General features: G+C 41.8%; 91 protein-coding genes and 1 tRNA gene (2 of these 92 cut by a window edge). 32 read left to right on the top strand and 60 right to left on the bottom strand.

Features of this window, described 5'->3' with window-relative positions; translation table 11 throughout:
• Nucleotides 1-771, top strand: the 3' portion of a protein-coding gene (gene rocF / locus IM797_RS16435) for an arginase (RefSeq protein WP_194128238.1). The gene continues 189 nt to the left of window position 1, outside the view; the window shows 771 of its 960 coding nt (coding positions 190-960); its start codon lies off the left edge, out of view; its stop codon occupies nt 769-771.
• A 94-nt stretch (nt 772-865) separates the two neighbouring features.
• Nucleotides 866-1,384: a hypothetical protein gene (locus IM797_RS16430; protein ID WP_228098906.1), complete on the top strand. Its 519-nt coding sequence runs from the start codon at nt 866-868 to the stop codon at nt 1,382-1,384.
• A gap of 38 nt (nt 1,385-1,422) precedes the next feature.
• Here IM797_RS16430 and IM797_RS16425 read toward each other — a convergent pair whose 3' ends face one another.
• From IM797_RS16425 to IM797_RS16260, 34 genes are all read right to left on the bottom strand, one after another.
• On the bottom strand, nt 1,423-1,734 hold the full coding sequence (locus IM797_RS16425) for a hypothetical protein (protein WP_228098905.1): 312 nt from the start codon (nt 1,732-1,734) through the stop codon (nt 1,423-1,425).
• 202 nt (nt 1,735-1,936) lie between these two features.
• Nucleotides 1,937-2,008, bottom strand: a tRNA-Glu gene (locus IM797_RS16420).
• Nucleotides 2,009-2,112: 104 nt separating this feature from the next.
• Nucleotides 2,113-3,543 carry a chromosomal replication initiator protein DnaA gene (dnaA, locus tag IM797_RS16415; RefSeq protein ID WP_194128237.1) on the bottom strand — a complete coding sequence of 477 codons (1,431 nt, stop codon included), beginning with the start codon at nt 3,541-3,543 and terminating at the stop codon, nt 2,113-2,115.
• Nucleotides 3,544-3,736: 193 nt separating this feature from the next.
• The gene (locus IM797_RS16410) at nt 3,737-4,420 is read right to left on the bottom strand and encodes a pseudouridine synthase (RefSeq protein WP_194128236.1); all 684 of its coding nucleotides are present in this window, start codon (nt 4,418-4,420) and stop codon (nt 3,737-3,739) included.
• A gap of 217 nt (nt 4,421-4,637) precedes the next feature.
• A complete protein-coding gene (locus IM797_RS16405) occupies nt 4,638-5,900 on the bottom strand; it encodes a murein hydrolase activator EnvC (protein ID WP_194128235.1) in 1,263 nt (420 codons plus the stop codon).
• Nucleotides 5,901-5,927: 27 nt separating this feature from the next.
• On the bottom strand, nt 5,928-6,800 hold the full coding sequence (gene cysM / locus IM797_RS16400; RefSeq protein ID WP_194128234.1) for a cysteine synthase CysM: 873 nt from the start codon (nt 6,798-6,800) through the stop codon (nt 5,928-5,930).
• Nucleotides 6,800-7,612: a serine O-acetyltransferase EpsC gene (gene epsC / locus IM797_RS16395; protein WP_194128233.1), complete on the bottom strand. Its 813-nt coding sequence runs from the start codon at nt 7,610-7,612 to the stop codon at nt 6,800-6,802. Before epsC ends, cysM begins: the two co-directional genes overlap by 1 nt.
• An 8-nt stretch (nt 7,613-7,620) precedes the next feature.
• Nucleotides 7,621-9,078: an aminoacyl-histidine dipeptidase gene (locus IM797_RS16390; protein ID WP_194128232.1), complete on the bottom strand. Its 1,458-nt coding sequence runs from the start codon at nt 9,076-9,078 to the stop codon at nt 7,621-7,623.
• A gap of 83 nt (nt 9,079-9,161) precedes the next feature.
• A complete protein-coding gene (locus IM797_RS16385) occupies nt 9,162-10,505 on the bottom strand; it encodes a deoxyguanosinetriphosphate triphosphohydrolase (protein WP_194128231.1) in 1,344 nt (447 codons plus the stop codon).
• A 58-nt stretch (nt 10,506-10,563) separates the two neighbouring features.
• On the bottom strand, nt 10,564-11,766 hold the full coding sequence (locus tag IM797_RS16380) for a DUF763 domain-containing protein (protein ID WP_194128230.1): 1,203 nt from the start codon (nt 11,764-11,766) through the stop codon (nt 10,564-10,566).
• Nucleotides 11,767-11,818: 52 nt separating this feature from the next.
• Entirely contained in the window at nt 11,819-13,000 is a 1,182-nt protein-coding gene (locus IM797_RS16375; protein ID WP_194128229.1) for a hypothetical protein, read from the bottom strand.
• Between the two features lie 127 nt (nt 13,001-13,127).
• A complete protein-coding gene (locus tag IM797_RS16370) occupies nt 13,128-15,272 on the bottom strand; it encodes an IPT/TIG domain-containing protein (protein WP_194128228.1) in 2,145 nt (714 codons plus the stop codon).
• Between the two features lie 33 nt (nt 15,273-15,305).
• Nucleotides 15,306-18,548, bottom strand: coding sequence for a carboxypeptidase regulatory-like domain-containing protein (locus IM797_RS16365; RefSeq protein WP_194128227.1), 3,243 nt, complete (start codon nt 18,546-18,548; stop codon nt 15,306-15,308).
• Between the two features lie 20 nt (nt 18,549-18,568).
• Nucleotides 18,569-19,573, bottom strand: coding sequence for a fasciclin domain-containing protein (locus IM797_RS16360; protein ID WP_228098904.1), 1,005 nt, complete (start codon nt 19,571-19,573; stop codon nt 18,569-18,571).
• A gap of 32 nt (nt 19,574-19,605) precedes the next feature.
• Nucleotides 19,606-20,886, bottom strand: coding sequence for a fasciclin domain-containing protein (locus tag IM797_RS16355; RefSeq protein ID WP_194128226.1), 1,281 nt, complete (start codon nt 20,884-20,886; stop codon nt 19,606-19,608).
• A 31-nt stretch (nt 20,887-20,917) separates the two neighbouring features.
• Nucleotides 20,918-21,994: a fasciclin domain-containing protein gene (locus IM797_RS16350; protein ID WP_194128225.1), complete on the bottom strand. Its 1,077-nt coding sequence runs from the start codon at nt 21,992-21,994 to the stop codon at nt 20,918-20,920.
• A 20-nt stretch (nt 21,995-22,014) separates the two neighbouring features.
• Nucleotides 22,015-23,220, bottom strand: a complete 1,206-nt coding sequence (locus IM797_RS16345) for a hypothetical protein (protein WP_194128224.1) — start codon at nt 23,218-23,220, stop codon at nt 22,015-22,017.
• A 7-nt stretch (nt 23,221-23,227) separates the two neighbouring features.
• Nucleotides 23,228-24,916: a DUF4397 domain-containing protein gene (locus IM797_RS16340; protein ID WP_194128223.1), complete on the bottom strand. Its 1,689-nt coding sequence runs from the start codon at nt 24,914-24,916 to the stop codon at nt 23,228-23,230.
• A 2-nt stretch (nt 24,917-24,918) separates the two neighbouring features.
• On the bottom strand, nt 24,919-28,356 hold the full coding sequence (locus tag IM797_RS16335; RefSeq protein WP_194128222.1) for a TonB-dependent receptor: 3,438 nt from the start codon (nt 28,354-28,356) through the stop codon (nt 24,919-24,921).
• A 291-nt stretch (nt 28,357-28,647) separates the two neighbouring features.
• On the bottom strand, nt 28,648-29,664 hold the full coding sequence (locus tag IM797_RS16330) for a FecR family protein (RefSeq protein WP_194128221.1): 1,017 nt from the start codon (nt 29,662-29,664) through the stop codon (nt 28,648-28,650).
• A 67-nt stretch (nt 29,665-29,731) separates the two neighbouring features.
• Nucleotides 29,732-30,325: an RNA polymerase sigma factor gene (locus IM797_RS16325; RefSeq protein WP_194128220.1), complete on the bottom strand. Its 594-nt coding sequence runs from the start codon at nt 30,323-30,325 to the stop codon at nt 29,732-29,734.
• A 218-nt stretch (nt 30,326-30,543) separates the two neighbouring features.
• On the bottom strand, nt 30,544-32,721 hold the full coding sequence (locus IM797_RS16320) for an IPT/TIG domain-containing protein (protein WP_194128219.1): 2,178 nt from the start codon (nt 32,719-32,721) through the stop codon (nt 30,544-30,546).
• Between the two features lie 32 nt (nt 32,722-32,753).
• Nucleotides 32,754-35,996 (bottom strand): carboxypeptidase regulatory-like domain-containing protein, encoded by a 3,243-nt coding sequence (locus IM797_RS16315; protein ID WP_194128218.1) that lies wholly within the window; start codon nt 35,994-35,996, stop codon nt 32,754-32,756.
• Nucleotides 35,997-36,020: 24 nt separating this feature from the next.
• Complete coding sequence (locus IM797_RS16310) at nt 36,021-37,016, bottom strand: fasciclin domain-containing protein (protein ID WP_194128217.1); 996 nt, start codon at nt 37,014-37,016, stop codon at nt 36,021-36,023.
• 32 nt (nt 37,017-37,048) lie between these two features.
• Entirely contained in the window at nt 37,049-38,284 is a 1,236-nt protein-coding gene (locus tag IM797_RS16305; RefSeq protein ID WP_194128216.1) for a fasciclin domain-containing protein, read from the bottom strand.
• Between the two features lie 10 nt (nt 38,285-38,294).
• On the bottom strand, nt 38,295-39,386 hold the full coding sequence (locus IM797_RS16300) for a fasciclin domain-containing protein (protein WP_194128215.1): 1,092 nt from the start codon (nt 39,384-39,386) through the stop codon (nt 38,295-38,297).
• A gap of 22 nt (nt 39,387-39,408) precedes the next feature.
• Nucleotides 39,409-40,611: a hypothetical protein gene (locus IM797_RS16295; RefSeq protein ID WP_194128214.1), complete on the bottom strand. Its 1,203-nt coding sequence runs from the start codon at nt 40,609-40,611 to the stop codon at nt 39,409-39,411.
• Between the two features lie 6 nt (nt 40,612-40,617).
• Complete coding sequence (locus IM797_RS16290) at nt 40,618-42,351, bottom strand: DUF4397 domain-containing protein (RefSeq protein ID WP_194128213.1); 1,734 nt, start codon at nt 42,349-42,351, stop codon at nt 40,618-40,620.
• Between the two features lie 2 nt (nt 42,352-42,353).
• Nucleotides 42,354-45,791: a TonB-dependent receptor domain-containing protein gene (locus IM797_RS16285; RefSeq protein ID WP_228098903.1), complete on the bottom strand. Its 3,438-nt coding sequence runs from the start codon at nt 45,789-45,791 to the stop codon at nt 42,354-42,356.
• Nucleotides 45,792-46,033: 242 nt separating this feature from the next.
• Complete coding sequence (locus IM797_RS16280) at nt 46,034-47,059, bottom strand: FecR family protein (protein ID WP_194128211.1); 1,026 nt, start codon at nt 47,057-47,059, stop codon at nt 46,034-46,036.
• A 78-nt stretch (nt 47,060-47,137) separates the two neighbouring features.
• Nucleotides 47,138-47,734, bottom strand: coding sequence for an RNA polymerase sigma factor (locus tag IM797_RS16275; RefSeq protein ID WP_194128210.1), 597 nt, complete (start codon nt 47,732-47,734; stop codon nt 47,138-47,140).
• A 100-nt stretch (nt 47,735-47,834) separates the two neighbouring features.
• The gene (locus IM797_RS16270) at nt 47,835-48,425 is read right to left on the bottom strand and encodes a phosphatase PAP2 family protein (protein ID WP_228098902.1); all 591 of its coding nucleotides are present in this window, start codon (nt 48,423-48,425) and stop codon (nt 47,835-47,837) included.
• A gap of 90 nt (nt 48,426-48,515) precedes the next feature.
• A complete protein-coding gene (locus IM797_RS16265) occupies nt 48,516-49,922 on the bottom strand; it encodes an alkaline phosphatase (protein WP_194128208.1) in 1,407 nt (468 codons plus the stop codon).
• A 102-nt stretch (nt 49,923-50,024) separates the two neighbouring features.
• The gene (locus IM797_RS16260; protein WP_194128207.1) at nt 50,025-50,552 is read right to left on the bottom strand and encodes an OmpA family protein; all 528 of its coding nucleotides are present in this window, start codon (nt 50,550-50,552) and stop codon (nt 50,025-50,027) included.
• Between the two features lie 213 nt (nt 50,553-50,765).
• On the opposite strand from IM797_RS16260, the gene IM797_RS16255 reads away from it, so the two are divergent.
• Complete coding sequence (locus IM797_RS16255) at nt 50,766-51,242, top strand: FKBP-type peptidyl-prolyl cis-trans isomerase (RefSeq protein ID WP_194128206.1); 477 nt, start codon at nt 50,766-50,768, stop codon at nt 51,240-51,242.
• A gap of 10 nt (nt 51,243-51,252) precedes the next feature.
• Here the strand turns inward: IM797_RS16255 and IM797_RS16250 are convergent, their stop codons facing one another.
• Entirely contained in the window at nt 51,253-51,549 is a 297-nt protein-coding gene (locus tag IM797_RS16250; RefSeq protein WP_194128205.1) for a hypothetical protein, read from the bottom strand.
• A gap of 10 nt (nt 51,550-51,559) precedes the next feature.
• Nucleotides 51,560-52,279: a pirin family protein gene (locus IM797_RS16245; protein ID WP_194128204.1), complete on the bottom strand. Its 720-nt coding sequence runs from the start codon at nt 52,277-52,279 to the stop codon at nt 51,560-51,562.
• A 185-nt stretch (nt 52,280-52,464) separates the two neighbouring features.
• Here IM797_RS16245 and IM797_RS16240 point away from each other — a divergent pair, with 185 nt between their 5' ends.
• Nucleotides 52,465-52,824, top strand: a complete 360-nt coding sequence (locus IM797_RS16240) for a hypothetical protein (RefSeq protein ID WP_194128203.1) — start codon at nt 52,465-52,467, stop codon at nt 52,822-52,824.
• Here IM797_RS16240 and IM797_RS16235 read toward each other — a convergent pair.
• Complete coding sequence (locus IM797_RS16235; RefSeq protein WP_194128202.1) at nt 52,821-53,468, bottom strand: hypothetical protein; 648 nt, start codon at nt 53,466-53,468, stop codon at nt 52,821-52,823. The genes IM797_RS16240 and IM797_RS16235 overlap by 4 nt on opposite strands.
• A gap of 142 nt (nt 53,469-53,610) precedes the next feature.
• On the opposite strand from IM797_RS16235, the gene IM797_RS16230 reads away from it, so the two are divergent.
• Entirely contained in the window at nt 53,611-54,009 is a 399-nt protein-coding gene (locus IM797_RS16230; protein WP_194128201.1) for a c-type cytochrome, read from the top strand.
• 7 nt (nt 54,010-54,016) lie between these two features.
• On the opposite strand, the gene IM797_RS16225 is transcribed toward IM797_RS16230, so the two are convergent.
• Together IM797_RS16225 and IM797_RS16220 are read right to left on the bottom strand one after the other, a co-directional pair.
• The gene (locus tag IM797_RS16225) at nt 54,017-54,724 is read right to left on the bottom strand and encodes a Crp/Fnr family transcriptional regulator (protein WP_194128200.1); all 708 of its coding nucleotides are present in this window, start codon (nt 54,722-54,724) and stop codon (nt 54,017-54,019) included.
• A gap of 64 nt (nt 54,725-54,788) precedes the next feature.
• Entirely contained in the window at nt 54,789-55,025 is a 237-nt protein-coding gene (locus tag IM797_RS16220; protein ID WP_194128199.1) for a hypothetical protein, read from the bottom strand.
• Nucleotides 55,026-55,257: 232 nt separating this feature from the next.
• Between IM797_RS16220 and IM797_RS16215 the strand changes: the two genes are divergently transcribed.
• On the top strand, nt 55,258-57,663 hold the full coding sequence (locus tag IM797_RS16215; protein ID WP_194128198.1) for a TonB-dependent receptor: 2,406 nt from the start codon (nt 55,258-55,260) through the stop codon (nt 57,661-57,663).
• A gap of 41 nt (nt 57,664-57,704) precedes the next feature.
• On the opposite strand, the gene IM797_RS16210 is transcribed toward IM797_RS16215, so the two are convergent.
• The 6 genes from IM797_RS16210 to IM797_RS16185 form a co-directional block, all read right to left on the bottom strand.
• Entirely contained in the window at nt 57,705-58,784 is a 1,080-nt protein-coding gene (locus tag IM797_RS16210) for an aminotransferase class V-fold PLP-dependent enzyme (RefSeq protein ID WP_194128197.1), read from the bottom strand.
• Nucleotides 58,785-58,790: 6 nt separating this feature from the next.
• A complete protein-coding gene (locus IM797_RS16205; protein WP_194128196.1) occupies nt 58,791-59,495 on the bottom strand; it encodes a DUF4142 domain-containing protein in 705 nt (234 codons plus the stop codon).
• A 75-nt stretch (nt 59,496-59,570) separates the two neighbouring features.
• Nucleotides 59,571-62,123, bottom strand: coding sequence for an adenosylcobalamin-dependent ribonucleoside-diphosphate reductase (locus IM797_RS16200; RefSeq protein ID WP_194128195.1), 2,553 nt, complete (start codon nt 62,121-62,123; stop codon nt 59,571-59,573).
• A gap of 199 nt (nt 62,124-62,322) precedes the next feature.
• Nucleotides 62,323-63,036, bottom strand: coding sequence for a YqjF family protein (locus tag IM797_RS16195; RefSeq protein WP_194128194.1), 714 nt, complete (start codon nt 63,034-63,036; stop codon nt 62,323-62,325).
• Nucleotides 63,037-63,135: 99 nt separating this feature from the next.
• On the bottom strand, nt 63,136-63,510 hold the full coding sequence (locus IM797_RS16190; RefSeq protein WP_194128193.1) for a hypothetical protein: 375 nt from the start codon (nt 63,508-63,510) through the stop codon (nt 63,136-63,138).
• A gap of 133 nt (nt 63,511-63,643) precedes the next feature.
• Nucleotides 63,644-64,153 (bottom strand): TetR-like C-terminal domain-containing protein, encoded by a 510-nt coding sequence (locus IM797_RS16185; protein WP_194128192.1) that lies wholly within the window; start codon nt 64,151-64,153, stop codon nt 63,644-63,646.
• Nucleotides 64,154-64,315: 162 nt separating this feature from the next.
• Between IM797_RS16185 and xth the strand changes: the two genes are divergently transcribed.
• From xth to IM797_RS16170, 3 genes are all read left to right on the top strand, one after another.
• Complete coding sequence (gene xth, locus IM797_RS16180; protein ID WP_194128191.1) at nt 64,316-65,089, top strand: exodeoxyribonuclease III; 774 nt, start codon at nt 64,316-64,318, stop codon at nt 65,087-65,089.
• A 120-nt stretch (nt 65,090-65,209) separates the two neighbouring features.
• Nucleotides 65,210-65,602 (top strand): VOC family protein, encoded by a 393-nt coding sequence (locus IM797_RS16175; RefSeq protein ID WP_194128190.1) that lies wholly within the window; start codon nt 65,210-65,212, stop codon nt 65,600-65,602.
• Between the two features lie 71 nt (nt 65,603-65,673).
• The gene (locus IM797_RS16170) at nt 65,674-66,780 is read left to right on the top strand and encodes a DNA alkylation repair protein (protein WP_194128189.1); all 1,107 of its coding nucleotides are present in this window, start codon (nt 65,674-65,676) and stop codon (nt 66,778-66,780) included.
• Nucleotides 66,781-66,847: 67 nt separating this feature from the next.
• Here the strand turns inward: IM797_RS16170 and IM797_RS16165 are convergent, their stop codons facing one another.
• Entirely contained in the window at nt 66,848-67,879 is a 1,032-nt protein-coding gene (locus IM797_RS16165; RefSeq protein ID WP_194128188.1) for an Atu2307/SP_0267 family LLM class monooxygenase, read from the bottom strand.
• Between the two features lie 120 nt (nt 67,880-67,999).
• Between IM797_RS16165 and IM797_RS16160 the strand changes: the two genes are divergently transcribed.
• Together IM797_RS16160 and IM797_RS16155 are read left to right on the top strand one after the other, a co-directional pair.
• On the top strand, nt 68,000-68,872 hold the full coding sequence (locus IM797_RS16160; RefSeq protein ID WP_194128187.1) for a DMT family transporter: 873 nt from the start codon (nt 68,000-68,002) through the stop codon (nt 68,870-68,872).
• Nucleotides 68,873-68,896: 24 nt separating this feature from the next.
• Complete coding sequence (locus IM797_RS16155) at nt 68,897-69,145, top strand: hypothetical protein (RefSeq protein ID WP_194128186.1); 249 nt, start codon at nt 68,897-68,899, stop codon at nt 69,143-69,145.
• 3 nt (nt 69,146-69,148) lie between these two features.
• Here IM797_RS16155 and IM797_RS16150 read toward each other — a convergent pair whose 3' ends face one another.
• Both IM797_RS16150 and IM797_RS16145 read right to left on the bottom strand, forming a co-directional pair.
• Nucleotides 69,149-69,742 (bottom strand): hypothetical protein, encoded by a 594-nt coding sequence (locus IM797_RS16150; RefSeq protein WP_194128185.1) that lies wholly within the window; start codon nt 69,740-69,742, stop codon nt 69,149-69,151.
• The gene (locus tag IM797_RS16145) at nt 69,739-70,140 is read right to left on the bottom strand and encodes a hypothetical protein (RefSeq protein WP_194128184.1); all 402 of its coding nucleotides are present in this window, start codon (nt 70,138-70,140) and stop codon (nt 69,739-69,741) included. Before IM797_RS16145 ends, IM797_RS16150 begins: the two co-directional genes overlap by 4 nt.
• A gap of 190 nt (nt 70,141-70,330) precedes the next feature.
• Here IM797_RS16145 and IM797_RS16140 point away from each other — a divergent pair, with 190 nt between their 5' ends.
• From IM797_RS16140 to IM797_RS16100, 9 genes are all read left to right on the top strand, one after another.
• Nucleotides 70,331-71,014 carry a response regulator transcription factor gene (locus IM797_RS16140; protein WP_194128183.1) on the top strand — a complete coding sequence of 228 codons (684 nt, stop codon included), beginning with the start codon at nt 70,331-70,333 and terminating at the stop codon, nt 71,012-71,014.
• Nucleotides 71,011-72,378: a HAMP domain-containing sensor histidine kinase gene (locus tag IM797_RS16135; protein WP_194128182.1), complete on the top strand. Its 1,368-nt coding sequence runs from the start codon at nt 71,011-71,013 to the stop codon at nt 72,376-72,378. The genes IM797_RS16140 and IM797_RS16135 overlap by 4 nt, the downstream gene beginning before the upstream one ends.
• 207 nt (nt 72,379-72,585) lie before the next feature.
• Complete coding sequence (locus IM797_RS16130) at nt 72,586-73,287, top strand: MgtC/SapB family protein (protein WP_194128181.1); 702 nt, start codon at nt 72,586-72,588, stop codon at nt 73,285-73,287.
• Nucleotides 73,288-73,318: 31 nt separating this feature from the next.
• Nucleotides 73,319-75,985, top strand: coding sequence for a magnesium-translocating P-type ATPase (gene mgtA, locus IM797_RS16125; protein WP_194128180.1), 2,667 nt, complete (start codon nt 73,319-73,321; stop codon nt 75,983-75,985).
• Nucleotides 75,986-76,018: 33 nt separating this feature from the next.
• Complete coding sequence (locus IM797_RS16120) at nt 76,019-77,152, top strand: efflux RND transporter periplasmic adaptor subunit (protein WP_194128179.1); 1,134 nt, start codon at nt 76,019-76,021, stop codon at nt 77,150-77,152.
• 21 nt (nt 77,153-77,173) lie between these two features.
• Nucleotides 77,174-80,275 (top strand): efflux RND transporter permease subunit, encoded by a 3,102-nt coding sequence (locus IM797_RS16115; protein WP_194128178.1) that lies wholly within the window; start codon nt 77,174-77,176, stop codon nt 80,273-80,275.
• Complete coding sequence (locus IM797_RS16110; RefSeq protein WP_228098901.1) at nt 80,244-81,545, top strand: TolC family protein; 1,302 nt, start codon at nt 80,244-80,246, stop codon at nt 81,543-81,545. Before IM797_RS16115 ends, IM797_RS16110 begins: the two co-directional genes overlap by 32 nt.
• Nucleotides 81,546-81,579: 34 nt before the next feature.
• The gene (locus IM797_RS16105; RefSeq protein ID WP_194128176.1) at nt 81,580-82,101 is read left to right on the top strand and encodes a GNAT family N-acetyltransferase; all 522 of its coding nucleotides are present in this window, start codon (nt 81,580-81,582) and stop codon (nt 82,099-82,101) included.
• The gene (locus IM797_RS16100) at nt 82,098-83,984 is read left to right on the top strand and encodes a gamma-glutamyltransferase family protein (protein ID WP_194128175.1); all 1,887 of its coding nucleotides are present in this window, start codon (nt 82,098-82,100) and stop codon (nt 83,982-83,984) included. The genes IM797_RS16105 and IM797_RS16100 overlap by 4 nt, the downstream gene beginning before the upstream one ends.
• Before the next feature lie 8 nt (nt 83,985-83,992).
• Here IM797_RS16100 and IM797_RS16095 read toward each other — a convergent pair whose 3' ends face one another.
• Both IM797_RS16095 and IM797_RS16090 read right to left on the bottom strand, forming a co-directional pair.
• Nucleotides 83,993-85,228, bottom strand: coding sequence for a BamA/TamA family outer membrane protein (locus IM797_RS16095; protein ID WP_194128174.1), 1,236 nt, complete (start codon nt 85,226-85,228; stop codon nt 83,993-83,995).
• Between the two features lie 59 nt (nt 85,229-85,287).
• Nucleotides 85,288-87,633 carry a mechanosensitive ion channel family protein gene (locus IM797_RS16090; protein WP_228098900.1) on the bottom strand — a complete coding sequence of 782 codons (2,346 nt, stop codon included), beginning with the start codon at nt 87,631-87,633 and terminating at the stop codon, nt 85,288-85,290.
• A 555-nt stretch (nt 87,634-88,188) separates the two neighbouring features.
• Here IM797_RS16090 and IM797_RS16085 point away from each other — a divergent pair.
• Genes IM797_RS16085 through IM797_RS16060 form a run of 6 tightly spaced genes read left to right on the top strand, consistent with a single transcriptional unit; the run spans nt 88,189 to nt 97,840 of the window.
• Entirely contained in the window at nt 88,189-91,281 is a 3,093-nt protein-coding gene (locus IM797_RS16085) for a TonB-dependent receptor (protein ID WP_194128173.1), read from the top strand.
• Nucleotides 91,282-91,308: 27 nt separating this feature from the next.
• Nucleotides 91,309-92,670 (top strand): RagB/SusD family nutrient uptake outer membrane protein, encoded by a 1,362-nt coding sequence (locus IM797_RS16080; RefSeq protein WP_194128172.1) that lies wholly within the window; start codon nt 91,309-91,311, stop codon nt 92,668-92,670.
• A 34-nt stretch (nt 92,671-92,704) separates the two neighbouring features.
• Nucleotides 92,705-94,048: a DoxX family protein gene (locus IM797_RS16075; protein ID WP_194128171.1), complete on the top strand. Its 1,344-nt coding sequence runs from the start codon at nt 92,705-92,707 to the stop codon at nt 94,046-94,048.
• A gap of 49 nt (nt 94,049-94,097) precedes the next feature.
• Nucleotides 94,098-95,573, top strand: coding sequence for a hypothetical protein (locus IM797_RS16070; protein ID WP_194128170.1), 1,476 nt, complete (start codon nt 94,098-94,100; stop codon nt 95,571-95,573).
• Between the two features lie 31 nt (nt 95,574-95,604).
• Complete coding sequence (locus IM797_RS16065; RefSeq protein ID WP_194128169.1) at nt 95,605-96,372, top strand: hypothetical protein; 768 nt, start codon at nt 95,605-95,607, stop codon at nt 96,370-96,372.
• 7 nt (nt 96,373-96,379) lie between these two features.
• On the top strand, nt 96,380-97,840 hold the full coding sequence (locus tag IM797_RS16060; RefSeq protein ID WP_194128168.1) for a rhodanese-like domain-containing protein: 1,461 nt from the start codon (nt 96,380-96,382) through the stop codon (nt 97,838-97,840).
• A gap of 5 nt (nt 97,841-97,845) precedes the next feature.
• Here the strand turns inward: IM797_RS16060 and IM797_RS16055 are convergent, their stop codons facing one another.
• The 3 genes from IM797_RS16055 to IM797_RS16045 are packed head-to-tail and all read right to left on the bottom strand — an operon-like array spanning nt 97,846 to nt 99,885.
• Entirely contained in the window at nt 97,846-98,694 is an 849-nt protein-coding gene (locus tag IM797_RS16055; protein WP_194128167.1) for an SUMF1/EgtB/PvdO family nonheme iron enzyme, read from the bottom strand.
• Nucleotides 98,678-99,460 carry a hypothetical protein gene (locus tag IM797_RS16050; RefSeq protein ID WP_194128166.1) on the bottom strand — a complete coding sequence of 261 codons (783 nt, stop codon included), beginning with the start codon at nt 99,458-99,460 and terminating at the stop codon, nt 98,678-98,680. The genes IM797_RS16055 and IM797_RS16050 overlap by 17 nt, the downstream gene beginning before the upstream one ends.
• 35 nt (nt 99,461-99,495) lie before the next feature.
• A complete protein-coding gene (locus IM797_RS16045; RefSeq protein ID WP_194128165.1) occupies nt 99,496-99,885 on the bottom strand; it encodes a hypothetical protein in 390 nt (129 codons plus the stop codon).
• 215 nt (nt 99,886-100,100) lie between these two features.
• Between IM797_RS16045 and IM797_RS16040 the strand changes: the two genes are divergently transcribed.
• Both IM797_RS16040 and IM797_RS16035 read left to right on the top strand, forming a co-directional pair.
• A complete protein-coding gene (locus tag IM797_RS16040) occupies nt 100,101-100,685 on the top strand; it encodes a sigma-70 family RNA polymerase sigma factor (RefSeq protein ID WP_194128164.1) in 585 nt (194 codons plus the stop codon).
• Nucleotides 100,686-100,899: 214 nt separating this feature from the next.
• Complete coding sequence (locus IM797_RS16035) at nt 100,900-101,541, top strand: DUF6266 family protein (RefSeq protein WP_194128163.1); 642 nt, start codon at nt 100,900-100,902, stop codon at nt 101,539-101,541.
• Between the two features lie 68 nt (nt 101,542-101,609).
• Here the strand turns inward: IM797_RS16035 and IM797_RS16030 are convergent, their stop codons facing one another.
• The 5 genes from IM797_RS16030 to IM797_RS16010 form a co-directional block, all read right to left on the bottom strand.
• The gene (locus tag IM797_RS16030) at nt 101,610-103,211 is read right to left on the bottom strand and encodes a glycerophosphodiester phosphodiesterase family protein (RefSeq protein ID WP_194128162.1); all 1,602 of its coding nucleotides are present in this window, start codon (nt 103,209-103,211) and stop codon (nt 101,610-101,612) included.
• Between the two features lie 15 nt (nt 103,212-103,226).
• The gene (locus IM797_RS16025) at nt 103,227-104,585 is read right to left on the bottom strand and encodes a PhoPQ-activated pathogenicity-related family protein (RefSeq protein ID WP_194128161.1); all 1,359 of its coding nucleotides are present in this window, start codon (nt 104,583-104,585) and stop codon (nt 103,227-103,229) included.
• A gap of 25 nt (nt 104,586-104,610) precedes the next feature.
• Complete coding sequence (locus IM797_RS16020) at nt 104,611-106,230, bottom strand: SusD/RagB family nutrient-binding outer membrane lipoprotein (protein ID WP_194128160.1); 1,620 nt, start codon at nt 106,228-106,230, stop codon at nt 104,611-104,613.
• Between the two features lie 44 nt (nt 106,231-106,274).
• Nucleotides 106,275-109,856 carry a SusC/RagA family TonB-linked outer membrane protein gene (locus IM797_RS16015; protein ID WP_194128159.1) on the bottom strand — a complete coding sequence of 1,194 codons (3,582 nt, stop codon included), beginning with the start codon at nt 109,854-109,856 and terminating at the stop codon, nt 106,275-106,277.
• A gap of 221 nt (nt 109,857-110,077) precedes the next feature.
• Nucleotides 110,078-111,238 carry a FecR family protein gene (locus IM797_RS16010; protein WP_194128158.1) on the bottom strand — a complete coding sequence of 387 codons (1,161 nt, stop codon included), beginning with the start codon at nt 111,236-111,238 and terminating at the stop codon, nt 110,078-110,080.
• Between the two features lie 113 nt (nt 111,239-111,351).
• Here IM797_RS16010 and IM797_RS16005 point away from each other — a divergent pair, with 113 nt between their 5' ends.
• Nucleotides 111,352-111,978 (top strand): outer membrane beta-barrel protein, encoded by a 627-nt coding sequence (locus tag IM797_RS16005; protein WP_194128157.1) that lies wholly within the window; start codon nt 111,352-111,354, stop codon nt 111,976-111,978.
• Nucleotides 111,979-112,041: 63 nt separating this feature from the next.
• Here IM797_RS16005 and IM797_RS16000 read toward each other — a convergent pair whose 3' ends face one another.
• A complete protein-coding gene (locus IM797_RS16000) occupies nt 112,042-112,734 on the bottom strand; it encodes a DUF2461 domain-containing protein (protein ID WP_194128156.1) in 693 nt (230 codons plus the stop codon).
• Nucleotides 112,735-113,013: 279 nt separating this feature from the next.
• Between IM797_RS16000 and IM797_RS15995 the strand changes: the two genes are divergently transcribed.
• The gene (locus tag IM797_RS15995) at nt 113,014-113,637 is read left to right on the top strand and encodes a bifunctional 2-polyprenyl-6-hydroxyphenol methylase/3-demethylubiquinol 3-O-methyltransferase UbiG (RefSeq protein WP_194128155.1); all 624 of its coding nucleotides are present in this window, start codon (nt 113,014-113,016) and stop codon (nt 113,635-113,637) included.
• Nucleotides 113,634-114,251, top strand: a complete 618-nt coding sequence (locus IM797_RS15990) for a hypothetical protein (RefSeq protein ID WP_194128154.1) — start codon at nt 113,634-113,636, stop codon at nt 114,249-114,251. The genes IM797_RS15995 and IM797_RS15990 overlap by 4 nt, the downstream gene beginning before the upstream one ends.
• Before the next feature lie 10 nt (nt 114,252-114,261).
• On the opposite strand, the gene IM797_RS15985 is transcribed toward IM797_RS15990, so the two are convergent.
• Complete coding sequence (locus IM797_RS15985; RefSeq protein WP_194128153.1) at nt 114,262-114,684, bottom strand: DUF6526 family protein; 423 nt, start codon at nt 114,682-114,684, stop codon at nt 114,262-114,264.
• Nucleotides 114,685-114,919: 235 nt separating this feature from the next.
• Here IM797_RS15985 and IM797_RS15980 point away from each other — a divergent pair, with 235 nt between their 5' ends.
• Nucleotides 114,920-115,343: the 5' portion of a GIN domain-containing protein gene (locus IM797_RS15980; RefSeq protein WP_194128152.1), read on the top strand. It continues 146 nt past the right edge of the window; 424 of the gene's 570 nt are visible here — the first part of the coding sequence; the start codon lies at nt 114,920-114,922; its stop codon lies beyond the right edge, outside the window.

The following is a 115,343-nucleotide window of genomic DNA, read 5'->3' as shown; positions in this document are numbered from 1 at the left end:
GCAAAGCGGATTGAACATGTACTGGAGCAGTGTACAAGGGTTGCTAAAGCCGTTGAGCATAGCATAACAGCCAACCATTTCCCCCTTGTGTTCTCAGGAGACCATTCTTCTGCTTTGGGCACAATCAGCGGGATAAAAGCTGCTCATCCTGATCAAACATTAGGTGTGATCTGGATTGACGCACATGCCGATCTGCACTCACCTTATACTTCTCCTTCGGGAAATATACACGGTATGCCATTAGCGGCAGCTTTGGCTAATGACAATTTAAATTGTCAGCAAAACAAAGTTACCGGAGATACGCTCGCATTATGGGACAATTTAAAGGCCATAGGAACACCTGCTGCGAAATTGAAAGCAGAACACCTCATCTACTTTGGAGTTCGGGATACAGAATATGCAGAAGATCACCTCATTCACAATTTAGGAATAAAAAATTACAAAGTTGAAGAGATCCGTTTCAGGGGTTTAGCAAAATGTATTGAAGAAGCACTGGATAAATTGACTGATTGCGATCTGCTTTACATTTCTTTTGATGTAGACAGTATGGACTGTGATTTAATTTCCTGTGGCACAGGTACTCCAGTCGCCAAAGGCTTCGATCAATTTGAAATCATAGCCATTATCGAAAGTATTGTTGAATCAGGGAAAGTGGCATGTCTTGAAGTTGTGGAGGTTAACCCTTTGCTAGACAATAGAGGCAATAAAATGGCCGAGACTGCCTTTGACATATTGGAGCAGGTTACATTAGGTATCGAGGCGAATCTTTAATACATCTGGTTCCATTGACGTACGTTTTTCTAAATGTTAAAACAACATGTAGCGCAATTTACATTTTACTCGTTTAGTAAGAAAAACACCTATTATGAACCGAAACCTTTATTTATTGATAGTGCTACTGCTTGGTAGCAGCTTTATTTCCTGCAAAAAAAGTGATATTACCCATGAAAGCGACTATGACAAAAGCTATAAAAGCTGGGTGGCTTTCAAAACTTCATCCAACAATTCGTATCGTTACAAAGTGTCTTTTACCTCGTGGACAGGATACAGTACCGAGACTGTAATTACAGTAAAGGATGGTAAAGTTGTCGGCCGTTCTTACGTTGCAAAAACCGTTGAGCATCCATCCAACTCAGTGCTGGTACGCGAAGAATGGACTGAAGATGAAAGTACGCTCAACACCCACGCCAACGGTGATCCCTCTGCTACTTTGGATGAAATCTATGATCGGGCAAAAAACCAGTGGTTATTGAAAAGAAAAGATGCAGAAGTTTACCTGGAGACGAAAAACAATGGAATGATTTCTTCTTGCGGATTTGTGCCGAAAAATTGTGCTGACGATTGTTTTAGAGGAATCCACATCAGTTTGATTGAAGCCATGTAATTGCTCCGGGTTCCACCAGATCATGAACCGGCTAATGATTACCTGGATTTGAAATTATAGATCTCACTGCCCTTCCATAAAATATATCCCAATTTGGCACACTGCCTGGCCACTTCAGATTCTACAACCGGAGGGACATCGTTTACAATTTTCCAGCGAATGGCATATTTGCTGTTGTAGCTCATATAGACCACCAGATCTTCACAATCCCATGAATCTTCCAGTTCATCCGTTAATGACGCCTGAAGCTCCGCTGCCACACGGACAAGCCTTTCGTTCATCACCTTAGATAAGGGTGCCCCAGGCTTGATATCAGGTTCTATAATTGCGAGTACAGTAATTGTCATCATAGGTAGTAATCAGATGCCGCTAATATTGCCATAACAAAGCAAAGCTGCAAATATTAAGACCTATTTTTAAGCGCTTAGCGGCTTACATGCTGGCTAGCAGCGAGAAAAAATAAAGCAGTAGCTTTTGATGGCTTTCAAGATAAAGTTAGCAGAAAACAAAGCCAAAAAAAAGCCTCGATGTTGATGTAACATCGAGGCTTAGTAGCCCGCAGGGGAATCGAACCCCTATTTCCAGAATGAAAATCTGGCGTCCTAACCGGTAGACGAGCGGGCCATTCCGTTTTGGTGATGCAAAGGTAATAATCGTTTTTAATTATGCAAACTTTTATGTGAAAAAAAATCAAATTATTTTTGCCAAAAACGCCCTTGCAAGCCTAATTAACTCATTTTTAGCTTCTTCTCGATATCATTCACGTAAGCTCTGAATTTCTTATCTGTCTGAATTAAATCTTCTACTGTCTGGCAAGCATAAATCACAGTAGAATGATCACGACCACCAAAGAAAGCACCAATGGTTTTTAACGAACTCTTGGTCATACCTTTAGACAAATACATCGAAATCTGACGGGCCTGTACCACCTCACGTTTACGGGTTGGTGCTTTTAACAAATGAACTGGAACCTCAAAATAATCGCATACCAGTTTTTGGATATAATCCATGGAAACTTCTTTCGTGGTATTTTTTATGAAGTTCTTCAGCATAGATTTTGCCAATTGCAAATCGATCTCTTTTTTGTTCATGGTAGACTGCGCCAACAGGGAAACCATAGCGCCTTCAAGCTCACGTACATTGTTGTCGATGTTGTTTGCTACATACTCTACTACCTCATCAGGTAAATCAATACCATCAGCATACATTTTCTTTCTCAGAATTGCAATCCTGGTTTCCAGCTCAGGAATTTGCAGGTCTGCAGATAAACCCCATTTGAAACGACTTAACAAGCGCTCTTCCAAACCAGAAAGGTCTTTAGGCGCCTTGTCAGATGTAATGATGATCTGTTTGCCTGATTGGTGTAAATGGTTAAAGATATGGAAGAAGATATCCTGTGTTTTTTCTTTCCCGGCAAAGTTGTGTACATCATCCATAATGATGACATCCATCGCCTGGTAAAAATTAACAAAGTCATTGATCGTGTTGTTTTTCAAAGACTCTACAAATTGTTGACAGAACTTTTCACAGGAAACATAAATCACCAGTTTATCCGGTAAACTTCTTCTGATCTCATTGCCAATTGCCTGGGCCAAATGCGTTTTACCTAAACCCGAAGCGCCATAAATCATCAGCGGGTTAAATGAGGTTGCTCCTGGCTTAGCCGCTATAGCGTGTCCGGCTGATCTGGCTAAACGATTACAGTCGCCCTCTACATAAGATTCAAATGTATAGGCCGCGTTCAACTGCGGGTCTACATTCATTTTTTTCAAGCCAGGAATCACAAATGGATTCTTGATATCGCGGTTAATGTTAACCGGTACAGGCATCGATTGTTTCCTATTGTTAGCACCATTGCCATTTGAAGGCATATTGGTGGTATAAGGTAAAGCACCATTGGTAGATTTATCTACCACAATATTGTACTCCAACCGGCCTTCATCTCCTAGCTGCTGCTTTACAGTCTTACGCAACAGTCCAACATAATGCTCTTCCAGCCATTCGTAAAAGAATAAACTTGGGACCTGCACAGTCAAAACCCTATCTTCAAGTTTAAGAGCTGATATCGGTTCGAACCAGGTTTTGAAGCTCTGGGCCGGGATATTATCCTTAATAATTTGGAGACAGTTATTCCATACTTGTGTACAAGTGATCTGCATATTTTATTCTTTAATTTTTATGGTTTACAATATTAAAACAGCGAAGCGACCCGCCGTTTTGGGAGTGCGAAGATCATAAAATTTACCAACATTTAGCCATAAAATCTGAGCTTTTTTATAACTCTTTCATTTGCAAAAGAATAGAAAACATACCCAACAAGAAACTTGTGGATAACTAACAAATGTGGTTAAGTTATCCCCATTCCATTAAATCCATTACCCGGTAAAACTCAGCTTGTGGCTTGGCTGTTAAATGAACCTTTTCCTTGCTTACGGGGTGTATAAAAGACAATTCAGAGGCATGAAGTAACATGGTGGTCATGTCCCATTGCTCTTTAAACAGCTTATTTTGTTTATTACAACCATGTTTACGATCGCCTATGATCGGATAAAAAATATGTGCAAAATGTTTACGGAGCTGGTGCATACGCCCGGTAGTTGGCGTCGCTTCAACCAGGGAGTACCTGGAGGTTAGGTGCTTACCAAACGGAACAGCCAGCTCCGCACGTTTCAAGGTTATAAAGGAGGTAAAAGCTTCCTGTATTGTACCGTTCTCTTTCGCTAAAGGATAGTCAATTTCCAAATGGTCCGGGCTATGCCCCCTGAGCACGGCGAGATACTTCTTTTCTACTTCACCATTTTGGAATTGCTGGTGCATGGCAATCTCTACGTCTTTCTCAAAAGCGAACAAAAGCAGTCCGCCTGTTTTGCGGTCTAAACGATGTACCGGACTCACGTGACGATTGATTTGATCTCTCAACAACTGCAAAGCGAATTCCTTTGCATCATTAGCAATAGACGATCGGTGCACCAATAAGCCATGCGGCTTATTAATCGCAATTAAATGATCGTCCTGATAAACTATTTCTAAACTCATTTTACAACTTAATTCCAATTATTTCTCTACAATTCCGGATTGAGCCTTCGGTAAAGCCGGCACACAAAAAGGTATAAACAAGGAACATAACAGGGGTATTGCAGGGCCCATAGGTCCTACAATACCCCTGTTATGTTCCTGTTATGTCCCTGTTATATTCCTTTCAGTGTGCCAGCTGTACCGAAGGATTTACCTACTGTCGGTACAAATGATCTGGCTATTTTGCAATCCAGGCTTCTGGATTTAGCTTCGTTTGGCCACGCATGATCTCAAAATGCAGAATAGGCCCATCTTCTTTTGAAGCAATTGTACCTAAAACCTGCCTGGTGTCCACTTTAGTACCTTTAGCCACACTAACGGTTTTTAAATTCTGATAAATGGTAAAGTAATCACCATGCCTGAGCGCAACAATATAAGTACCATAAAGCTCTTTCACAAACAACACATCCCCTTCAAATACAGCCTTTACTGCAGCACCTTGTTCTGTAAGGATGTTAATTCCGTCATTGGTATAATTGGCCTGACCCTCGGTATGGTTACCAAAGCGCTCTACAATCGAATATTGACCAACCGGCCATGGTAAGCGTCCCCTATTATTTTCAAAGCCCGCAGACAGCTTCGCTGCTTCCGGCGAAGTTGTCAGATAACTGCTGGTCGTTTTTTCCTTAGCACTGGCCACCGGAATAGGCCTTCCTTCCGCAGCAGCCTTTTGTGCAGCTACCCGCTCATCTTCTTCTGCTTTCTTCCGCGCAATTTCTATTTCTTTCTGGATTGCCGAACGAATGGCCCGATCAATTTCTGTTTGCTGCCATTTTCGTGAAGCGATGTCTTTTTTAAACCGCTGCTCCTGTTTGGCAATTTGACTCAACATCTCGGCCTGTTCCGTTTTATTCTTACCAAGCTTCACCTTTTCATGTTCCTGTTCGGTAAGTAAGGTACTTTTCTCTTTCAGGTTCTTATCGAGCACAACAATCTTATATTCAATCTTTTTCTTCGTCCCCTGGATGTAATCTGCCTGCTTTTTACGATACTGACCAAATTGCTGGAAATATTTAATGCGTTTATAAGCCTGATTGAAACTGTCTGATGAAAAGATAAACATCATTTTATCGTAAGCATTCTGATTGCGTTGTGCAAAGCGCACCATGCCGGCATATTCTTTTTTAAGTTCTCCCAGCCGCCCTTTCAATGTAGTTACCTCATTTGCGTTTTCATGAATCTGGTTGTCCAGGTTCTTCACTTCAGAGTTAATCACTGCGATCTTATTCTGCATGAGCCTGATTTTTGCATTAACAGCCCTGATCTGACCTAAAGTGAGTCTTTTACTACTCGAGGTCTCGTTCAGGTTTTTCTGCAGCATATCAATTTCACGCTGTATAGCTTCCTTACTTCTTCTGAGGTCAGCACTAGTGGTTTGAGCAAGGGCTACAGTAGTAAAAAAAGTAAAAAGCAAAATTAAAAAGGATCTTTGTGGCTTCATGTGTAAAACAAAAATAGCGAATTAGGGCTATCCAAACAAGTCGCTGCTCAGATAGCGGTCGCCACGGTCACAGGCAATGAATACAATCAGGCCGGTTTCCAGCTCCGAAGCCAGCTTTAAAGCCGATGCAAAAGCACCTCCACTACTCATTCCGGCAAAGATCCCCTCTACCCTGGCCAATTCCCTTGCTTTAAGCGTAGCCTCTTCCTGAGACACATCCATCACGCGGTCAACACGACTTGCATCGTAGATCTTTGGCAAGTAAGCAGCTGGCCATCTGCGAATTCCCGGTATGGAGGATTCTTCTGTAGGCTGGCAGCCCACAATCTGAATATCAGGATTCTGCTCCTTCAGGAACATAGAATTACCCATGATGCTACCGGTAGTACCCATAGAACTTACAAAATGCGTAATCTTTTGTTCGGTATCCCGCCAGATTTCTGGTCCGGTGGTTTTATAGTGTGCCAGGTAATTGTCAGGATTGGCAAATTGATCTAACAAAAAATACCCATTTTTATCGCGTTGTTCCTCGGCGTAGTCGCGACAAACCTCAATCGACTCCAGCAAAGTAACTTTTGCACCAAAAGCCTCCATCGTTAAGGTACGCTCGCGTGTTGAGCTCGCAGGCATCACCAATTCTATCTCCAAACCATAAATACTGGCAATCATAGCCAGAGCTATGCCTGTGTTACCGCTGGTGGCTTCAATTAAGCGGGTACCCTTTTTAACCTCACCACGCTCTATCGCCGAGCGGATCATATTCAGCGCAGCACGATCTTTCACACTACCTCCTGGGTTATTCCCTTCAAGTTTGGCAAAAATCTTTACGTTTGGATTGGGATTTAAATGCTGGATCTCTACCAGCGGCGTATTGCCTATGATGTCAATGATGCTCGCCATTACTTGTTTCCTTTGGTTTCGATTACTTTGATTGCTGATTGGTGATATACAGTAGAGCCGGCAGGAACACTCTTGGTGATCCAAACGTTACCTCCGATAATGGAATTGCTGCCAATGACAGTCTCCCCTCCCAATATCGTTGCTCCGGAATAGATGATGACATGATCTTCTATCGTTGGGTGCCTTTTGATATTGGCCATGTATTTCTCTACACTCAGGGCTCCTAATGTTACGCCCTGATACAATTTTACATGATTTCCAATAACTGTGGTCTCGCCGATCACCAGACCCGTTCCATGGTCAATATACAAATACTCACCAATAACAGCTGCCGGATGGATATCGATACCCGTTATGGAATGTGCATATTCGGTTAAAATCCTTGGTATAATTGGAATTTCAGCTTTTAATAAAGCATGAGCAATCCGATATAATGCTATAGCCAGAAAGCCAGGATAACTTCTAATCACTTCAAATTCGCTTTTGGCCGCCGGATCTCCCGTTAGAATAGCTTGAATATCGGTATTCATCCGACGGTATATCTCTGGGATCTGCTCAAAAACACCAGCGGCTACAGCGGCGTTGTCGCAGTCTTCACAAGCTTTGGTGGCATTTAGGATACGAATCAGCTCCACTTCCAGCTTGTGCATCATCCGTTTAATTTCATTAATTGAATAATCTGGTGTGGTCAATCGTTCCGGATACAACAAATTCATGATCTGGATGGCCCAATCGGCAATCTCCTGATTGGAGGGCACCGCCTCAATCAGCTTTTGTTTATTGTAAATATGAAGATAAAATTCCTCGTTCATTTGCGTTCTTATTTTTTAGCAGGGATTTGTTCAAGCACCTTTAACAGATAGCCCCAAAACTTTTGTACCGATGAAATTTGCACACACTCATCTGGAGAATGGGCGCCATGAATGGTCGGACCAAATGAGATCATATCCATACCAGGCAAATGGCCACCTAAAATACCACATTCCAGACCAGCGTGACATGCATTCACATCAGGCTCAGCATTAAAGATATCTCTATATAAAGAAGTCATTAAGTCAAGGATGGCAGAATCAGGGTTGGGTTTCCAACCTGGATAATCTCCACTTTGTGAGACATCGCAGCCCATAAGTGATAAAGCTGCACCAACAGCATTCGCGACGTCGGTCTTGGTACTTTCTACACTACTGCGTTGTAAAGACTGTGTCACAAACTCCCCTTTTCTTAAAATAACCCTGGCCAGATTAGATGAAGTTTCAACCAGATTTGCAATATCAGGACTCATTCTGAACACCCCGTTAGGTAAAGCGTAAATCGCCAATACAATTTTATCAAAATCGGCTTTACTAAGCGCAAAATCAGGTAGCGCTATTGGATTTGCACTGATGTTTAACCCCGCCTCTATAGATTGGTATTCAGCATGTATGGTTGCAGCAAATGTTTTCAGGAATTCAAGAAAGGTTTCCTTTTGTACTGCAGGAACAGTGATTATGGATTTAGACTCTCTTGGGATTGCATTTCTAAGACTGCCGCCGTCTATTTCTGACAATTGCAAACTAACAACCTGAGACGCTGCATGTAAAATGCGGTTCATGAGTTTATTCGCATTGGCCCTCCCTTTATGAATGTCCATACCGGAGTGTCCGCCCAGCAGACCTTTCACCACAATTTCAAACGCAATACCATCCTTATTAACAGCCTCTTGCTTATAATTATATATAGTATTGGTATCGATACCACCAGCACAACCAATGGTCAGTTCGTTATCTTCCTCTGTGTCCAGGTTAAGCAAGATGGTTCCAGATAAATTAGCGGGCTCCAGTTCGATGGCACCTGTCATACCTGTCTCCTCATCGATGGTAAATAAGGCCTCAATAGCCGGATGAACGATATCTTTAGCCGCCAGAATACTCATGATTGTAGCTACACCGATACCGTTATCTGCACCTAAAGTTGTGCCTTTGGCCCGTACCCAATCGCCATCTACATACATTTCAATACCTTGCGTATCAAAGTTAAAAACAGTATCCCCGTTCTTTTGGTGTACCATATCCAGATGAGATTGCAGGATTACCGTTTGTCTGCCTTCCATACCTACCGTAGCCGGCTTTTTGATCACCACATTACCAGTGTGATCCTGTATGGTTTCCAGTCCTAAACTTTCACCAAAATCAACCATAAACTGAATCACACATCCTTCTTTTTTCGAAGCACGGGGTACCGCATTGAGGTTTGCAAAATTATTCCAAAGGGATTGCGGTTCTAAATTTTTAACTTCCATGTTACTCGTTGTATCTGGCAAAGTTAAAATTTATCTTAAAATACGGTTTATTAATTCCAAACATGTTAAATCTATGGCATTTCTCAGCTCATAGAAGGAAAGGATATGCCTTTAATTTTCCGGAACAGTTCTACAGCGTAAATATCTGTCATACCTGAAACAAAATCCAGCACGCTCATGATTTTTGAATAAGCATCAGTGTCTTGGGTAAGAAATTGCTTAGGGATCAGTTCCACCAGTTTTTTGTGGTATTTTGATTCATTTTTCAGATAGGCCGGAATGAATTCTTCCAGCAAACCACCCATGACCTGGTAGCCAGCCACCTCAATTTGAACTACAGATGAATAGTTATAAATCCTTCTAATCGAGACTTTTTCAATTTCTTTCATTACAGACAAAAAAGGTTCTTCGATGGCATCCATCAGACTTTGATTGAACTCACCCGCCAGAATACTTTCCTGCGCATTGAAGAATACTTCAGAACACAAACCAATTAATGTACTGATTGATTTGGCCCGCATTAGGGTAATCTTAGCATCATCATCTTCCATCTCGGCCAGTCTTGCAGGCATACGTTCATCGCGGCATAAGGGCAACAACAATGCTTCGACTTCAGCGTAAGATAGAATTTTCAACCGATGCGCATCCTCCAGATCGATGATGTTGTAACAGATGTCGTCTGCAGCTTCCACCAGGTAGACCAGTGGATGTCTTTTATAAATCAGCGGTGCGTCCTGAACCTTGATCAAATCCATTTCCAACGCAATTTTTTCAAAGCCGCTTTGTTCGGCCTGGAAAAAGCCGTATTTCTTGGTATAGATATTCTTTTTATTGTGCCCGGCCAATGAAGCGCAGGGATACTTTGCGATGGCGGCCAGCGTTGCGTAAGTAAGCGCAAAGCCACCTGTTCCTTTTCCGGCAAACTGATGGGTTAAGATACGTAAAGCATTGGCATTTCCTTCGAAATGAATCAAGTCTTCCCACTGTCCTTCGGTAACCTCATCGCGATAGACGCGGCCATCACCAGTGGTAAAATAGTGTGAAATGGCCGATTCTCCGGAGTGACCAAATGCAGGATTACCTAAATCATGTGCCAGGCAGGCGGAAGCGATGATATTTCCAATTTCACACAATAGCGGACAGGAATCGTCGATTCCTGCATCCTGATCTTTGACTTTATTGTAAAATATGGTTCCTAAAGACCTTCCTACACTGGCTACTTCCAGGCTGTGAGTTAGGCGGTTATGAACAAAAACACTTCCCGGCAATGGGAATACCTGGGTTTTATTTTGCAATCTTCTAAAGGGCGAAGAAAAGATGATCCGATCATAATCCCGTTGAAATTCCGACCTTGACTCTTTCTGATTTCCGATAAAACGGTCTTCGTTTCCCCAGCGCTTAGACGACAATAACTTTTCCCAATTCATAAGGGCGAAGATAATTATTTATCGCTTAATGAAGCATTGGAGCCGTATTTTTTGAAATCTAAAATAAACGGAGCTGACTATCCTGTGGCGGCTTGGCATCACCAAAAACAGTTTTGCCGCCATACTTCCAGGAATCGTTGCGTTCTTTCTCAATCAAAGCATTGAAATTCTCGTTCGGGATAAAGTCCTGTTCTGCTCTTCGGGCCAGCACGCCCAATTGTTGTATGGCCTGTAGTTTATCACTCTGGCCTATTTTTGCCTGATGTACTGCCTTGCTGAGCACAGCAATGGTTTCGTCATACACTTTGACTGGCACTGGAAAAGGATGTCCGTCTTTGCCACCATGCGCAAAAGAAAAACGCGCAGGATCATTAAAGCGGGAAGGCGTTCCGTAGATTACCTCGCTGACTAAAGCCATGGACTGCAGGGTTCTGGGCCCCATACCCTCCAACAATAAAAGGGACTCGAAGTCGGCCGGCTGTTTTTCCTGGGTAAGCCACAACATTGCGCCTAACCTTTTCAAATCCACATCCTTTGCCTTCACATCGTGATGATTGGGCATAATCAATCTTCTTGCTTCAGCAATCATGCGGTCGGGGTGTTCTGTAGTCATGGCCAACATTGCGGTTTTAGAAGGCAAAGCAGCTTTAGCGGTCAAATTTAAAATTGGCCCCATGTTTTGTCCGCAAATCCCCGTATGCGGTTCCTCAACAAAAGAAGTTATTCCTGCGGAATGCCAATGGTACCTCCGCGCAGTTGAGCCAGAGGCACGCATGCCCTGCTGAACTACAGTCCATAGGCCATCGGTATTGACTATAAAATTATGCAGATACAACTGAAAACCATCCTGTACTGCGGTATTGTCTACCTTAGCACTTAACTTGCTGCAACGCACCAGTTCCTGCCCGTCGAGTCCGGTTCTTTCACCAAAACGCAACAATTCATCGGGCGTATTTTTTGATTTTTGACCTTTACCTCCACAGATATAAATCCCCAGCTCTTTGTGCAACGGATTAATTGCTGCTTTTAAAGAGCCCATCACTGAAGTGGTAATACCAGAAGAATGCCAGTCCATCCCCATCACAGCGCCTAAGCTTTGAAACCAGAAAGGGTCACTTAAACGACGCAATACCTCTGCTGTGCCATACTCCGCAACGATGGCTTCTGTGATGGCCAGCCCTAAACGGGACATGCGTTCGGCAAGCCATTTCGGCACCAAACCATAGTGTAACGGTAAATCAGCTGTTCCAGACCTCTTCATTGCTAACAAAATTAGTAATAAATCAGGAAACGAACGAATATAACGCTTAAAACTAATGAAGCCCTTGTAATATCAGGGCGATTTCCTTTAAAGATTTATTTCTGATTTTAAATTCCGACTTCGGGCTAATCTTGCCACTTTCATAGTAATCTACATTGTATTTACCTGTTGTTTCGCCTTTTGAAAACCATACCCCGTAGGCCTCCCACTCACTTTTGGCGAAATAACCAAGTGGGATGCCAGAAGATTGACTTACTTTTTCTGAAATGATGCCCAATAAAGAAAGGCTGTCCAGGGGAGCTTTGACGTACAATTGCTGCACCAATCTAAACACGATCTTGGTATACTTATCGTGAAGCTGCTCATCATCCTTCGGCATGCTGGTCATCTGCTCTACAAACAACTGATCATGGTGACTAAAATAAGTGATGGGTTTGTTTTGATCCAATTGTTTTACCTGATCAAAAGGCAGTTGTGTATAGTCAAGATGCAAAACATCTTTCTTCTGCGTATCGTAAAAGTCCAGGGTTCTCCCTTTTGGACTATAGCCGATCTTAACACCTCCCCGGCCCAGGCTTTCAATCGAATAGCCATTTGGTGATTCACGAACATCAATCAGTTCGGCATAATGCATGGCAAAAAGACCAAGTACCGTCCTTTCTGTCTTACCCGCTTTAACAAAACGTATGGCGCCCATACCACTATCGCCATTCTTGTCATCCACCAATTCCATTCCATCGAAAAGTTTACCATCCTGATAGGTATTCTTTTCCTGGATTACTGAGTAAGGACCCGACTCTTTTTCAGTTAACATATCCTTAAGATTGTCGTGATAGATCTGGTAAACCTGCGCGCCATCTTTGTAAAATGCATAGATTTTAAATTCCATGACACCACCAGGCTGTTTAAAAAAACCATTCCAGGGTTTTCCATCTTTCAAATCACCAATCAGATAATGGGCGTTCTTATCATCCAATTTAAAATATGGAACACTCTGACTATCTGTCAGGGACTTCATAATGAACAAATTCTTATTCAGCTCTTTAACAATTTTACCTGAAGCATCTATACAATCATAACAGCGGGCGTATTCCCTGGATTTTGAAGTATTGAGCTCACAACGAAAATCACTTTTTTGAGTACTTAGGTTGTTGCCGGCAGACAGGTACAGGTTTTCTTCTTGTGCAAAAACAGACATGGGCAGAATCAGGATTAGGAGGATTAATTTATACATAGGGATAGATTAGGAAAAGCCGTTGCTTTAAACAAAGCGTGCAAAAACGAGGCCATGAATAAAAAAACCGGACCGGCTACTGCCGGCCCGGAATCGAGCATAATCAAAAAGGAAATTCTTATTGTTTTTATTTTAGCGTAATTTTCCGGACAGCATTATTACCAGCATCAATCACGTAAAGGTTACCTTGTTTATCTATAACCATATCACCCATCAATCCAAATTTAGCTTCGGTTAGTGGTCCATCAACATTACTGCCATTGGTAAATGTTGCAATTGTAGTCACTTCTTTTGTCAGGATATTTATTTTACTGATCGAATAATTGTATTTATCCGCGACATACAGGTTCCCTGCTCCATCACTTACTACAGCAGTAATTCCTGAAAAACTACCTCCGGCAAAGCCAGATACTCCTGAAATATAATTATAAGTCACCACATAATTCTGGTCATAATTTGAGGTATATGATGTGTTACCGATAAACGCAGGCCGTGCTTCTTCTGCATAAGAAGATCGATTTGGCACTGATGTTTTAACACCTGCTTTATCAATTTTCCACATGCCGTCAAAGGAGCCCCTCTGAACATACAATATACCATTTTCATCGAAAGCCGACTTCAGCGCAGTGCCAAGTCCCGTTGCGAAAGTGCTAACCAGTCCCTGCGGCGTTATTTTACGAACGCCCTTATAATCACTCACAAATAGATTGTCATTGTCATCTATTGACATACCTGGATTGTAAGCAAACGAGAACTCGGCAGCAGTTCCCTGCCCATCGCTGTCACCACGTGCGCCAGAAGGGCTACCGGCAAATAAAGTTACTTTTCCGTCTGCAGCGATTTTCTTAATCCGGTGTTGTTCCGTTTCCAGCACAAATACATTTCCTTTTGAATCTACAACCAGACTGCTTGTTTTGTACCCGATTAAATTCAGGTCAGTATTTCCAACCCCACCGGCAATTGTACTTACTCCAGACCGGTTAAAATCAGCCGGAGCTAATGCAGAGAAACCATTTACAACAATTTTTAATGGTCCGGAACTAAATCCTTCTGGTACTATAACAACCAGACTAGTCGTTGTAACGCTCACTATGGTTGCAGTGGTGCCATTAAAGGTAACCAGGTTCTGACCAGTGCTGGTACTAAACCCTGTCCCTGTAATCGTCACTCGGGTACCAGGCAAACCACTCTCCGGACTTACTCTTGAGATCCCAAGACCTTGATCTTTAAAGTCCGGGCCCTGTGCCAGCTGCTCATTTACCCGCAGTAAAATTTTACCACTACCAGTATTACCTGGAATTCTCAAAGTAATTTTTGAAGCCGTTGCAGTCAGGATCGGTACATTTATTCCATTAATACTCACGTTATTTTCCTCAACAATCGCACTAAAAGTAGTTCCAGAAATGGTCATTGAGGTTCCTGCAGGACCACTCAAAGGTGTTACATTCAGGATTACAGGTAAGGGAACTACTGTAAACGCTGGCCCCACTACCTTTTGTTTACTTACAGTTACTGACACAGGGCCTGTTGTTACACCATCCGGGGCAATAACCACCAAATGATCGTCGGCTGCCTGTACTACCAGTGCAGCTTTACCATTAAAATCCACATAATTTCCAGCTGCAAGCGTTTCAAAACCCGAACCCATAATCTGAACCCTGGTACCTTTACCCCCTGTCAGGGGTTTTATACCCGTAATCGATTGAAACTTAAAAGTCTGTCCAGCAGACTCCTTTCCATTCACCACAACTTTTACCGGACCAGAGCCAGCACCAATAGGTACTTCAGCAACGAGCAAAGTATCTCTTGCACTCACTACCGTGGCCTCTTTATTGTTAATAAAAACCTTTGCGGGACCAGACAAGCTACTGAAACCGGCACCTGAAATGCGGATCAGCATTCCTTCACCACCATTAGCGGGACTGATTTTCTGCACACTCAATTCCTGGTAGGTATATTTTCCAATAGCTAAGGTTTCTCCATTAACCTGGATGGTCAGATCACCGCTTTGTCCACCTATGGGGGCTTGCACAATGATCGCCTCCGGCGTTACACTAACCACCTGGGCATTCTTACCGGAAAACGTTGCCGATACGGCGTCGATCTTGTTGCCGAACCCGGCACCCAATACAGTAACCAGTGTACCCTGAGCCCCACTATTGGGATAGTATTCTGTAAAGGATACAGGTTCATTTACCGGCCGGGTTGCATCCTTTTTACAAGCGGCAAATAGCAGCAGGATGATCGACAGACCATATAAGTGTTTTTTCATCTCTTTAAGCATATGTAAGTTCATCATTGTCTATTAAAAAGTATACCTTAAACCCAGTTGAACCTGTGTTCTTGAGCCATAATAATCGATACTATAAGGCTTTCCGGGATCATTAAAAGTATAAATCGGATAATTGCCAGAATTTTGTTGTGGCGGAAATAATGTAGGTGTTAAGCCAACACTGGATGTAGAATTGAAGGTATTTGGAGAGAAATACTGAGTTCCCCATTTTTTACTGATGAGGTTGGTTAAATTGGTTACATCCGCCGTTAACGTGATGAACTGTTTGCTGACCTTGGTTACAAATACATCATGCGAAAGGTGCAGGTCTGCCTGAACATTCCATGGCGTACGCCCCTTATTTCTTTCCGTAAAATTCCCCCTTCTGCTGCTGAGGTAGTCATTACCATCAATTAGCCTGTTAAATGCGGCAGCTTGTGCAGCAGCCGTACCTGAAGCATTGTCTTTAAAGAAGCGCAACGTTTCGTCCCTTAAAGGGATATAGGCCAAACTCACCTGCTGTGGCAATCCCTGAACACTGTTGTTCACAATGCCATAAGTAAAAGGACTTCCCGATTGTGCACTGACAAACAAGGAAACATTTGTTTTACCTGCCTTATTCCAAACTTTATGATAACTTATTGTACTTACGATCCGGTTACGGATGTCAAAATTACTGTTCGCCAAACCAGGATTGTTGGGTACCAATGACTGGTTCAGCTGCCAGTTGGATTCCATAGAGTTCCTTACACCGTTTGACAGATCTTTTGACTGCCCATAGGTATAAGAAACAGACATTTGCAGTACATCCGCCACATTTTTACTGATACTTCCGGTTAAACTGTAGCGGTATCCTTTACTGGTATTACTCAACAAATAGGTATTGGAAAAATGTTGGTCAACTGTACCGCTGTAAATTGGCTGCTGATGCAACTTATCGTAGCCATAATAAGTTGGGTTATCCTGCACATTCAACTGCTGAAACAAGACATCTTTGATGTTTTTGGTATAAATTCCTTCGAGGGTAAATTTCCAGTCAGAGGTTGTCGCATAATCTACACCAATACTGGTACGTAACACCTGAGGCATTACAAAACCGTTATCAACCAGATCAATCTGAGTTTTACCACTATTTGAATTGTTGATTACCGCCCCATTTTGCTGGATAAAGTCGGCAATTCCATTTGGCCCCCCGGCCAGTGGGTTGCTACCAGGAACAAAAGGTTTCTGATCTGCTTTTTGATCAAATCCCCCAAAATTCTTTCCATTGTTGTAAAAAGCATAGGCCAACCAGGCCATTGGAATTCTACCAGTGAACAAACCGGCTCCTCCTCTTAAAATCAGGCTTTGATCTCCGTTCCAATCGTAACGGAAGCCGATTCTCGGAGAGATCTGCACTTTATTTAAATATTTATTGTTGATTTTGCTCAATGGCGTATAGGTATAGGTTGTTCCAAAGTATGGATCAGCCAAAGCATTGCGCACCTTATCATTCAGTTCAGGACGGTCGGCCAGATAAGCCATATCGGCTCTTAATCCAGGAATTACTTTTAATTTATCGGATACCCTGATTTCATCTTGTACATAAGTACTGTACAAATTGATGTTAAACACTGCACCAGGATTCGCTTCGATAAAATCACGGCTGTTGTTGCTGAAATTATAGGCCCCACGCACACGGTACGGGGTATTACTCAGGTAATCCTCAATGCTCAGGTAATCTACCCTACCGTTCCAGGCGTTTACAAATCCGTAGCTGATGTTGTACAACTCATTGTGTGTACCAAAGGTAAGGGTATGCCTGCCGATGTTCCAGTTCAGGTTGGCAGTAAGCTCGAGTGTACGTTGCTTCATGTCAAAAATACTGGCTTCGCGGTCTGTCCCCAGGTAAATTGTAGTGCCAGGTGTACGGCCAGCAATCTGCACCTGAGGTGCCCCTGGAGTACCTAGTGGATCTCTCGAATCATTTACGCGGGTATATCCTACCAGTAAATTTCCCGAAAGTCCGCTACCGAACCTGCTTTTTAACTCCGCTACTGTTGCCGTCTGGTTGTTCTTTTGCAGGAAGCCCATGCTGCTGAACCTGAAATCCTGCTGATCGCGATCCATATGCGTAGCCTCAGAGATGATGGTGTTGTTACGTACAGCCAATTGGTGACGATCGTTGATGTTCCAATCTAAACGGTTGAAAAATTTACGGGATTTGGAATAGGTATTAAACAGACCTGCTGTACCGGCATCGATGTATCCGGCATTGCTGATGGCATCCGCATCTGCTTTACTGAGGATATGACTGGTTTCCTGCTGACCAACATTTAACTGACTGGGATCCCTTCGGTGCGTAATTTCCTCATTGCTAAAGAAAAACAGCTTATCTTTGATGATGGGAAATCCAACGCGAAAACCAGCCTGATAATCATAAAAATCGTTATTCATTTTACCCAATGTGCCTACGCGATCTTTACCAGTAAGCGCTGCATTGCGTCCAAAACCATATACAGATCCACTGAGCGTATTGGTGCCACTCCGTGTAACGGCATTGACTGATCCGCCCGTAAAATTACCAATCTTAACATCATAGGGAGCTAAGTACACCTGCATATCTTCAATTGCATCTAAAGAAATTGGGTTGGTCCTTGTGGAACTACCTGCCATTCCAGAAGTACCAGATTGACCACCCAGTGATGGACTGAAACCAATGGCATCATTGTTTACCGCACCATCAATCGTTACGTTATTGTAACGGAAGTTGGCACCACCAAAACTATTGTCTTTGGTAGCTTGTGGCACCAGTCGCGTAACATCTGTAATGCTGCGTGATACTGTCGCCATATTTCGAATCTGTGCACCACTGATATTTTTACCAGAACCATAAGTACTTGCCTGTGCTCCTCTTTTGGTAGCCTTAATGGCAACTTCTGCCAGTTGCTGAGTGGCATCACTCAAAGCAAAATTCAACTGAATAGCAGCCCCAAGTCGGATGGAGATTTCTTCCTTGACGTCAGTTTTCATGCTCATCATAGCGGCCTCAACACGGTATGGCCCGCCAATGCGCAGGTTGGGCAAATAATAACGTCCCTTACCGTCAGCTGCCGTAGCATATTTTGTTCCTGAAGGCCGGTGGACTGCAATTACCGAGGCACCTGGTAAAGTCTGTCCACTGCCATCATATACGGTACCACTTAAAGTACCACTGGTTTCCTGTGCACTGCCTGCAAAAGGAAGCAGGAGAAAAAGCAGCAGAATGCTTATTTTGAATATTTTATATAATGTCATTTGTAAAATCTGATTATGGTTTACTGTGTAATTCTCAGCACACTTTCAATGGTATGTACTACTCCGTTTCCGGCAAGTACATCGCGCTGTATTTCGGAAAGTTCTACATCCCATGTATTACCTGTACCTCTTAGTAATATCCCATTGTAAATCTTTGAGTTGTTAGGGTCCACCTGTAATTTTACAGTTAGTGAATTACCATCCAGCATACTTTGTTTACTTTCGGTTGCAGTTCCTGAACTTAGGATATAGTCGTACACAAAACGACGATCTGCAAAAATATGATAACGAAGCATGCTGCTCAATTCTGCAGGGTCTTTTGCTTCAATGTCCGCTAAGGATGTTAATCCATATGCTCTCATGGCTGTATTACTTGGTGCAAACACCGTATAAGTTTCTTTTGTACTGAGCAAGCCGGTTAAGCCGGCGCGCTGTAATGCCTGGTAAAATAAACTGAGGTTGCGGTCGTTGGCAATCACTTCCCATATGTATTCAAACTTATAAGGTTTCAATACCCGGTTTACCACCTGAATTGACCCATTGGAAGCTTTGATATTTTTAGCCAGAATCACAGCTCCATTAATGGTCAGCAGTGTATCCGGACCTTTTACCCAGCGGGTTACAAAAAGTTTACCACCATTATAAGAACGGACCTCCTGATTAAATGCGAATGGCAGGGTATTAAAATCAAGGCGTCCATTTAACACATGGTATTGCATCATTGGCGAAATGATCCCCGGATCAGCAGCAATAAGGTCTGCCGGGGAATTATAACCTGCAGCTTTAAATGCGTCATCGCTTGGTGCGATCACCGTAAAGGGGCCTTCTTCGAGCAATTTGGCATTTAACCCGCTCGGGGTCAATCCCCTGTTAAATACCGACAGGTTAAAATTATCAGCAATTATCCTGGAGATTTTACTGGCATCAGGTTGTACTATATTTTCTGTTTTCTTACATGCTCCTAATCCTGTAATGAGGATCATCAGCGGTAAAAAAAGCGGCTTGAGTATCCGATTATTATTCATTTGTTGTTGATCTTGTTATGGATAAATTCCAGTTAAAACTTAAAATCTGCAGTTGGGATTAAATGATCTACCGCATGGATTGGTCCCATAAGGGTATTGATATCACCATCTATGATCGTTGCAGGTGTATGTGTTGATCCTTTGGCTTTAATGGTCACAGCACCATTTGCGGTTTTCCCAAATTCAAGCGGCATGGTCATTACTGGTAAAGTCCCGTCATACTGCCCATCCCGCAGCATATAATTTCCCAGTAAATCATTGTTGAGATCGTTACTATAGAAACATGTCGAATTGGCCCTGCCACCGAATGAGTAATTGGCACTTTTCGGATAGATCAGATCCGACCAGCGATGGAGCGTTAACAAATAATCTGATGCAAACATGCCCACTACCTCCCCAAGATCCCAATCTACATATGGCAAGCCTCGTTTCTTATTGAATTCCATGACGGCATCTGCATCAGCAAAACCAGCGGTATGAAAAGCTGCATCTGTTGGCGCCAGCAAGGAACTGAAAACGATATTTACATAGGGTGGCCCCTGCGTTTCGTCAACAACCAATCCAGGAGTCCATGGGCGTTCTAAATTGTACTCGGTAATTTCAAAATACAGATCTGAACACCTTTGCATCACATCGAGGTAAATTCCAAAACGACCATCGTCCTGTAAAGCCTGCAGCATCGTTTTTGTAGGTTTGTGCAGCAAACGGTTTACCGGCCATAAAATTCCATTTTTAGCGGATATTGGCTGGACATTCCCGGCATCTTTTCCATTGATATACAAATGTCCTTGCTCAACTTTTAAATACTGCCTGTAAAAATATGGATCAGAACCACCGCTATTGAATGGAGATATTGGCTTTGTACGTAATGCCGGATTAGGCAGAATTGATTTCTCGATCGTATTGTCCAGCCTCGCTACCAAGTCTCTGGGATTGACACCGCTTGCAATGGTATGGTACATCAGCAACTCATCCAGGACTTCCGGTGATGTAGTATTTATTTTCTCCAGTGTCATTCCATCTGCAAGGAAAGCTGCATCAGTAGGCACAAACAGCGTGAATTTAGTTCTTTCGCCGTAGGTTTTGAGTTTCGCTTCCATGGTACTGCGTGCCCATGCAGCCTTAAAAAGCGTATATGAAGTTGCGCTGAGGACTTCTTTCAAATTGGCCGTTGCCTCCTCAGAGGGCACGATTTCTCCTTCCGGAACAGGCATAAACTCATCTTTTCTGCAAGATGCCATCAACAGCATCAATACACAAAAAACAAGAAAGTTAAATGCGCGGAATATATCGTATGATTTTTTAATGTTCATCGTTTTCATTTTTAATCTTGTTTGTTGGCTATTATTTCCGCGCATCTGCAAGCTTTGCAATTACTCCTGTACTGGAATGCACCACGCCATTATCTGTTAAATAATCCACAGTAACCATAGATGTATTACCGCCACTGGAAGTCGTATAGGAAAATCCAGTCCTCGCTTTCTTCAGGCGCAGGGCGTATCTAAGCGATTGATCATTGGCCTGGGTTACACTCAACTGTGTACACCAGGTATCATTTTCCAGTTCTTTGAGGTAGGCGGTCTCGCTACCGAAAGCAGAAAAAACCTGCACATCTGAGATGAAAAAATGTTTCCCCTCCAGGATATATCCACCAAAAAGCCGATTCCCGTTATATGCAGAGGGTACCAGCGCATCCATTACAGCGGCGGTTATGCCTCCAGTTGTTAGCGCTGCATTTGTTGGGGCAAAAACAGTAAAAGGGCCTGGTGTTGCCAGTTTATCCCAAAGACCAAACTTTTTTAACCCAGCTACGAAAATGCTGTATTGTGGTTGTTTTTTTAACCAGTCTTGTACCGTACCAGAGTCATATTTCATCACCTTGTTGAGCAACTGTAAGCTTCCGTTGGTAAGCTGTACATCTTTCCGTTCTACAAATGCCCCATCATAAAACAGATTGTTGATCACCTGTGTGGGGTCGCCCCTAAAATTACTGGCAAGACTCGTATAAACCTGCGTGCCAGCGAGTGTAGCATAGCGTACATCGACTCCATTAACGGGGATATCCTGCAATATGACCCGTCTATTGAGTACATGTCGTTGTACAAGCGACTTTAAACTGTCGCGGTTCATTTTATCGAAATCTGATGCCCTTAGGATGCCCATGGCATTAAAAGCCGCATCTGAAGGCGCCAAAAAGGTAAATGGGCCAGCACCATTTAGCTGATCGTACATGCCTGCTTTTTCAATGGCTGCAGAGAATAGACTGAGCTGGTAATTATTTTTTATAAAATCTGCACCTGCCCGGATGTTCTCATTTTCCTTAACCATTTCCAGGTCGTCGTTTTTACAGGCGGCGAAGAAAAGTAAAAGTAGGATTGGCAAATGAAATAATAGCGTTTTTAATGATAGTTTTGCGCTCATCTTATGTTATCTTCTAGTTATCATTTATAAATTGGTGCTGCGTACTTGCGCTGTATGGTGGTGAGGTAAGCCTTACCATTTACGATCTCAATGGTATTTACTGTGGCAAAAGAACGGGACTTGTATACGCCCGAATGGATGTTCACAATCATATTTGGCAGCAAAACGTAATTCTCATCTCCCCTGATGATGTCAAGCGGTAGCGTTCCATTGGCAAAGCAGGATATAGGCGCCCAGTTGTTGTCTGTTTCCTTTTGAATACCAGTATACGGCTTACTGGAAGGATCCATTCCTGGTGCAAGCAGATCCAGACGTTGCCAAATGTCTGTATGGATGCCATCAGAAAGCGGATCTGCGAATAGCGGAAAGCTATAATAAGGACTTACATCCGGCTCACCCGTATTGCGTTTTAATTCGCCCAGGTATTTACCAAAATAATTACTCAACGAAGATTCCGTGCTGCTTTTCCTGTATAAGGTATAAAATACATTCATCCGATCACGAATCCCATCGCCCAATGCGCCCTTGTTGCCAATATTGGCGCCTTTTCCTGTATAATCTGCCTCCCAGTATCCTTTGGAACTCAGGTTGTAAAAATTAACGTATACGAGTGAATCAGAAAGCGGGAGTTTGTAGAAATTTTCATGTCTCAAAAGGATTCCATTTTTTTTAGTCTGGTAGTCTTTTTGCAATACATTGAGCGTATATACTTCTTTTTCATCCAGGACAAGGGTTGTATCAATCAGTACTTTGGTTTTGAGTCTGGATTCCAGCTCGAAAAACGGGACTGTATTTTTTGGCCTGAACAGAAAAACGATTCTGTGTTTACCCGATGGGATCTGCGCCCAGCTGCTCAGGTCGAAGCCGTTCAGGACCGGAGCCACCAGTACATCTTCCTTACCTGGATATTCGGGGTTATTTACTGTAGTACTGTTCCCGATATGTGATGGATATGGCGGTGCGTAAGGTGCACGCTGGTCCAGGAAATCGCCTAAAATTTTAGTAGATACAGGCATTCCGTCTTTGTCCATTACCGGATCGATTAGCATAGCCAGGAAAGGAATCTCCTGGTCTTTGCTATCGAGCGTTTTTTCATAGTTCAGGTTGTTAAATACCCGGAGGTAAGCCGGGCTATCTACTTTAACATAATCCACCTTGCTGCAACCTGTAATCAACAACAGGGCAATGATGTAAAATCCAAGATGTTGTCTTCTTAATAATGACATATAAATCTTATTTATTGTGTTTCAGAATAATCATTTTCGCCTTTTGTGCTACCGGGGTATTGGGTTTTGTACTACCCACCAAAGCCACCGTGTAAATACCAGGTTCATGATTGGGCAAGCCTGTTCTGGTATACAATTCGGGTCTGGCAATCAGATTTTGTCCCGTTACCACTGGAATATCCTTGGCCCAGGTACCTGGAATAATGGCAGGTGTAGAACGGAAAGCCACAAACTCATAAGCCGCACTTTCCTGACGTATACTTACATAAGGCGCATTAATTGGTGGAATTCCCGGCCGCAGGTTATTTACGGCGTTTGGATCTACCGGAAACAACCCGCTAAAAGCCTCCCCGTCATTTCCCGTTACCGTTAAATAGGGAATATCCTGGCAAAAATTCAGGAAACGGACGTTAAATGGATATGCTTGTTTCATGTAACCTGCAGAAGCATCATCTGTTCCTCCAGCAAAATAATTACCACTCAGATCATTGGCTACAGCCTGAATTGCCGGATTACCGTTTACATCTGGAAAAACCCATAAGCTAAAGTTTTTATTGGCCTCCAGTTTCAACTGCATTTCAGCCAGCTTAACGCCTGATGCATTTAGAGCTTCAATTTTATAATCACCGGTAATAAATGCCTGATAATCGGTATGACTGGTGTAAGACATTGCGTTTCCAAGCGGCTGTCCATTGAGCATAATTTTTACACCCTCTACTCCTGGCAATACATTCACGCCTTGCAAACGGCTGTAAGTTAAATTTGCAGGATCCGTAATATCATTCACGATCTGAAAGGTATTTTGTAGTACCTTAAACGTTTCATCTGTTGTTGATCCCGGATATGGAATGGTCGTTTCTTTTGCAGAGATCACCAATGTGTAAATACCGCCCGGAAAGAAGGTCTTCACAGGCGCATAAGTCAGGTTAGGTGAACTTACCAGTGTGGAATTTGAAGCACTGATGACATCCGAACCCGCAGCTGAAACCTGGTACCCCTGTATAGTAAGCACTTTAAACTGTATGGCGCCATAAGGCAATTCAACATAGTCAGAATATTGGCCTGGCTGTATGTTACTGGTTGTCGGGCTGACCAGGGTTCCATCTGCCCAGGCCAAACTCAATGGTTTCCTAAGGTCTTCAACATGATCTTCTGTCCTGGTCGTCGAACTGAGGTTGAGAATTCTTATTTTAAACTTAGCAGGATCTGAAGGTGCAGCAACAGCTCTGGGTATTTTCAAATAAGCCGGCTGCCCAGGCAATAAGGTGGTCGGCAGATAGTAGTCTACCGCCTGCTGTTCATCGGTCACTGTGAGTTCATTTACACTTCCTTTACCTGCGAAGTTGATTTCCTGGGTGGCCAATTTTAATCCGCCGCTGACAAATAACTCCTGAGGTATGGTCCAGGTAGATCCAAGTCTTCCGTTCTCTCTGAAATATTTAGTAGCAGGATAGCTGTCACTAAGTGAGCCCTGTGGATCTCTAACCACATAATTGGTTAAGGTATCACCGTTGGCCAGAACCTGGTTATAACCAGCCAGGTTTACAATCCTGACCATAGATCCCTTACGGGCATCGGTAACTTTCCTATTGTCGTAATCCATATTCAGCTTATCCTTTTTGCAGGCAGTAAATGCGGTTGCAAGCCATAAGCTGAGCAGGAGAAAATGTTTGATATTTTTATTTAAAGCGCTCATAATTAATACAAATTGTAAGTGAATCCCATCATAACTTCTGCGCCGCGCTGATAACTACGGTTAATGTATTCATTACCATACCATCTGCCTCCTGTGCCAGGATTGGCATAAACTGTCTTAACAGAAGGGTTGAGGATGTTTTTTGCATACCCCTTAAAAGTGATTCGTTTAACAACACGCTGACTGAATACAAAATCCAAAACGGGTACCGGACGGGTATACAAATCTGGCTCTCCGGTTAAGTTAATTTGTACCAAACGTTCACCGATCATGTTAAATGTTCCTGTTAAACTGGTTCCGGAACGCTTATTATTATAGTTGATCCATCCGTTTATGGAATATGGCGCCTGCTCAAACAAAGGGCTATTGTCTGGTGTGTGCCGGTCTAAAGAGCGGTTGGCTTTTAACCGTGCCGCTGATTTCTTGATTTGGCTCTGTGCCAGCAATAAATTGGTACCTGCAAAAAAGTTACGCAGCGGATCCCAGATCCGGCCAAGGTCTTTAACCAATTCCAGTTCCAGTCCCCATACTTTACCTATGTTGGGATCATTTTCAAACCGGATGGTTGGATACTCTGGATAAGTAGCGGCAAGACCGCTGGTTTGTAAATTAAATACTTTATACAACTGGTTTTTAATACGTTTACCAAATAGGGATACCGCGATAACCTCTCCGTTGTTGGGAAACCATTCCCAGCGGAAGTCAAGATTTTGAGTAGATTGATTGACCAGATTAGGATTACCGACTACAAGCCCCATCTGGAAAGCATCAAACTCAAATACATTGGTGATTTCTCTCAGCTCCGGTCTGGCCAGTGTGGTATTAAATCCAGCACGGAAATTCATGTTTTCTTTATAATTGTACGTGGCATTTAAGGAATAGAAAGGCTTGTAACCAACTTTATAAACAGAGTTTGGATTGGTCAGCGTTAATGGAACCTTTGTACCATCAGGACCAGGTGTGGTTAACGATGGATCTAAAAATACACCAGAAGTATCCACAGCCGATTGGATATTGGTAGACTCGAACCGGACACCGCCTGTAAGCCTCAGATCTTCGGTTACTTTCAAATCCATCATGGCATAAGCAGCCTTGGTTTCAAAAAAACCTTTGTAGTTGTTTGGAGATTTCTGACTGTTGTATAAAAATCCGCCCACGGAACCTGAGCCTTCGCCGTTGCCTGAACTTATCGGACGGATGCCGATGATTTCGTTACTCACCAACCGGTCCAGGTTTCCTTCTACAGTATACAGGGGCAGACTATACGTAGAAGAGAAGTTAGAACCTGGCAGAAAAAGGACATTCTCATTAAATACTCGTTTCCTGTTCAAGTAATTAACCCCGGTTTTAAACTCCTGTTTTGCGCCAAATAATTTAAAAGGCACAGTAAGATCTGCTTTATAATTGTAATTCTTTTCATCCAGGTTTCGCCATCTTCGACCATTTGGCTCTGCCTGGATAATGCCATAAGCACCAAATCCGTTCACATAACCCGAAGAAAGCGCATACAAATGATCGGTATACAAAGAACCGGGATTAGCATTGTTTGGATTTGTAGAGGGCAGACCAATATAAGCACCACCTTTAGGCGTATAATCAATCAGGTTTACAAAACGATAATCGGGATCGTTTTGTCCAGCTCTTGAACTGGCCACGTTGTAACTTAATCTTGGAGAATATTCATTTTTAAGGAATTTATGCTCACCCTGTAAATTGAAAGTGTTTAATTTACGGTAAGATTGACGTAAGGAGTAAATCGTACTTTTCACATCACCTGACAAATCCGTATATTCATAAGCACCACGCATGTTGGATGCCTGGGTTTCACCACCCCAACTGCCCAGATATTGCATGCTGATTTCGTGCTGGGGATTAAAGCGATACGTTAATCCAAGTAAGGTGCCATAGTTTAAGGTTTCTGTACCGGTATTCTCCTTGTAAGTCTGATATTTACCCATAAAAAGACTATTCGGTGTGATGTAGTTGGGAATATTTCTCGGACTTTTAATCTGCGGATTTCCAGTAACAACCCCCTGGTATATGCTGTATTGCTGAACATCCCCACCAGAAATATCCGTTGTTCTGCGGTAATAATTAGCACCTGCAATTACACCTAGCTTGTGTTTTTTAAATACCGTATAACTGTTACCAAAACTGGCAGAATACAGCTGGTTAACCGGTGCCTGGTGGTACCTGGTGGTCATGACCGGATCAAAGCTTTGCATAATCCCATTGATGCGGTTTACTTCCTGTTTAACAGCAGCACTATAATCGCTGTTGGCAATCATGCGCTGAATCTCGGCCTGGCCACCTTTATATTGCTGCTCCAGCTTTAGGAAATCTTTAGACAGGTTTTTCTTGTTGATGTCCGTACCCAGAAACCCCATGTCGCTATTGTAAAAACTATTGTACTGTCCACCAATTCCAATATTGGAATTAAAGCCGGATTGAAATACAAAGTCGACCACCATACTGTCAGGTACCGATTTTGTTTTTAGTTCCACAATACCCGCAGCAGCATCGGCAGGTTTATCAGGGCTAACTGTTTTATAGATTGTTACGTTATCCAATAAAGATGCCGGCACCAGGTCTAAAGGAATAGAACTCCGATCCGGATCTGAAGATGCCAGACGAATTCCATTCAGCTGACCAACCACACTCCTATCACCTAAACCCCTAATGGCTACATATTTATCATCGGTAATGGTTACGCCTGCAACTTTTTGTAAAGCTTGAGTTGTAGTTATACTTCCGGTACGCTCAATCTGAGCCGCAGAAATGGCATCCTGTACGATCGCTGATTTTTTACGTTCGTCTAAAACTGCAACTTCTGTATTGGTTTTTCTTCTGGCCTGCACCATAACTTCTCCCAATTGTGTAGCTGTAGCGCGTAAAGCAATGGTGATTTCTTTAGTACTGGCATCGACTTTGATTTCGCGCATCTGGTATCCCATATAGGAAACCTGTAATATCGCTCCACCTTCAGGCACAGTGATTTTGAATTTACCGTTTACATCCGTAGACGCTCCCCCACCTGAACCTTTAATTTTAATACTTACGCCGATCAGGGTTTCGTGGCTTTTTTCATCTACCACAGTTCCTGTTACCACAATCGGCACAGGTTTTCTGGTAATTACCACATACCCTTCAATCAGCTTATATTCAAGATTTGTATGATTCAACACCCGATTCAGTGCCTCAGCTACGGTGATATCTGCGGCGTTGATACTTACTTTAGCAGATGAAGTTTTCAGCAAGCTGATCTGGGCATTGATTTGAATGTTAGACTCCTTTTCTATAGCCTTTAAGCAGTTTTCAACACTTACGTTTTCAAACTTAAGTTTAATTTTCTGATTCAAATTCTGACTGCGTACCGGGCTGGCGCACAATATACCTGCAAATGTGAGGTTTACAGCGATCAGAAGAAACGAACATTTCATAAAGAAATAAATTTTATCTGTTTCCAGATTGTTTTTAGCCACCTCGCTACACTTCTTTCGGACTGTAATAGCTGCTTTTTTTAGCATACTAATAAATCGAAAAGAAGAACGCAGATGTAATCCTTTTTGCATATTTTTGATCATTACGGTTTTTTCGCCTATGGCGGATATCTGTTAATATTAATCTTGAGCTGCACGGTCTTCGAAAACAAGCGGCTCTTTGATGATTTCCACGCCCCCTTTAATCGGGGGGCGTACTTTTGGGTCAAGTATTTACATTTTTGTTCCTTTCTAAATTATGGTAATGTGATTGCCTTTTATCTGAAATTTAAACTGTCCTGAAACGGACAAAATCTTCATTAATGTATTTACAGGGACGTTGGCCGTTAAATTGACTTTCATCAACTTATCACCTGTCCTTTTACTTTTGAAGTCGATCTTTACATTGTACCAGCGCTCCAGGATAGTTGCAATGTCTGACAAGCGTGTTTCATTAAACACCAATAATCCGTCTTTCCATCCTGTAATATCTGAAACCAGCGCCGTTCCCGAAGTTTTTTCATGGCGTTTTTCATTCCAGGTAACCGTTTGTCCCGGTTTGAGTACAGCTATGGATTCTACCTGATCTGCTACATGTCGGTCTACCCTTACTTTACCGGTGCTGACTAGCACTGTGATCGGTTTATTTTCAAATGCTATTACTTTAAAAGAGGTACCGAGAACTTTGGTTGTAATGTTACCAGTATGAATGATGAAGGGCTTGTAAGGATTTTTAGTCACTTCAAAAAAAGCCTCTCCTTCCAGATGAATCTCTCTGGTAGTACCGCTAAACCGCGCCGCATAGCTTAACTTACTTCCGGCGCCTAAATAAACCTGCGAACTATCCGGGAGCGTAATAATTGTCCTTCTACCATTTGGGTTGTATTTTTGTATGTAAGCCAAAACAGGCGCTTTTGGCGCTTTTGTTAAATGAATCACAAAGAAGCCTGCAAAAACAATTAGCATCCATACGGCCGCGTATTTCCATATCCCGGTTTTTTTAAAAAAGGGAATATCTGTTTTTTCTTCAATAGGGAGTTCTTTATTGATCCTTTCATGAATGGTGTTCTTCCAGGCTGCCATTTGCCCTGTATTTTCCGGGCCTATGTTTGTTTTTATCTGACTGGCCCATCGCTCATCCCATACTTCATCAAATAAATCCTGAGCATTTTCTTGTTTTAAAAAGTTATGGATCCGTAAAAGCTCTTCATCATTACAGCTACCTTCCAGATATTTTTCAATCAGGGCTTTATCTACTTTTAAATTCATTCTATTTTATCCTTCAACTACAAGACACATTTATCTGGCAGGGAGGGTGAGCGAGAATGAAAAAAAATTAAATAAATAAAATGAAGAGCAGAAACATGGTGATGTCGATATGTTCTTTCAGGTTTTCCCTAAAATATTTAAGCGATGCCAGCATCTGGCTTTTGATCGTATTTACAGAGAGGTTCATATTTTCTGCAATCTGCAGATAAGTCAGATCTTCTTCCCTGCTCAGTTTAAATATTTTTCTGCGCTGAGGGCTCAGCTCTTTTAATTTCAATTGATAAACCTGCTCAAGTTCTTTATGCTGAAGTTCATGGTCAGCGGAATTATGTTGTCCAAGCTGCTGCTCCGGACAGTATTCAATTGGGGTGGTTTGTAATTGTTTTCTACGGATAAAATTGAACAGTACATTTTTCATTGCACGAAAAAGATAATTTGATACTTCTCCATCGATTTGTAGTTCATGTCTTTTCTGCCAGATGGTAAACATCAGATCCATCACCAACTCTTCTGCAACTGCACTATTTTTAACGTAGGTAAGTGAAAAATTGTAAAGTACACTGAAATACCGTTCAAATAACTGATCATAAGCTCGTGTATTGTTTTCACGGCATTCTTCAAGCAATAATTGATCGGATATTTTTTTGTAATCTTTAGCCATTTGATGCACAAATAAGTCACCAGCAAAAATAGGAGTCTGATCAAGCCAATATATTACGCCTATGTTAACTTATAATAAACTATACTTGACATTAACTTACCGCTGCTTCATCTTAAATTGATCTGTAACTCCATTTTTAAAAGACATTAAAAAACCGGATTGCCTTTCGCCAATCCGGAATCGAGTATGAATTAAAAATGAAAAACGTTTAAAACATTCTATTTCAGGAGTACCTTCCTTACAGCTTTATTGCCTGAATCCAGTATATAGATATTGCCTTCTTTATCTACGGCAAGATCATTCATAGATGCTATTTTTGCACTGGTAAGTGTTCCATCGGCGAAACCCGGAGTTAATTTAAATAAAGTAGATACTGCCCTTGTGGCTATATCGACTTCCCTGATGGCATAATTATACCGATCTCCGGCAATCATCTTGATATTGCCAAACAGTGCCAAACCACCTTCAATGCCATTAAATCTGGCAGCTAATCCGATTTCATCCACATAATCAGGATTGGAGGATCCTATTCTTAACATATCATTAGGGTTTGCCGGGTTCAATTTAGATATACCATTGTTACCTGTAGCGCCCTGATCAACGAAATACACTCCCCCGGCGGCGTCTACTACAGTACGGGAATTTGGCCATAAGGGACCAATAACTTTGGAATAATTACCCGAAGGAGTTACACGATTCATCCCTGCACCAAAACCACTAACATTAGCATACATGTTTCCATCATTATCGAAAGTCATTAAACCTGCTGCAAAACCTGAAGCATATACGGTATTTTGCCCTGAAGGCGTAATTTTCCGAATTTCCCTACTGGACTGATCAGACACATAAATGTTATTTTGTTTATCGATAACGATTCCATAAGGCGCAGCAAAGGTGAGGATTGTACCGTTTGATTTTAGTGTACTCACTATCCCATCCGGAGTAATTTTCTTCAGGACTTTATTCGTTGCATCAACGACATAGATGTTCCCATCGTTATCTAAAGCCATTGAAGTCAGTGCACTACCAAAATCATGACTATTTGGACCTCCCGCCAGGGTAATTATGCCGGCTCTTCTAAATTTTTGAGGTGCTAAAGCCTCTTGTCCACCCGTAACGATTTTTAAATCTCCAGTGCTCAATCCGGTAGGGGCATCAAGAACAATTGTGTTTTCAGTTGCGGTTTTTACTGGCGCCAGTATCCCATTAAAATAGACTTTGTTACTTGCTGCGTTTGTACTAAATCCTGATCCATGAATTGTTACCGTTGTTCCTGCTAAACCATTATCGGGACTTACAGAAAAAACACCCAGATTCTGGTCTTTAAACTGCGGACCTTCTGTAACCTGATCATTTACCACTACTTTTACCGTACCGTTACCAGTTCCACCTGGAACGATGAGTTTAATCCGGGTCTCAGTAACAGATTGAACAGGAATGGCTATACCATTAATAAACACTTTATTTTCGTCTGCTATGGCACTAAACAAAGCTCCGGAAATTGTCATTTCTGATCCTTTCGGGCCACTTAAAGGTGTAACCACATCGATTACAGGCGGCGCAACTACAGTGAACACCGGACCGGAAAGTTTTTGTCCATTAATGGTTACCGAAAGCGGGCCTGTATTTACCTGATCGGGAGCAATGACCAGCAGGTGATCTGCAGCTGACGCTGTTACTGTAGCTATTTTACCATTAAAATACACAATATTGCCCGCAGCTTCTTCTTCAAAACCTGTTCCATTGATCCTAACCACAGTCCCTTTACCACCAGATAGCGGTTTGATGCTATTGATCAATTGGAATTTAAAAATTTGACCAGAAGCTTCTTTCCCATCAACCTTTACCATTACAGGGCCTGATCCTGCACCTACAGGAACCTCTGCAATCAAAAGGGTATCCATTACTGTAATCACAACGGCGGCTTTTCCATTAACGAATACCTGGGCTGGCTGCAGCAGACTGCTAAATCCGGCACCAGAAATTTTAATATGGGTGCCTGCCCCGCCATTTGAAGGACTAATTGCGCCCACACTTAATTCCTGATAGGTGTAGCTCCCTACGCTAACTTGTTCATCATTTACTTTAAGACTAATCTCTCCTGATTTTCCATTTAAAGGTGCTCTTAGTACGATTTCATCTGGTGTAACACTAACCACATCGGCATTAATACCACCGAAAGTTCCGGTTACGTGTTCTGGGTTTTCGCCAAATCCTGTCCCCTGTATGGTAACCAGTGTGCCCTGGTTACCGCTGTTCGGAAAGTACTCAGTTATGGAAAGTGGTATTTTGATGGCTTCTATTTTATCTTTTTTACAGGCGCCGATCAAAAGCATGAGCAGGCCTACCAGAATCCTAAAGGTTGTCCCGGTGTTAAATTTTCTTCTGTAATTCATATCGTATATCATATTTCGATTGATCTCCATATTTAAAAAGTATACCTTGCCCCAAACTGAACCTGGACCCTTGAACCATAATAATCTATGCTATAAGGTTTACCTGGATTACTGAATTCATAAACAGGGTAATTGCCTGCATTTTGTGCAGGAGGAAACAAAGTTGGTGTTAAGCCAACACTTGAAGTTGAATTGAAAGTATTGGGCGAGAAATACTGAACGCCCCATTTTTTACTGATCAAATTGCTTAAGTTGATGATATCAGCGGTAAATGTAATGAACCGCCTGCTCCCGGCACTTAGCAGCAGGTCATGTGACAGATGTAAGTCTGCTTGTAAATTCCATGGCGTACGGCCTTCGTTACGTTCGGTAAATGCCCCTCTCCTGTTTTTTAGGTAATCATCTGCGTTCACAAATTGATTAAATGCTTCTGCCTGTTGAGCAGCTGTTGCGGAAGAATTGTCCTGAAAATAACGTATAGCCTCATCACTCCGCGGAATATATACTAAACTAACCTGTTGAGGTAATCCCTGTACGCTATTATTTACTACCCCATAGGTGAAGGGGCTGCCAGATTGTGCACTAAAAAACAATGAGATATTGGTTTTGCCGGCTTTTGACCAGACTTTGTTGAAACCAGCATTTATCACAATCCGGTTTCTGATATCGAAATTACTATTGGCCAGTACTGGATTGTTTGGAATCAAGGCCTGGTTTAATTGCCAGTTAGATTCCATAGAGTTCCGCACACCATTGCTCAAATCTTTAGACTGTCCGTAAGTGTAGGAAAATGAACCTTGAAACCAATCAGAAATACTTTTGTTGATACTCGCGGTTAAACTGTAACGATAGCCCTTACTAGTATTGCTCAACAAATAACTATTAGAAAAACGTGAATCTACAGTACCGCTGTAAATTGGCTGCTGACGGTTCTTGTCATATCCATAATATGTGGGGTTGTCTTGTACGTTCAACTGCTGGAACAATACATCTTTCAGGTTCTTGGTATACATGGCTTCGAGGGTAAATTTCCACTGGCTTTCGGTGGCATAATCGACACCGATACTAGATCGCATTACCTGCGGCATTACAAAACCATTGTCAATTAAGTCAACCTGTGTTTTACCACTGTTTGGATGATCTAATACTGCTCCATTTTGGCTGATAAACTGACCAATCCCATTTGGCCCACCTTGTAGCGGATTACTTCCGGGAACGAAGGGCTTTTGATCTCTTTTCTGATCAAATCCACCAAAACTGTCACCTGTATTGTAATAGGCATAGGCCAGCCAGGCCATTGGAATTCGGCCAGTAAATAAACCTGTCCCCCCCCTTAAGATCAGGCTTTGATCGCCATTCCAGTCAAAGCGGAACCCAAGTCTTGGCGAGAGTTGTACTTTATTTAAAAACTTGTTCTCGATCCGACTCAGCGGAGTGTACTGATAGGTACGGCCAAAATAAGGATCAGAAAGGGCATTTTGAGTTTTTTCACTGAGGTGCGGCATTTCCGGCAAATGTGCCATATCAGCCCTCAGGCCTGGGATGATCTTCAATTTTTCTGACACCCTGATTTCATCCTGAATATACAGACTGTACATATTCATATCAAACTTTGCTGCCTGGTTTTCCAGCAGATCATCCCGGCTATTGTTTCCGTAGCTATAAGCACCACGTACACGATATGGTGTATTGGAAAGATAATCTTCAATACTCAAGTAATCAACACGACCGTTCCAGGCATTAACAAAGCCATAAGAGATGTTATAAAGTTCATTGTGCGTACCCAATGTAAGTGTATGCCTGCCGATATTATAGCTCAAATTGGCCGTAACTTCCAGCGTACGTTGTTTCATATCAAAAATACTGGCCTCGCGGTCTGTTCCCAGGTAAATTGTAGTTCCTGGCGTACGCCCTGCAATCTGCACCTGGGGCAAGCTCGGATTACCCATTGGATTTCTGGAGTCGTTAACTATAGTATAACCTACCAGAAGGTTTCCTGATAGCCGGTTGTTGAACCGGCTTTTTAGCTCGGCAACCGTAGAACTTTGATTGTTCTTTTGTAAAAACGCCATACTACTAAACCTAAAATCCTGCTGGTCACGATCCATATGAGAAGCCTCTGAAAAGATTGTATTGTTGCGCAAAACCAACTGGTGTTTATCGTTGATATTCCAATCCAGACGATTAAAGAGTTTTACTGATTTGGCATAGGTATTAAAGTCTCCAGCAGTTCCCGCTTGAATAAAATTAGCTGCAGAAATCGCAGCTGCATCTGAGGCCGTCAAAATATGACTGGTCTCTGTCGATCCGACCAGCAACTGCTGGGGATCCTGCCTGTGCGTAATCTCTTCGTTGCTGAAGAAAAACAACTGGTCTTTTACAATTGGGAAACCGATACGAAAACCAGTTTGGTAGTCGTAAAAATCACCATTCATCTTACCTAATGAGCCAATTTTATCTTTTCCGGTCAGACTGGCATTCCGACCAAATCCATATACCGAACCAGCAACAGTATTTGTTCCGGATTTGGTTACGGCATTGACCGAGCCTCCGGTAAAATTACCAATTTTCACATCATAAGGAGCCAGATATACCTGCATGTCTTCAATTGCATCCAGGGAAATCGGGTTGGTACGTGTAGAACTCCCGGCCATACCTGAAGTACCTGATTGCCCGCCTAAAGAAGGACTAAAACCAATTGCATCATTATTGATGGCACCGTCGATTGTTACGTTATTGTAACGGAAATTGGCACCACCAAAACTATTGTCTTTACTAGCCTGCGGCACCAGACGAGTAATATCGGTAATGCTTCTGGAAACTGTTGCCATGTTTTTCACCTGATCGGCATTGATGTTTTTTCCCGATCCGTAACTACTAGCCTGTGTACCGCTCTTTTTAGCGCTGATGGCGACTTCAGCAAGTTGCTGTGATTCATCTGAAAGCGCAAAGTTCAAAGTAACTGATGCACCAAGTCTGATGCTAACATCGTCTTTTATACCCGCTTTCATACTCATCATAGCCACAGTAACCCGATAAGGGCCACCAATACGTAAGTTGGGAAGATAATAATGTCCTTTCTGGTCAGCAGATGTTGCATATTTGGTACCTGAAGGCAGGTGGACAGCCATAACGGAAGCTCCAGGCAAGGGTTGACCTAGCGCATCCAATACGCTACCGTTCAATGTACCGCTGGTTTCCTGGGCAATCACCACAAAGGGCAACCACAGCAGGAACAGGAAACTGATTTGTTTAATTATTTTATGTAAGGTCATTTCTGAAATCTTATTTCTTTTTGATTACTGTGTAATTTTCAAAACTGCATCAATGGAATGGACAACGCCATTTCCGCTGAGTACATCCTGTTTTATTAAATTGACAACTGAAGTGTTACCTGTCCCAAGTAGCGTAATTCCTTTAAAATCTCCGGGGATCTGGGGATCTGAGACCAGTGTGATCTTAACAGAGTTACCGTCCATCATTGCCTGTTCAGCAGCGGGTGTTGCTCCTGCAGTCAGTACGTAGTCATAGATGAATCTGCGGTTGGCTAAAATATGATAGCTCACTAGTTTACTTAATACCTCCGGATCCATTTTATTAATATCCTCTACATTACCCAGACCATAGCTTTCCATCGCTGAATTAACTGGTGCAAAAACAGTAAAAGTAGCTTTGCCGTCCAGGGTCGCTAATATACCCGAGCGTCTGAGTGCCTGGTAAAACAAACTCAGGTTACGATCTGAAGCTAAAGACTCGCTGATCCGCTCATGCACATAAGGCTCTAGCACCCTGTTTGTTACCTGAATCAAACCATTGGTCGCTTTAATATTCTGGCTCAGCACTCTGGAGCCATTTAGCGTTAAAATGGTATCCTGCCCTTTAATCCAGCGGGTTGCAAATAGCTTACCACCGTTCGATGACCGGATTTCCTGATTGAAAAGAAAGGGCAGTTTATTTAGTTCATAGGTGCCGCGTAACACGTGGTAGTTCATGATAGATGAAATTCTAGTTGCTGGTGCCGAAAGGATACTCACCGCATTTGGGAAACCAGCCAGGCTAAATGCTGCATCAGAAGGCGCAATAACTGTGAAAGGTCCTTTTTCGAGCATTAAGCTATTCAATCCACTTTGTTTTAAACCTGTACTAAAAACAGCCAGGTTAAAATTATCTGCTATAACAGCGCTAATCGTACCATTAATACTTTCTACCTGTGCGGCTTCTTTTTTACAACTGAATAAACAAGTTGTAAAACCGGACAATAACAGGACAGTTATTATATTTTTTAAATATCTCATTTTTCTATTATCTGAATCGACTGAATGAAGGATCAAAACTTGAATTCCTTGGTTGGAATCAACCTGTCTATGACGTGAATAGGACCCATAAGGGTATTGATTTGTTCAACGACAGTGGCAGCCGGATGTGGAGACTGCTTTGCTTTCACCAATATTCTTCCACTGGCATCGCGTCCAAATTCCAAGGGCATTTTATAAGCTTTCATCCCCGATTCCTGACTGACCATCACATTAAAATCTGACAGATTATCGTTGCTAAAATCATTTATATAAAAAACCATTTGGTTGTATTCCTTTGCATAATCAGAATATGGAATGAATTGCACACCAAAGCGATTCAATGCAAGGAGACTATCTGCAGCATAACCACCGGCCATTGTAAAAGTCTCCCAGTCCAGATATGGTCGAGGTCTGCTGTTATTAAATGCAACCAATGCATCCAGATCCGGATAGCCAGCCTGCTGAAAAACAGCATCTGTTGGTGCAAAAATCGTGGTAAAGTCAATATTTACATTTTCACCAAAGGGGTCATATCTAAGCACCCATCCCGCCGTATACGGGGTTCTCGGGAAAATCCCCATAGAATCTTCCATCCACAACTGATCAAGCATCTCCAACATCCCCAGATACATTCCGAAACGCCCGTCTTCCTGTAGTGCTGTTAAAATCGTTTTAGTAGGCTTGTGTAATACTCTGTTTATTGGCCATAATGTGCCGTTCGCTGTAATAACCGCAGGTAATTTTCCGCTTTTTTCACCATTAATCATCAGTTCACCGGCTATTATTCCCAGGTATTGTCTGTATGCATACTGGTCAAATCTGTTTTGAATTTCCGTTGCGCGCAACCTCAGGTTTAGATTTTTCAACAAAGAAATTCCCTGGGAACTACCCGATTTTGCTGCTACACTTACAGGATCAAATGCACCTAGTACCGTATGATAGCATAACAAGCTATCTAATAATCTGGGTTCCATATCATTGATAACCGAGAGGGTCAACCCTTCTGTAATAAAAGCTTCATCTGTAGGCACCAATAAAGTATGTGGAATATTCTTACCTGCTTCGTTCAGCAGCTTGTCCATATTGCTTCTTTTCCAGGCAGCCTTAAACAAAGTGTAGGACGAGGCATCCAGCGCTTCCTTGAGTGTGGTGGTCAGTTCCTCATGTTGTATTTTTTCACCTTCAATAACCGGTTTATATTCCTCTTTCCGGCAAGATGCCAATGCAAGCAGCAACAAGCAAAAGGCAAATATTTTATGTCTGTTCATCTTTCTACTGTTAATTCTGTTTAAGTGCCTGTGCTGGTAAAACCAGGATACCTTGTAAATCGTGTATCAGACCGTTCTCTGCGACTATATCTATACCCGACTGCAGGTTACTGGACACATTGGATACTTGTTCGTAAGGATAATCTTTAGCTGTCGTAATTGCGATGTCATACGAAAAGACATTTCCTGGAAAGCTTTTGGTACTGTTGACACTGATATACCAGGAATCGCCCTCCAGGGGTATTTTAAAAATGCTTTCACTTTCGTTGATCACGCTCAGAACACGAAAATCTGAAACAAATAAATGCTTATTTTTGAGGATATATGCGCCGAATAAACGTTGTGCATGGTAAAGAGAAGGATCTAATTCTGAAATCATAGCCGCCGTTAGCCCTGCTTTTTCGAACTCCTGGTTCTCTGGCGCATAAACTGTAAATGGCCCGGCCTGTGCCAACTGGTTCCATAAACCAAACCTTTTTAAACCGGATACGAAAATACTATATTTCGAATTTTGGACAAGAAAGTCTTGTATGGTATTTCCAGGACTTGATTTCATTACCCTGTTCAATACATGCAATGCTCCATTTGAAAGTGTGATGTCCTTTCTATTAACTAAAGAGCCATTGAAATAAAGTTCGTTGACCGGGTATGCGCTATTTCCTTTACTATAACTAGCTAAAGAACAATACACTTCTGTTCCCGCAAGGGTCCTGTAACGGACATCGACGCCATTTGTCGGAATATCCTGAAAGAATAAACGCTGGGTAAGTACATGTCTCCTAACCATGTGTTTCAAACTATCGGGATTCATCCGGTCGAAATCTGCAGCTCGCTTAATACCAATGGCATTGAAAGCTGCATCATCCGGCACTAGCAGCGTGAAGGAACCCGCAGCATTTAATTCTGCTGAAAGGCCAGACTTGTTTATTGCCGCAGCAAACAGACTGAGGTCATAATTGTTTTTGACAAAATCGGCCGCTGGCCTGAAATTTTCATTTTCCTTCGCTACAGTAAGTTCATTATGCTTACAAGATGCTACACTGGCCAGTAAGCCAGTCAGGATCAATAAAAAGAAAATGTGAAATGTTTTTTTACGTTTCATCTGTATTTTTGATTCAATTCCATTAATAAACCGGTGGTGCATATTTCCTTTGCACGGTAGTCAGGTAAACATTACCATTCACAATTTCAATCGTATTAACAGTTGCAAAAGACCGTGGATTATAGACTCCCGAGTGGATGTTTACAATCATATTGGGTAACGTTGCACCATTGTCCGACGATAGTTTTGTTTTACCATTGAGTACACAATTGATGGGTGCCCAACTGTTGTCGTTCTCTTGAGTATTAAAACCGTAAGGGACATTGTTAATGTCCATTCCCGGTGCCAGCAGCTCAAATCGCTGCCACAGATCTGTCGTGATACCACCTGCATCCCCATCTGCAAACAAAGGAAAACTCTGGTATGGGCTTACTTCAACGGCACTGGTATTTCTGCTTACAGAAGTCATCAATTTACGGGTATGCCCGGCTATTGAAGTTTTTAGTGCGGGTGCGCCTTTATACAGGGTATAAAATATATTCATCTGGTCTTTAATACCATTTGCCAGCGCTCCTTTTTCGAAATTTTTCCCATTCCCAGTTTTGCTATAATTGTCTATCTGCCAAAATCCTTTTGAACTCATGTTGTAGAAGTTGACATAGACCTGTGAATCAGAAAGAGAAAGTTTGTGAAAATTCTCCTTCCGCAATAAAATTCCATTTTCTTTGGTTGCGACATCTTTTTGAAGGATATGCAAGGTGTATACTTCTTTGCTATCCAGTACCAGATTAGTATCAATTAAAACACTTTTTTTATACCTGGCTTCCAAATCAAAGAATGGAACAGAATTTTTTGGACGGAACATAAAGACCACACGATGCTTACCCGAAGGAATCTGCGCCCAGCTACTCAAGTCAAACCCGTTTAAAACAGGTCCGACCAATACATTTTGGCGACCTGGATATTCCGGATTATTTACGGAACTGCCGTTTCCGATATGTGACGGATAAGGCGGTGCATAGGGCTCACGCTGATCCAGATAATCGCCCTTGATGGCAGCACTGACTGGCATGCCCTGTCCATCCATTACGGGATCGATCAGCATGGTTAAAAAGGGTATTGGTTCATCTTTATTTGTAATCCCGATTTCATAATTCAGGTTATTAAAAACCCTTAAGTAAGCTGGGTCGTCTATTTTAGCGTAGTTAATTTTCTTACACCCTGAAACAATGAGCAGCATTGTAAGTGCGAAAAATCCTAAGTATTTAATTTTTAATGCGAGCATAGCTGTTTATTTATTGTGTTTCAGAACGATCATTGTTGCTTTCTGTTCGGAGCCCGAAGGTGCAGCGCTGCGACCAATTAAAGCGATGGTATAAATGCCTGATTCGTGGTTTGGAAGAGTTCCCCTCACATACAGTTCGGGTCTGGCGATCAGATTTTGTCCGGTTAGAACCGGAATGTCATCAGCCCATACGCCCGGAACTGTTTGCGGTGACGAACGGTATGCCAGAATTTTATACGGATTGCTGTCACGAATTAAACTTACATAAGGACTTTCGATCGGAAAACTGCCTGTTGTCAGGTTAGTTACAGCTGCATCGTTAAACGTATAATTGGCCTTAAAACTCTGTCCGTTATTGGTGGTAAAAGTCAGGTAAGGCAAATCACTCATATTTAAGAAGCGTACACTGACCGGAAACTGCTGCAGGTAGCCACTATTTGTGGCATCATCACTTCCACCTACATTAAATCTTCCACTCATATCATTGGCAATAACATTAATTTTTGCCTGCCCTGCCTGGTCGCGGCATAGCCATAAACTGAGATTGGTATGGGCTTCCAGTTTAAGCTGAGTACCGGCAATGATATTTCCCATTGCATCTGCAGCCTCAATCTTATAATTCCCCCTGATCAGGGTCTGTTCTGCAGAGTGCCCGCCGTAAGGAATTGACCCTTTAAGTAACTGTCCATTGATGATCAGACTGATCTTATCTATTCCTGTTATGGCGTGAATGCCCTGCATTTTTGCATAGGTTGTATTGAGCGGCTCAGCCACATCATTAATGAGGCGAAATGCATTTTGATATATGGTCAGTTCCTCTCCTGTATCGCTGAAACGATAAGGAATCCTGAATTTGGAAGGTGAAACCACGATTGTGTACACACCACCAGGAGCATAAGTTTTCATAGGTGCATAAGTAAGATCAATATCCGGCCTGGGTATCGAGGAGCTCATTTCATTAATAATTTGTGAGCTACTTGGTTCTATTAATCCGTTGAATATAGCAGAAACCTCTGTTCCGGTTTTAGACAATACCTTAAACTGCACAGTGCCATAAGGCAACTCGATATAATCGGATGCCTCGCCCGGCAAAATACGAGTTGTTTTTGCATTGACAAGTGTTCCGTCTGCCCAGGCCAGGCTCATTGCGCCCACCAGATTTTCCTCCCCCTGGCTCGTATTAACCGCTGCTGATAGATTGATGATTCTGATTTTGAAATTCGCTGGGTCTATTGGTGCAGTGATGTCTCTTTTAAAGGTTTTTAGCAGCGTACGCCCATCGTTTGGTATTCCGATTTCTGAAGTAGACTGTGTAAAATAGTAGTCTATAGACTGATTTCCTTCTTCGCTGACCTCAGCCGTTGCCTTGCCATTGAGACCGCTATAAGATTTATCTTCCAGCATTAGCGAGGCTTTGCCTTGATTTAGCAATTCCTGCGGCATATTCCAGATCACGCCTATTCTTCCATTATCCGGAAAATATTTAGTAGCCGGATATCTGCCCGCCATTGGATCATTAACACCCCGCACCACATAATTGGTCAAGGTATCACCGTTTACCTGTACCTGGTTATAGCCGCCCAGATTGATCACCCTCAAAGTGGAGCTTTTACGACTATCTGTAACCGGACGGTTGTCGTATGTGACATCCAGCTTTTCCTTTCTACAGGAAACCAATGCCAGCAACAGCATGAGGCCAAAAATTAACAGGCCGTTTCTATATTGTTTGATTTCTTTCATGGTTAAAACAAATTATAAGTGAATCCCATCATTATTTCACTCCCCCGTTTATAGGCGCGGTTCAGGTATTTACTGCCATACCATACGCCTCCTGTTCCCGGATTGGCATATACCGTTTCTATGGATGGGTTAAGCAGGTTTTTCATATAACCTTTAAAGATTACGCGTCTGGCTATACGCTGACTGAATACAAAATCCAATACCGGCACAGGACGGGTATATAAGTCCGGTTCTCCGGTCAGATTAATTTGCACCAGCCTCTCTCCGACCATATTAAAGGTTCCTGTTAAGGTAGTCCCTGATTTTTTGTTGTCATAATTCAGCCATCCGTTGATGGAGTATGGCGCCTGTTCAAACAAAGGGCTATTGTCTGGCGAATGGCGGTCCAGTGAGCGGTTTGCTTCCAGCCTTGCCGGGGATTTTTTGATGTCGCTTTCTGCCAAAAGCAGGTTTGAACCGACAAAGAAATTTTTAAGCGGATCCCATATGCGACCAAGATCCTTCACGATTTCGATTTCCACTCCCCAAACCTTACCAATGTTCGGATCATTTTCAAACCTGATGGTTGGATATTCCGGATAGGTTGCCGCAAGCCCACTTGTTTGCAGGTTAAACACTTTGTACAATTGGTTTTTTATGCGTTTACCAAACAATGAAAATGCGATGACTTCTCCATTGTTGGGAAACCATTCCCAGCGAAAATCAAGATTTTGCGTAGACTGATTGATTAAATTTGGGTTCCCAACAACCAGGCCCATCTGGAAGGCATCAAATTCAAATACATTTGTAATTTCTCTTAATTCCGGTCGTGCCAGCGTTGTATTGTATCCAGCACGAAAATTCATGTTTTCCTGATAATTGTAGGTCGCGTTAAGTGAATAATAAGGTTTATATCCTACTTTGTAAACCGAGTTTGGACTGATCTGCGACAAAGGGATCTTAGTCCCCCCAACACCAGGAGCGGTCAGTTGCGGATCAAGAAAAACATTTGCAGTATCTACAGCAGATTGGATATTGGTTGATTCAAAACGAACTCCTCCAGTGATCCTCAAATCTTTAGTTATTTTTAAATCAAGCATGGCGTATCCTGCCTTGGTTTCGAAAAATCCGGTATAGTTGTTTGGAGATTTCTGGCTGTTGTACAGAAAACCACCTATAGGCCCCGCACCTTCAGCACCACCTGCTACAGGCAAATGAATACCCACAATATCGTTACTCACCAATCTGTCCAGATTACCATTAATCTGGTATAAAGGCAGCGTTTTCTGCGAGGAGAAATTCGATCCCGGCAGAAACAATACATTTTCGGTGAAAATGCGGTCGCGGTTCAGGTAGTTCAGCCCTGTTTTTAGCTCCTGTCTGCTCCCAAACAGTTTGAATGGGATGATTAAATCTGCTTTATAGTTATAATTTTTTTCATCCAGATTTCTATAACGACGCCCGTTAGGCTCCGCCTGTATGATCCCATAAGCACCAAAACCATTTACATATCCGGAACTAAGCGCATAAAGATGGTCTGTGTAGACATACTCATCAGAACCATTTGCTGGTCCCAGAACGGGTCGGCTATAATACGCCCCTCCCCTCGGCGAATAGTCTGCGAGGGTGACAAAACGGTAGTCTGGATCGTTCTGTCCTGCTCTTGACGATGCGATATTGTAACTCAATCTCGGCGAATACGCTGCGTCAAGAAATTTATGTTCCCCTTGTAGATTAAATGTATTTAGCTTTCGGTAAGATTGCTTCAAAGAGTAAATGGTACTTTTAACATCTCCAGGCAAGCCTGTATATTCGTACCTTCCGTTCAGGTGTGTTGCCTGTGTTTCAGCCCCCCAGCTACCCAAATACTGCATACTGATTTCGTGTCTTGGGTTAAACCGATAGGTGAGGCCTAAAAGTGTACCATAATTCAGCGTTTCTGTACCTGTGTTCTCCTTATAAGTCTGATATTTACCCATAAAAAGACTGTTAGGGGTAATGTAGTTAGGAATATTTCTCGGACTCTGAACCTGTGGATTTCCAGTAACTACCCCCTGATAAATGCTGTATTGCTGAACATCACCGTCAGAAATATCAGTTGTCCTGCTGTAATAATTCGCCCCGGCAATCACACCCAGTTTATGTTTCTTAAATAAGGTATAACTGTTACCGAAGGTTGCAGAATACAGTTGATTTATTGGCGACTGCTTATACTTTGTGGTCATAACCGGGTCGAATCCCTGCATAATCCCGTTAATGCGTCCCACTTCTTGTTTCACGGAAGGACTATAACCACTATTGGTAATCATATTTTGTATCTGTGTCAGGCCACCTTTATATTGTTTAGAAAGGTTAAGAAAGTCTTGTGACAGATTCTTTTTGTTGATATTAAGCCCTAAAAAACCCATATCACTATTGTAAAAACTGTTGTGTGAGCCACCAATCCCGATATTGGAATTAAACCCGCTCTGTACAATTACGTTAACAATCAGACTATCGGGTACCGACTTGGTTTTTAGTTCTACAATACCAGCTGCGGCATCTGCGGGCTTATCCGGTGTGATACTTTTATAAATGGTAATGTTATCCAGTAAGGAAGCAGGTACCAGATCCAGTGGAATGGCACTGCGATCAGGATCAGAAGAAGCCAAACGTACGCCATTCAGCTGACCGATAACGCTTCTATCACCCAGTCCCCGTATGGCCACATATTTATCATCGGTTACCGTTACACCAGATACCCTTTGGAGTGCCTGCGTAGTGGTCACACTTCCTGTACGCTCAATCAGCTGCGAAGAAATTGCATCCTGGATGGTAGCAGATTTCTTCCTTTCATCCAGAACGGCGACTTCTGTGTTTGTTTTCCTTCTTGCCTGTACAGTAACCTCTCCCAGTTGCGTTGCAGAAGCACGCAAAGCGATGGTGATGTCTTTACTATTGGCATCTACCTTGATTTCACGCATCTGATATCCCATATAGGAAACCTGTAATACGGCTCCGCCTTCAGGGATGGTCATTTTAAACTTGCCATTCATATCCGTTGAGGTGCCGCCACTACTACCTTTCACTTTAATGCTCACACCAATCAGTGTTTCGCGGTTCTTCTCATCAATAACGGTTCCCGTTACCACAATGGGTACAGGTTTACTGTCGATAACAATATACCCTTCTACTGCCTTGTATTGTAAATTGGTATTGGCAAGTAACTTATTAATCGCATCGCGGATCGTAATCTGCGTAGCGATCAGGTTTACATTCTTTTTTACAGCTTGCACAGATTGCTCCCGGATAGAAAACTTAATGTTGCTCTCCTTAGCAATAACCGACAAAGCTTTCGCCACCGTCACGTTCTCTAAACGCAGGCTTATTTTATGATCAAGATCCTGACTCTTCACATTGCTGGCCAGCAACATACCCATGAAGGTAAGCTGAACCGCAATGAGGATAAAAGAGCATTTCATAATAAATCGAATTGAAGGATATAGTTTTAATCCTTTTTGCATATTTTTGAACATTACTGGTTAATTCGCTGCAAGGCGATGATCTGTTATAATCCCGTACCTGTTCTCAGATACGGCTTAGTTTAAACCGGCGGACGTCGAAATTCACACGGTTTATCTTGAAATTCATTCCCTGTCGCGCGACAGGGAATGTTTATTTGTAAACAGGTTCTACATATTTTTCCTTTCCATTTTCTATATTCCTATTTGATATTTATTCTTCTGCCATCCATTTGATACCGGAAATGTCCGGTCGAGCTTAATACCTTCATGATCTTGTTTAAAGGCATATCTGCCTGCAATGCCACACTGATCTCTTCAGCTGCCTTTGAAGCTTGTTTATAATTGAATTCCACGTTGTACCAGCGTTCTAATTCTGTCGTGATCTCGATCAGCTTACGCTGGTGGAAAGTAAGGCGGGCATCTTTCCAGGAGCGGATTTCATCAATAGCTACTGTAGTTTGAACCGCTTTTCTCCCTTGATATGATACCTGTTGACCTGGTGTGAGCACCGCAAGAGATTTAAGTTTACCGTTATAGAGCTGGTCTACGCGGACTTTACCAGTTGCGACAGCAACTGTTAAGGGAAGCCTATTAAAAGCCTCAATTTTAAATGAGGTTCCCAAGACCTGGGTTTGTACCTCACCAGTATGAATGATAAATGGCTTCTTTGGATTTTTGGTCACTTCAAAAAAGGCAGCCCCTGTTAGTGAAATTTCCCGTGTATGTGCCGCAAATTTTTCCGGAAACTTCAGCGTACTACCAGCGCCTAAAAAAACAACTGAGCTATCAGGTAATAAGATCTTTGCACGCTGTCCCTTCGGATTAACGACTTCATGCATGACAAACTGCTCGGTTACCGGCGTTTTTTTTAATTGTAAAGTTTTGTATGTTAGCAAGCCGGTGGCAATCAGAGTCAGTATAGCGGCATAAGAAAAATATTTTCTAACTCTCTTTCTACGGGTATTGGAATCGGTCTGGGTTTGTAATTGTACGATCTGAGCTTCTTCCCTTTCCAGCTTTCCGTAAAACTGCTTCAACTTCTCATTAAGTCTGGGTTGATCGGTATCGTTAACTGCAGGTAAACCGTCCCAATGCTCAGACATCAGCTCATCAAAAAACTGAGCCGCTTCCGGAAGCACCAATATGCGTTTTAATTCTTCCAGTTCAGCTGGCGTGCAATCCTGATGAATGTACTTTCGGATCAGGGCTTTATTTCTATTTTCCAAGTTATTTTAATTGTCCTTCACTATACAGAACACCTAAAAGTGGAGTGACCACCTATGGAAATAAAAAAAATAATGGATTTATAAGAAAAAAGAAATGAGTGTTAAAAGGAGTGTAAAGTCAGCATGTTCTTTCAATTGCTTGCGAAAAAAACTTAATGAAGCAACCATGTAGTTTTCTACTGTATTCACAGAGAGATCCATACTTTTTGCGATTTCGGCGTAGGTCATGTGTTCGTCCCTGCTCAACTCATAAACCCGGCGACGTTGCGGACTAAGTTGATTCAGCTTACTTCGGTACACTTTTTCGAGTTCACGACTGTTTAGCGGCTCATCCGCAGAATGGTTAGCCAGATGCTGATCTTCCGGAACCAATTCAATGGAAACGGTTGGAAGTATTTTCTTACGGTAATGATTGTAAATCGCATTTTTTATGCAACGGAAAAGATAAGCTTTCAGGTTGTCTTCAACCTGTATGGCACCTTTTTTTTTCCAAAGGCTGAGCATCACGTCCATGGTCAATTCTTCGGCGATGAAGGTATCTTTTACATTTTTTAAAGCGAATCGGAATAAGCCATCATAATAGCGCTTGAAAAGTACATTATAGGCGGAGTGGTTGCCTGAACTAAATTTCTCCAACAATGATGTATCCGATAATTCTTTAATTGTATTCAGCATGCTTTAATCACAGAAACTCTTCGCGACAAAAGTAGCGGCTAGAAATTCCGGATATATTAAGGCGGTGTTAACTTATAAAGAAGTATTCGGCTGACAGCAATTATTCTGGTTTCGGGGTACCCATGCCACGCAGCGAAAAAGCGGCCCCAGCACCAAGCACTGCACCAGCAGCGACATCAGTCGGGTAATGCACGCCAAGGTACAAACGTGAATAACCAACAGAACCAGCCCATAAATACGATGGTACAATCACATACCATTTTGGATAAGCCTGCGACAAAGCAGTAGCCGTTGTAAACGAAGTAGAAGTATGGCCCGAAGGAAAAGAATAGTGAGAAGGTTGATAAACCGCCTTGATTTTAACATTAGCTAAAAAAGGCCTTGGCCTTTTCACTATTTTTTTGATCAGCATGGTAAGCAGAACATTAACGGCAGAACTGCTTGCTACATACAAAGCATTCTGCCGCATACGTTTATCATCGGCAATAATGCCCCCGGCCAAAAGACCTGCGGGAACACCTACATTTACCCAATCGTTATGATTGGACAAAAACAGGAAAAAATCCGTTTTCTCAGGTGTTCGTTTTTCTGATAAGTCAATCAGTACTTTATCGTCAAAACGCTGCAATGCAGATTGGCCTTTAAGTTTAAAGGGAAACCAAGCGATCAGACCAATCTGGCAGATTAACATATATTTTAAACATTCTGTATGCATAACCTGACGAAAATACTATTTTTATTTTATAACAGATTCATTTGCATGTCACAGCTGGTTATTGGTTTACACTTGTACTCCGGCGGCTTTCAGCATCAGGTTGTGCAGCTCAAAATTTTTGACAAATGGCTTAAGCAACTCACTTCCTGGTCCAAACATAGCCAACTCTACATAATCTGCAGAATGATCCATAGAGCCCCACCCTACTGAAGTATAATTGTACTGCACCTGCGCAAGCTCTTTAAAAGGTAGATTTCTGGGATTGTATAATCCTTGCTCATCCAGTTGACTGTAATGCTTCAGTATCGAAGCTGCCTCCGTAGTTTTAATGGCATAACCATGCGCAGCTTCCACTTTTTCGATAAAAGCCGATTGACTTGTATTTTTATCGACTCCGTTCAGGATCCATTCATTGGTATGCCTGAATTTTTGAATCCTGTCAAAATTCGCCGTTGCGTTGCTACCAGAAAACAGTCCAGGATTGGCGTTACCATGATCAGTTGTGATGACCACCAGGGTTTCCTTGTCCTGCTCAGCAAAAGCTATGGCTGTCGCTACCGCTTCATCAAATGCAATCTGATCGTATAGCAATCCACCAATGTCATTGGCATGGGCAGCCCAATCAACTTTTCCTCCCTCTACCTGTAACACGAATCCTTTTTTATTTTTGCTCAGCTGGCTTAAAGCTTTTCGGGTCATGTCTGCCAAACTTGGGATCTCCTGCTGTAGCTTCGTATCGCTAGACCGATCCAGTGTATAAGGTAACCCATCTTCATAAAAAACACCCAATACAGGTTGATTCCCTGAAACATCTGACAATTGCGCTTTAGTACGGACCACCTGATATCCTTTTTCTTTATACTTCTGAAAAACGTCCAGTTTATCGGCTCTTTTATCTGCACTAAAAAATTCTAAACCACCACCCAATAAAACATCATAACCGGCGTCCAGATATTTCAGTGCGATCCCCGGCTGATCATCTCTTTTTTTACTCGTTACACAGAATCCTGCAGGCGTAGCATGCGTAATTGGTACGGTAGTTACGCAGCCTGCAGATTTACCCAGTGCTTTAAATTTTCTCCAGATCGGGATATTTTCAGAACCGTCGGCATTGACATTCAGGGAGCCATTTGCCACACGTTTACCGCCACCCCAGGAAGAACTTGCAGCCGCTGAATCGGTAACCAGGGAACTTGAAGAAGCAGTGTCCATGAAAGCTCTTTTTACTTTATTTTCAGCATACAAAGACAACCAGGTACTTTCACGACCTTCTTTTCGCTGAAGCAGCATATTGGCCATATTTAATGTTCCGGTGCTCATGCCGTCACTCACCAAAAAAATGATGTTCTTCGCAATTTTACCGTCTTTGTAAAAGGTATTCTCTGTAACTGCAGCTATACTATCAAATGGAGATAACAGTGCTGTGCCCAAAAAAGCAACAGACCCTCCTTTAAAAAAATCTCTTCTTTTCATAAGCCGCTAATAAACAGAAATGCTGTTAAGTTTACTTAAGCTCATTGTTATGATTAAAACAAGCAGCGTTAAACAAACTTAACAGCAAAAAAACAGGAGTGACTATTTTACGGCTTTGAACTCTACACGACGATTTTTAGCACGACCGGCTTCATCGCTATTGGAAGCAATCGGATTTGCAGCACCATAACCTTTGATTGTTAAATTTGCAGCATTTACACCAGCATTCACCAGGTAAGACTTTACAGAATTTGCGCGATCAACAGATAAAGACATATTGTGTTCAGCACTTCCTTCTATAGAAGAATAGCCGTCCAAAACAAATTTAGCTGAGGGGTCTTTCTTGATTTCCCGGGCTACACGATCCAATGTTTCAAACGAAGAAGTCTTCAACACATCAGAATTAAACTCGAATTGAACATTGCTGAAATTAAAATCTGGTTTTTCAGGTACCGGAGCAGGCTCAGGCTTTTCTTCAGGTGCAGGAGGAATTACTTTAGCCTCTACAGGCTTTTCGGCCTGAACCGGCGGATTTGGCTTTGCTACAATTTTCTTTGTCTTACAAGCTTGCATGGAAACAAGCGACAATGCAAGAAGGCTCAGTGCCATCTGATTCTTTAAAATTTTCATTTGTGATTGGTTTGGTAATTAATTCATGCATGAAAATCATCAACCTAAAATGATTCCGTAAATGCATTACATCGAAGAAACGAATATTTTAGCTAAATCGTACCTTTTATGACATTTATTTTCTCAATTTTCTATTTGATGTCTTCTAAATGGAGATAAATTTAGAATTGCTATTGAATTTTGGATTGGAATATAAATTATACCTTTGTAATAATGACTATAGTAAAAAACCTCATCGTATTGCTTTGCCTGGCTGGATGCTTTGCAGCATGTAAAAACAAAGACTTTAATGAAGAACAACAGTTCAAGACTGATACTACGCTGATTAGAAAGTTCATCACAGACAACGCTATTCCTGCGAAGAAAGACGAGAAAACCGGACTTTTTTATCAGATTCTGGAACCCGGACAGGGCCAGTTCAACTATACGCTGAGTACAACAGTATCAGCCCAATATGTTGGAAAACTACTGAACGGCACCCAGTTTGACGCCTCCAAATCCGGACAAGATTTTACTTTCGCTTTAGGGCAGGTAATCCCAGGATGGCAATTTGGCGTTCCGTTTGTACAAAAAGGCGGTAAAATACGTTTGCTGATACCTTCTCTACTTGCTTATAAAAATCAGCAAACCGGTCCTATTCCGCCAAACTCGGTCCTGGATTTTACATTAACAGTAACCAATCTGAAATAAGGAAAGAAGTTTATTGAGTTGCAGACAAAATCTCTGAATACAATAAACCACTTCCCCCGCCATAATGTTGTATGATTTTAAGGGCCGGTCTGATCTCAATCAAACCGGCCCTTAAAATTTGTTCTTCGGCGGCGTCAATACCGTTTCCCAGCAATACCAGGTCTATGCTTTGGTTTTTACATATCGCCAATGCTTCAGCATCGCTGGAAGTGACGATACCACTCCATTCAGACCTCGCATTGAGTAACCGAAACATGGTTTTTGTAATGTCCGGATTTCTACCGATGTAAAGAACAGTTAAATTCATAGATATCAAATTAAAACACCATCGGAACATCCATCAACAATACTTCTGCATTTTGGCTAAGCGACTTGAACTGGATCGCAGTGGTATCCCATACTCCCATTCCATCTCGCTGATCTAATCTTTGACCATCAATTTCAACACTACCATTTATGATGAAAACGTACACCCCATTTCCTTCTTTTTTTATAGTATAGGAAGTTTCAAAATCCTGATCAAACTTACCTAAAGAGAACCAGGCATCCTGATGAATCCAAACACCCTGATCATTTGCATCCGGAGATAAAATCTGTTGAAAATTATTGTGCCTTTCTGCAACATCCAATGTAAGCTGATCGTATCTGGGTGTTACATTTTTTTGATTTGGAAACAACCAGATCTGGAGCAATTTAACGGGCTCGCTATCGCTTGCATTAAACTCGCTATGTTGCACACCCGTCCCTGCACTCATCACCTGTATATCGCCGTGTTGAATCACAGAAGATGTGCCTAAACTATCTTTGTGTGCCAGCGCACCTGTCAAAGGAATGGTGATGATTTCCATATTGTCGTGTGGATGGGTTCCAAATCCCATTCCTCCATCAATCCTGTCGTCATTCAAAACCCTGAGTGCACCAAAATTCACCCGCTCAGGATTGTAATATCCTGCAAAACTAAAAGTATGATGAGCGTCTAACCAACCATGGTTTGCATGTCCACGGGAATTTTCTTTATGCAAAACAAACTGTGCCATAATATTTCCTTTCTTATTGTTTAACAAAAGTAGGCTTAATCAGTATGGTACACATTGATGTAGGATAAGTAATTCGTCCTATCTATTTTTCTGTGTTATCTACCAATTTTTTACATGAAAACTCAATCTTCTTATATAATTTCCCTATTTTTATAAGATTAAAACAGAAAAAAGCCTTTTTCTATATGAACCTGAAACAAACTGTAGATGCTATTTTGAAATCTAAATCCCGCTCTTTGAGGTGGTTGGCTACTGAGATGGATAAAACACCTGACGGATTAAAATTAAGTTTGGTCAGGCATTCCATTAAATACATTGACATCATCAGCATGTCTGCAATCCTGGATGTTCCGATCAGTAAGTTTTTCGAACCTGAACCAGCTTCCGAACAAGATCAAGAAAAAGCACTGCTTGCTGCAGAACAGAAAACAGAAGATATTGATTTAAAAAATAGCTTAAAGGCATACAGGGAACTCATCTCTACACTGAAAGATCAGATCAAAGACAAAGATAGGATCATCAAACTTCTTGATAAAGACATTTAAATCTGGTGCAGATATTGGGCAGCGGAGAAAAGGAGTATTTGCAGGATCAATAAAACCCAGAACAACAAAAAATCAGGTTCTGCAAAAGTAGAAAAGTATTGCAGCAGTTTATCCAACAACACATCGTATAAACTTAATTTTTCATTTTGAAGGTCTACATCATCGAGTTTAATTCTTTTTAAACTGAAAGTTACTACACGTTTGGTATTAGTGGAAATGGTTTTATCACGTCTACTGGCCTCCAGTAAACGGGCGCGCAACATGGCTTCATCAGACAGTTTTTTTGACCAATTCACATTGCTTGTTATTCTTTTCAGCGCAGTGGACAATGCAGGCCTTATCAAATCCATACCTTTTTTAGTCCAGAGGTTATAAATCAGTGTCTGAATTGCAATTTTATTTGCCAAAACAAAATATAGAAAAAAGAACAGCGGGCTCGCCAGCAGTACAACCAATGCAGCCCAATTTGTAGAAGCCAGCTGGCTAAAGAAAACAACCATTTTTCCATGCCCGGCTCCATGCTGCTGAATCAAGACGATGATTAGAAAAACCAAAGTTAAAATCCAACCCGAGCATGCAACAAACAACCATTTTAAGCCAGACTTTATCGCAATACCTGCATACAATTTTAAATCTTCTTTCATAATCCATAGTGTAGATAATGGTAAATTACTAAAAGGTATTAAATATCGTACTATTTTGAACAGTTCTACCCGGTAACTTTTACATGATAAAATTCATCTGGCCTCTTTTTTATTTATATTTAGTTAAACTAAACCACTTATTATGAAGCACAAAAAAACAATCACTTTAGTTACTTTATTAGGTATAGCCTTTTGCTTAAGTGCGTTTATGCCAAAACAGGAACCCAAAGAAGAAAAAGCAAAAAATCTGAAAGTATTACCCAAAAACATCAGTCATGACGAACTGGATAAAGTAATGGATGGATTTAAAATTGCACTGGGCGTTAAATGTAATTATTGTCATGCACAAAGTAAAGATAATCCAAGAAAGCTGGATTTTGCGAGTGATGATAAACCGGAAAAAGAAACAGCTAGAGAGATGATGCGGATGACCGCAAAAATCAACAAGAAGTACTTTCATAATCAAAAAGATGGTAAAGCACTTTTAGCTGTATCCTGTATCACCTGTCACAATGGTCAACACGAACCAAAATCAAATTAAAAACCTGCTATTTATAGTTGGACCGTAGTACCAGCTTTTTGATATCCAATACAAAAATCTTACGGCCTTCTGTTGCAATGATTTCCTCTGATTTAAACTCTTTCAATATCCGGATCACATTTTCCTTAGCAATACCAGCTATACCTGCCAAATCTGTTCTCGAAATATCAATGGTAATTTCCTCATTTTCTGCGGTGTCTATTTTGAATTTTTCCCTCAAAATAATCAGCGCAATTGCCAGGCGCTCTACTGCCGTGCGTTGTCCAAATATCGAAAGCTTGTTTGCAAACACGGTGATCTCCTGGCTCATGAGCTTTAGCAAATGCCGGGCAAATAAAGGTGATCTATTCAGCACTCCCATAAAATCCTCCATGGGGATAAAACTTATGATACTGGATTGTAAAGCAGCCATGGAATCTGAATAACGCTCTTCAGCCAATACTGCGTGATAACCCACCAATTCGTCTCTGCTGGTAATGTACAATACGTGTTCGCGTCCATATTGGTCAACTTTATATTTCTTAACCTTACCCTGGTGAATAAAAAACAATCCGGATGGCTTTACCCCTTCTTTATAAATGATTTCGCCTTTCTTATATTTTTGTTGCTCCTGTTGGGTAATCAACGCATGATAATCATCGGCAGAAAGGACATCTAAGGCAAATTGTGTGGTAAAATAAAGATGATCAATTGGAAAAATTCCTTTCAAACTCATGCAGCAAAGATACAACTCTACCTCATTTCAACGATAAGAACCTCACAAAACCAGGATCAGATGACTAATGACAAAGCAAAGCTGTCTTTTGTTGCTTGATCAATTCGTGGAGGCGAATCATCGCATATCGGTAACAACTCCATTGCACACTGGTACAAGACAATGGAGATACCTGTTCTAAATTATCTTCCAGTTCGACTAAAAATTCCATTGTTGTATTTGGAGATTGCAACGCATTTAGCGATGCGTTAATGATTTCATCTACTTTTCCGTAATCGATAGCCTTTTCTAACTGAGCCAAACTTAAGGATACGTATTCTTTGATAACCATGAGGTATAAATCTATTTTACGATGGATATAACTTAATTAACGCTTCAAAGTTAAAGCTAAAAAAGAAGCCACCTAGTACATATTTATCAGTTAAAAAAGTGATAAATATCAACTTTAGCTACCCGACTTGTTGAAAATCTGAATCCATAACACACATAGGGGTAAAAGCAAAACTTGTTGTCACTTTAGAAAACGAACTAAAATGAACATCAAATTATTTTCTTTCTTACTGGTCTGCCTGCTTGGTCTGACCAGCAGACAAGTCAAGGCGCAAAAAATCGATTCGCTAAACAGACAAATGGTACTGACCCAAACCATTAAAGGCACCATAATCGACAAAAGCACCAGATTACCAGTTGTGGGTGCAACCGTCAAACTCAGTTCAGATCCAACTGTAAAGCGTTTAAGCACAGATGAGAATGGCATATTCCGTTTAACTGCCGTGTCGCTGGGCCGACAAACGCTAACAATCAGTTTAATGGGCTACCAAACCATTGTGCTTTCCGAATTGCTGATCATCAGTGGTAAAGAGCTGGTTCTAACTCTGGAAATGGAGGCACAAAGCAATAACCTGAACGAAGTAGTTGTCAGCTCGAATTCAGGTAAACAACCCCTCAATCAAATGGCCTTAACCAGCGGTAGGTCTTTCTCTCCCGAAGAGACCAATCGGTATGCAGGCGCATTTTTTGATCCGGCAAGAATGGCTCAGAGTTTCGCCGGGGTAGTGGCTGGAGGCGACGATAATGAGATTATTGTAAGGGGAAATTCTCCAAAAAGTTTGCAATGGCGACTTGAAGGCATAGAAATCATCAATCCCAATCATTTTGGAAGTGAGGGTGCATCGGGTGGTGGAATCAGCATGATCAACACCACTGTACTGAGCACTTCCGATTTCTACACCGGAGGTTTGGCCGCAGAATACAGCAATGCGCTATCTGGTGTGTTTGATTTGAAATTCAGAAAAGGGAATACCGATAAAAGAGAATATGCATTTAATATAGGCGTATTGGGTGCCGGAGTAACCATGGAAGGTCCGTTTAAAAAAGGCGGAAATGCATCTTACCTCTTCAGTTACCGATACTCATCCTTAGGCCTTTTGGATAAGGTCGGCGTCAAAGTCTCAGATGAAGGCGTGCCCAAGTATCAGGATTTATCTTTCAATTTTGTTTTTCCGACTAACAAAGCCGGTACTTTTTCAGTATTTGGCATAGGCGGTTTGAGTAAATTAAATAAAGACGCCGACCGGGATTTTAACAAATGGGAAGAAAGAACAGATGGTCAGGATATGAGATATGGTTATAACGCCGGAAGTATCGGAATAAAGCATTTGTACATCGCCAATAGCCGGATTTATTTTAGTAACATCATTTCCTTTTCGGGGAGTCGCAGTAGCAGTATCATAGACACTTTAAACAACAGCTACCAGTCGAGCCTGAACCATGAAAACTTATATACCAATACAACCATTCGTTATTCGGGTATCCTGAATTACAAGCTTAATCAGCACAACTCCATCCGTAGCGGTTTAAACGCAAACTTTTTAAAATACAATCTTTATGGGCAACAATATGACACAGACACCAGGCTTTTGAGAACGCTTATTAATGAGCAGGGAAGCACCAGTAGTTTTGACGGTTTCATACAATATAAAGCAGAATTAGGCAATGTATTTACGCTAAATACGGGTGTCCACGTCAACTACTTCAATTTAAGTGAAAGCTGGAGCATGGAGCCCAGGCTAGGTTTAAAAGCCCAACTCAACGAAGGCCAGACACTCGCATTTTCAGCCGGACTTTACAGCCGCCTGGAACCCCTGTCTTACTATTTTGCAAAAGCAAATACCGCCCAGGGTACTGCCACACAATTACCGGTAAATAAGCTCAGCCCTACAAAATCAGCGCAAGCCGTATTGAGTTACGAAAAGCTATTTACGGGAAATTTTAAATTCAAAACAGAGGTATATTACCAACATCTGTATGATGTACCTGTATCTGTAGACCCGAAGATTAATTTTTCTTTGTTAAACGTATCTGATAACTCAGCAATTGGTTCCTATACTTACCGCAACCTGATCAATAAGGGAACAGGAAAAAATTATGGCATTGAATTCTCTATTGAAAAGTCCTTAAGTAAGGGTTATTATTTCACAGTAACCTCATCCATATTTGATTCTAAGTTCAAGGCGCTTGGCGGCCAGGAGTTCAACACCACTTACAATACAAAATACGTAGGGAACCTATTGGTTGGAAAAGAATGGGTAACTGGAAAAAGAAAAAACAATCTTTTCGGGCTTAATGCAAAAGCGATTTATGCAGGAGGCAGGAGATATTCTCCAATCCTGGTGGATGAATCGTTCAGACTGGATGAAGAAATTATCGACCAGAATAAGGTGAATACTTTGACCGCAGATCCGTATGTACGGATAGACTTCTCTTCCAGTTATCGCATCAATAGCAAAAAGGTGAGTCATCTGATCATTCTGGATATCCAGAATTTGCTAAACCGCGAAAATACAGTAGGAATGCATTACAACGCTAGTAAACGCATCATTGAACCGCAAAAATGGGGTGGCATGATTCCAACCATCAATTACAGGCTGGAATTTTAATAATCATATCCAGGCAGGAGTTCTTTCCTGCCTGGATATGATTAGATATTTTCGTCGATGATCTTTAACAGGTGATCAAGATCATCCGCTGTATTGTAAAAATGGAAGGCAACCCGAACACCTCTTCCCCTGCTCAAACAACTGATATTTGAGTCCAGTAGTTTCTGATATAGCGCATCACTCAACAAAAGATTAAATATCGGGGAGTAAGTTACCCTAGCTGAAATTTGTGGATCGAGTAAAGATCTGGAAGCAAATGCAAGGCGTGCATGCTCAGCAAGAAGTTTGATTTTATTTTCAATCACATCCATGCCCGTTTTTTGCATAAATAAAATCGACTGATTGAGTGTCCCAAAATTAAGGGTATCTAAATGCCCGGGTTCAAAGCATAAGTCAAGTATTCCCTTATCACTTAAGAAGCTTTCCGCAGGCAATTGAAATTGTTTTCGATCCTGATAAAGCTGCGCCGCTGCACTGGCTTTCAACATTAAAAACCCGTTACCATAACCACTTAGCATCCATTTATACCCACTGGAAAAGAAAACGTCAATTCCAGCATTTTCGAAATCAAATCTTTCTGTTCCGCAATATTGTGTACCATCAACAACAATGAGCAGATCAGGATAAAGTGATTTTAATTGATTAAAAAAAGCAGGATCTATCTTTGCTCCATTGGAGTACTGCACCAAACTTAAGGCTAAGACAGTTGCTCCAAAAGTTTTAACAGTATGGATGATCTGTTCTTCGGTATTGCCATCCATGCGGATATACTGAGCAGCGAATCCTCGGCTTACAACAGGATAATTTACAGAAGGATAATCTGATTCCAGTAAAAGAAACCGGTGACTTCTATCCAAACCATCTAAAAAAATATTAAAAGCAATCGAACAATTTGGCACCAGGAAGACCTGCTGGTTTTGTGCGTTGAAAAAATGCGATACATTGCTACGAACTTCCTGAATAAAACTGGCCTGAGTTAAACGAAACCCACTACCAAGATCCTCAAAAGCCGCATCATGAGACCTTCTCCAATGTATTATTGATCTCGACAAAATGCCAGAGCTGGCCGTATTCAGATATGTATATTTTTGTAATACAGGAAATTCTTCTTTAAAATTCATGAACCTCTATTTTGGCGACACAACTTTGGTTAACTCCTGAGCGTCATCCAATTGCTTTCTGATTACCGGAAGATATTTAACCGCAAAATTTCTGATGACCTCATCTTTGGCGCGACTCGCTGTAACCAAGGTACTCAACTGCCTGCGTTTACGGTCAATCATCGATTGTACATACCATAGATTAAAGTCTCCTTTTGTTTCAACAGTCGACGAAGCCTTTGGGGTAACAATTTTTCCCGTATTTTTAGTGGCAGCCAATGCATCTATATCTTTTTGAAAAGACTGATGAGCGCCAACAACACCAACTGCATACTCCTTGATCTTGGCTACAGTTGATTTGGTTGTCGCTTCCCTGCTCCAATTCACAATCAACAATTCATTTTCAGTCAGGCCATCAATCAAACCGCTGGCCGTTAGCGAATCGGTCTTTTGTAATGAAGGCCTTAAACCAGCCGTGGCTTTTAAAATAGCACTATTTGCGATGTTTTCTGCATTTTCTCTGGATCCGGCACCATTGCTGTTCGCCGAGTTGATGCCTGGAGTAAGTCCATCTCCCGCAGCATTTACAATGCCTCTTCCGGGTGTTGTTGTTTTAGGTGTTAATACCGTTACCTTTTTTTTACGGGTACCATCAGCATTTCTGGAACTCGAGCAAGCTGAAAGGCCGCATACTGCAATCATCAACAGGGTAAAAGTCTTTGTATATTTCATAGGTTGAAAGTACGAAAAAATAAAAAAGCCACAGCAATAAAATGCCATGGCGTTTCAATATTATGATTTAATGACTTAACCGCATTTTGAAGAACCGCAGTCCTTGCAGGTTAAACAACCTTCCTGATACATCAGATTTGTAGAATTGCAATTCTGACATTTCTGACGTTTGGCCTCCGTACCATCCGGAACATATCTTTTCAAGGCTCTGGCTACCCCGTTTTTCCAGGTGTTAATCGATTCGTCCAACTGTAAACTATTAATCAACTCTACCACTTTTTCAATCGCCATCCCATGCCTCAATGTACTGGAAATTAATTTTGCATAATTCCAATATTCAGGATTGAACTTATAGGATAAACCTTCAATCGTCGTCTTATGACCTCTTTTATTTTTGTATTGAAAATCATACCTGGAACTCCCATCTGCTTCCCTGCTTTTAATGATAAATCCATCATTTGCCCATCTTGGGATCAGGATTCCATCTTCATCATCGGAGAAGCCCGTAAAAATTTCATACGGTTTTCCATCGATCAGGCCGATAAATGCGATCCATTTGTCTTTATTGTTTTGAAAACGAACTACGTCTGCCTCAAGAATTGCCGGACGTTCGGTAGGAAAAATGACACCTTCCGAATGCACTTCCTCCTGTTCCTTCGGTTCGTTAGAAATCAACACACCTGAGCGTGAACCATCGCGATAAACGGTAACGCCTTTACACCCTGCTTTCCAGGCTGCCAGGTATAGTTCACCGACCAATTCTTCGGTTACGTCATTTGGCATATTGATCGTTACACTAATTGAATGGTCTACCCATTTTTGAATCTCACCCTGCATTTTTACCTTTTTCAGGTAATCTACATCGTTAGAAGTTGCTTTATAATATGGCGACAATTTAACCAGTTCATCAAGTTCGTTCTGATCGTAATTTTTTGTCAGGTCATGCCCGTTTACTTCCATCCAATGTTTAAAGCGATGATGAAAAACAACATACTCCTCCCAGGAATCTCCTACCTCATCAACAAAATCCACACGGGCATCTTTATCATTCGGATTCACTTTCCTTCTCCTCTTATAGACAGGCATAAATACAGGCTCTATTCCTGAACTGGTTTGTGACATCAGACTGGTGGTCCCTGTTGGCGCAATGGTCAGCAAAGCAATATTGCGCCTGCCATGAGTCAGCATTTCAAAATACAATTCCGGATCTGCCTCCTTCAATCTCAGGATAAATGGATTGTTTTTTTCTCGCTCTACATCAAAAATTGGAAATGCACCACGTTCTTTAGCGGCGTAAACAGAAGCTCTGTAGGCTGCTATTGCCAGTACTTTATGTACTTCAATAGCAAATTCAGAGCCCTCGTCACTGCCGTATCTCATACCCATAGCTGCAAGCATATCCCCTTCAGCAGTAATACCAATCCCGGTTCTTCTGCCCTGCTCAGCCTTATCCTTGATATTCAACCATAAATTCAATTCCGTTCGTTTCAGTTCTTCATCTTCCGGATCCTGGTTAATTTTGAGTATGATCCCATCAATTTTCTCCAGTTCAAGATCAATGATGTCATCCATCAATCGTTGTGCAGCATGGATGTGTTTCTTAAACAAATCCCAGTTAAACCAGGCAGACTGACTAAAAGGCTCTTCCACGTAAGACAAAAGATTAATCGCCAACAGACGGCAAGAATCATAAGGGCACAGGGGAATTTCACCACAAGGATTGGTAGAGACCGTTTTAAAACCCAGATCTGCATAACAATCCGGCACTGATTCCCTAATGATGGTATCCCAGAACAAAATCCCGGGCTCGGCAGAACGCCAGGCATTGTGAATAATTTTTTTCCATAAGGCTGAAGGATCCATTTCTTTCCGCGTAACCGGATCTGCTGCGTCGACAGGATATTGCTGCACATAGCGATCACCACTTTCAACAGCCTTCATAAAGGCATCATCAATACGCACAGATACATTTGCACCGGTAACCTTACCTTGTTCCATCTTAGCATTGATAAAATCTTCAGCATCTGGATGCTTGATGGATACAGAAAGCATTAAAGCACCACGACGGCCATCCTGAGCTACCTCCCGGGTAGAGTTTGAATAACGCTCCATAAAAGGAACAATACCCGTTGAAGTCAGCGCAGAATTTTTTACCGGGGAACCTTTCGGGCGGATGTGCGACAAATCATGGCCAACACCACCCCTGCGCTTCATCAATTGCACCTGCTCCTGATCGATTTTCATGATACCACCATAGGAATCTCCGGATCCATCATGCCCAATCACAAAGCAATTGGAAAGAGAGGCAATCTGATAGGGATTACCGATACCGGTCATTGGACTTCCCTGTGGAATGATGTATTTAAAGTTTCTGATCAGTTCAAAAATCTCTACTTCAGTCATTGGATTGGGATACCGGGTTTCAATGCGTGCAAGCTCAGCAGCTATACGTTTATGCATATCATCCGGACTGGCTTCATAAATATTTCCGTATGAATCCTTTAGTGCATATTTATTAACCCAAACACGGGCCGCAAGATCATCGCCCTTAAAGTAACGAAGCGATTCCTCGTAAGCCTCTTCACTAGTGTAAGTTACCGTATTTTCCAATTGTTTTTCAACTTTCATAGCTTTTTCATTAAGTAAAGCAAAGCTACATTTTTGAAAATCTAAACAGGAATATAAAAATAAAGTTTACAAAAAAATACAAACAAAAACCTGATTATAAACAATTTAATATTTTCATAAATTAAAATTGTTTACAAAAACAAATAACATATAAAAATAAAACTACCAAACAATGATCAAAATCACTGGATTTGAAAATCTAACTTGTTATGATCCGCTTTTTTTCCACAGAAATTTCAGAGCCTTCGGCCAGCATGACTGACACGGGAGCCTGTCCATTCAAAAAAGTAAAGTGTTCACCATAAACCAGGCCGAAATCTACTTCAATTGAATAATCTTTCACTTGATACTGCTCCCATTTAGGATGCTTGACCTCATATTCATTCGTAACTTTGTCGTTGTGACGTGCATAGCCCCAGTAATGTTCTGTTATAAATTCAGTTTCACTACCCGATGCTATAACAGACAACTCCCGGTCGGCTACAATGGTGAACTTGTACCACTCTTTTTTGAATTTCCAGTGATAAGCAACGATACGTTCGTCGCCTTCCTCCGACCAGTGGTGAGACATCGGCATAGTCACATAGTTTTCATTGTAAATCGTATTGGCTACAAAGGACAATGCAAACTTCGGGACGATTTCCTTGATAAAAACTACTCCCCTTTTCCAAAGGCCATTTTCTTTGTAACGAACATAAAAGCGAAGATTTACTTCTTCAAAATTAGCATGAAAAGGTACCGCTATACCCATCAAGCGTGTGTTTTTAAAAAGAAAACCAATTAAACTTACATAACACGTATCATTCCAAAGATCCAGTTCTGTTCCAACCGGAACAAAAGGCTGCAGGATCTCTTTATCAATTGCATAATTTGCGATGGCCAATTTCCTCCATTCAGCAGTTAAAAAACTCATGCAACAAGACACGCAAATATCATGCTACACCTGCGATGAATAAAAAAGGTTGGTACCACAACTGTGACACCAACCTTTTTCAGTTTTTTTAAGCAAGAACTATCTTTTACAATTTGCTGTCCAGGTGGCTCCGTCCCTTGACACCAACATAGTTAGAGAACTTGCATCAATCTTGATCCCAGTCAAACCAGAACCAATACTCACATAGGTATTATCGCCCTGTTTTTCAAACTCTACGCCTTTAATATCCGGAATATTATTTCCAAAGTAAAAGTCATAGGTATTGCCAACTTTACTCACCGTAACTTTACCATCTGAACTGGTAATCGTCTGTCCGCTTTTGGCATACGAAACATCTCCTTTGTAGGTACCTACAAAGAAGTCGGTAGTTGCAGGATCTTTATCCTTTTTACATGAAGTCATAACCGTTCCAACGATCAGGAACATACTTAACATTTTTACAATAGTTTTCATAGATATGTTTTTTTTTATTCCATGAAACCATCATAAGCTATACAAACAACTATGATGAGTACAGCCTCATGATAGTTCCATGATAGATGATTAATGTAACATTCCTATTGCAAAGGCTATGCCAATCCGCACACTATCGTTTAATTGTTTTCAAAAAATCCTGAACAGTCTTATTCAAAGTATCTGATAAAGATTCCCTTTTTATACCGATAACACTGATTCTGGACTGGATATTCAGAGAAACCAGTCCATGCATCATTGACCAGATTTGTAAAGCGCCTATTTCTGCACGCTTAAAATGAGTCAGCTCCCTTCGTATACAAGTTTCCAGACAGTCCATAAAATATTTATACACCCTGGTATCTGTTTCGCCATGCAACTTCACTTGGGCATTACTGTCATCCAAGATGGGAATAAACATCAATTTATAGGTCTCGGGGTTGGTAAGTCCAAAATCCAGATAAGTTTTACAAATCTCCCCAAGTTTCGTTAATGGATCGTTGCTAAGGGCCTCTTGCTTAAATTTTTGCAAGAGCAAATCATAAGCTTTAGGCTGCAAATCAAATAGCAGCTGAGAATTGCCTGCTGCTTTAAGAATTTCCGACTTCAATGCATCATTAGGATATAAAGTTGTTGCTGACATAAGTATAAAATTAAAGATCACAGGAACTAGTCTTACTAATTTAAGCATTGAAATTGAATTTATTGATCTTTCAATACATTAAGCTATCTTCATTTAATCGTACAACTATACAAACATGTGTTTTTATAAATTGTTATGATCAACAACAATACCCTCATTCTTATGAAGATTGCAACTTACAATGTAAATGGAGTTAACGGACGACTGCCCGTACTTTTAAGGTGGCTGGAAGAAACCAGCCCCGATGTCGTTTGCCTGCAGGAATTGAAAGCACCCCAAGAAAAATTTCCAGAACAAGCCATTAAAGATGCAGGATATAAGGCCATATGGCATGGCCAGAAAAGCTGGAATGGCGTAGCAATTCTGGCCAAAAACCTTGAAATCAAAGAAACCAGGAGAGGCTTGCCGGGAGATGAGGAGGACTTACACAGTCGCTATATAGAAGCATTTATCAACGGCATTGTTGTCGGCTGCCTGTACTTACCCAATGGAAACCCATCGCCAGGCCCTAAATTTGATTATAAACTGGCCTGGTTTGAGCGTTTAACTACACATGCCAAAAGTCTTCTGGCACGCAAAATACCGGTTGTACTGGTTGGAGATTACAATGTGATGCCAACAGAACTAGACGTTTACAAACCAGAACGCTGGGTAAATGATGCTTTGTTCAGACCAGAAACCCGGCAGGCATTTCATAACCTCGTTGGACAGGGATGGACAGATGCCTTACGTAAATTACACCCTGGCGAGAAAATATACACTTTCTGGGATTATTTTAGAAATGCCTATGCAAGAGATGCTGGTTTACGTATTGATCACTTTTTGCTCAGTCCGGAATTAGACAAGCGGCTTCTTACTGCCGGGGTAGACCGGCATGTCCGCGGCTGGGAGAAAAGCAGTGACCACGGACCGGTTTGGATTGAGATTGAAGATTAATCTGCCTTCTAAATAAAATACATGCCGCAATTCCCCCGTTTATCTGTCGCATTTGCTGGTAAGCTCAAAAGTTTTTCATCGTAAATTTGATCAGGACAAAACAATTTAAACATTACCACTATGAATGAAAATGTAATTTGCTGGTTTGAAATCTATGTAAAGGACATGGATCGGGCAAAAAAATTCTACCATGAAGTTTTGGGGACTGAATTTAGAGATACCTGCGGCCCGGGAGACGCACCTGCAGATATGAAAATGTCATTCTTTTCTTCCCCGGAAAACCAGGGCGTATCTGGCGCTTTAATTGAAATGGGTGGGACAAAAGAGGGGGACGGCGCTTGTGTAAACACCATGGTATATTTCCCTTGTAAGGACTGCAGCATTCAGGAAAATCGTGTAATTGCTGCAGGTGGCCGTATCAATCAAAGTAAATTTTCAATTGGGGAATTCGGATTTTGCGCGATCTGTGTAGACACTGAAGGAAATCCATTTGGTTTATTTTCTATGGAATAAATTTAGTTTCTCTGCTGACATACTGTTGTCAGTGGAGAAACTAAATTTGCGTCATAACCCCGATAAATTTTATGGCCAGCCTATTAAAAAACATTTATTCAGCGCAGTTCTATAGCGAAATATCCAGTGTATTTTCGTCAATACTTCCGAATTTCAATGAACGCAAATTTTCCAATGACATTTTTAGTCCGGATTTTGAGCAAAAGGAACTCAAGGAACGCATGCGGCATACAGCTACTGTACTTCATCAATTTCTTCCTGAAGATTACGTTGAAACCGTGCAACTGTTAAAGCAAGCTATAGGATTATTTCGAGAACGGGGTAATGCAGAAGACGGACTTGCCTATATGTTTCTGCCAGATTACATCGAAAGCTACGGCCTTGAAAATTACGAAACCTCCATCGATGCTTTAGAATTCATCACGCAATTTGTAAGCTGTGAATTTGCGGTCAGACCATTTCTACTCAAGTACACAGAGCCGATGCTGCGACAGATGGCATTATGGGCTATGCATCCAAACTATAAAGTGCGCCGTTTAGCAAGCGAAGGCAGCAGACCACGTCTGCCCTGGGCTATGGCGGTACCCGCACTAAAAAAAGATGCATTTCTTGTCATACCAATTCTTGAAAAGCTAAAGAACGACCCTTCAGAATGGGTACGTCGCAGTGTAGCCAACAATCTCAATGATATTGCAAAGGACCATCCTCAAATTGTTCTGGATCTGGCAAAACAGTGGACTGGAATTGGCAAAGAAACAGATGCCATCATTAAACATGGTTCCAGAACCTTATTGAAACAAGGCGATCCTGAAATATTAAAATATTACCAGCTGGAAAGTGACGCCATTGAGGTGAATAATCTGGAAGTTGTTAATCCTTATGTAAAAATTGGCGAGAACCTGGAATTCAATTTTAACCTGAGCAACAAACAGGACCGCGAACAAAAAATACGGTTGGAATATGCCATATATTACCGCAAACAAAATGGGCAGTTGTCAAAAAAAGTATTCAAAATCAGCGAGAAGGGGTATCCGGAGAAAACGACCATAAAAGTACACAGAAAGCAAAAGTTCATACTGATTACTACCAGGACATTCTACACTGGCTCACACGACTTGTCAATTATTGTAAACGGAGAAGAAAAGGCTAAAACTTCATTTGAACTTTGTTCACATTGATTTAGACCACTACAAACAAAAAGCCGATCCTGTTTAACGGATCGGCTTTTTGTTTGCTGGCTAAGTCCTACCGAAGGGCCTTACGAACTTCTGGCGCTACCTTTGTCCCAAACAGTTCAATAGCTTTCATCATATCGTTATGATTGGGATCACCAACATCCATATGGCCGATAAATCTGGTAATACCAAACAATTCATGCATGTAAAGGATTTTATCCGTCACTTGTTCAGCAGAACCGATAAACAGCGCACCATCTTTAGAACGTCCACCATCATATTGCGCTTTTGTATAAGGTTGCCAGCCCCTGCTTGCGCCAATCCGATTCATTTGAGCTGCATAGTTATCATAATACTGGTCGATAGTAGCTTCAGCATCACTTAAAAAACTATGCGAATGAATACCAATTTGCATTTTTGCTACATCATGTCCCGCTTTAACATATTCCGATTTGTAGAATTCGATCAAGGGTTGAAACTGTTTAGGCATTCCACCTATAATGGCTACAATCAGCGGAAGGCCCAACTTAGCAGCACGTAATACCGATTCAGGTGTTCCTCCTACCGCAATCCAGATCGGCAAGTGGCCTGCATTGCTTGCCCGGGGTAATATCATTTGATTAACCACTGGCGCACGCAACTTTCCAGACCAGTTGACCACTTCATTGTTATTGATGTTGAGTAATAAATCAAGTTTTTCTTCAAAGAGCTCATTATAATCCTTTAAATTGTAACCAAATAAGGGAAATGATTCAATAAAACTTCCACGTCCCACACCTATTTCTGCGCGACCATTGGAAATCAAATCGATGGTTGAAAAGTCCTGATAAACCTTTACTGGCTCAGCAGAGCTCAACACAGTTACGGTACTCATCAGTTTTATATTTTTAGTGATGCTTGCTGCCGCCGCCAGTACAATTTCGGGAGCAGACACCGCGTAATCCGGGCGGTGATGTTCTCCCAAACCAAAAACATCCAGTCCAACTTCATCAGCCAATTTGATCTGTTCCAGAATTTCCTGCAGTTTTAAACCTGCATGACGTGGTTTTCCAGTTTGCGGATCAAATGACAGATCGCCAAACATGCCTATTCCTAATTCCATATTTCTCCTTTTTTTTATAAATCAAATTTACGCGTATAAGTATGCATCTGCATTGATGTAGGATAAGAAGATTAATAAAAAACGAGCGCTGTAATTAACTAACTTTGCAAATCTCAGGAAATGAAAAACAAAAAAGAATTAAATATCCCCCCGGTACCTGCTGTCCTTTTGTCCATCATTAGTGTACAAGGTGGTGCAGCCATTGCAAAAGGTATTTTCCCTGTTCTTGGTGCGGCTGCTACAGCTTCGCTAAGAATCGTATTATCTGCATTTATCCTCATTTTATTTAATCGGCCAAAAATAAAAAACCTGAGTTTGAAACAATGGAAATATGTGGCTTTATATGGATTAACCTTGGGTGCTATGAACCTTATTTTTTATATGGCATTGGCAAGAATTCCATTGGGTTTAGGGGTAACGCTTGAATTTATTGGTCCATTGGTACTTGCCCTGGCTGGCTCTAAACGTTTTTTAGATTTCATATGGATCTTACTGGCCGCAGTTGGAATTGTCTTAATTGCCCCATGGAGTGATAATGGCCTGGACCTTATCGGTGTATTGCTCGCCTTGGCCGCGGGTGGTTTTTGGGCAGGATACATTGTAATGGGTGGTCGGATTTCAAAAATTATGGATGGCGGTCAAGCAGTAAGTTTAGGTATGATTTTCGCATCGGCCCTCGTATTGCCATTTGCCATTGCTGACGGACTTTTTATCAATCTTAAACCAGCCATGTTGCTGGCTGGTTTTGCCCTAGCCTTACTATCTAGTGCCATTCCTTTTACTTTAGAAATTAATGCGCTACGCAAACTTCCGGCAAAAACTTTTAGCGTATTGATGAGCCTGGAACCTGCGGCAGCAGCGTTGTCGGGGTTGATCTTTTTACAGGAATACCTCTCTGTACCACAATGGCTCGCCGTAGTACTGGTTGTAATTGCAAGTGCCGGAGCCACGTTAACAAAGCAGAAAAACGTTGAGGTTGTACGGGACCTGTAGTATTTCAATTAAATTAGACATGCAATGAGTAAATATCAACAAGAATGGAAAAGGATGCTGCAGCAGAACCCCGAATTCAAAGATTGGAAAATACGTTCCAGTGGTGGCGATTTGCTGATCAGGGTACCCGAAGATACAGATATGGATTTGCTGCAGTTGCAGTTCTCAGATTTGATCTCAGCCACTGCACCGATTATCAAATCCCCTGTTGCTAAACTTAAATTTTACGTTGGCAATTCAGATGAGGCAGATTTTGTGTTTACACTAAATTAATATTTAAACAGAAACATACTGAACAATAGCCATCACCGGTGCATCAATCACCTCCACTTGGTGGTGTTCATTTAGCGGGATGCCAATATAAGCTCCTGCCTCGCGATAAAACGATTCCGGCCCCACTGTACACTTACACCGGCCCTTGAGGATAAAGAAACTTTCATAGACATCGTCATGCGTTTCATCTTCAATGTCAAAAGAAGACACGACCAATACTTGTTTTAATCCCTCAGCTTCCAGCCATACTTCACAAAAATTATCCGCAACTAATGCTTCAGGAAACCTTTGTTCCACCAGCTTTAACCATTGTTCTAAATCTGAATCTTCACTGACAAGCAATTCTTTAGATTCATTTTTAGCCTGAGCAGGTATACCGGATATGGCTTGTTCGATTTTTGACCTTAAGCCCGAACTGGGTTCAACGGCCTTACTTTTGGCATAAGTTTCTAGCGTATTTTCTATGTTTTGTAACTCCTGCCTAAGTTCAGGATGCAAAATAAACATTTCCTGCACAGTCAGGCGTTCCTCCTCTTCCAGCAGATCCAACGCATACAATTCCAATATTCCACTTTCTATATAAGATTCCAATTTCACAGTCGGGGGGAGCTTAAATTCTGAAGTTTTTTCCTAAGCATTGCCGCGCATTCCATTCTGCTTACCTGGAGCAGAGCAGCTGCGTCATCTATGGAGACACCTTTGTTAATCATTAAATCAAAAATACATTTATTATTCTTACCATCAGCAGTATTTGGATATTCAAAGATATGATCTTGTGCCAAACACCTGGAAGTATTCAGTATCCAGCAAAAAAAAGATCCTTTTTCAGGTCTAAATGTATAAATTTCCTGCTCAATTTTTTTAAAGGTAGCCGATAATAGCCTATTGGCAAGCTTTTCATTGCCATTCGCAAACCTCAGCATGATGCCATAAACAGGTCCGGAAATGCCATTATAAAGCATTTTCATACCATGCGGATCTTTTTTTCTGATCAACGCAATAATTTTCTCTTCTTCTTGTAGACAATGGAGATGCATTCATCCAAATATATCATTTTACTTTTGTTAAAGAAACACTGAATAAAAATGAACAAATATTTTTCATCAAACAGTTTATCCCATAAAAATACAATCGGCTAACTATAATGGAAATAATTGTCAACTTTGTAATTCTAAATACAGCCTTATGCAAATACTGGTCATAGAAGATGAACAAAGAGTAGCAGAATTGATCCAGAAAGGACTTCAGGAACTTGGTTTTCAGGTTACATTAGCTTACGATGGAGAGATGGGTAAAAGGCTGGCCTTAGGTAAAGTTTTTGATTTGATTCTAATGGATCTGATTCTACCTAAAATCAATGGCATCGATCTGTGCAGGCAGATTCGTTTAACTTTACCAAACATCCCGATCATTATGTTAACTGCATTGGGTACGACAGACGACAAAGTGGATGGATTTGATGCCGGCGCTGATGACTACCTGGTTAAGCCTTTTGATTTCAGGGAACTGCACGTACGGATCCGTGCATTGATCAGTAGAAACCGAAACCTGACCAACACGTTTAACCAGGGCTTTATTTTGCGTTTTGCTAATCTGGAGATGAATCTGGAAACGAAATTGGTTAAACGCAATGAGGAACCAATTGATCTGACGCCAAAAGAGTTCCGTTTGCTGGAATATATGATGGCTAATCCGGAAAGGGTTTTATCTAGAACTGAAATTGCTGAAAAAGTTTGGGATACTTTTGATTCTGGTACGAATTTCATTGATGTTTACATCAATTACCTGAGAAAAAAAATAGATCGCAATTATCCGGTCAAACTCATCCACACCAAACCAGGTATGGGTTTTATATTTAAAGAAGGATGAAAATACGGGTTAAACTTCTCCTCTTATTTTTAACATTATTTGGTAGTCTGTTAATGGCTTTTGCAGTATTCATTTATATATATTCTGCAAAAACCAGGAAAAACCAATACTATGAACATTTAAAAAGAGAAGCCATTACCAAGGCGAACCTGTTGTTTGATGGAAAAGTTCCCGCCCCGGTGCTGCAACTCATTTATAAAAACTCCGCAAACTCCCTGTTTGAAGAAGAAGTAGCCATTTATGACACCTCATTTAACCTGCGCTATCATGATGCAGTTCAGATTGACAAAGTCAAAGAAACCCGCGAAATGATTAACCAAATCATCCGCCAACGTGAAATCGCTTTCGATCAGCAAACACTGCAGGTGGTCGGTTTATTATATCAGCATCATGGAAAAATCTATGTCATCACAGCCGCAGCCAGGGACAAATATGGACTCAACCGTTTAGCCGAACTAAAGTACACTTTAATCATCGCGCTGATCATCATCATTAGCCTGACCATCTTTTGCGGCTATTATTTTGTTGGAAAGGCACTGAATCCGGTAACAGAAATTGTAGACAAAGTAGCTGAAATTACAGCTACAAATTTGTACAAACGCGTTCAGGTTAAAAATCAAAAAGATGAAATCGGAGAACTGGCCAATACTTTTAATGACATGCTGGACAGACTGGAACAGTCGTTTGACGGGCAAAAGAATTTTGTCAGCAACATCTCTCATGAACTTCGTACGCCTTTAGCCACCATTGTCGGAGAATTGCAATTGGCTTTAATTAAAGAACGAAGCCCTTCGGAATATCGCGAAGTGATCAGACTTTCTCTAAACGATGCCCAGCGTTTGGTGAGATTGTCAAACGGTTTACTCGATCTTGCTAAAGCCAGCTATGACCAAAGTGCTGTGGGTATGAAATCTGTAAGGGCTGACGAATTGTTGATGGATGCCAGGGAAGCCGTATTGAAAATAAACGAAGAATACCGGGTAAATGTTCTTTTCGAACGTGAAATTGACAATGATGAAGATGTTTCCATAAAAGGCAATGAATACCTGCTTAAAGTTGCTTTTATCAATCTAATGGAAAATGCCTGTAAGTTCTCTGAAGATCATCAATGTGTGGTGAGCATCAATTTTGACAGGCATCAAATGATCCTGAATTTTAAAGATCAGGGCATAGGTATAGCCCAGGAAGACCTTCTAAAAGTCTTTACCGCATTTTACAGAGGCAAGAATAAAGATTTTATCAACGGAAACGGGATCGGATTGTCCTTGACACAAAAGATCATCACCATGCACCGCGGTTCGATTCAAATCAATTCTATTGTCAATGAAGGCAGCACATTTACAATCTGTATTCCGCACAGATAAATTCATCCCGCTCCTTCTAATAAATTTCTAATGAATTTCTGTTTCTCCTCTAATGGCCTTTCTAAAAGGCTTGCTTTACATTTGCAGCACAATAAAAAACAGTATATGGACTCAGGCCCCCATTTAACAGCAACAACTATTTATCTAATCGCCAGCTGCGCTGCATAAAACTTTTTTTATGCCTGTAGCAGGCATAAAAAAAGTTTTATGACATTACTTGAATTTACACTCCGACTTACCATTGCTTTTCTTTTAGGCGCGGCCATAGGTACAGAACGCCAATGGCGGCAACGCATGGCCGGATTGCGGACCAATATGTTGGTTTGCCTTGGCGCATGTATGTTCGTCACCCTTGGTGTAAAGGTTGGCGGTGATGCTTCCGGACGGGTCATTTCTTATGTCGTAAGTGGGATAGGTTTTCTTGGCGCCGGGGTGATCATGAAAGATGGATTGAATGTAAGGGGCTTAAACACCGCCGCTACTTTGTGGTGCTCTGCTGCCGTTGGCGCAGCTTGTGGCCTCGGCTTCCTTACTGAAGCTGGCGTTGTGAGTGCATTTGTACTCCTTACCCACCTTGCCATGCGCCCTGTCGGTGCTGTATTGAGCAGACTTCCATTAAAAAACCCGCACACTCCCCTTCCTTATATTCTGATCATCAAATGCAGACAAGATGTAGAGAATCACATTAGGGTATTGCTGCTCCAGTTTACCGGAAACGACAACAAACTCATCTTACGCTCTTTAAAGAGTACCGATGACGGTGATGCAACCATGGCCATCATTACTGCTGAAATCTTTGCAAATGCCAATGAAGATGCCATCATGGAAAAGATCGCAGGTCGCCTGACCATAGAGCAGCATGTTTCAGAAGTAAGCTGGAATAAAGCCGGAGATGAAAATGATTTATAAACCAACAGAATACCCATAATAGAAAAATGCTATGACACGCATAAAAGAAAAACACACAGAAGAAGCTGCCACTACAAAACTTCAAAATGTATCACGGGCAGATCAGGACTACTATTTTGCCATGCTCGACAGCGGCGAAAATGGCTTATCAGCTGCCCAGTCTAAAGAACGTTTAAGCCGTTTCGGTTTGAACGAAGTTCAGCACGAGCAAGCACCAGCCTGGATTAGACAATTGTTTCAGGCCTTCATCAATCCATTCATAGGTATTTTACTGGTCATTGCCACCATATCATATGTGCTTGATGTTTGGCTTGCCGAACCAGGTGAAAAAGATTATAAGACGGTCGTTATGGTAGGCATCATGGTATTGGTTAGCTCCCTATTGCGTTTTTTCCAGGAATATCGCAGCAATGCGGCCGCAGAAAAATTGAAAAGCATGGTCAGAACGACTGCAACCGTGATCAGAAAAACAACAGGTAGAAAAGAACTGGATATTAAAAAATTAGTTCCCGGAGACCTCATTGTACTGTCGGCAGGAGACATGATCCCTGCAGATTGCCGAATTGTAAACTCTAAAGACTTATTTGTCAGCCAGTCTATGCTTACCGGTGAATCCTTACCAGTGGAAAAACAAAATCTCCCTATACGCCAGGCCGAAGATCAATCCATACTTGAGCTCAACAACATTTGCTTTATGGGCACGAATGTGGTAAGCGGCTACGCAAACGCTATGGTAGTTAACACCGGCAATCAGACCTATTTTGGTTCATTAAGCAAGGGCATTGTAGGAAAAAGAGCAGAAACCAATTTCGACAAAGGTGTCAATAAAGTAAGCTACCTGCTCATCAGCTTTATGTTGATCATGGTTCCGCTGATTTTTTTGATCAATGGTTTTTCTAAAGGAAACTGGTGGGATGCCTTACTTTTTGCCATCGCAGTTGCTGTCGGTCTGACACCTGAAATGTTACCCATGATTGTTACCGCCAACCTGGCCAAGGGAGCAGTTAACATGAGTAAACATAAAGTGATCATCAAAAGACTCAATGCCATACAAAACATTGGCGCGATGGATATCCTATGTACAGACAAAACAGGTACCCTAACGATGGATAGAATCGTTCTGGAGCGGCATCTGAACATTTTTGGAGAAGATGACGAAGAGGTATTGAAATGGGCATACCTCAATAGTTTTCATCAAACCGGACTCAAAAACTTACTGGATGTTGCTGTACTAGAACACGTAGAACTACACGACTACCTTAAGGTAGAAGAAAGCTTTTTGAAGATTGACGAAATCCCCTTCGACTTTCAAAGGCGCAGGATGTCGGTTATTCTCAAACAACGCAATCGTAAACATTTATTGATTTGCAAAGGAGCCGTAGAAGAAATGCTGAATCTGTGTACGCATGCTTTCGATCCCGGAGAAGATAAACAGCTACACATCGAATCAGACAAAGTTATTCCCATAGATGAGTCCATGCGCAATCTGATCCTGAAAACATCGGGTAAACTAAATGCCGAAGGACTTCGGGTATTGCTGGTCGCCATCCGTGAATTTGACGACCGTGCTTTAAATTATACTGTAACAGATGAGAGCCATATGATCCTTACTGGATTTATTGCTTTCCTGGATCCCGCAAAATCATCAGCAAAAGTGGCCATTGAGGCTTTACAAAAGTTAGGTATCAGCATTAAAGTGCTGACCGGCGATAACGAAATTGTCACCAAAAAAATCTGCCGGGATGTGGGGATACCCTTTAGTAAAATCCTGTTAGGCAATGAAATTGAAAAAATGTCAGACCATGAACTGAAGGAGCAAGTTGCTGAAACGTCCATTCTGGCAAAACTTAGTCCGGCACAGAAATCAAGGATCGTCAAATTATTACAGACAAATGGCCATATCGTTGGTTTTATGGGTGATGGCATTAACGACGCCCCAGCTTTACGGGATGCAGATGTTGGCATCAGCGTAGATACCGCTGTGGACATAGCCAAGGAAAGTGCGGATATCATTTTACTGGAAAAAGATCTCCTGGTGCTTAGAAAAGGGGTAATCTATGGCAGAAGAACTTTTGGCAACATCATTAAATACATTAAAATGACAGCCAGCAGCAATTTTGGAAACATGTTCAGCATGTTGGGGGCCAGTGCATTTTTACCTTTCCTACCTATGCTTCCTGTACAGATCCTGATCCAAAATCTGTTATACGATGTTTCCCAGATTTCCATTCCTTGGGATCGTATGGACGAAGATTTCCTCCAGGAACCCAAAAAATGGGATGCATCAGGCATCAGAAAATTCATGCTTTATATCGGTCCGATCAGCTCTATTTTTGATTATGCCACGTTTGCATTGATGTTCTTTGTATTTAAAGCCAATAGCCCGCAGCACCAGCACCTCTTCCAAAGCGGCTGGTTCATTGAAGGGCTATTATCTCAAACCCTCATTGTACACATGATCCGTACCCGTAAAATTCCTTTCATACAAAGCTGGGCAACCTCACCCGTCGTAGCCTTAACCTCATTAATTATGCTCATCGGCATCTGCATTCCTTTTTCACCTTTTGCAGCAGCCTTAAAAATGGAACCCCTGCCATTAAGCTACTTCCCTTGGTTAATCGGGATCCTGGCGAGCTACTGTCTGCTTACCCAATACATCAAAACACAATACATTAAAAAATTCAATCAATGGCTTTAACAGTTGCCTCATCAAAAAAACAAATAGCATCATATGACAATAGTAAATAATGCCAGGTATTACCTGGCCTGCACCACCTTAATGGTGATTGGATTTAACCTGTGCTCCTGCAAACAAAAGGCAAATGAGGAAGAAGCAGCTAGCCTTAGTGTGCAAGGCGATATCATCACCGTACCATCTCAATCTCCGTTAAAAACAAAATTAAAGGAAAGCATCGTCACTGTAAGCGCTTACAGCTCGCAGATCTCCACATCAGGAATGATAAAAGCAATACCAACACAGTATGCTGAAGTTGCTCCACCCTTTCCTGGCCGCGTCACAAAAAGCCATCTGAAACTGGGCATGAATACCAATCCAGAGACGGCACTATTTGAAATCAATGCTCCGGATTTCATTTCTGCACAAAAAATATTCTTTCAGCAAAAACTTCAGATGCAACAGGCAAAGCGAATTTTAAAGAGACAGCAGGATCTGATGAGCCACGGCATAGGCACAGAAAAAGACCTGGAAGAAGCACAGACCAGTTACGATATAGAACGCAAAGAATACGAAAATGCAGTGATTGGAATTAAAATATTCAAAGTGGATCCAGATCACCTGGTGCTGGGTCAGCCACTGGTTGTTCGCTCACCAATCAGCGGTACTGTGATCGAGAATAAAGTGGTTACCGGTCAGTTCATCAAAGATGATGCTTCCAGCATCGCTACCATTGCAAATCTATCTAAAGTATGGATTGTAGGACAGGTTAAAGAAAAAGACATCCACCATCTTCATGAAAAAGATGCCTGTGAAATTGAGGTGCAGGCATGGCCTGATGAAAAAATTAAAGGTAAGATCTATCACATCGATGAACTGGTAAACGAAGAAACCCGAAGTTTACAGGTTTATATCGAATGTTCAAATCCAGATAACAAACTAAAACCCGGCATGTATGCAACAGTGAATTTTATGGATGCCCCGGGTAATGTGGTCATGATTCCTTTAAAATCCCTTTTGCAGATGAACGAAGCAAATTTTGTATTTGTAGTGCGCAGCGACGGCAAGTATGAAAAGCGAAAGATTGAGACTGGTGCTACATCAGGCAGTAGTGTTATCGTGAGGTCTGGCCTGAAAGCAGGAGAAAAGATTATATCCGAAGGCGGCTTCTACCTATTGGAAGCCAGGTAATTATACGCAAATCAAACATTTATGAAACAAATCATTTTTACCACAATCAGAAAGCGGTGGATTTTCGCTGCATTATTTATCCTGATCGCTGTATTTGGTTATTACTCCTGGAAGCAACTTGCTATTGAAGCTTATCCTGATATCGCTGACGTCACCTCTCAGGTGGTTACGCAAGTGCCCGGTCTCGCAGCTGAAGAAGTGGAACAACAAATCTCCATCCCAATCGAACGGACCTTAAACGGTTTACCTGGCATGCATGTCATGCGTAGTCGTAGTCTGTTCGGACTCTCACTCATCACCATGGTTTTTGACGATGGCGTTGATGACTATTGGGCGAGGCAAAGGATCCAGGAACGACTAACGGCTATCAACCTCCCTTTCGGAGCGGTTCCCGGGCTCGACCCGCTGACTTCTCCAACCGGAGAAATATACCGGTATATTATTGAAAGCAGCAACCACGACCTTAGAGCGCTCACCGACTTACAAAATTGGACCATTATCCCAAGAATAAAACAAGTTCAGGGCGTAGCAGATGTCAGCAATTTTGGTGGTATTACTACGCAATATCAGGTTGAAATAGACCCAAAAAAATTGGCCCAATTTCAGGTATCCATTGCTGAGGTGCAAACGGCTATACAAAACAACAATGCCAATGCAGGAGGAAGTATACTCAATCGCGGCGATCAGGCTTATGTAGTACGCGGAATAGGACTCGTAAAAGATCTGGAAAAACTTGGTGATATTGTGGTCAAATCCGCCCGTGGAGTGCCCGTTCTGCTTAAAGATTTAGGCGAATTGAAGTATGGCACGCTAGAACGAAAAGGCAGCATTGGGTATACCGACCGGGAAGTAAATTACGATGATGGGATTGCGGGTATTGTCGTGATGCTTAAAGGACAAAACCCCTCCAAGGTTTTGGAAGGTATCCACCAGGCTGTAGCATCACTTAACCAGGGAGGATTACCCGAAGGCGTTACTATAAGGCCTTATCTTGACCGGACAAACCTCATAGACAACACTTTACAGACCGTATCGCACACCCTTTTGGAAGGGATGGCACTGGTTATTGTTGTTCTGATTGTTTTCCTGGGTAGTTGGCGTGGGGCCTTACTGGTTGCCATTACCATTCCAATCTCTTTGCTGATCGCATTTATCCTGATGCATTTTACGAATATCCCGGCCAACCTGCTTTCGCTGGGCGCCATTGATTTTGGAATTATTGTAGATGGTGCCATCGTGATGCTGGAAACGATATTGAAAAGGCGTGAAGCAGCGCCTGATGAAGTCATGGAGGAACAGGCCATTGGCAAAAGCGCATTAAGCGTAGCCAAGCCTATTTTATTTTCAACAATCATCATTATTACAGCCTACCTCCCTCTATTTTCTTTCGAACGCGTAGAGAAAAAGCTGTTTACACCAATGGCTTTTACGGTGGGCTATGCGCTTATTGGTGCCCTCGCAGTAGCCCTGTTGCTGATTCCAGGACTGGCGTACACCATTTATAGAAAACCAAGTAAGATTTACCACAACAAATGGTTGGAGAACCTAACTTCCTGGTATGGAGAACGCATTCAAAACCTATTAAAAAAACCGAAACGCATCTTTCTGCCATTGGGATTGGTCTTTGCATCTGCAATTGCGTTGTCGGTCACTGTAGGCAAAGATTTTCTCCCTCCATTGGATGAAGGATCAATCTGGCTGCAGGTATCGCTTCCCCCGGGCATAACGCTGGAAAAGTCCAGGGCAATGAGCAATGAACTACGGTTGGCCAGTATAAAGCATCCGGAAATTACCTATGTGAATGTACAAGCCGGCAGAAATGACGACGGCACCGATTATTTTACGCCATCCCATTTTGAGGTCTCGATCGGTTTAAAGCCTTATCGGGAATGGACTTCAGGCAAAACAAAGGCGGACCTGATTGCTGAACTTTCTCAGCAATATGAGCAAATGCCCGGTTACACTGTAGCTTTTACACAACCAATGATAGATGGTGTAATGGATAAAATAGCCGGAGCACATAGTGAGTTGGTCGTAAAAATTTTCGGCGATGATTTTAAAGAAACCAGAAGGATTGCAGAAGATGTCGTACGTACCTTGAAAACGGTAAAGGGCGCGGTAGACCTGGCTATAGATCAGGAACCTCCATTGCCACAATTACAAATCCGGGTTAACCGGGGAGCTGTAGCCAGATATGGCTTAAATATGAATGATGTCACAGATTTGGTTGAAGTGGCTATCGGCGGAAAGTCCATTTCGCAGATCTTTACGGGAGATAAGGTTTACGATGTAATTTGCCGCTACCGGACTGAAAGCAGGGACACTCCTGAAAAAATTGCGAACCTCTTATTGACATCTTCAAGCGGCGCACAGATTCCACTGTCACAAATAGCCGAAGTGAAGACCGACCTGGGTGAAAGTTCGATCTCCAGGGAAATGAACCGCAGACAGCTCACTGTGAGATTAAATTTACGAGGTGTTGCACTTGGTACCTTTCTAAGTGAGGCCCAGTCCAAAATCAAAAGCCAGGTCAGATTTGATACAGAAAAATACCACATGGAATGGGGCGGACAATTTGAAAATCAAAACAGGGCATATGCGAAACTGGCCGTTGTTATACCATTGGCCTTGGCCATCATGTTTTTACTGCTGTACGGTGCATTTGGAGAATTCAGGCAAGCCTCGTTAATTTTAAGTACCGTACCCCTGGCCCTATTCGGCGGAATGCTGGCCCTCAATATCCGGGGAATGACACTAAATGTATCCTCAGCAGTAGGGTTCATCGCCTTATTTGGCGTAGCCATTCAAAATGGGGTGATTCTCATTTCACACATCAACAATCTCCGAAAATCAGGATATGCGCTACTCAAGGCAATCATAGAGGGTACCAGACATCGCTTTCGCCCGGTATTGATGACAGCAACTGTCGCAGCACTAGGGCTCTTACCGGCATCGCTTGCGACTGGCATTGGCTCAGACGTACAGCGCCCCCTGGCAACAGTAATTGTCTATGGTCTGTTTGTGGCCACAGCAATCACCTTATTCATCTTGCCTGCATTATATTATTTAATGGAAAAAAAATGGGGTAAAAATGATTTCAGCCCCAACCACTCAGACCACTAAAAAGAATCCCATGAAACTCAACAGTACGATCCTATTCATGACCCTTATCATCGGCATGACCTTTCAATCCAGGGCACAGCACTTATCTATTTCCCAATACCTTCATCTTGTTGGTCAGGAAAACCTGGGCTATGCCGCTGAAAAATACAATGTAAACATAGCCGAAGCTGGAATGGAGACTGCGCGGATTTTTCCGGATCCGGAATTTTCGGCCGGAGCATTTGACAATCAGCAATCAAAGTTAAAGCTGGGTCAGGGAGTTTCGGTAGGTCTTGCCACAACCATAGAACTCGGCGGAAAAAGATCTGCAAGAATAGCACTGGCTAAAAGTGAGCTTGAACAACATCAAATGACACTACAGGACTATTTTCGAAATTTAAGGGCAGATGCAGCCATCGCATATTATGAAGCCATTCATAAAGGCAATTTGCTACAATTGCAGCAAAGCTCTCATCAGTTCATGGAGCAACTTGCCAATGCAGATGCGATGCGTTACAAACTGGGGGTCATTACCGAAACTGATGCGAGGCAATCCAAACTGGAAGCCAGCATCCTTGAAAATGGCATGTACCAGTATGAAGCAGATTTAAAAGCTGCACTAGTAAGGTTAAGTGTATTTGCCGGGCAAAAAAAAACAGATTCATCACTGATCCCGGAAGGGAATTTCAAAAACTTAGACCGCTCCTTAAATTTATATACCCTGGTAACTGAAGCGCAGCAGCACAGAGCCGATGCCCTTTTCGCTTTAATTGGTAAAACTGTCGCGAAAAATGAACTTAGCCTGGCTAAAGCCAATCGGGTAAGCGATCTGGGAATCAACACTGGTCTGCAGTTTAATGGTGCATCGACCAATGAAGAAGCACCTACACCTGATCACCGAGCTTTTAACGTAGGCATTAGCTTACCCTTAAAATTCTCAAACCGTTATCGTGGCGAATTGAAATCGGCACAATTTGGGATCTCCAAAGCCAACCTTGAATATGAGGCCATCCTACAGCAAATACAATCGGAAGTAACACAGGCTTATCTCAATTACATTGCTGCACAAAAGAGAGTACAGCAATACCAGCATGGCCCATTAAAGGAAGCCAATCAAATTCTGGAGGCCAAAATATACAGTTACACACGCGGGGAAATTGCCCTCCTGGAGGTTCTGAATGCCCGTCGGACGTACAATGAGATCCAGCAAAGCTTTTATGAAGCACAAGCCAGTCTGGCCATAACGTTAATTGAACTGGAAAGAGTTGCCGGATTCTGGGACCTGAAATAATTTACATTACATTTGTGTAAACCTAATGATTGATATGAATTTCTCTATACAAACCCCACTGGAAAACGATAAAGTCTCCTTGCTGCCATTGCAGGAAGGTGATTTTGAAGCGCTCTATCAAACGGCTTCTGATGAAAAAATATGGTTGCAGCATCCCAATAAGGACAGGTGGAAAAAAGAAGTTTTTCAATCCTTCTTTGAAGGTGCCATAGCCAGTCAGGGTGCCTTTAAAATCATAGATAAGGCAACCGGAAAAATCGCTGGCAGCACCCGCTTTTATAATTATATTGAAGCGGAAAAAACCATCTTGATTGGCTATACTTTTTATGCCACCCAATTTTGGGGCACAGGAATCAATACATCGGTAAAAAAATTAATGATGGACTACATTTTCCAGTACGTAGATAAGGTACAGTTTCATGTTGGGGCCGAAAATATTCGCTCACAAATCGCCGTTGGCCGATTGGGCGCAACGAAAATAGCTGAAGAACAGGTGGCCTACTATGGAGAACAGCCCAAGCTGAATTTTGTATTTGAAATAAATAATTCCCTATGAAAAGTATACTAACGATATGGCTTATCGTTGTCATTGTTAACGGCAATGTGCAAGCTCAGCAAACTCAAAAGCCAGTATTACATGGCCGCAATTGGGTAGCCATCACAGGAAAACCTTTAGCTGCCACAGCAGGCGCTATGATCTTCCAAAAAGGCGGAAATGCTGTTGATGCAGCTTGTGGTATGTTAGCTGCAACCTGCACCATGTGGGATACTTTAAGTTGGGGCGGCGAAACGCAGGCCCTCATTTACAATCCAAAAACGAAGAAAGTCATTGCAATTAATGCGATGGGTGTTGCGCCCACAGGTGCTACCGTTGCATTTTTTAAAAGTAAAGGTTACAATTTCCCACCAGAATATGGCCCGCTTGCAGCTACAACACCTGGTACACCTGGCGGACTCATCTATATGCTGCTCAACTACGGAACCATGAGCCTGGAAGAGATACTTGCACCAGCCATGGAAATGGCAGCGGGTTATCCCATTGAAGCACAGGCAGCAAACACCATAGAACGTAGCAAAGCACAGCTCAAACAATGGCCTTATAGTAAAAATGTACTGCTTACACATCCGGGAGCACAAAGGGAAGCACCTGAAGCCGGAGAAATCTTTGTTCAGAAAGATCTGTTGTTGACGCTTCAAAAAATGGTGGAAGCCGAAAAGAAAGCGATTAAACAAGGGCAAAATAGAAAACAGGCTTTAATGGCTGCATATGATCGGTTTTACAAGGGTGATATTGCCGAAGAATTTGTGCGTGGCAGCAAGGAACAGGGTGGTCTGATTACCATGGAAGATCTGGCAAAATGGAAACCAGTAGCGGAAGAACCACTTACCGTGAACTATAAAGGAATTGATGTATACAAACTTCAGCAATGGACGCAAGGGCCCGCACTGCTCCAGGCCCTGAATATCCTGGAAAACTTCGACCTGAAAAGTATGGGTTATAACACACCCAAATATATTCACACCCTTTACCAGGCCATGAACCTCTCCTTTGCAGACCGTGACTTTTATTATGGCGATCCCGCTTTTGATCCACAATCTCCAATCAAAGGTTTATTGAGCAAGGAATATGCGAAGCAGCGTGCTAAATTAATCACAACAGAACAAAACAATCCAGCAATTGGTCCCGGCAACCCCTATCCATTTGAAGGAAGAACGAATCCATACTTAAATTTGCTCAAAACCAGGGGTTATGAATTGGATACCACCAAACGAAATTTTGCTCCTAAACATGACCTGGGCCTCAACCGTTCCCCTGATGATCTTTACCAGGAAAGGCTATGGCTTGGAACAACCGCCATAGAAGCTGCAGATAAAGAAGGCTGGGTCGTATCGGTTACACCTAGCGGCGGCTGGCTTCCGGCCTGTATTGCGGGGAACACCGGTATTGGTATGAGCCAGCGCATGCAAAGTTTTGTATTGGATTCAGCGTTGAATCCTTTTAATGTAGTTGCGCCCGGTAAAAGACCAAGAGTGACCTTATCCCCATCATTGGCAATGAAAGATGGCAAGCCGTTTTTAGCTTCGGCAGTACAGGGAGGCGATACACAAGACCAAAACCTATTACAGTTTTTTTTAAATGTGACAGAATTTGGGATGAATGTGCAACAAGCTTCTGAAGCACCCAATTTCAATACCAATCAGTTATGGCTTTCGCTGGGAGGTACAAAAACGGAGGACAGGATGCCCAAACCTGGACAGCTCTTGTTAAACCGCAGCACTACAGAAGCATCTAAAGAAGCCTTAAAGAAAATGGGTTATTCCTTAAGTTTTGCTGAACGTACTAGCGGGCCAATCAATGCCATTTATTTCGACTGGGAACATGGAAGTTTTTGGGGTGGTTCAAGTAACCATGGTGAAGATTATGGCATCGCCTGGTAATCTAGCTGTTAAAATGCCTCACCAAGATTGAACATCACACTATTATACCCTTTACTGGCTGCATAATCGATACCTATGTTGGTGCCAGAACCCTTATTAAACTTGATCCTCAGACCGGTACCAGCTGCCGGTCTCCAGGAACTGAATAAAGATCCGGATCCGCTCACCGTATTCACGTTTGTAAAGACCACGAACCCCAGCAAACCGTTGCGCGTAATGTCCCTGCGATATTCACTTTCCAGATAAAATAAACTTCTGCCTCTGTACCGGTTTTGATCAATGCCCCTCCCGGAACGGTTATAAGGATCCCAGCCTACGCTTGGTAAATCCAGATATGGAGTTTTTGAGCTTAAGGCTGTCCAGAAATAAGACCAGAATGCCAGTGTATTTTGCTGATTGGGTTTTTCAGGATTCATGGCTATGTATTTCCTCACATCCAAATAAAGGGAACTCCAATTGTTATTGCTTCCTAGAATGGTCGGATTAAGACGGTACACCAGGTTACCATACATGCCGGGCATTGGATTGATCTCATTGTTACGCGTGTCATACACCACATTTAAACTGATACCAGAAGAGAATGAATTGCTACCCGTGCCATATTTGTAGCCAGTATATTGTTCCAGGTTTACGTTATCATCCTCAGGTTTAATGTTGAAATGATAGTCCAGATTATACCCAAAACCGGCATACAAATAAGGTTTAACGCGTTTCAATGCATTTTGATAAAACCGGATGTATTTATAATCCAATAAAGTTTTTTCTTGTTCATGCCTTGAAGTTCCCAATCCCCAGGTATATTGTGGGTATACTAAAAACCTGGTATCGCCCTGAATAAGCCAGGTATTGTCAGGCAACCAGATGCTACTCCGTATCGGAAGACCGAAACGGCTGCCAAAATTCCAGTAAGGGGTAAATGTGGCCGTTGAGATATTGGTGGTCTTTTTTGGCCCTAAATACATTGCTGCAGAAGTACTGGTGATCAGGGCGCGGCCAGCCCCGCCGGGTACAGTTCCACCGATCGGAAGGATTGAAAAGAATACTTTTTTTCCTTTCTGGTCCCTGATTTTACCAGGTCGGATGTGAAAGATCGATTTACCAATATCAATCAAATCCGTTTGCCTGGCTGTATCTAAAACCACATTGTTTTGAGGTAATATGTCTCCCGCGTTTTGCGCAAGAACGCCTAAAGGAAATAGCAAGAAAGCGAAGCTCAGTGCTTTTAAACAAATTTTATGTTGCATATCGAAGTATCTTATTGCGACTTCGCAATAAACGTGCCCATAAAACCAGATGAAAGAAACTACAATACCTTTATTTCCAATTCATTTAATTTTTTGATCAGCCGGAACATAAAATCACTTTTGAAACTGGCTTCTATATAAATATTATTGACCCAGGCCATCACTTTCAATTCAATAGCCCCGGCAGCGATACTATTTAGCAAAATCTCGGTAGGTAAATTGGACATGATCTGTTTACTTTTCTTCAGTTCATCCCCTATCAATTTATACAATATGTCCAGATTTGTATCTGTCCCCACCTTAAAAGTCAATTCGGTTTTCACATAGTCGTGACTCAAAGTCCAGTTTACCAACCTGCCGGAAAGGAGGTCCCCATTCGGAATGATGACCTCAGAACCCTGGGGGCTCAGCAATTTACTGGACCGGATCCCAATATCTTTAACTTTTCCTTTCTTATCTGCAAGTTCTACAAAATCACCAATGCGGAATGGTTTTTCGAAAATAAGGATGATGCCAGAAACGAAATTATTGACGATGTTCTGCATCCCAAGCCCGATACCTACACCCAACGCACCCAATACCACGGTTAGCTTGTCCATAGGTAAACCCGATGCTGTCACAGCCAACAATACACCAATTACAATGATGATCAGTCTGATCAGGGCCACTTTAGAACTCTTATGTTCCACTTGTCCGTCATAACTCACACTTCCTTCACCAAACAAGATGGGTACGTGTTTTTGCAATTGATTTGCCACATAAACAATAATACAAAAGAACAACAGATTGCCCAGGGTAAAATGAATGCTCCCAAAACTCCTGGTTTTGTCTAAAATGGCATTCAGAAAAGAAAAGGTCCCTGCAGTTAAACTGAGGTTAATCAGAAATACCATCACCCAAATGATAACGGCCAGTACAGATAGCGCTTTTTTTGCGGCAGCCCGGGTTCTGGTCGGACTTACCCTCGAGAAAATCCCCTGATCACAGGAGCTGATCTTGATTTGCAGTTCCACGGCATCCAGTATAATCTGCGTAAAAACAGCCAGTCCGATCATTTGTGTCAGTCCCATCACCCCAGTGGTACCAAACACCTTAGCCAGACTGACGCGGCCAAAGATATTCAGCAATAAAGCTATTCCATTCGAAATGACAAAGAACATCAATACCCCCTTAACATATCTGCGGGAAAACTGCGGAATTGCCACGTTTTTGTACATCAACACCCCCATGTAAACGAAAACCACGTTTAAACCCAGCAAACAAAACCGCAAGGGTAAAGCCGATTTAACCACGACATTAATCACAATCATCGCGGTATATAAACCAATGATTAACCACCAATAACGCAGCTGAGTGGCAGGCAAGGTGTTTTTCAAATGTATGCTGATGGCCATTAGCAGCATAAACTGAACAATTTCAATGTATAAAGATGGTGCGTCCGGCTCAAAAAGCGGTGTAATGTTAAACAGTACAATTACTGTGGCCAATAGTGGAAAAAGCTGCAGATATTCGAACTTAAGTTCACCAAGTTTACGTTTATAACGTGTTCTCAGCGACTTCTTAAAATTAACATGTACCCATAAAAAAAATGCGGCCGCAAACAGGATGGTTAGGATACGTTTATCCCAGGTTGAACTGATAAAGTAAGCCAGAATCTGCTGCTGACCACGAAAAGCGGAACTGATGAGTTTGGCAATACCCTGGTTGCCGGCATCGCTCAAGGGCGCGGACCATAAATAAGGAGCTTCCTTACTAAACGCCATTTGTCCGGAACGCATCAGTAAATCATTGGTCTGGCTTTGTAAATCATTAATGACCAAATCTAAAGCAGAAACATCCGCAAGTAGTCGGCTTACCCGATCCAGGTTGTCACCTGTAAGCTTTCCCGCATCCTGTAACTTCAATTTAATTTCGGTCAGCTGCCCCTGATATAATTTTTTCTCTGCATCGTCCTTTGCCGTTACCGTAAGCAGAGAATCTGAACTCAGGTCAATCACTTCCTGCGACATCCGTTGCAGATCTGTATTGGATTTAATCAGGGTATTTCTCAGTACCCCAACCTGGTCATGGGCATCCTTTAGCATCAGACTGTAACTCTGCAGACTCTTGGTATCAATATGGTCTTTTGAAGCTTTAAAGTCTTCTTGTAGTGGTTTGATATTGTCCGCTATACTTTTCAGATTAGCCCTTAGGCCCGCTACATTATATCCTTTTTTATTGGCTGCATTCACCTCTGTAATGGCGGCCTGTGCTTTCTGTATTTTAAACAACAAAGTATCCGGAATTGTCTTTGCCGATGTATCTGCGGAACCGTTAGACGGACTTTGCGCTTTTACAAACGTGGCGACCATCAGCAAGTTAAACAATAGGGATAAAAAAACAATTTTGGGACGAAGTATCTGCATGGTCTACAATGAAATTTTTAAACTGGGGATAAAGTTACCGTATCGTAAACTAAAACAAAAATTGATCCGATTTTACATCCTGTTACATGAGCACAGCACCGGGAATAAAACCTCTTGAACCCTTGTCTAAAACTAAATCACAAAATAATTACTACTAAATTAGTAGATTATTATTTTTCTATTATATTTGTGCAAGATTTTATTTAAACATGGACACTTTTTTAAAAGCACAACGAAAAGTATTAACCCTCTCCACCACTCCTTTCTGGCCTGATAAGATCTGCCCATGTTGTTGTTACTGATACAGTAAGTCATCAACAAACTCCACTATTTACTGAAAAACATTCGATTTTATCCTGATTCAAGCGAAAACTAATTTTGCTTAAACCTTTAATTTAAGACAATGATTAAGCATTCCATATGAAACTTAAAATGACACCGGCAAGGAAGCCTTGCCGGTGATAAAGATGACAGATCAGCCTGTAACGCCAATCACGAACTGATCCTCATCTGCAGTTTTACAAACAATATTCATGACTATAAAACCAACTAAATATGGGAATTTTTCTCCATCAGAAGTACGTATGCCTAATAAAAAAATACAACTTCATAAAATCGGCTGTCATTTTGCTGCTGATTTCATTGCCATTTACCTCATTCTCTCAGCGCCCAAATGTTCCCTTAATCAATTCCAAACTATTTGGTAAAGTTATAGATGCCGAAACCAAACAGGCCATATCTGGTGCTGTGGTTAAGATCACCGGAACCACACATGTGGTAGCCACCAATACCAATGGTGAGTTCAACTTCATTACCGGCCAAAAATTCCCTTACACCATTGTAGTGAGCTATATCGGATACGAAAAATTTGAAACCCAGGTGTCTGGCAGCCCGATAACCATTGAATTGAAATCTGCAGAAGCGCAATTGGGCGATGTCCTGATCGTAGGTTACGGAACACAGAAAAAGGGTGATATAACCGGATCCATCTCCAAGATCAATGCCGCTGAAGTCAACAAGATTCCTGTGGCCAGTTTTGATGCACAGCTGCAGGGTAAAGCTGCCGGCGTACAGATCAGTACAAACTCTGGCGTGCCTGGTGAAAGCATCTTTGTACGGGTACGCGGAACAACTTCAATCAACTCGAGCAGCGACCCCTTGTATGTAGTTGACGGTATATTTCTGAACAATACAAGTTTGCAAACCACTAACCTGGGTGGGCGCACAACCTCGCCACTTTCAGACATCAATCCCGCTGATATAGAAAGTATTGAAATATTAAAAGACGCTTCAGCAACGGCGATATATGGTTCCAGAGGAGCCAATGGTGTGGTATTGATTACCACCAAACGTGGCAGCAACAATACCAAGCCGAAAATTTCGTTCGATCTGTCCAATGGCTGGGTTCAGGCCGATCGTTCTACCCTACCAAAATTAGCATCGGGACCAGACCTGGCTACTTTAGCCAACGAATACTGGATTAATTCAGGTATTGATAACCCGGCGCTTAACCAAACTTTCGCAAACAGGCCGTTCAGACCTGCATCAGAAGGTGGTAAAGGGCTGCCAGAGGAACAGCAAAACTATGACCGGATCAATGACATTCTGCAAAAAGGGCCAGTACAGGATTATAACCTTTCCATCCAGGGCGGATCTGAAAAGTCCAAATATTATGTAGGTGCAGGCTATACTTCACAAGAATCACTCATTAAAGTACCTTCGTTTTCAAGAGCAAATCTGAAATTCAATTTCGACCAAAATCTAAGCAATTATGTCACTTTTGGATTGAACAATAACGTATCCAGAAGCTTCAGAAACCAGGCCAGAACCGGAGACGGACCCCAGGTGAGTCTTTGGAATTCAGCTGTGAGCACTGCAACTTACAGCCCGAAATATGCTGATGATGGTACCTCTAGCGGTGCTGATAACGTCTATATCCTTATTGACAATTACAACGTGAACGCAGTGAGTTTAAGATATCTGGGTAATATTTATGCAGAAGCTAAAATTATAGACGGACTAAAGTTCAAAACCAGTTTCAGTTTAGATTACGACCATTTTGATGAATCTGCTTACTGGAATACACAAACCAGTATTGGTAAAGCTGTAGGTGGTAATGCGACTTCGGCCATCACGCAGAATAGCACCTGGACCAATGAGCAGACTTTAACTTACCTAAAGAACATTAACGATCACCATTTTAACTTCCTGATTGGTAATTCCCTGCAAAGCAATATTTACAAGTTGACTTCTGCTGAAGGCTCAGGTTTTGCCAATGACAATTTCCAAAACATTTCTTCGGCCTCCATACGCACATCCGGACAAACCTGGACGAAATATACCCTATCTTCATTTTTTGGCAGGGCCGACTACAATTACCAAAGTAAATACTATCTGAGTGCCAGTGTGAGAGCTGATGGCTCTTCAAAATTTGGAACAAACAATCATTGGGGCTATTTTCCTGCATTCTCTGCAGGATGGAAAATATCCCAGGAATCTTTTCTTAAAGATGTGAGCTGGTTGAGTGAGTTGAAACTTCGCGGATCATATGGCAGTACAGGAAATCAAGCCGGGATCAACAACTTTGCTTCCCAGGGCTTGTGGACAGGCGGCAGCAGTTACGCCGATGTTCCGGGCAGTGCCTTGCCAGGAATTGGCCCTATTCAACTTGGCAACGCGAACTTAAAGTGGGAAAAAACTACTCAGAGTGATTTCGGAATCGATGTTGCCTTTCTAAAAGACCGCATTTCAATAACAGCTGATTATTACAGTAAATATACCAGTGGGCTATTGTTGCAAATGCCTATTGCCTCATCAACCGGATTTTCAACTTATTGGGCAAATGAAGGTGAGATGAGTAATAAAGGATTTGAAGTAGGTATCAATACCGTTAACATCATCACCAAAGATTTTACCTGGAAAACCAGTCTTAATTTTTCAGGTAATAAAAACCGGATCGAAAAGCTTCCGACCCAAATTACCCAGTATACCAGGGATTGGGTAATCATGAAAGAAGGTTATTCCATGAACTCCTTCTGGCTTTACAACCAGTTGTCGGTAAACCCGGATACCGGTGCCCCGGTTTTTGAAGGACAGGCCTCCAATGGCACTGTGAGTGCCAGCAACCGGCAAATTCTGGGTAATGCTTATCCTACCGTATTTGGCGGACTAAATAACACACTGAGCTACAAACGATTTGACTTAGGCTTTCTGTTTACGTTCCAATATGGTAACAAGGCCTTGAATTTAAACCGCTATTTCAGAGAAAGGAATCCAAGCAGCGGTTCTGTAGATACCAAAACCCTGGAAAGATGGCAAAAGAAAGGTGACATTACAGACATTCCCAGACTTACCTCGGTGGGTACAAATTATACCATAGACCAAAGTTCAAGGTACCTTGAAGATGCCTCTTTTTTAAGATTAAAGCTATTGACCTTTGGCTATAGCCTGCCACAATCGCTGGTGTCAAAGGTGAATTTAACCAATGTAAGGGTATATTTTGCAGGCTCTAACCTCAAATTATGGACTAAATACACGGGCGATCCGGAGTCCAGCGTCACCTCCAATCCAAACGCACAGGGCCTGGGCTCATTTGGCACACCGCCCCAGCCCCGCGGGTTCCAGTTCGGACTAAATGTTACGCTATAATTTTTTCTTAAAAAAATTCATAAACAGATGAAAACTTCAAAAATCACCATATTTGGCTTATCTATTCTACTGGGAAGCACGCTTTTTTCCTGCAAAAAATTTCTTGAGGTTAAACCAAGGGATGCCGTTTCTGATGAACAAACAATTGTAGATGGAAACTCTGCACAAACCGCTGTAAGAGGTATTTATAATACACTGGAATCAAATGACTACTATGGCAATACGTTTCAGACCCTGGGTTTCTTTTCTGGCGATAACATCCAATATGTAGGATCGCAGACAGTCAACCAGCAGCTAACAAATCACGCCGTAGTATCCGATCTGGCAGCGCTAAATACAGCTTGGGGGGCCATTTACAATGTCATAAACAGGTCTAACAACGTATTGGCCAAAGTGCCGGGACTGCCAGTCAGTGCTACCTTTAATCAGGCACTGAAAGATCAGCTGATTGGCGAAGCCTATTTTTTAAGGGCATTGGCCTATTTTGATCTGGCCAGAACCTGGGGTGGCGTACAGCTCATTTTAACACCCACCGGTAGTCCGACAGACCAGACTAAAAAAAGCAGAAGTACTTTGACCGAGACCTATGCACAGGTATTGAGTGACCTGACATTGGCCGAGGGTTTGCTACCTGCTACCACCAACAGAATCCGGGCGACACAAAAGACAGCTTTTGCCTTGCACGCCCGCTTATCGTTATATCAAAAAGACTGGCAAAATGCAGAGTTTTACGCAAGTAAACTAATTGGAGACAGCAATTACGCATTGATTGCACCATACAATGCATTTTTTGCCAACAATGTAACAGCAAGCCGTGAATCGGTATTTGAACTTTACTACAATACCAATGTGACCAATAGCCAGGGATACAACTGGCAACCGAGCACCAATGGTGGTGTAGGCTGGATCACGCCTACCAGCACCATTGTAACTTTACTGACCAGCCCTGCTATAGGTGGAAACAGAAGTACACTCATACAAACAGTAACCAGTGCTGGCGTAACCAGGTATTATGGTAATCTTTATTATAGAACAGCAGGTACAGATCCAGCCTTTCTGATCCGCCTGGCTGAACTCTACCTCATCCGTGCAGAAGCTCGTGCAGAAAAGGAAAACCTAACAGGATCTGCAGATGATTTAAATGCCGTAAGGTTCAGAGCCGGACTTGGTATTACTGACGCAAAAACAAAAGATCAGCTTTTACTGGCCATAGAAAATGAAAACCGAGTTGAATTTGCGCTAGAAAATCACCGTTGGTATGACCTTGTGAGAACAGGAAGAGCAGGAACTGTACTGGGCATCACAGACAATAATAAATTATTGTTACCTATTCCCTATGCGCAGCTATTGATAGATACCAACTTAAAACAAAATCCGGGATACAACTAGTCCCGGACAAGCTATTCATCTTAAAAAGATTGTGATGACTGAACCAACACCACTGACCACAGTATATGACTGGAACAAACAGCAACTGTTCCTGTTCCGAATCGTTTTCATCCTGATGCTGCTCCTCACCATTCCACTACATTGGGAATACTATGATAAGTTGTTCTCCTTAAATATTTTTAACCTGCACTTTCAGGATTTATTTCAAATTACCAATGACGTACCCAGACTTATTAACATTGCTTATTGGGGCATTGCTGCCTATGCCGGATGGGGATTGGCATTGGTCATTGCCATCATAGGCGCTTTAATATGGACAAACCTGGACCGGCACAAACCACAGCAATACGAGCAATTGTATTATTGGTTACGGGTAATTGTACGCTACAGACTGGCATTAGGCCTGATTGGTTATGGAGTGATCAAGCTGTTTCCGGTACAGGTACCTGATGCCACCTTAAGTGACTTACACACGGCCTACGGTGACTTCCTACCCTGGAAAATATATTATTTATCGACTGGTGTAGCACGCGCCTATTATGAACAAACTCTGGGAGGAATAGAAATTATTGCAGGACTATTGTTACTATGCAGACGAACAGCGGTTATTGGTGCAGGTATTGCCTTCGCATTTCTAATCAACATTGTAATTGTCAATTTCGCCTATCAATTGGGTGAGCATGTTTACAGTCTGTATCTGCTTCTGGCCGCCAGCTTCATTCTTGCTTACGACGCTCCAAGACTTTATGAATTACTGGTTAAGGAAAAAGTAGCCCTGGCAGATCACTTCAGGCCCGAGCTCCATTTTAAACACGCTAAAAAAATCAGGTATACTTTGAAAGCACTCTTCGGATTGTTCGTGATCTCCTTTAGTCTGCTAACCTTCAGTAGTTTCAAAAAAAGCAACTGGCCATATCCAGATACACCGGGCCTCAGCAAAGCCTACGGCGTATACAACGTAAAAACGTTCAAAATCAACGGAACTGTCCTTCCTTATTCGCTTACAGACACCAGCAGATGGCAGGACGTTGTTTTTGAAAAATGGAACGTATTGAGTGTGAAGACCAATAATCCGGCTCCGATAGACCTGAGTTCGCCAGATTTAACCTACCAGGAAGATAAGCAGCGATCCTATGAGTCTAAAGGCAATGGAGGCCGCAGCTTTTACAGTTATATCCTTATTGACAGCACCATCACGCTATCCAATAAAAATGCGGCCCTGGATGTACAACGCTTCAAAATCTCCCGGCCCGATCCGGCAACTGTTATTTTAAATGGCAGCAATGCGCAGGGAGATAGTCTATACATTGAACTGGATAAACTGGACAAGACTTACCTCTTGCATAAAGGACGCAGAAAACCCGTGCAGGTTTATTAAATCTAAAATTTATCGTCTTGAATATCAACATCATTTCACCACAAGAATTATGACTTTATCAACCTTTCCCATAGCAAACCCATCAGATTCCATTGCGCAAAACAACGGCGGCGAATGGAGTAGCTTAGAAAAGTTCCTGTTTCGCATTGCTTTTCTGTTTTTCATCATTTTAATCGTTCCTTACCAATTATCCTGGTACCAGAAACTATGGTCATCCAATAGCTTATTTACATTCCTGAATACGCTTACCGGCTATCGGACAAACTTTTACAGCATAGCAGGTGAAAGTGGCAGATGGGGATTTTACTCTTTCGTTACCTGGGGAATTGCGTTGGGTATCGCTTTTGGTGGTGCCATCGTATGGACATTCATCAGCTTAAAAAGTAAACGTAAGTCGTACAATGAACTATATTACTGGCTTCGTGTGCTGGTACGTTATCGCATTGCCCTCGGCATTATTGCTTTTGGTTTTCTAAAATTATACCCGATGCAGATGCCCGATCCCTCCATCTCCAATCTGGATACCAATTTTGGTGATTACAATACCTATAAAATTTACTGGCAAATTGTTGGGGTGTCCATATGGTATGAAATTGTATTGGGTATCGTAGAAATTGCTGCCGGTATATTGCTCTTCTTCAGGGGAACAACGGCTTTAGGAGCGGTACTTGTTGCAGGCGTGTTGTATAACATTGCCCATGCCAACCTTGCTTATGACGGCGGCGTGCATGTTTACAGTGCTTATTTCGTGTTATTATCTCTATTCCTTCTGATTCAGTATGTTCCTAATTTATGGAAACTACTCATTAAAAGAGAAAATGTAATAGTCAGCTATTATTACCCTGCATTAAAAACAAAATGGCAAAAGCGATCCTTTTACTCGGCGAAATATATCCTGGTATTCACCTTTACCATTCTGTTTGGTATTTTAAGATACCAGGTACACTACCACGATGGCCGACTTAAAGAACCTATAAATCCCGGCTTGTCAAATGCAACCGGCTATTACAACGTCAGCACTTTTAAACTCAACAATAAAGAAATCCCCTATTCTCCGATAGATTCTGTACGCTGGCAAAATGTAGTGCTTGAGAAATGGAGTACACTGGTTTACAAAGTCTACAAACCCTTTTCCATTTCATTGGCCAATGGCACACCAAATCCCAAAGACATCGACAGGAGTTATGAACTGGCGGGAATTGCGGGCGGACGTAAATTCCTTTATTACCAAGCAGATACCGTTAAAGGGATATTGGTTTTAAAAGACAAAAACAGACCAGCTTTGCAAGACGGCGACGACAATAGCGGCAAGAAAACAGATAAGGCTAAACTCAAAAAAGAAAATTTAAAAAAGCAAGCCGCAGACTCGCTGGTATGGACCTATAGCAGACCGACCAAATCAAGAATCATCATCTCCGGTCTTAATGAAAACAAAGATTCGATTTATGTAGTGCTCGACAAAGTAGAGAAAAATTATCCGATTAAATACAACCGGGCAGCGTTAAACCAACAAACATCCAGATAAAAAATAGCTCAGAATCATTAAAAAAATCAATATGCTGAAGAAAACAATAACATATCTGTTCCTGATCATTGGTATGACCGGTGCCCAGGCACAATCTACCAGGCTAATCATCAGGGCAAAAGCCAAAGACGCCAAATTTATTGGAACCGGAATCGGTGGTGCCTACATTATTGTAAAAAACCACCTGACCGGTGAAATACTGGCTAAAGGTTTGACATCCGGCGCCTCGGGTAATACAGATCTGATCATGAAAAAGCCAGTGTCCCGATGGCAATCCATAACCGATAGTACGACTGCAAAATTTGAGGCCAACCTGTCAATTGCCGAACCTACCTTTGTAGACATTGAAGTTCTGGCACCTGTAAACCGAAAAAATGCAGCAGTTAAAGCCAGTACGCAAACCTGGCTGATTCCCGGTAAAGACATCACCGGCGACGGGATCGTGGTCGAAATACCAGGGTTAATTCTTGATGTATTGTATCCAAACACACATGAAGTGATCAAGTCAGACACCCTGAAAAATGCAGAGCTCAAATTCAGAGCCAGCCTTACATTGATGTGTGGTTGCCCCATTTCTAAAGCCGGAGTATGGAATTCTGATGACATAGACATTCAGGCAATTGTTAAAAAAGAAGGTGTACTATTGCAAACGGCCCCACTTGGCTTAACTGGCCACACCAATATTTTTGAGGGCAAAATCAAAATAAAATCGGCAGGCAATTATGAGCTTACAATTTACGCTATTGACAGAAAAACTGGAAACACGGGTGTAGACAAGATTAATTTTGTAATTCAATAATTGCATCATGAAACGAAGAAGATTCATAAGCCATATGGCTTCCTTTAGTACCCTGGCTTTATTTACGCCAGCTCATGTATTCAGCGGATTTGCCGGTCAGTCAAAGAACTGGCATGTCCAGCAATTCAAAGATCCTGGTCTGGCACACTTTTCTTACGCAATTCTGGCCGGGGGTAAGATTATCCTGGTTGATCCCCAACGGGATCCGCAGATTTATTATGATTTTGCCAAATCGAAACTGGCAGAAATTGTTGGTGTGATTGAAACACATCCACATGCAGATTTCGTCAGTGCTCACCTGGAAATCCACCGGACTACAAATGCGAGTATATATACCGGCAGCTTGACTAAGCCAGCTTATCTTTTCTCTCCATTTGATGAAGGAAAAACCATTAAGTTATCAGACAAAATCACTTTGAAATCTTTATATACACCGGGTCATGCTCCAGATCATATTGCTGTCCTGTTGCAGGAAGAAGGAAAAGACATGGCTGTATTTTCTGGCGATGCCCTGCTTATTGGGGATGTAGGACGTCCGGACTTAAGGGAATATTCGAAAAATACACAAGCCCAGAGATATAAACTGGCCGACATGATGTACCATACGATACATGACCAATTTGGGAAATTAGCAGATGATGTGATCGTGTATCCCGCCCATGGTGCAGGCTCATTGTGTGGTAAACAAATCCGTGATGCCGCCAGCTCAACCATAGGCACCGAAAAATCAAATAATTATGCCTTTCAAACAAAAAACAAAGCCGAGTTCATCAAAATTTTATTGGGCGATCTCCCCTTTATTCCCAAGTATTTCCCTTACGACGTACAGCTGAACATCAAAGGGGCTCCGTCTGTTGGCCTGAGCATTGAGAAAGTTAAAAGGCTAAATAACAACTTTCAGCCCGAGGCCGGCTCACTAATTGTCGATGGCCGATCAGCGGCAGTATTTAAAAAATCCTATCTTAATGGTGCAATCAATATCCAAATTTCAGAAAGGTTTGAAACCTGGCTGGGTAGTGTAGTTGCTCCTGATCTGACATTTTACCTGGTTGCAGAAAATGAACAGAACTTAACACAACTGATTAAAAAGGCAGCCAAAATAGGCTATGAGTTAAACATCAAGGCTGTCTTTATTTACAATGCCTTAACAGGTACCCAATTTAATGTTTTTGACTTAAGTACATTCAAGCCCGGCAATAGCCAGTATACCATTATTGATGTCAGGACAGAAAAAGAGGCAAAAGAAAATCCGATTTTTAAACGCGCCATCAATATTCCCCTACAGGATTTAAGCAACCGCATTTCAGAGCTACCCACAAATAAACCGATTTTGGTACATTGTGCCTCAGGTTATCGTTCAGCAGCTGGCAGCAGCATCATCAAAAATCTATTGCCTAATCAGGAAGTTTTTGACTTGGGGCCTTCAGTGACTAAATACGAAGCATCTGGCGCAACAGAAAAAAAATGACCTGGCTAATGTTGTACAGGGATTTTTACCACTCTAAATCCCTGGTTGCTAAAAGAAGCCTGCGGATTTACCCTGCCAATATCCAGTGAATTAAAAAATCCGCAGGCATGGTTACTACACCACCAGGAACCACCTCTGGCATGGGCAATCTTTCTATTTTTAGGATCTGTTTTCAAAACTCCAGTACAAAATTCAAATACATTGCCGTAAACATCATACAACCCAAAACCATTGGGTTTAAAACTCCCTACCGGAGATGTATACACATAGCCATCAGACAAATCTGCCTTGAGATGATCCCCTCCATACCAGATGTTGGCATACTGGCCAATCTGCTCCATATCTTCACCCCAGAAATAAGTCGTTTTGGCACCGGCACGAGAAGCAATTTCCCATTCATCGAATGTGGGTAATCTTACCTTTGCCCATTTGCAATAGGCTTCTGCATCTTTATAACTGATGCAGGTTACAGGATGATCCATTTTCGCTTCAATTCCACCCCTGCTTTTCCCGTTTGGGAACCGCCAATAAGCGGTACTGTCGCTCAACCAGCGAAACTCAGCAAGTCCGGGTTCAAAAACCATTGCGTTTTTGAAACGTTCGGCATCTGTTGTATATTTTGTAGCCAGCACAAACCTTTCAAATAAACGGTTGGTCAGTTCGGTGGCAGCCAGGTCAAAACCAGCTATTTCAACTTTCCTCAATGGATTAAGCTGGTGCTCCCGGCCACCAAGCCAGTACACCCCGGCAGGAATGTGAACAAAACCAGTGTCGGACCGGGGATTTGCCTGCCGGGCTGCAAGGCCCGATGTATACAACAGCAACACGCACAACAACTTATTTTTTACGGCCATTGTAAAAAGCTTCTGCCCTGCTGAGGATCAAATCTTCATTGGCCTGGTTAAAATCAATGAAGCTCCGGTCTGTGCTTTTGGCACCATAAAGTTTCACATAAGAAGCAGAAGTCATAAAAGGCTGATAATCGTTCTTCTTCATGAGTTGTATCAGGACAGTGAGTATATCATGATCCTTGCGGTCGATTTTATAAGTCCTGATCAGCAGCGGAATGATTTCCCATCCATTGACGTGTTCAATCGCTATTTTATAATTCAGTCCAACCCTTTTACTTCTGTTTACCGACTCTGAAATCAGCGCAAGCACAGAATCGCGGTTACTGATTAAAAAGTTAAGCTGCCGCTCACTCCAGCTTTTCTCATCAAATGCATCAGGTAAAGTACCAAATACCTTAAGATCTTCGTCCAATATCGGCGCAGAAACATCACAATTCTGGCTCTCCACTTCTGCATGGATCATGTGGTAAGTAAATTTCTCCCGGAGCGACAGACTTTGATAATTTTTTGGACTCATTACGGTGAAATAAACGTCATTGTCGCCCCCTGATGACTTTGTACCGGCAATCATAGCCTTTACTTTTACCAGACCATAAGGTGGTACGGTATTTTTTCTTCGGCTTTTACTGTAAGCCTCACTGGAGGCACTGGCCTGTTTCCATTCCTGGTTATCCACTTGTGCAAAAAGCAGGTTTGAGGAGCATATGGCAAGTGCTAAAAAGAAGAGTTGGCGGTAACGTGTTGCTTTAATGATCATAATCTTTAACATAGGTGACCAAAGCTAACGATTTTTAGCGACTAGTTCTATTTGACTTTTGATTTACGATACTGATCAATCTCGGTCTGGCTTGCCGGATAAATCTCAGCAATTTCGGATGAATTGTCTTCAAATACTTTAGCCCGAACCGGTAAATCTTCCTGAATTGCTTTCTTTATTAAATTCAGGTTATGCTTATTTTGTAATAGGCCTAAATCCATGAAAAACCAACGTGCATTGGGATACAATGCCATGTTTAACGTATCATTCCGTTTGCTGCCAATTTCGGGGATCACCAAACCAAGCTCGATTGTTTTACCTTCTTTTGTCCTTTTGTATAAAACTCCCCGGTCCTTATTACAGCCTGCGACAAGCAAATTAAATGCAAGTAAGACAATCAGGATAAGTGAACTCCTTAAATTCATATTATTCTTCATGGTGTGTTAAACATACTACTTTCCATCCGTACCGCTTTCTTTTTGATTAAAATTACAAATCTCCAGGCAGCCCGCAAAAAAATCTCAAATCTGGTTACATAAAACACATCATTTGTTGACACAAACTTAATGCAAAACAAGGCTTTGAAGCACATTAAAGCCACATAATTGTTTTATTTTTGCTATCAGATTCACGCTAAGTGTTTGAAAAAAATATGAGCATTCAATCAGCACACAATATCAACGAGCTACTTTTAAAAGTAGCACAAGGTGATGAAAAAGCTTTTGCACAACTTTTAAAAACTTATAGCAACACTATAGCGGGATACATTCTGAGCATTACTGAATCTGAAGAACTGGTTCAGGAGATTGTGCAGGATGTATTTATGAAAATATGGACCAACAGGGCCGCGCTTGGCCAGGTCGAATCTTTTAAATCCTATCTGCTGGTAGTCGCCAGAAACCATGCCTTCAATTGTCTGAAGCGAATCGCCAGAGAAAGGAAGCGGGAAAAAACCTGGCTTGATACGTTTCAAGCCCGTGACGACCATCAGGAAATTGAAACTGACCCAATAGACTACGGCGGAATGATCGATGCAGCAATTGAATTGCTCCCAGGCCAGCAAAAAAAAGTCTATATGCTGGGCTATATGAATCGGATGAAACACCGGGAAATCGCAATTGAAATGAATATTGCCACTGAAACCGTAAAAAAACATATGCTGCTCGCCTTAAGATTTATAAAAAATCACATTACACAAGTGAGCAGTATTTTAGCAGTTCTACTTACCCTTTATTAATACTCCTGCTAACACCTGTTCAGAACCGAACCAGGTAAAAATTTTCTTTTAGATTAACATGGAAGCAACAGGGACATAACAGGGACATAACAGGGGTAGAACAAGGATAAATCCCTGGATACGCCCTATTACTTCCCCATTATCTACCCGTATAATTTCATTTATTGTTAAATTTTTTATATATTAAGGCTAGTATAATTATATAAAAAATAGTATGGCACGTCAAAAAAATGGAATACTGGGCAACTACATTGGTAAGTTAGGTACAGTAGTTGGCTTTGAAATTAATGGAATCGGATATTCCCGTAGTTTACCCAGACAGCGGACAAAAGCAGCAACACCAGCTGAATTGTTAAATCGCCAGAAATTCGCTTGCTCGCAAGCCTGGCTACAACCCCTTACTGCTTTCTTAAGAGTAGGTTTTCAGGACTATACAACTACATATCAAGGTTTTACAGCAGCAAAATCTTACAACTCGAAACACAGCATCAAGTTAGTTGGCGAAGTATTTGAGATAGACCCAAGCCTGGCCCTGGTTAGCTTTGGCGATATGGAACAAACAGCAGCGCATGCCGCAGCAGTTGAATCCCCTACCTCCATTCGCTTTAGCTGGGAAAAAGTAGCCAGTCATGCTTACGATGACCGCTGCATGTTGATGGCTTATGATGTTGATAATGAAAATGCGTATTTTGAGACTGCCGGTGTAAAGAGCGGAAAGCTAACGGATGTATTGAAAATGGATCCCCGTTGTTTAGGGAAAACGCTGCATGTATACCTGGCATTTGTTGCTGAAAATCGCAAAAGAAGAAGTAACAGTCAATATCTGGGCACTTTAACCATGCCCAAGACCATCTAAAAAACCAGACTGATAGCTGAGCAAAGCGCCTGTATCCTGGCAAATGGGATCAGGCGCTTTGCTATACTTTATTTGACTGGCCATGTACTTACGCCATCGCGAAGTTTTTGTGCATTCAGGTATTGAATCAAAGCTTCCGGATGATCCGTTTGCATTCCCTGAACGCCTGTATTGATAATTTTAAGCCATTTAACCGGATTTTCATCAGCACTTTGTGCATCTAAAAAAACTGCTATACCGGCTTCCCGCAAAGCGGTCATTAAAGTAGGATCAGTTGCATTATCTACAGCCTGCAAACTCATTTTTTTTCCAAATTCCAGCAAATCCTCCCTCGTTTTCACATACTCCGGCAATCCACTCATCAATGGCATCATTGGTGCAATTTTTCGCCAATCGGCATAATGATTTGCCTTATTCAGGTAAACCAGCACATTGTTTTCCATTCCTGCAGCTTTGATCTGTTCATAAGCCCGGGCTGGGTCTGCATCTTTAAAATCAAGGTAAATGTTGATTTTACCTTTGCTCGCGTTTAAGGCCTCGGCAAAATCCGGGATGCGATGAATTTTACCGTCCCTACTTTTGACCTGGAGTTTTGCAAGTTCTGCCCAGGTCAGGTCCTGAACACGTCCTTTACCATTGGTTCTGCTGTCTACAGTTTCATTGTGACTCAAGATCAAATGACCATCTTTGGTAGTTCTTAAATCTATTTCAGCGTAATCAGCGCCCAGACTAATGGCATCTTCAATTGATGCAATGGTATTTTCCGGTTTAACCAGATGGCTGCCCCGGTGCGCAACAACAATAAATCCATTCTTGCTTTTTGGAAGGCGGGCTATTGGCTGATCGTATTTTTTTAACCAGGCCAGGGTTTTAACCAAGACATCCATGGCTGCTGCACCCTTCATACCATGTTTTTCATTGGGATAGTATTCATACTGGGCTGGAACATCCAGCTCTTTTAATTTTTTGTACAATTTATCAGCCTGACTCACATCAACCAATGGATCTTTACCACCATGAAAGATCAATGTAGGTACCCCGGTATTTTTGGTCAGCCGGTAATAAGGACTTGCGTCAAAACCAATTTTTGCTGCTGGGTCTGAGATGCCCAACAGGTTAACAATTTTATCGTTGGCTTCGGGATTTGCTGCGCGGAGTTTTTGATCCGTCAGATCTGTAGGTCCCCAAAAATCGATTACCGTTTTCACCTTTTTTTCCGGATCGTATCCATAAGCGAAAAGCATGGCCAGATGCCCGCCTGCACTTCCCCCCATCAAGGTAAATTGCTTACCGTCATAATTGTATTTTTTGGCATTTGCTGATAAAAAACCGAGCAAATTTTTCACATCTTCCATTTGCGTAGGAAACCTGTTTTTACCATCCTTAATCAGGCGGTAATTTGCCGACACCACAATGTATTGCTGTGCCACCAATTGTTCAATAAGCGGACCTGGCAGTTCATTTTTATCACCGCCGGTCCAGCCGCTACCATGCAGGTACACAATAACCTGCGCATTTTCGTACTTGTCCGGTAAATAAGCATCAAACTTATTTTCTTCACTATCCCGGCTATAAGCAATGTTTTGCAGTTTCCGGTAATTTTGTGCCTTTATGCTGATCGCCAGTATCATGAGCAGACAAAACATACTTAATTTTTGATATCGTTTCATTTGTGTTCAATTGTGTTACAATACTTTTTTATCATCGGTCATAAATACCCGGGTGCTTTCGGTATACGCTGCGCCATTGTCGTACTGGTATTTTAAGTTTACATAAAAGGCACGATAACCTGAAGCTGGAAACTCTTCAGTCAGCTTTACCCTTCCTTTGTGTTTAATGCCCAGCGATTTTGAAACCCATTCGTCATTTCTAAAATCTTTATCCGGAGAATCGGCAGACCAGATAACGACGTCAACCAGGTTGGCTTTTGTGGCCTGAATTTCCAACCCAAGGCCCTTTTTGCTTTCCGATATTTTCCAGTTACAAACCGGATAGGCTGTGTTTGACATGGTCAGACCGAAAAAGGCACTTAAATTAAGCATGGCTTCTTTTTTGTCGCCCATGCTGTGCCCTGCATTGGGGATATAATGGATCATATTTTGTCCCGGAATGCTGTCATAATAATTTTTGATGTTGTCGATTGGCCAATACTCATCGTTGGTACCCATGAAAATCATTTTTGGTATGGTTAGCTTTTTCCTGTACGCGTAAGGATCTATCATGGTAACCAGATCGCTTCCTTTTTTACTGTTGATATCCTGAACAATTCCAAGTTTCACGTAGTCCTGGATCTGGATGCTGTAATCGTTCCAGACTTTAACCTGGTAATCAATACTTACCGGCATGTTTAACATGTCAATCACCATAGGAGCTATAGCTGTTACCCTTTGATCGTTAGCTCCGGTTAGCCATGTTGTCCAGCCGCGCTTGGATGCTCCGGAAACCACAAAACGGCTGATGTTATGATTCAATTTTTCTTTTGAAAATTCCTGTACGGCATCCATCGCCCGTTTGGCTGATTTAACCATGGGAAACAACAAGGGCCAGGTATAATCGCCATCATTTTTATATTGGTGTAAAGTATAAGAAATCAGTGCATCTTCTGTCAGATTACTATACAAGGGCTGATTTGGCACTTGTTTAAGCACAGCAACAACTGCTTTATTCTGCTTTGCAATAACACAAAAGCTCTTTGTCAACTCGTCATTACGGCTGCTCCAATTTGGTTGTCCTTCTTTATTAACGCTTCCTCCGGTGATGAACAATAAAGCACCATCGTATTTAGTCTCTTTTGGCACCACAATACTCAATTGATGTGTCCAGATATGTTCCCTCCATTTCTGTGAAGTGAGCAATACACTGTAAACCGTTACGTCATCAATCAGGTAAGTATCTTTTAGCTCCCAGCGGTAAGTGGAATCTACATGATTTAGATAGTGTTCCAGCGCTGTTGCTGGTGTAATCGCAGTTTGCGATTGCACCAGTTGCGTATTGAAAAGTAAAAAACAAATTAAAGCTGCAAATCGTATAGCAAATATTCTCATCGTATTCATTCAAAAAAAATAAAGTTTACTTAATTAACCACATTTTAGAAAACTCCGTATCGCCCCGATCGAGTTTTCCGATGGCAATCTGATAATTTTCAGCATTATTTTTAAACTCCGTTTGCGGATATCTATATCGAAGTGGAAATGGATTGACAAGCGGATTAAGATCACCGTTGGCTTCTATATTAGGTGTCCTTGTTCTTCTGTAGTCGGCATAAGATTCCAGTCCCATCAAGAATAAGCCCAACCATTTCTGCAAACCGATTTTAGCGAGCTGTTCATTTTTCACTGCGGGAAATGCAGCAACTGGGTTGGCGAAATAATTGGCCGGTGTGGTTTCTCCCCATCTTTTCATAGCTAGTTTTACACCATTTTCATAATATGCTCTGGCATCTCCCGTAATCCAGCCTTTTACCGCAGCTTCGGCCAGTAAAAACTGGACTTCATCAGCTTGCATAATGGTGGCTTTTAACAGTGGATTTGCATTTTCATTAAACAATTTAGAAAACTTAGAAATCTTATAATTGTACCTGGTGTCTGGAAAATCATAGCTTCCGTTCGCTACCAGTACATTGACAGATGCGCCAGCAGCGTAACCGGCGTAAAGGGTCATTTGATCTACAATTAAAGGTGCTACGGCAGCAATTTTAGTGTTGGATAAATTGATGTAATCCCATTTGTATTCATAAGTATATCCTTTTTGAACAATGGTTCTCTTGATGTCGTTGGAATCTATTTTATTAGCCCATGGTCTTTCCAAAGGTGCTACCCAGACTTTTAAGCGTTCATCGTTTAAAGCTTTTAGCGAGTCAACCAGTGTTTTACTCGGCCTGAAAATCTGAAATGATGTAGCCGGATCGGAATTTGTTCTGCCCATTGGAGAGGCGAAAGAACCATCACCATCAATATAGGGAATGGCTGCGTTTTCGACCACATCGGCAATCAGCGGCAAAGCAGCGAGGGCCTGCAATTCAGTTTTGTCCAAAATCTTGTTGCTTTGACGCATCATGAGTCTTAACTGCAGGGAATTGGCCAGCTTAACCCACCTGGCTTTATTACCAGCGTACATGACGTCGTAACTATTGTCTACTACCTCTGTACCTTCATTAATTAATTTAACTGCATCCTTTAAATTCTGGATCAATGCCGGATATATGTTTTGCTGATCATCAAACTTTGGAAAAAGAATGGCGTCCTGCCCACGCAAACCCTCGGTGTAGTAGATGTCGCCATACAGATCACTAACGGTGGACCACAATAGCGATTGAAATATTCTGAAAATCCCTTCATGACTTTTTAAGCCTTTCTTGTTGACATCAATTATTGCAGCATTTACAAATTTGATGACCGAGGTATAATCGTAAAGACTTTCATTGGGTAACCTGAAATTCAAATAGTTATTGTCGTCACTATTGCGGTTACCCTCCATGTACTGCATGGTACAGGCCAGGTTTTTGGCGCCCATCCCCCCTTTATTTTGATAGAGGAAAGTTGATTTTTGGATCACTGATGAAAGTAGCAGATTGGGTGCCGCAGATTCGAGTGCATTTCTTTTAGCCAATAGTTCATCTTCTCTGAAGCTTGATTTCTGACAGGAAGAAAAGGCAAAAGCAACAGCGATCAGCATTAAAAATTTCTTCATTGGAATGTGTATTTTAGCTTGTGAAGCCGTCATGAGTAATTAAATTAAAAGTTTACAGCCAGTTTAAATCCATAAGAAGCTACAGAAGGTAAGGCCTTACCTATGATGCCCTGATTGGTACCAATACCGTCAAAAGCTGCCTCCGGATCACCTTTTTCGCCACTTTTATTCCATTGAAAAATATTCCGGCCTACCAGACTGATGGTTGCAGATTGTAATTTCAAAGGTTTCAAAAGCTTGGCTGGAATGGCATAGTCCAGCATCAGCTCTTTGATTTTTAGATTGGTTGCATCGCGAATGAGCGTTTGCGAAAATGACCAGTACTGCTGTCCAAGAACGTTACCAGGTAAGTAGTAAAAGGTTGCACTTGGATCTGCACCGTTTACAATATAATCGTTGTCATTGTTCGGATCACCACCTGTTTTTAACCATACACCCTTGAAGTAGGAAGCATCCTGTGTATAGGCTCCATAATTTTTATAGTTTTTAACCAGGGCGGCCATATAAGGATATTGCATATTTTCTGCATTTGGCCATGCAAAACCTCCCGATGCTGCATCGCGCCCACCAGCGGTGTAGTCGTTTGGACCATTCACGTTGTCGCCAATCGTCAGTTTAGAATGTCCATTGGTTACTGAACGACGGGTCACATTGGACACGTAATCGCCACCGACCCTTAAACTGGCCACCATGGAAAGTCTGAAGGCTTTATACCTTACTGCTGAATTGAAACCGAGAATAAAATCAGGATTGTAATTACCAATGGGCTTTCTGTCAGCCTCTTTACTGGAGTATTTCCACTGACCTGTATTGTCTAACACGATCATTCCCGCGTATTTACTACCTGCAGGCATCCTTTCAAAAACATTACCTTCCCAAAGCGTTCCAATTTTTTCACCCTCAGCCATTCTGATGTTCAGGTTTGGCCCATTGCTGTAAAAGGTGTAACCATTGGGCACATACGCTTTGGATAGCTTAGTAATTTTTGCGTCCGACTTGGTGAAAAAAGCAGATAAATCCCAGTTCCAGTCTTTACTTTTTACCGGCACCAGGGTCAAGCCCATTTCAATACCTTTGGACTGTACCGTGCCCACATTGGTTAACATGCCGGTATAGCCAGTACCAGGAGAAGTTGGAATGAAATCCTGCTGATTTTTATGGGTCTTATTGAATACAGTTAAATCAAAGGAAATCCGTTTATTAACGAGCGCCAAATCAAAACCGGCTTCGTAAGAGTTGGTTACCTCTGCCTGAATGTTTGGATCAACCAGTTGGCCACCGATATTTAATATTTTAACCGGACCATAATCTATGGGGTTAAAGCTGAAAGTGTTGTTGCTCCTTGGCCTTCCGATACCGTGACCAACTTGGGCAATACCTCCTCTGAGTTTAAACAAATTGATCAGCTCCGGGAACCTGAAAGTTTCTGATGGAATCCAGCTCAAAGAAGCGGATGGATAAAAATGATGGTTTTTATCTTCTTCTAATATTCCGCCCTGGTCGTATCTACCTGCCAGATCAACAAATACCTGATTATCGTAGCCGATCTGGGTGGTGAGGTAGCCACTTTGTGTTTTACCGATTCCCCAGGCATTTCTTGCCATTAAAGTACCTGCTACTGCGTTTCCCAAACTGAAATCATTGGCCCTAACCAACTTTCCGGCATCGGCGTAATTGTTATAACTGTTGCTGTAGGCATAGTTGTAGCCTGCGGTAGCTGAAGTTGATATTTTACCAAAATCCTTGTTCCACATCAACATCAGATCAGAATTCATAGCGAACGCACTTGTTGCTTCCACTGTATACCGTCCGTCTTTTTTGTTGTTGTCGCTGAAACCTTTAGACAACTTGTATTCGTAGTTGTCGCCATTATAATCCATCCCCGATCTCAGCAATAATTTAAGCGGATCCGTCAGTTTCCATTCCAGCTCTGCTTTACCAAAAAAGTTATCTTTTCTATACGTATTGAGCTCTGCAGACGTAAACATATAAGGATTATCAGTATAAGGATCACCATTGGGCTTAAATGCAGGGGCATTCTGTTTGATGCCTTCATATCCGTTAAGCCAAATGTTTTTCATATCAGCAACCGGCTGAAAGTGGCTTAAAAAAGAAAATGTCAGCAATTCTACCACATCATTATTTGCAGATGATTTGTTGGGTGAATATTGGGACAGATAATTGGCATTTACGGCTAGCTTCACATTCTTAGTAATCAGATAGTCTGCATTCAGGTTAAAGGTCATCCTGTTGGTTTGGTTATTTGGCATGATACCTTTATTATCCATTTTACCAACAGAGAAACGGAAAGCACCTTTATCAGAATTTCCGGCTATACTCACATTATAGTTATTGGTATGCCCGTCTACCATAAAAGCTTTCAAACGGTTTTCGTTGGCGCCTAAAAAAGGAACATTTTCATTTTGTTGGGTCAGGGTATTCCATCTTGTGATGTTAAATGATCCATCAAGTTTTGGCCCCCAATCGTACGCGCCACCAGCAACATAGCCACCCGGAGCACTTCTAACACCTACTCCATATTCTGTTTGTGTTTCGAAAAAATTATATGGTTTATCGATCACCATGGAAGTATTGACGGCGATTCCCAAGCCATTTTTGTTGCCTTTACCAGATTTGGTGGTAATCATGATCACCCCATTTCCGGCTTGTGCCCCATATAAAACACCTGCACTGGCACCCTTAAGTACAGAAATACTTTCAATATCTTCCGGGTTAAGCTGAGAAAGCAGGTTTCCAAAGTCCACATTGTTTTTGCTGGTAATGGAAGTCGTGCCCATAGGGATTCCATCAATGATATACAATGGCTGACTGTTCGCGGTAGATTGTGGAAGGTTTAAGCTGGTGGCGCCCCTAATGGTTACAAATACCGAGCCGGCCGGATCTGTGCTGGCCTGGGTAAAATTCACACCGCTCATTCTACCATCCAGAGATTTAACCAGGTTTGCGCTTCCGCCTTTTGTTAATTCTTCGCCTTTTACCTCTGCAACAGCATAGGCCAGGGAGCGTTTTTTCCTGGTAATGCCCAAAGCAGTAACCACTACTTCGTTCATGTTGTATACTTCCGGTTCTAAGCGCAGTTCCAGATAATTTTTACCGTTAAGTAGAACAGTGATGGTTTTATAACCTACATAAGTAATTTTTAAACTACCTTCTTCAGGCGCATTAATTTTAAAATTTCCGTTGATATCGGTCGTGGCGCTTGCTTGTTCGCCAATAACAGTTACAGAAACAGAAATTAGCGGCTTGCCATTTTCATCCATCACCTTGCCTGTGATCTCTTTAAAAAAAGCTTTGAAAGATTCCTGTTTTTCCGGTTTTTCTTTAATGAAGATGGCCTTCTCCTTAATCACATAATTTAATGGCGAATCTTTAAAACACAGTTTAAGTACCTGCTCAACCGTGGCGTCCTTTACGTTGATGTTGATCTTTTTGGCTTTCTCCAACAGCTCTACTTTGTAAAAGAACTGATAACCTGTCTTTTGATGGATCTCTTTAAATACATTTTCCAGCGTCATATTTTGCTGTGAAATGGAAATGTTCTGTCCACTCACTTTGGCGCTTACCTGTAAACATGCTGCAAGCAGTAAAACTGTAGTTAGTTTCATAAAGCGCATTTTTTTAGTTTTAAATACGCTGTTCAAATGTTTTGAATAGCGTAAAAAACACATTTTTTTCATAATTTTGTTGTGTTTGGTTTAAAAGTTAAAAGCATTCTGTCAGTTTGTAATTATGGATAAACTCAAACATTAGCCAGGGACGGTGCAACGTTCCTGGTTTTGTTTTTTGCGGATCCTGATATGATTATCCTTTCATTTTTGATTTTGATTTAGGGTAATACAATTATTTTTCTACCTTGGGTTTTAAAATTCACCCCGCCAGTTCGAAGGATATCAAGTACTTTGTCAATCTCATTGCCGGCACTCACCATTCCTGAAAAATGTCCTGTTGGTGTCCTACCCTGATACTCAACTTCTACATCGTACCACCTGGAAATTTGGCGCATCACCTTTTGGATATCACAATTGTTAAAGTTAAACCAGCCATTCTTCCAGGCCAGGACTTCATCTGCAGCTACAGTGAAAGTATTGATTCTGCCGGTTTTGCTTATTCTTGACTCTTGTCCAGGCACCAATATTCGGGTCTCAGTGCTACTACTTACCTTTACCGAACCTTCCAATAAGGCGGTATTAATGGAGTTTTCATCCGGATAAGCCATTAGGTTAAAGTGCGTTCCCAACACCTCTACTTCGGTATGATTGGCTACAATTTTGAAAGGCATTCCCGCGTTTTTGGCTACTTCAAAATAGGCTTCGCCTGTTACACTCACCATTCGCTCTTTACCTTTAAACTGCGTCGGGAATCGGATGGATGAAGAAGAATTCAGCCAAACCCGGGTTTGATCAGGCAAGATCACCTGATATTGGCCACCTTTAGGTGTTGTTAAGGTATTATACACGATAAGTTGCGCGTTCTTATTCTCTGGATGGTAGGCTAAGGTGGATAAGCTTTGCCTACTTACCTTCGCGTTTCCCTGTTGGATTACCATCCCCTGCTTTGTTGTGTCTAAGGTAATTTCCGAACCATCGCCAAGCGTCAATACCGCTTTCTTTCCTCCTTGTACAATCTTATCTGTGTTTTCTTTTTTGATTAATTGCGCGCTTTGCAGCGTTAGGCGGCCGGGTTTAAAACAGATGTAAATGCTCATTCCTGCAATCAGAAAGATCGCCGCCGCTACGCTCATACGCATGAGGCGATTTGTCTTAACGGGTTGTTTTTCCAAAATAGCAGTAAGCATCTCATCAACCTGCCCCACAGTTAATATTTCTTTTTCATTTTGAAGGGTAAGCCACTTTTCAGTCAGGAGCGCTTTCAGATCTTCGTCTTGTTCAGATTCGGCTACGAAATCCAGGAACTCGATCCTTTCTTCGGATGATGCCGTTTTATTGTAATAAACGTTGAATAAATATTTTAACCTTGATGGCTCCATTAAAAGCTGTATTTACCATAGAGACAACAAAATTGAAAAAGGGGGGTAATGAAAAAGCAAAATATTCATAAGAAAATCTATCTTTAGCGCTTAAAATCTAAATTTCTCTCTTCATGAACTTAAAAACGATCGCTTTATTAGCGCTTGGAATGACTTGTGCAACCACGATGTATGCGCAACAAAAAGACAGACAACACAAAGGTTTCTTTCTTTCTCTATCTGCCGGACCAGTTATGGGGCCTGTTCACATGGACAGTAGTGAACTGGGCGAATACGATATGACGGGAACTGGTGCCAGTTTCGACATTAAAATCGGCGGTGCCATTAAAGAAAATCTTATTTTACATGCTACAATGTCTGCAAATTCACTCGTTGGTCCGAAAATAAAATACAGTACCGGGCAAACGCAAAAAACTACGAACAATCTTACCGTTAGTGAATCTTTATTCGCAGCGGGACTTACTTATTATTTCATGCCTCATAACATTTTTGTGTCTGGTTCTGCAGGTCTGGCGGCTTTCACGGTCGATAACCGGGATACAGATTATAAAGTGAGCACAGACAATGGCTTTGGTTTCCAACTGAAAGCAGGAAAAGAATGGTGGATATCCAGAAGATGGGGATTGGGTGTTTCCGGAACTTATGGAAGATCCAGTGTAAATAATAAGCCAGACAATAGCTTAACTGAGAAGCTAACCAGCAATCGCTTCGGCATCAGCTTTAATGCTACTTTTAACTAAAAATACTGGGATAAGGTTGTTCAAATGACTTGATTCAAACTTTGAACAACCTTATCTGCTGTACTACAATCCGTTTCCATCAGCAGTCAATACTGAGCTCATATAATCAAAAAACGGTCTCATTTCGCGAAAGCTTTCGTCCACCAGCAAGGCAAAATCATCACTTAATAATTCCTGATCGGAGAACCGTCGGATCAATAAAAACTGCTTATATCTTAACAGGTCAATTTCCGGATGGTTAGATTCGAAGCCTTTAGGCGAAGTTTTAAGTTGCTCTCCCTGCAGACCACCAAAATTTTCGATGAAAGACGTACTGGAGATGATAGTCCTTAAGGGTTTAGCATCAAAATCTATGTCTTCGCGGATGAGTTTCAGATCTGCTGCAGATGGCCCCCAGAAAGCACCAGCAACAAAACTATTCCCTTTTTCAAAATGGTAGTAGTATCCACCCCTCCGACTTTTCCCGGCGCGTTTAAAGCTTCCACCCCAATAGGTTTTAAACGGGGTTTTGTCTTTAGCAAAACGAATATCCCGGTACTGACGGTATAAACTCTTTTTGCCTGACGCTGTTTCTATTACATCATGCATGTTCAATTTAGCTAACATTTGAGTAGCAAAATTTTCAATAAGCCCTTGCGCTTCGAGAAATTCCGACTTACGTGCGTTAAACCATTCACGTTCATTGTGCTTTTTTAATTCGTCCAGAAAACCCAAACTGGAATTGGGTATTGTAATCAATTTTGTTGCAGATGTCATATGGGATTGGCTCAAATGGAATTTAAAAAAGAAGCGGTGGATGATCCTCCGACCACTCACCGCTTATCTAAATTAACGCTCTCGTATATAAAGACGCTTTTTCAGAAGGAATATTGTGCTGGCTGATATTTTATTTTTATTTATTGCAACTGAACACAAAACGCCCAAACACTTTTTGTGCTGAGATATGACATAAGCATCGCAATGAAGGCGGATTTCGGAGCTCAACTATTGCGTATTTCTTTGTAATTTGCAAAATCGCAGCACAAGTAATAGACCATGAAAAACGAGACGGAAAACGACGAATTTTGGGAATCGAGCTTTATTGAAAAGCAGGAAATGTGGGGCTTTGAGCCTGCAAAATCTGCGATATTGGCAAAAGATTTTTTCTTTGAAAAATCGGTAAAGAATGTTTTGGTTCCGGGAATTGGTTACGGACGGAATGCACAAATTTTTATTGACCATGGAATGGATGTCACAGGCATAGAAATCTCAAAAACAGCCATTGAAATGGCAAGAAAACACTATGGTAATGACATGAGGATTTACCATGGTTCTGTAACAGATATGCCTTTTGACCAGCAACAATATGATGGTATTTTTTGTTATGCTTTAATTCATCTTCTGGACAGTAGCGAAAGAAGCAAACTGATTTCCCACTGTTACAATCAGCTTTTAGACGGTGGTTATATGGTTTTTACAGCCATTTCCAAGAAAGCTCAGACCTATGGTAAGGGGCTATTTCTGAGCGAAGACCGTTATGAAGTATTTGATGGCGTTAAACTATTTTTTTACGACAACACGTCTATTCACAAAGAATTTGATCAGGCTGGATTATTTGAGCTTACTGAAATAGAGGAAAATCAGCCATTCTTCTTAGTTAAATGTAAAAAGAGAACTTGAAACGCGTAATTGACAGGTTTAAAAATAAACCTACTATATTTTTAATCTTATGTTCGCTCACTTTAATTTGTGGGGTACCCGCGTTTATTTATGCCATTGGACTTTCTGGAGGCGCAAGTCTTGGCGCTATGCTTCCAGCGGGGGCCATGTTTGTCGCTGCAATTGCCTTGTGGATTGATCATGGTTTGGTAAATTATAGTCATATCAAACTTGGCTGGGTATCTGTAATTGAAACCGGAATATTAGGCTGCCTTTTTATGTTCATTTTGTATATGGACAGATCAGCAAATATATATGTTACCAATAAAAAACAAGATTACTTGATCATCATAGACAGTCCGAAAGGACTACTGCCCGCAGCTTTTAAAACAAGCTGGCTATTCAGTAAAAAATATGATGTACATCATGAGCAAACCTTGTATTTAAACCAGTCCGCTTTTAACAATTTCCCCATACAGGTGCATAGCGGATCCGGTACGCAATCTGCCAGATTTGGATATAAACCTGAATATAAATTCAACTGGTCAGTTTATTTTTTCGGTACTGAAGGTGGGAAAGATTACACAGATCAGGAACTGGACAGCCTGATTTCATTAAAAATGAAATCCCGATAGGTTTTTAATTTTAAACTCGTGAATTGTCAGGTAACCATTGTTTAATTGTTGTTTTGATTTCATTTGCACCAAGGTTGTCTTTAAGGGCACGATCTACCATATCAGAAAGTTCCGGATCTGAGGCGAAACGAAGTGCGGCAACCTGACCAAAACTCAGACGATCACTCAGCTGTTTCCCTGTAAGCACAAAGTAACGAAATCTCATTTCAAGCACAACTACCCTATTCTGTAGCGTCAAAGCATAATGCTGACGTAGCATAAAAGATAGCCAGCCCAGTAACATAAATACAGCAGCAAGAATAGTCCACAGCCAGAAATCTGAACTTGCCCCTACGGCTTTGCTTACACAGACTATAAACCCAACAATAATCAGAGGATAAAAGACAAAATGGTGTGGAGCATAATAGCGGATGTGATTTTGGTAGTTTTGCATATTATCAGAGTATAGCTCAATCTACACCAAAAATCCCACCAAAATATAAAATCATGGAATAATTAGATTTCTGTGTTGTCCGCTTGTGCACATCGGCCGTTCGAAAACGAACACAAAAAGCCAAACAAAAAAACATAAGCAATTGACTATAAGTAATCTAATGAAAATTTTTCCGTTTGGCACAAGCTTAGTCCATAGGCAGTCATATCACAAAACTAAAATTAACATTGACACCATGAACAAAGCAATTAAAATGCAAATCGTAAAGATATTTACCGCAATCCTGTTGACAACAACAACCACTCCGGTACACCTTTTTGCAGCCAGAAAACCTGTAAAGCATACCAATGATACGCTCTACCGAAAAATCTCCATCCAGGGAAATGTACAGGTGATCCTGATCCAAAGGCAGTATGAAGGCCTCAGCTACACGGACGACAATACGGGTAATGTCAAAGTTGTAAAACATGGAGATTTACTTCGCATCAGCGGCAATAGTAAAGCATATTGCAAACTATTTCTTTACGTAAACGATATTTATCGGATTGAAGCTATGGATAACGTACACATCAAAACTGAAGGCAGGCTGAAGACGAAATTCTTACAGATCTTCTTGAAGGGCAATGCAAAAGCTGATATCTATACAAATACAGAAAGCT

Origin of the sequence: Pedobacter sp. MC2016-24, assembly GCF_015223055.1 — a bacterium.
Lineage (GTDB): Bacteria > Bacteroidota > Bacteroidia > Sphingobacteriales > Sphingobacteriaceae > Pedobacter.
Note: the sequence above shows the minus strand (reverse complement) of the source record. Positions and strands in the feature narration are given on the sequence as shown.

Excerpts from the sequence above, each read along its gene's own strand:
- IM797_RS16430 (WP_228098906.1), top strand. The coding sequence starts at position 866 with ATGAACCGAAACCTTTATTTATTGATAGTGCTACTGCTTGGTAGCAGC.
- IM797_RS16425 (WP_228098905.1), bottom strand. The coding sequence starts at position 1,734 with ATGATGACAATTACTGTACTCGCAATTATAGAACCTGATATCAAGCCT.
- dnaA (WP_194128237.1), bottom strand. The coding sequence starts at position 3,543 with ATGCAGATCACTTGTACACAAGTATGGAATAACTGTCTCCAAATTATT.
- IM797_RS16410 (WP_194128236.1), bottom strand. The coding sequence starts at position 4,420 with ATGAGTTTAGAAATAGTTTATCAGGACGATCATTTAATTGCGATTAAT.
- IM797_RS16405 (WP_194128235.1), bottom strand. The coding sequence starts at position 5,900 with ATGAAGCCACAAAGATCCTTTTTAATTTTGCTTTTTACTTTTTTTACT.
- cysM (WP_194128234.1), bottom strand. The coding sequence starts at position 6,800 with ATGGCGAGCATCATTGACATCATAGGCAATACGCCGCTGGTAGAGATC.
- epsC (WP_194128233.1), bottom strand. The coding sequence starts at position 7,612 with ATGAACGAGGAATTTTATCTTCATATTTACAATAAACAAAAGCTGATT.
- IM797_RS16390 (WP_194128232.1), bottom strand. The coding sequence starts at position 9,078 with ATGGAAGTTAAAAATTTAGAACCGCAATCCCTTTGGAATAATTTTGCA.
- IM797_RS16385 (WP_194128231.1), bottom strand. The coding sequence starts at position 10,505 with ATGAATTGGGAAAAGTTATTGTCGTCTAAGCGCTGGGGAAACGAAGAC.
- IM797_RS16380 (WP_194128230.1), bottom strand. The coding sequence starts at position 11,766 with ATGAAGAGGTCTGGAACAGCTGATTTACCGTTACACTATGGTTTGGTG.
- IM797_RS16375 (WP_194128229.1), bottom strand. The coding sequence starts at position 13,000 with ATGTATAAATTAATCCTCCTAATCCTGATTCTGCCCATGTCTGTTTTT.
- IM797_RS16370 (WP_194128228.1), bottom strand. The coding sequence starts at position 15,272 with ATGAAAAAACACTTATATGGTCTGTCGATCATCCTGCTGCTATTTGCC.
- IM797_RS16365 (WP_194128227.1), bottom strand. The coding sequence starts at position 18,548 with ATGACATTATATAAAATATTCAAAATAAGCATTCTGCTGCTTTTTCTC.
- IM797_RS16360 (WP_228098904.1), bottom strand. The coding sequence starts at position 19,573 with ATGAATAATAATCGGATACTCAAGCCGCTTTTTTTACCGCTGATGATC.
- IM797_RS16355 (WP_194128226.1), bottom strand. The coding sequence starts at position 20,886 with ATGAACATTAAAAAATCATACGATATATTCCGCGCATTTAACTTTCTT.
- IM797_RS16350 (WP_194128225.1), bottom strand. The coding sequence starts at position 21,994 with ATGAGCGCAAAACTATCATTAAAAACGCTATTATTTCATTTGCCAATC.
- IM797_RS16345 (WP_194128224.1), bottom strand. The coding sequence starts at position 23,220 with ATGTCATTATTAAGAAGACAACATCTTGGATTTTACATCATTGCCCTG.
- IM797_RS16340 (WP_194128223.1), bottom strand. The coding sequence starts at position 24,916 with ATGAGCGCTTTAAATAAAAATATCAAACATTTTCTCCTGCTCAGCTTA.
- IM797_RS16335 (WP_194128222.1), bottom strand. The coding sequence starts at position 28,356 with ATGAAATGTTCGTTTCTTCTGATCGCTGTAAACCTCACATTTGCAGGT.
- IM797_RS16330 (WP_194128221.1), bottom strand. The coding sequence starts at position 29,664 with ATGAATTTAAAAGTAGATAAAGCCCTGATTGAAAAATATCTGGAAGGT.
- IM797_RS16325 (WP_194128220.1), bottom strand. The coding sequence starts at position 30,325 with ATGGCTAAAGATTACAAAAAAATATCCGATCAATTATTGCTTGAAGAA.
- IM797_RS16320 (WP_194128219.1), bottom strand. The coding sequence starts at position 32,721 with ATGAATTACAGAAGAAAATTTAACACCGGGACAACCTTTAGGATTCTG.
- IM797_RS16315 (WP_194128218.1), bottom strand. The coding sequence starts at position 35,996 with ATGACCTTACATAAAATAATTAAACAAATCAGTTTCCTGTTCCTGCTG.
- IM797_RS16310 (WP_194128217.1), bottom strand. The coding sequence starts at position 37,016 with ATGAGATATTTAAAAAATATAATAACTGTCCTGTTATTGTCCGGTTTT.
- IM797_RS16305 (WP_194128216.1), bottom strand. The coding sequence starts at position 38,284 with ATGAACAGACATAAAATATTTGCCTTTTGCTTGTTGCTGCTTGCATTG.
- IM797_RS16300 (WP_194128215.1), bottom strand. The coding sequence starts at position 39,386 with ATGAAACGTAAAAAAACATTTCACATTTTCTTTTTATTGATCCTGACT.
- IM797_RS16295 (WP_194128214.1), bottom strand. The coding sequence starts at position 40,611 with ATGCTCGCATTAAAAATTAAATACTTAGGATTTTTCGCACTTACAATG.
- IM797_RS16290 (WP_194128213.1), bottom strand. The coding sequence starts at position 42,351 with ATGAAAGAAATCAAACAATATAGAAACGGCCTGTTAATTTTTGGCCTC.
- IM797_RS16285 (WP_228098903.1), bottom strand. The coding sequence starts at position 45,791 with ATGAAATGCTCTTTTATCCTCATTGCGGTTCAGCTTACCTTCATGGGT.
- IM797_RS16275 (WP_194128210.1), bottom strand. The coding sequence starts at position 47,734 with ATGCTGAATACAATTAAAGAATTATCGGATACATCATTGTTGGAGAAA.
- IM797_RS16270 (WP_228098902.1), bottom strand. The coding sequence starts at position 48,425 with ATGTTAATCTGCCAGATTGGTCTGATCGCTTGGTTTCCCTTTAAACTT.
- IM797_RS16265 (WP_194128208.1), bottom strand. The coding sequence starts at position 49,922 with ATGAAAAGAAGAGATTTTTTTAAAGGAGGGTCTGTTGCTTTTTTGGGC.
- IM797_RS16260 (WP_194128207.1), bottom strand. The coding sequence starts at position 50,552 with ATGAAAATTTTAAAGAATCAGATGGCACTGAGCCTTCTTGCATTGTCG.
- IM797_RS16255 (WP_194128206.1), top strand. The coding sequence starts at position 50,766 with ATGACTATAGTAAAAAACCTCATCGTATTGCTTTGCCTGGCTGGATGC.
- IM797_RS16250 (WP_194128205.1), bottom strand. The coding sequence starts at position 51,549 with ATGAATTTAACTGTTCTTTACATCGGTAGAAATCCGGACATTACAAAA.
- IM797_RS16245 (WP_194128204.1), bottom strand. The coding sequence starts at position 52,279 with ATGGCACAGTTTGTTTTGCATAAAGAAAATTCCCGTGGACATGCAAAC.
- IM797_RS16240 (WP_194128203.1), top strand. The coding sequence starts at position 52,465 with ATGAACCTGAAACAAACTGTAGATGCTATTTTGAAATCTAAATCCCGC.
- IM797_RS16235 (WP_194128202.1), bottom strand. The coding sequence starts at position 53,468 with ATGAAAGAAGATTTAAAATTGTATGCAGGTATTGCGATAAAGTCTGGC.
- IM797_RS16230 (WP_194128201.1), top strand. The coding sequence starts at position 53,611 with ATGAAGCACAAAAAAACAATCACTTTAGTTACTTTATTAGGTATAGCC.
- IM797_RS16225 (WP_194128200.1), bottom strand. The coding sequence starts at position 54,724 with ATGAGTTTGAAAGGAATTTTTCCAATTGATCATCTTTATTTTACCACA.
- IM797_RS16215 (WP_194128198.1), top strand. The coding sequence starts at position 55,258 with ATGAACATCAAATTATTTTCTTTCTTACTGGTCTGCCTGCTTGGTCTG.
- IM797_RS16210 (WP_194128197.1), bottom strand. The coding sequence starts at position 58,784 with ATGAATTTTAAAGAAGAATTTCCTGTATTACAAAAATATACATATCTG.
- IM797_RS16205 (WP_194128196.1), bottom strand. The coding sequence starts at position 59,495 with ATGAAATATACAAAGACTTTTACCCTGTTGATGATTGCAGTATGCGGC.
- IM797_RS16200 (WP_194128195.1), bottom strand. The coding sequence starts at position 62,123 with ATGAAAGTTGAAAAACAATTGGAAAATACGGTAACTTACACTAGTGAA.
- IM797_RS16195 (WP_194128194.1), bottom strand. The coding sequence starts at position 63,036 with ATGAGTTTTTTAACTGCTGAATGGAGGAAATTGGCCATCGCAAATTAT.
- IM797_RS16190 (WP_194128193.1), bottom strand. The coding sequence starts at position 63,510 with ATGAAAACTATTGTAAAAATGTTAAGTATGTTCCTGATCGTTGGAACG.
- IM797_RS16185 (WP_194128192.1), bottom strand. The coding sequence starts at position 64,153 with ATGTCAGCAACAACTTTATATCCTAATGATGCATTGAAGTCGGAAATT.
- xth (WP_194128191.1), top strand. The coding sequence starts at position 64,316 with ATGAAGATTGCAACTTACAATGTAAATGGAGTTAACGGACGACTGCCC.
- IM797_RS16175 (WP_194128190.1), top strand. The coding sequence starts at position 65,210 with ATGAATGAAAATGTAATTTGCTGGTTTGAAATCTATGTAAAGGACATG.
- IM797_RS16170 (WP_194128189.1), top strand. The coding sequence starts at position 65,674 with ATGGCCAGCCTATTAAAAAACATTTATTCAGCGCAGTTCTATAGCGAA.
- IM797_RS16165 (WP_194128188.1), bottom strand. The coding sequence starts at position 67,879 with ATGGAATTAGGAATAGGCATGTTTGGCGATCTGTCATTTGATCCGCAA.
- IM797_RS16160 (WP_194128187.1), top strand. The coding sequence starts at position 68,000 with ATGAAAAACAAAAAAGAATTAAATATCCCCCCGGTACCTGCTGTCCTT.
- IM797_RS16155 (WP_194128186.1), top strand. The coding sequence starts at position 68,897 with ATGAGTAAATATCAACAAGAATGGAAAAGGATGCTGCAGCAGAACCCC.
- IM797_RS16140 (WP_194128183.1), top strand. The coding sequence starts at position 70,331 with ATGCAAATACTGGTCATAGAAGATGAACAAAGAGTAGCAGAATTGATC.
- IM797_RS16135 (WP_194128182.1), top strand. The coding sequence starts at position 71,011 with ATGAAAATACGGGTTAAACTTCTCCTCTTATTTTTAACATTATTTGGT.
- IM797_RS16130 (WP_194128181.1), top strand. The coding sequence starts at position 72,586 with ATGACATTACTTGAATTTACACTCCGACTTACCATTGCTTTTCTTTTA.
- mgtA (WP_194128180.1), top strand. The coding sequence starts at position 73,319 with ATGACACGCATAAAAGAAAAACACACAGAAGAAGCTGCCACTACAAAA.
- IM797_RS16120 (WP_194128179.1), top strand. The coding sequence starts at position 76,019 with ATGACAATAGTAAATAATGCCAGGTATTACCTGGCCTGCACCACCTTA.
- IM797_RS16115 (WP_194128178.1), top strand. The coding sequence starts at position 77,174 with ATGAAACAAATCATTTTTACCACAATCAGAAAGCGGTGGATTTTCGCT.
- IM797_RS16110 (WP_228098901.1), top strand. The coding sequence starts at position 80,244 with ATGATTTCAGCCCCAACCACTCAGACCACTAAAAAGAATCCCATGAAA.
- IM797_RS16105 (WP_194128176.1), top strand. The coding sequence starts at position 81,580 with ATGAATTTCTCTATACAAACCCCACTGGAAAACGATAAAGTCTCCTTG.
- IM797_RS16100 (WP_194128175.1), top strand. The coding sequence starts at position 82,098 with ATGAAAAGTATACTAACGATATGGCTTATCGTTGTCATTGTTAACGGC.
- IM797_RS16095 (WP_194128174.1), bottom strand. The coding sequence starts at position 85,228 with ATGCAACATAAAATTTGTTTAAAAGCACTGAGCTTCGCTTTCTTGCTA.
- IM797_RS16090 (WP_228098900.1), bottom strand. The coding sequence starts at position 87,633 with ATGCAGATACTTCGTCCCAAAATTGTTTTTTTATCCCTATTGTTTAAC.
- IM797_RS16085 (WP_194128173.1), top strand. The coding sequence starts at position 88,189 with ATGGGAATTTTTCTCCATCAGAAGTACGTATGCCTAATAAAAAAATAC.
- IM797_RS16080 (WP_194128172.1), top strand. The coding sequence starts at position 91,309 with ATGAAAACTTCAAAAATCACCATATTTGGCTTATCTATTCTACTGGGA.
- IM797_RS16075 (WP_194128171.1), top strand. The coding sequence starts at position 92,705 with ATGACTGAACCAACACCACTGACCACAGTATATGACTGGAACAAACAG.
- IM797_RS16070 (WP_194128170.1), top strand. The coding sequence starts at position 94,098 with ATGACTTTATCAACCTTTCCCATAGCAAACCCATCAGATTCCATTGCG.
- IM797_RS16065 (WP_194128169.1), top strand. The coding sequence starts at position 95,605 with ATGCTGAAGAAAACAATAACATATCTGTTCCTGATCATTGGTATGACC.
- IM797_RS16060 (WP_194128168.1), top strand. The coding sequence starts at position 96,380 with ATGAAACGAAGAAGATTCATAAGCCATATGGCTTCCTTTAGTACCCTG.
- IM797_RS16055 (WP_194128167.1), bottom strand. The coding sequence starts at position 98,694 with ATGGCCGTAAAAAATAAGTTGTTGTGCGTGTTGCTGTTGTATACATCG.
- IM797_RS16050 (WP_194128166.1), bottom strand. The coding sequence starts at position 99,460 with ATGTTAAAGATTATGATCATTAAAGCAACACGTTACCGCCAACTCTTC.
- IM797_RS16045 (WP_194128165.1), bottom strand. The coding sequence starts at position 99,885 with ATGAAGAATAATATGAATTTAAGGAGTTCACTTATCCTGATTGTCTTA.
- IM797_RS16040 (WP_194128164.1), top strand. The coding sequence starts at position 100,101 with ATGAGCATTCAATCAGCACACAATATCAACGAGCTACTTTTAAAAGTA.
- IM797_RS16035 (WP_194128163.1), top strand. The coding sequence starts at position 100,900 with ATGGCACGTCAAAAAAATGGAATACTGGGCAACTACATTGGTAAGTTA.
- IM797_RS16030 (WP_194128162.1), bottom strand. The coding sequence starts at position 103,211 with ATGAAACGATATCAAAAATTAAGTATGTTTTGTCTGCTCATGATACTG.
- IM797_RS16025 (WP_194128161.1), bottom strand. The coding sequence starts at position 104,585 with ATGAGAATATTTGCTATACGATTTGCAGCTTTAATTTGTTTTTTACTT.
- IM797_RS16020 (WP_194128160.1), bottom strand. The coding sequence starts at position 106,230 with ATGAAGAAATTTTTAATGCTGATCGCTGTTGCTTTTGCCTTTTCTTCC.
- IM797_RS16015 (WP_194128159.1), bottom strand. The coding sequence starts at position 109,856 with ATGAAACTAACTACAGTTTTACTGCTTGCAGCATGTTTACAGGTAAGC.
- IM797_RS16010 (WP_194128158.1), bottom strand. The coding sequence starts at position 111,238 with ATGGAGCCATCAAGGTTAAAATATTTATTCAACGTTTATTACAATAAA.
- IM797_RS16005 (WP_194128157.1), top strand. The coding sequence starts at position 111,352 with ATGAACTTAAAAACGATCGCTTTATTAGCGCTTGGAATGACTTGTGCA.
- IM797_RS16000 (WP_194128156.1), bottom strand. The coding sequence starts at position 112,734 with ATGACATCTGCAACAAAATTGATTACAATACCCAATTCCAGTTTGGGT.
- IM797_RS15995 (WP_194128155.1), top strand. The coding sequence starts at position 113,014 with ATGAAAAACGAGACGGAAAACGACGAATTTTGGGAATCGAGCTTTATT.
- IM797_RS15985 (WP_194128153.1), bottom strand. The coding sequence starts at position 114,684 with ATGCAAAACTACCAAAATCACATCCGCTATTATGCTCCACACCATTTT.